The sequence below is a fragment of the Streptomyces xantholiticus genome (assembly GCF_014651015.1).
Lineage (GTDB): Bacteria > Actinomycetota > Actinomycetes > Streptomycetales > Streptomycetaceae > Streptomyces > Streptomyces xantholiticus.
Genome location: NZ_BMWB01000004.1, coordinates 225,599 through 313,722 on the forward strand (window position 1 = coordinate 225,599; position 88,124 = coordinate 313,722).

An 88,124-nucleotide genomic window follows, 5' to 3' on the forward strand; every position below is an offset into this window, starting at 1 on the left:
GCCGGGCCCGTCGGGCGCGCTGCCCCGGATCGCCTTGGCGTCGTCCGGGACGTAACCGCGCACACGGTCCAGTTGGCTGCGGGAGATCAACGGGCCCATCTGGGTTCTCTCGTCGGACGGGTCGCCGACGACGACCGACTCCACGGCGGGGGCGAGCAGGCCGAGGAAGCGGTCGTACACGGACGCCTGAACGAGGATGCGGGTGCGCGCGCAGCAGTCCTGGCCGCTGTTGTCGAGGAACGACATGGGGGTGGCGGTCGCGGCGGCGTCCAGGTCGGAGTCGGCGAAGACGATGTTGGGGCTCTTGCCGCCGAGTTCGAGCGTCACCCGTTTCACGCGGTCGGCGCACTTGGCCATGATGCTCTTCCCGACCCTGGTGGAGCCGGTGAAGACGATCTTCGCCACACCAGGATGCTCGACGAGCGCGTTCCCGGCCACGTCCCCGGCTCCGGGCAGCACTTGGAAGAGGTGCTCGGGCAGGCCTGCTGTCAGGGCGAGTTCCGCGAGGCGCAGGGCGGTGAGCGGTGTGGTCTCCGCGGGTTTCAGCAGCACGGCGTTCCCGGCGGCGAGGGCGGGTGCGGTGCCCCAGGCGGCGATCGGCATGGGGAAGTTCCACGGTGCGATCACGCCGACGACACCGAGCGGTTCGAGCACAGTGATGTTCATCCCGCCGGGTACGGGGATCTGACGGCCATTCAGCCGTTCCACTCCACCCGCCGCGTAGTCGAGCAGGTCGCGGACGTTGCCCGCCTCCCATCGGGCGTTGCCGATGGTGTGGCCCGCCTCGCGGACCTCAAGGCGGGCCAGTTCCTCGATGTGGTCGTCGACGACGGCGGCGAAGCGGCGCAGCAGCCGGGCCCGGTCCGCCGGGGCGGCGGCCGCCCAGTGCTGCTGGGCCTTCGCGGCGCGGGCGACGGCGGCGTCCACCTCGGCCGGTGTGGTCGCGGGGACGGTGCGTACGACTTCTTCCGTGGCGGGGTCGAGTACGTCGTGGTGCGCCAAGGATGTCGTGGTTGGCAAGGGGAGCCTCACATGCGTTCGAAGGAGCGACGGAGCTCCCAGTCGGTCACCGCGGAGTCGAAGGCGTCGAGTTCGACGCGCGCCATGTTGCGGTAGTGGGCGACGACCTCGTCGCCGAAGGCGGCCTTGGCGATCGGGCTGGTCTCCCAGAGCTCGGCGGCCTCGCGCAGGGTGGTGGGGACGTGTTCGTAGTCGGCGGAGTAGGCGTTCCCGGCGCACGCCTCGGGCAGTTCGAGCTGCTGCTCGATGCCGTGCAGACCGGCGGCGACGAGAGCGGCGACGGCCAGGTGCGGGTTGACGTCGCCGCCCGGCAGCCGGTTCTCGAAGCGCAGGGAGCGTCCGTGGCCGACGACCCTCAGGGCGCAGGTGCGGTTGTCGTATCCCCAGGCGACGGCGGTGGGGGCGAAGGACCCGGGCCGGAAACGCTTGTAGGAGTTGACCGTCGGCGCGTACAGCAGCGAGAAGTCGCGCAGCGCCGCCAGCTGGCCCGCGAGGAAGTGGCGCATGACGGACGACATCCCGCCGGGACCGTCACCGGCCATGACGTTTGCGCCGTCGGCGTTCTGCAGGGACAGGTGGATGTGGCAGGAGTTGCCCTCGCGCTCGTTGTACTTGGCCATGAAGGTGAGCGAGACGCCCTCCTGGGCGGCGATCTCCTTCGCGCCGGTCTTGTAGACGGCGTGCTGGTCGCAGGTGACGAGGGCCTCGTCGTAGCGGAAGACGATCTCGTGCTGGCCGGGGTTGCACTCGCCCTTGGCGGACTCGACGGTCAGGCCGGCGCCGGTCATCTCGTTGCGGATGCGGCGCAGCAGGGGTTCGATGCGGCCGGTGCCGAGGACCGAGTAGTCGATGTTGTACTGATTGGCCGGTGTGAGTCCGTGGTACCCGCTGTCCCAGGCCTGTTCGTAGGTGTCCTTGAAGACGATGAACTCGAGCTCCGTGCCGACGTGCGCCGTCCAGCCGTGCTCCGCGAGGCGGTCCAGCTGGCGGCGGAGGATCTGACGGGGGGCGGCGACCACCGGCGAGCCGTCGTGCCAGGCCAGGTCGGCGACGACGAGTGCGGTGCCCTCGTTCCAGGGCACCCGGCGCAGCGTGGTGAGATCGGGGTGCATGGCGAAGTCGCCGTAACCGCGGTCCCAGGACGACATCTCGTATCCGTCGACCGTGTTCATGTCGGTGTCGACGGCGAGGAGGTAGTTGCAGCCCTCGGTGCCGTGCTCGACCACCTCGTCGAGGAAGAAGGGCGCGGCGAACCGCTTGCCCTGGAGACGTCCCTGCATGTCGGGGAAGGCCAGGACGACGGTGTCGATCTCGCCGCTCGCGACGAGGGCACGCAGCTCGTCGAGGGCGAGCGGTGGTTGTCGGTCTGCCACGGGATTGTTCCTCCTTGGGTCAGCCGGGAGTCATAAGGTATTGCTGGAGACCATTGCTTGGGAAGGGGAAACGGCGAGGTGGCGAAGACGGGTATGACGGGCGGGCCGACGGACCGGCTGACACCGGTGCTGCGCCCGGTACGCGCGGGCAACGGCTTCGAGGAGGCGCTCGAACAGATCCTCCAGCTGCTGCGCCTCGGACTGGTCCCCGGCGGGGAGCGACTGCCGGCCGAGCGGGAACTGGCCGAGCGGATGGGCATCAGCCGGGTCACCCTGCGCGAAGTGCTCAAGGTGCTCACCGACCAGGGCCTGGTGGAAAGCAGGCGCGGCCGCTACGGAGGAACATTCGTGCTCCACCGCCCCGACAGCCCCGGCGAGGAGGAGCTGCGGCGACGGGTCGCGGGCGTGGACGTCGAGGACACCCTGCGCTTCCGCGAGGTGCTGGAGGTGGGCGCGGCCGGCCTGTGCGCCGCCCACGGCCTGACGGACGACGGCGCGCGGCGATTGCGTACGGCGCTGACGGCGACGCACGACGCGCCCTTGCCCGAGTACCGCAGACAGGACACCCTGCTGCATCTGACGCTGGCCGAACTGTCCGGCTCGGCCTCGCTCGCCGCGCAGTACGCGGCCGTGCGGGCCACACTGAACGATCTACTCGACTGCATACCGCTGCTGGTGCGCAACCTGGAGCACTCGCAGCATCAGCACACCGCCCTGGTCGAGGCGGTGCTGGACGGCGATCCGGACGCGGCGCGCGAAGTGATGAGGGAGCACTGCGAGGGGACGGCTGCGCTGCTGCGGGGCTTCCTGCCGTGAGGGGCGGGGTGGGGTGCGGCCCGGGGGTCCGTAACAGCGGCTTTACGCACAGGGCTTGCGTCGGCGCGCCAGTGCCGCAAAGGTGTCCGCACAAACCTTTGACCTGAGCCAGGAGCGACCATGGCTGAAGGCACCACATCGCGCACCCCCTCCACTGCTCCCCCGTCGTCCGAACCCGAAGGGGACGCCTATCTGAACCGGCGCACCCTGCGCCGCGGCAGCGCCGGCTGGCTGCTGCTCACCGGCCTCGGCGTCGCCTACGTCGTCTCCGGCGACTTCTCCGGCTGGAACATCGGACTGTCGAAGGGCGGCTTCGGCGGCCTCGCCGTCGCCACCCTGCTGATGGGCGCGATGTACGCCTGTCTCGTCTTCGCACTCGCCGAACTCTCCGCGATCCTGCCCACCGCGGGCGGCGGCTACGGCTTCGCCCGCCGCGCACTCGGCACCTGGGGCGGCTTCCTCACCGGCACCGCCATCCTCATCGAGTACATCCTCGCCCCCGCCGCGATCTCCATCTTCATCGGCGACTACGTCGAATCGCTGGGACTCTTCGGCCTCGAGTCCGGCTGGCCGGTCTATCTCGCGTGCTTCGCGATCTTCATCGGCATCCACCTCTGGGGGGTCGGCGAGGCACTGCGTTTCAGCCTGGTGGTGACCGCTGTCGCGGTCGCGGCACTGCTGATCTTCGCGGTGGGCGCGTTCACCGAGTTCACCGTCGGCGGCCTCGACGACATTCCCGTCGACGACGACGCGTACGGCGCGAACTCCTGGCTGCCGTTCGGCCTGCTGGGCATCTGGGCCGCGTTCCCCTTCGGCATGTGGTTCTTCCTCGGCGTCGAGGGCGTGCCGCTCGCGGCGGAGGAGGCGAAGGACCCGGTGCGCTCCATGCCGAAGGCGCTGGCGATCTCCATGGGCATCCTGGTGTTGCTCGCGCTGCTGACCTTCTTCGCGGCGAGCGGCGCCCGCGGCTCCGCCGCCATCCAGGAGGCGGGCAACCCTCTGGTCGTCGCACTCCAGGGCGACGGTGATCCCACCGCGCTGAGCCGCTTCGTCAACTACGCGGGCCTCGCCGGTCTCGTCGCCTCCTTCTTCTCACTCATCTACGCGGGCTCCCGGCAGCTCTTCGCCCTCTCCCGCGCCGGATACCTGCCCCGCTTCCTTTCCCTGACCAGCCGCCGCAAGTCCCCCTACCTCGGGCTGCTGATCCCCGGCGCGCTCGGCTTCGCGCTCGCGGCGGGCACCGGGAACGGTGCGCGGATGCTGAACATCGCCGTCTTCGGCGCGACGATCAGCTACGCGCTGATGGCGCTCTCGCACATCGTGCTGCGCCGCCGCGAGCCGGAGCTGCCCCGCCCGTACCGGACGCCAGGTGGCGTCGCCACCTCCTCGGTCGCCTTCGTGCTCGCGCTGTCGGCGTTGGTGGCCACGTTCCTGGTGGACAAGGACGCGGCGTTCATGGCACTCGGTGTGTACGCCGTTGCGCTGGCCTATTTCGCGCTCTACAGCCGCCACCATCTGGTGGCACGGGCACCGGAGGAGGAGTTTGCGGCGCTTGCGGCCGCGGAGGCCGAACTGGAACGGAAGTGAACGGAGTCGATGCCATGGGCGCGCCGTCGGACCGGCCGCTGATCGGGGTCAGTACGTACTGGGAGGCGGCCGCGCGGTGGGGCGTCTGGGAGTTGCCCGCCGCGCTGCTGCCGGCCGGTTATCCGCGCCTCGTCCAGGCGGCGGGCGGCCTCGCGGCGATGCTCCCGCCGGACGAGCCGTCCCTCGCCGAGTCCGCCGTCGCCCGCCTCGACGGCCTCGTCGTCGCCGGCGGCCCGGACGTGGCACCGGAGCGGTACGGCGCCGAGCGCGAGCCCCGCACCGGCCCGCAGGCACCCGAACGCGACGCCTGGGAGCTGGCCCTGATCCGTGCCGCCCTCGCGTCCGGGACGCCACTGCTCGGCATCTGCCGCGGTATGCAACTGCTGAACGTCGCTCTCGGCGGGACGCTGGTGCAGCACCTCGACGGTCACACCGAGACCGTCGGCGTCTTCGGCGAGCACCCCGTGAAACCGGTGCCGGGCACGCTGTACGGGTCGCTGGTCCCGGAGGTCTCGTCGGTTCCGGCGTACCACCACCAGTCGGTGGACCGGCTGGGGAAGGGTCTCGTGCCGAGCGCGTACGCGGAGGACGGGACGGTGGAGGCGGTCGAGCTGCCGGGTGGGTCGTGGGTGCTGGGGGTTCAGTGGCACCCCGAGATGGGGACGGACGGGCGGGTGATGTCGGGGCTGGTGGGGGCGGCGCGTGGGTAGGGCCGTGGCGAACGGGTAGGCCTGCTCCATGCGAGTGGCCCGCGGCGCGGGGCGTTTCCCCACCCGCCCTCCCTACGCCCGGCGACACGCACCACGCACCAACGACTAACCCCGCGTCAGCCCCAGCAGGTCCCGCGCCGGGCCCACCGGCCGCTGGGCGTGCGGCCAGACCGCGCGCAGGTCGCGTTCGAGGGCGACGCCCTCGACCGGGACCCGCGTCAGGCGGCGCGAGGAGAGTTCCTCCGTCACCGCGAGCTCGCTCAGGACCGCAGGCCCCGCCCCGCTGACCGCCGCCGCCTTCACCGCCGTGGTGGAGGCGAGCTCCATCAGCGGGGCGGAGAGCCCGCCGTACCGGGAGAGCGCCGAGTCGAGCACCTGCCGCGTGCCCGAGCCCCGTTCGCGCAGCACCAACGGGGTTCGGGCGAGCTCCTCCGGCGTCACGGGGGCGCGGCGCCGCCGGGCCCATGCGTGGCCGGGGGCCGCGACCACGAACAGCCGGTCGTGCCCGATGACCGTGCCGTCCAGGCCGTCCGGAACGGCGAGGCCCTCGACGAAGCCGAGGTCGGCCTCGCCGGCCAGCAGCCGGTCCGCCACCGCCGAAGAGTTGCCCGCGATCAGCGAGACCGCCGTGTCGGGGCGCTGCGCCCGCAGCGTGATCAGCCAGCCGGGCAGGAGGTACTCGGCAATGGTCATGCTCGCCGCGACCCGCAGCCGCGAGTCGCGGCGGCCCCGCAGCGCCTGGGCACCGGCGTCGAACGCCTCCGCCGCCTCCACGATGCGCCGGGCCCAGTCGGTGACCAGCGATCCCGCCTCGGTCAGCCGGGAGCCGCGCGGGGAGCGGTCGACGAGGGCGACGCCCAGTTGGCGTTCCATCGAGCGGACGCGGCTGCTCGCCGCGGGCTGGGTGATGCCGAGTTCACGGGCCGCACGCCCGAGGCTTCCGTGGCGGGCCACCGCGAGCAGCAGTTCCAGCGCCCCGAGGTCGGGCACCCGGTGGGTCAGCGGCACTCGTGGCTCTTCGCTCATAAGACCAGCTTATGAGGCGATAGGGGCAAGCTCGCTGGTGGGGGGCGGTCGTCTGGGCGAGCGTGGTGCCATGGTCACCGCCGTGCAGCCTCTCCCCCGCCCTCCAGCGCCTGTCCGCGTCGCCGTCGCGCCCCGGATGCCGTCACTCCGGCATCTCGGTCCGAACTGGTACGCCACCGTCATGGGCACGGCGATCGTCGGGAGTGCCGGGATCGCGCTCCCCCTGGACGTCCCCGGGATGCGGGCGGCGTGCACCGTCGTCTGGGCACTGTCGGCCGTGCTGCTGGCCGTGGTGCTGACGGCCCGCGCGGCGCACTGGGTCCACCACCGGGACCAGGCCCGCGCCCATCTCCTCGATCCGGCCGTGGCACCCTTCTACGGCTGTCCGGCGATGGCGCTGCTGGCAGTCGGCGTCGGCACCCTCACCGTCGGCAAGGACGTGGTGGGGGAGGGACCGGCGACCACGGCCGCGTTCGCCCTGTTCGGCGTGGGGACGCTGATCGGGCTGGCCGCCGCCGTCGTCGTGCCGTATCTGATGGTCGTGAGCCACAGGATCACGCCGGGCAGCGCGTCCCCGGTGTGGCTGCTGCCCGTGGTAGCGCCGATGGTCTCCGCGTCCTTCGGGCCGCTCCTGGTGCCGTATCTGCCGCCCGGTCAGTGGCGGGAGACGATACTGCTCGCGAGCTACGCCATGTTCGGCCTGAGCCTGCTGGCCACGCTTCTGATCCTGCCGGTGGTCTTCGCCCGTCTGGTGCACCACGGCCCGCTGCCACTCGCCCTGACCCCGGCGCTGTTCCTGGTGCTCGGCCCGCTCGGCCAGTCGACGACCGCCGTGAACAAACTGGCGGACGTCGCGCCGGGCGCCGTCGACACCCCTTACGCGGCGGGGCTCGGGGCACTGGCCGTCGTCCACGGCGTGCCGGTGATGGGGTTCGCCCTGCTGTGGCTGGCGCTCGCGGCGGCGATGGTGCTGCGGGCGGCCCGGCGCGGCATGCCGTTCACCCTGGGCTGGTGGGCGTTCACCTTTCCCGTCGGCACGTGTGTGACCGGCGCGGAGACCCTCGCGGAGCATACGGGTCTGGTGGCCTACGAGTGGCTGGCCGTCGCGCTCTATGTGTTCCTCGTCGCGGCCTGGTCAGTCGCCGGGACTCTCACCCTGCGCGGCCTGCTGCGCCGAGAACTGCCCGCAGCGCCGTGCTGAGCGCCTGCGGAGCCTTGACGAGGGACGGTCCGTACCAGGTCAGGTACCGCCCGTCGACGAGCGCCGCAGGCAGGCCGGGGAAGGCCTCCGGGCCGTCGTCCGCGGTGAAGCGGTACGGCTCGTCGGGCAGCACGACGGCCTGGGCGCCGCTCGCCCGCAGTTCGTCGAGCGGGATGCGCGGATAGCGCTGGGCGTGCCCGGCGTACACGTTCACGACGCCGAGCCGGTGGAGCAGGTCCCCGGCGAACGTGTCGCGGCCGAGGACCATCCACGGTCGGCGCCACACGGGCACCACGGCCCGCAGCCGCGCCAGCGGTTCGACAGCCGCCCATGCCTCCTCGGCCTCGTCCAGCCAGCGCGGGCGGGCAAGACAGCACCCGGTCACCAGCACCCGCTCCAGTTCGCGGAAGGCCTGGCCGAGCCCGCGGACCTCGGTGACCAGGACCTGGGCGCCCGCTTCGCGCAGCGCGGTCAGGTCGGCCTCGCGGTTCTCCTCCTCGTTGGCGATGACCAGGTCGGGCCGCAGCCCCAGCACCGCCGCCACGTCCGGGTTCTTGGTGCCGCCGATCCGCCGGGCGTCAAGCGCGGGCGGACGGCTGCACCAGTCGGTGACGCCGACCAGCAGTCCGGGCGCGGTGACCGCGATCGCCTCGGTCAGCGAGGGCACCAGGGAGACGACGCGCACCGGGCCGCCTCAGCCGTGCGGGTCGCTGGTCGTGGCGATGTGCTCGGAGACCGCGACGACGAGGATGCGCGTGTCGGGGGTGGTGGCCCGCCAGCGGTGGCGTACGCCGCCGGACAGGAAGAGCGAGTCGCCGGGGCCCAGCCGGTAGGCCCGGCCCTCCGCCTCCACCTCGACGGAGCCGTCCGCGACGTACAGCAGTTCGTCGTTGCGGTGCTCGAACTCGCGGCCGGTCTCCTGCTCCCCGGTGAACTCCAGGGCGTTCAGCTGGTGCCGTCCGCGCACCAGGGCACGGATGCCGTCGTCGGGCCCTGAGGAGCGGGCGTCGTCACCGGCGCGTACGAGGTCGACGGTGCGTCCCGCGTCGGAGGCGGCGAGCAGCCGCTGGGCGGTGGTGTCGAGGGCGTCGGCGACCCGCTGGAGGGAGCGCATGCTGGGCCGGGCGCGCTCGTTCTCGATCTGGCTGAGGAAGGGCACGGAGAGGCCGCTGCGAGCGGAGACGGCGGCCAGCGTGAGGCCGAGGTTCCTCCGGCGTTTGCGCACGGCAGCACCCACCCGGAGAGGCTCTTCCCTCTCCTTGGTGTCCTTCGCGTCCTTCGCGTCCATGGGCCGGGCTCCCCTCCCCTGGGTCCTGTCTCACCATACGCACCATCTGCCCACCCGTACTCGACAAGCCCATGAGCAAGGGCCCGGGAGGGGGTGGGCGGGCCGGAAAAGGACACCGGATAGGGGGGTGGGTCCCGCCTTCTCGACGGCGCAATCGTTGAAACCGGAACCGGATTCGCTCCGGGCCCGCATCTCCTTTGACCCGAAAGGATCAAACCGAAGTGTGACCCGGTTCGCCTTCCGGCCTCCGCCGGGGCGGCGGACACCGGCGCGGGCCGGCTGTCGGTGGGGTGCGGCATCATCGTGCCTGTGACCCGACGCCTGATGCTCCTCGACACCGCTTCCCTGTACTTCCGGGCCTATTACGGGGTCCCCGACTCGGTCCGGGCGCCCGACGGCACACCGGTCAACGCGGTGCGAGGACTCCTCGACTTCATCGCGCGGCTGGTCCAGGACCACCGGCCGGACGATCTCGTCGCCTGTTGGGACAACGACTGGCGGCCCCGGTGGCGCGTCGACCTCATCCCCTCGTACAAGGCCCACCGCGTCGCGGAGGAGCACGCACTCGGACCGGACGAGGAAGAGGTCCCCGACACGCTCACCCCGCAGGTCCCGGTGATCGAGGCGGTGCTGGCGGCCGTCGGCATCGCCCGCGTCGGCGCCGACGGCTACGAGGCGGACGACATCATCGGTACGCTCACCACGCGGGCGACCGGGCCCGTGGACATCGTCACCGGCGACCGCGATCTCTTTCAGTTGGTCGACGACGCCCGGCAGCGGCGTGTGCTGTATCCGCTCAAGGGCGTCGGGACACTGCAGACCACGGACGAGGCGTGGCTGCGCGAGCGGTACGGGGTGGACGGGCCGGGCTACGTCGACCTGGCGCTGCTCCGGGGCGACCCGAGCGACGGACTGCCCGGCGTGCCGGGAATCGGCGAGAAGACCGCGGCCAAGCTGCTCGCAGCGTACGGCGACCTGGACGGGATCATGGCAGCCGTCGGCGACCGCACCTCGAAGCTGACTCCCGCGCAGCGCCGACGGCTGGACGAGGCACGGGCGTATGTCGCCGTCGCACCGAAGGTGGTGCGGGTCGCCTCCGACGTGGCCCTGCCGGACTTCGACGCCACGCTGCCCGCCGCACCGCGCGACCCCGTCGCCCTCCAGGAGCTCGCGCAGCGGTGGGGGCTGGGCGGCGCCGTGGTGCGGCTGCTGAACGCGCTGGGGCGCTGAGGCGCCGACCTGCTGGACGAAGGTGTTAACTTAGGCAAGCCTAAGCAACCGTCATCGTCCAGGGGAGCAGCACCGTGGCAGACCGAGCGGAACGACCGCCCCGCAAGTCACCGAAGGTCCACGAGGCGAAGGTGGTGCGCACCGAACGGCTCACCCCGCACATGGTGCGGGTGGTGCTCGGAGGTGAGGGCCTCGCCGCGTTCGAGCTCGCCGGGTTCACCGACCACTACGTCAAGCTGATCTTCCCACCCCAGGGCGTCACGTACCCCGAGCCGTTCGACATGGACCGGATCCGCGAGGAGCTGCCGCGCGACCAGTGGCCCGCGAACCGTACGTACACGGTGCGGAGCTGGGACGCCGCCCACCGCGAGCTGACGATCGACTTCGTCGTCCACGGCGACGAGGGCCTGGCCGGCCCGTGGGCGGCCCTCGCCCGCGTCGGCGACACGATGCGGCTCCTCGGCCCCGGCGGTGGTTACGCCCCGGCCCCCGAGGCGGACTGGCACCTGCTGGCCGGCGACGAGAGCGCACTGCCGGCGATCGCTGCGGCGATGGAGCGCATGCCGGCGGGAGCGGTCGTCCACGCCTTCGTGGAGGTCGCCGGCCCCGATGACGAACAGAAGACCGCCACCCCGGACGGCACGGAGATCACCTGGCTCCACCGAGGCGAGCGCCCGGTGGGTGAGGCGCTCGTCGAGGCCGTGACGGCGCTGGATTTCCCGGAGGGCCGGGTCTGCGCGTTCGTGCATGGCGAGGCGGCCTGCGTGAGGGAACTGCGCCGCCTGCTGCGGATGGAGCGTCAGGTCCCCAAGGACCAGCTGTCGATCTCGGGCTACTGGCGGCTGGGCCAGACGGACGAGGCGTGGCGCGCGGTGAAGCGGGAGTGGAACGAGCAGGTGGAACGGGAGCAGGAAGGCGCGGCGTGACGCCCTGACCTTGGGCGGGGTGCGTTGGCGCCTACGGCGGGCCTGTTCCCCTCCCGCCCCTTGTCTCCGCCGTACCGCATGTGCGGCTCCACCGCGTGGCGGGGCGGGCCCGGACCCGTCCACGGCACTCTGCGCGGTGTCTCTGGGGGCTCTCCTGGGGCCTGTCGTTCGGATCATGTCCGGCCCGCGTGGCCGGGGGCACGACCTCCCCCGCGGCCTTCGACGCGGGAGCTACCCCCACGCTGCGTCGTCATCAGTCGCCGACTCCCCCGTAGCCCTCCGGGCGGGGGAGGTGCCCCAGCGCGTGGACTCCTTCCTCCGCATTGCAACTGCACGCAGCAGCGGGGCTTGGTCCGCGGAGCGGAAACCGGCCCGTGCGGCCCCGGGCCCGGCGCGAAGCGCCGTACGGGGTGCGGGGCCTGCCCGGTTCGGGAAGGGCGAGGCAGGACGGGGCGGACGAGAGGTGGCCGGGCGGTCGTGACACGATGCGGCGCACCCGGACCAATCCGCCGGGCGTTCGGCTCCGAACGCACGGTGGAAAGCCGTTCGACGCGTCCGCACCGTGGAGGAACGCCGCGTGAAAGAAGCCGTGCACATCGGCGGCCCCGCCTCGGCGGGGCCAGATCTCCAGGAACTGCTCGGCCTGGTGGCCAGAGGTGACCAGGACGCCTTCTCCCAGGTGTACGACACGGTCGGTGGCGCCGTCCTCGGCCTGGTGCGCACCGTGCTGCGCGACCCGGCCCAGTCGGAGGAGGTGGCGCAGGAGGTGCTGCTCGAGGTCTGGAAGTCCGCCGCCCGCTACCGGCCGTCCCGCGGCTCGGCGATGACGTGGATCCTCACACTCGCCCACCGGCGGGCCGTCGACCGGGTGCGGTCGGCGCAGGCAGCCACCCACCGGGAGCGCCGGGCCGCGCTGTTGGAGCGCACGCCCGCGTACGACGAGGTGACCGAGCAGGTGGAGGCCCGCCTGGAGCGGGAGCAGGTGCGGCGCTGTCTGCGCGGGCTGACGGAGCTTCAGCGCCAGTCGGTGACCCTGGCGTACTACCGGGGGCTGGCCTACCGGGAGGTCGCGGAACTGCTTTCCGTGCCGCTGGGCACCGTCAAGACACGGCTGCGCGACGGGCTCATCCGGCTGCGCGACTGCCTGGGGGTGAGCGTATGAACACGGGTGATCTGCACCTGCTGACGGGTGCTTATGTGCTGCACGCGCTGTCGCCGGAGGAGCACGCCGAGTTCGAGCGCCATCTGCCGGGCTGCCCGTCGTGTTCCCAGGAGGTACGTGAACTGGCTGCGACGGCGGGTAGGTTGGCCTCCGCCGTGGCCGTAACGCCGCCTGCGGCGCTCAAGCTCCAGGTGATGGCGCGGATCTCTGCGGAGCGCCAGGAACCGCCGCAGATCCCCCGTCAGAGCCGGCGCGGCGGGTCCCGGGCAGGACGCGCCCTGTCGCGGTTCGCGCTCGCCGCGAGCGTCGCGGCGGCCGCCGCGTTCGGCGGGGTGGCCCTCTGGCAGCACCAGGAGGCGCGGGACGCCCGCGATGTGGCCGAGCGCGCGCAGACGCGGGCGGAGGAGCTGGCCGGGGTACTCGCGGCGCCCGACGCCACGGTGACGTCGGGCAGGCTGACGGACGGCGCGACCGGCACGGTGGTCGTGTCGCGCGGCCGGGACGAGGCGGCGTTCCTCGTCTCCGGATTGCCGGAGCCGCCGGCGGGCAAGGTGTACCAGCTGTGGTTCGCCGACGGGGACGTGATGAGGCCGGCCGGGCTGATGGACCCGTCCGACTCCACGAGTGCGATGCTGATGGACGGGCCGGTGGACGGCGCGTCAGGCATGGGCATCACCGTCGAACCGGCGGGCGGTTCCGCGCAGCCGACGTCGGAGCCGCTGGCCTTGATGAAGCTCCCCGTCTGACCGCCTGATCCATCGCCATCCCGGCCCACCGGTGGCCCCCGACGTCTGGCGGCGGCCGTTTCCCGTGGGCCGCGGGCCGGACCGACCCGGTCCCCGGCGCCCGAATGGCGCTTCAGGGCCTCGGCCGGTCCTTCTGCGGCGGCAGCGGGAAGAAACCACTCGTACGGGCGGCGTACTCCGCATACCCCGGCCGCTGGGCCAAGTGCCGTTCGAGAAGCGCCTTGCCGCTTCCGCCGATCAGCAGATACGTCATGACCAGCGGGCCGACGACGGTGGCTGCCGCCACGCCGACGTGTCCGCAGGCGAGCAGGAACAGCCCCCACCACACCAGGAAGTCGCCGAAGTAGTTGGGGTGCCGGGTCCATGCCCACAGACCGCGATCCATGATCCGTCCCCGGTTGCCCGGGTCCGCCTTGAACCGGGCGAGCTGCCGGTCCCCGACCGCCTCGAAGCAGAACCCGACGAGCCACACACCGAAGCCGGCCCAGCCGATCGCCCCGACCGGCCCCGGGACGTACTGCGCGCCCTGCACCGGGAGCGAGACGAGCCAGACCAGCGCGCCCTGAAGCAGATACACCACCCGCAGCGCATACAGGTTCCGGTTGCCCGGGGCCTTGGCGAGCAGGTTCTCGTACCGGGGATCCTCGTCGTGCCCGCGTCCGCGCAGGCCGATGTGCCCGGCCAGCCGCAGACCCCACACCGCGGTCAGCACGGTGACCAGGAGCCGCCGCCCGCCGTCGCCCGCCCCGGCCGACAGCGCGTAGGTCACCAGAGCGACGGCGGTGAAACCGATGCCCCACGCCACGTCGACGACCCGGTGCACACGCTTGCGCACGGCGACGACGAAGGTGACCAGCACGACGGCGAAGGCGGCGCCCGCGGCGGGGCCGAGGCCCAGCGCGAACGCCTCCCAGGAGAACCCGTTCATCGCGCGTACCCGTCCCGCGAGGTCCCCTGCATACCGGACCGGCCGGTGTCCGAAGGCCGTACCGCCAGGATCTGGTCGACGCCCATCCGGCCTTCCTCGAACGCCAGCGCGCCGCCCGCCAGATACAGCCGCCAGACCCGTGCCGTCTCCTGGCCCACGAGTGCGGCAAACCGGTCCCAGCGGTCCTCCAGCGTCCGGTGCCAGGCACCGACGGTGCGCGTGTAGTGCTCGCGCATCGACTCCACGGCCCGTACCTCGAGGCCTGCCCTCTCCAGCAGCGACACCGTCTCGCCGAGGGGGCGCATGTGCATGTCCGGCGCGATGTACGACTCGATGAAGGCGCCGCCGCCGGGCGCGTTCGCGCCGCGGGACATCTGCTGGACCAGCAGCCGGCCCTGCGGGCGCAGCATCCGGTGCAGTGTGGCGGCGAACGCGGGGTACTCGGCGTCGCCGACGTGCTCGCCCATCTCGATCGTGGAGACCGCCTCGTACGATCCGCCCTCGATGTCGCGGTAGTCGCACAGCTGCACGTCGACCAGGTGGCCCAGGCGGCGAACGCGGACCTGCTCCCGTACGTACTCGGCCTGCTCCCCGGCCAGGGTCACGGCGGTGACCTGCGCCTTGTGGTGCTGCGCCGCATGCAGGGTGAGCGATCCCCAGCCGCAGCCGATGTCCAGCAGCCGGGCCCCGGGGCGCAGGCCGAGCTTGCGGCAGATCAGCTCCAGCTTGTCGCGCTGGGCGTCGGCGAGGCCGTACCCGGGGCCCTCCTCGCGGGTCCAGTAGGCGCAGGAGTACGCCATGGTCCCGTCGAGCAGCAGGGCGTAGAACTCGTTGGAGAGGTCGTAGTGGTGGCTGATGGCGGCCCGGTCACGGGACCTGCTGTGCAGGGTGCCGGTCAGCCGGGCCTGGGGGGCGGGTGCGGGCGGGCGCGGGCCCACCGCACCGAGGCGCAGCGCCGCGCCCGCCGCCCTGGCCCGGTCGGCGAGCGTGAGGCGGGGCGGGGCGAGCGCCCGTTCGCGTACCGCTGCCCACATGATGCGCAGAGCCTCGGCGAGGTCGCCCTCGATGTCGAGTTCACCGGTGATGTACGACTGGGCCAGGCCGAGTTCGTCGGGCTGCCACAGCAGTCGGCGCAGCGCCCGGCGGGAGCGGAGCACGACGACGGGCCCGTCCTCGGGACCGCTTCCGGCGGTGGAGCCGTCCCAGGCGCGCAGCTTCAGCGGCAGCCTGCCGCCCAGCAGTTCCTCGATCAGCGGCACGAGGTGCCGGGCGGCCGTGCCCGTGGCCGTGCGGCTGCCGGTGCCGAGTGCGGTGGTGGGCCTCACGCCGTGGGTCCCTTCGTGAGCTGGAACTGCTGTACGTCGAGGTATCCGGACCGGAAACCGGCCTCCGAGTAGGCGAGGTAGAGGTTCCACATCCGGCGGAACGTCTCGTCGAAGCCGAGGGCGTCCACCTCTGCGGCGCATGCGACGAAGCGTTCACGCCACAGCCGCAGGGTCTCCGCGTAGTGCGGCCCGAAGGTGTCCCATGCGGTGATGCTCAGCCCGGTGAAGCGGTCGGTGACGTGCTGCACGGCCTCCCTCGACGGGAGCAGCCCGCCGGGGAAGACGTACTTCTGGATCCAGGTGTAGGTGGCGCGGGACGCGAGCATCCTCTCGTGCGGCATGGTGATGGCCTGCAGTGCCACGCGTCCGCCGGGTGCGAGCAGCCGGTCGAGGGTCAGGAAGTACTCGGGCCAGAACTCGGCGCCGACCGCTTCGATCATCTCCACGCTGACGATGGCGTCGTACCGGCCGAGCACCTTGCGGTAGTCGCGCAGCAGGACGGTCACCCGGTCACCCACTCCTGCAGCGCGCGCCCGTTGCACGGCGAGCGCCTGCTGCTTCGCGGACAGCGTCACCGTGAGGACCCGGGCACCGCGCGCGGCGGCCCGGATCGCCAGTTCGCCCCAGCCGGTGCCGATCTCCAGCAGCTGGGTGCCGGGACCGACGTGTGCCAGGTCCAGCAACCGGTCGATCTTTCGGTGCTGGGCGGCGGACAGCAGCTGGTGGTCGGCGGGAAAGCCGCGGAAGATCGCGGACGAGTAGGTGAGGGTGTCGTCGAGGAAGAGGGAGAACAGCTCGTTCGACAGGTCGTAGTGGTGGCTGATGTTGGCCCGGGCCGCCTCCGCGGTGTTGTGGTGCCGGTCAGGCTGCTTGGGCGCCCACAGACTTCGCAGCCGCTGCATCGGCTCGGGGACCAGGGTGGCGGTGTGCTCGGCGAGCACGGTGAGGGTGCCGACGAGGTCGGGGGCGTCCCACTCCCCCGCCATGTAGGACTCGCCGAAGCCGATGAGCCCCTCCGCGCCGATGCGGCGGAAGAAGGCGTGCGGGTCGCGGACGTCCATCAGCGGTCCGCCGCGGCCGATCGGTTCCGCGGTGCCCGCGAGCCGCACCCGCAGTGGCAGTCCGCCGATCGCGTGCCTCACGAGCCGCTCCGCCGCCGCGGTGCGCAGCCGGGACGACTTGGGCAGGCGGGCGACGTCCGGCCAGCGGCGCGCGTCGACGGACGCGGCCCGCGGGGCCTGGGGGATGACGGGCACGCTCACTTGACACCCTCCTGGGTGAGATGACGGGGACGGGGCTGCACCGGCAGGCCGCGCAGGAACAGCCGGATGCCGTGGAAGCGGATGCCGGCCGACACGGCCAGCGTGGACAGCGGGTTCCGCAGCGCGGCGCGCAGCACGCCGGGGGTGGTGGCGGGGCGGCGCTCGCCCCGCAGGGTGGCGGTGAAGGGCCGGCCGCCGGCGCGCTCCAGCCGGACCGTGAGGTCGAGTCGTTCGCCGGGCTCCGGGAGCCGCATCCGGTACCGGCCGTCGACGGGGAAGAACGGGGAGACGTAGAACTCCTTGTCCACCGACGCCCGGTGGCGTTCGTCGAGCTCCAGCAGATAGCAGTGGCGTTCGCCGTAGGTGTTGTGGACCTCGGCGACCACACATGCGGGACTGCCGTCGCGGTACCGGCACCAGTAGAGCGTCAGCGGGTTGAAGACGTGGCCCAGCACCCGGGCGTGCGCGAGCATGACGACCGGTCCGCCCCCGAGGTCCACCCCACGCTCGGCGAGGAACGCCTCGAGACCGGCTCGGACGGTCGGCCCCGAGCCGCCGAAGTGGTCGCGTGCGTCGAACCGGGCCAGGGGCCGCAGCGGGCGGGGCAGGCTCGGCGGTGCGTCGGGGTCGATGAGCCACATGTAGGTGCGGTGGCGCAGGGCGTACCGGCGGGGTGCGGTCCGGACGTGGGCGACCGTGCAGGTGTAGAGGGCCGGCCGGCCGTTCACCAGGTCACTCCCAACGCGCGGGCCGCCTCGATGCCGGAGCGGCAGCCGTCCTCGTGGAAGCCCCAGCCGTGGTAGGCACCGGCGTACGCGGTGACCGGGCCGCTCAGCTCGGGCAACCGGCGCTGGGCGGCGACCGACTCGGGGGTGAACACGGGGTGTTCGTACTCCATGCGCGCGAGCACCCGGCCGGCGTCCACCTCGCCGGAGCCGTTGAGCGTGACCACGTACCGCTCGGGGGCGTCGAGCCGCTGGAGCCGGTTCATGTCGTAACTGACGCGGACCCGCTCGGTGCCCGCGTCGCACGCGGGCATCGAGAAGTTCCAACTGGCGCGGGCCCCGGGGGCCTTCGGGAGGACGGAGGCGTCGGAGTGCAGGAGCGTGGTGTTGCGGGAGTAGGTGAACGCGCCGAGGAGTTGTCGTTCCCGGTCGGTCGCGTCGGCGAGCAGACGCAGCGCCTGGTCGGGGTGGGTGGCTATGACCACGCTGTCGTAACGCTGGACGTCGCCGTCGTCCGCGGTGAGCTCGACGCCGTCGGCCCGGCGGCGCACGGCGCGCACCGGCGTGCCGGTGCGAACGGCGGTGAGCTGCTTGGCGACGCGCTCCACATACTCGCGCGAGCCGCCGGTGACGGTCCGCCACACCGGTGATCCGGTGATCGCCAGCATGCCGTGGTGGTCGAGGAATCGGAACAGATGGCGGGCGGGGTAGCGCAGCGCTGTGGCCGCGTCGCACGACCAGACGCAGGAGACGACCGGCTTCATGAAGTGGGCCGTGAAGTACGGGGAGAAGCCTGCGTCGGCGATGAACCGGCCGAGTGTCAGGTCCTCGTTCCCCGGTTCGTCGAGCAGCCGGCGGGCCAGCCGGTGGAAGCGAAGCACCTCCGTGAGCATGCGCAGATAGCGGCCGCGCAGGGCGTTGCCCGGCCGGGCCAGCAGACCGGCGGGGCCACGGGCGCCCGCATACTCGAGGCCGCAGCCCTCGCACCGTACGGACATGCTCATCTCCGACTCCTGGGTGGCCACGCCCAGTTCCCCGAAGAGCCGCAGAAGATGCGGGTAGGTCCGCTCGTTGTGGACGATGAAGCCGGAGTCGACGCCGTGCAGGCGCCCGTCGGCCGAGGGGACGTCGTGCGTGTGGGCGTGGCCCCCGAGGCGGGAGTCCGCCTCGTACAGCGTCACGTCGTGTGCCCGCTGCAGCACATACGCCGCCGTCAGTCCCGCCACACCGCTGCCCACCACGGCCGTGCGCCGTCGCTGCGCTGTCATTCCCGCTCCCTCCGGCCGGCCTCGCGCCGTCCTTCGGGGCGTATTCGTGGCCGGCGGCCCTGCGGATTGGTGAGCGTCGGATCTTTCGCCGATGTGAGTCAGTCGCTCGAGTGGGAGACCGAACAACCCGGCCCTTCCAAGCCGTTCGGCGCGGTGAAGCAGGCTGTCCCGGTCGGCAGCGTCGACAGGGCGGAGAACATCGCCGAGTTCGCGCCGACCGACGAAGCCTTCGCCAGGATCCCGACGGCCGACCTCGACACCGTACTGATGCCACGTTGAATTTCGCGGCCTAGGGTGACGGGATGACAGAGCCCCGTACCTCGCCCACGAGCCACGCCCGCGCGATCGGGGCCGTCGTGGGCTCTGCCGTCGGAGACGCACTGGGCGCGCCCTTCGAATTCGGTGAACCAGGTGTCTACCACGCCCGGTTCACTGGCGGAGCGGGCGAGATGTGCGGCGGCGGTGGCTGGGATCCCGGCGAGGCGACGGACGACACACAGATGGCAGTTCTGGTCGCCGAGTCGCTGCTGGAGCACGGCGGACTGGAACCGGCAGACATCTTCCGCCGGTTCCAGCGCTGGGCGGCCGGCCAGCCCAAGGACATCGGGCTCCAGACGGAGGCCGTTCTCACCGGCGGAGATCCGTGGGACATGGCGGCGGCGCTTCACTTCGCCATGACGGGCCGGGCAGCGGGGAACGGCTCGCTGATGCGGGCGGCCACCTCCGCGGTCCGCTACGCGAGGGCCGGCCGCTCGGCGACCATGGAGGCAGCCCGCCGTATCGCCGCGCTCACCCACGGCGACCGGGCCGCCTGGGAGGGCACGGCGATCCTGCACGACTTGATCCGCATCGCCCTGCACGGCGGTGACCCGCTCGAAGCCCTGCCCGAAACGCTGCCGCATGTCCACGTGGACCACCGCGCACGCTGGACCACCGTTCTGTCGCCCGCCTGGCATCCCGACGACGCGACCGAGTTCAACGGCGCCGTGTGGCCCTGCCTGGGCTCCGCGCTGTGGGCGCTGCGCACGACGACGTCGTTCGAGGACTCCCTGGCGGCGGCGATCGACCTCGGCGGCGACACCGACTCGGTGGCCGCCGTGACGGGCGCACTGGCGGGGGCGGTGTACGGGATCGACGCGGTTCCCGAGCGGTGGACGACACCGCTGCATGTGCCGCTGCCGGGTTTCGGCGACCGGGTTCTGCGGCTTCCCGAGCTCACCGAACTGGCCGTCGCGCTGGCCGTGGACAGTGGATCCACCCCGGCGGATGATTGACAGAAAGCGGGAAATCACGGACGAAAGGTGTGGATCACCATGTCCGAACACCCTGACTGCGCCCTGGTCCGGCGAGGTTACACAGCGTTCGTCGCCGGCGACATGGACACGCTCAGTGAACTGTTCACTGCCGATGCCGTCTTCCACGTCCCCGGAAACCACATTCTCTCCGGGCATCACAAGGGTCGGGAAGCCATCATGGGCCACTTCCGCCGCATCGGTGAGGAGACCGCCGGCACGATGCAGATCCAGATCGAGGCGGTGCTCGGTGACGGCCGCGGGCATGTCATGTCGTTCCACACGGCGCGGGCGGACCGTGGCGACCGCGGTATCGAGATACGCGAAGGCCTGTTCTTCACCATCGTGGGCGGGAAGGTCACCGACATCGACGAGTGCGTCGAGGACATCGACGAGATGAACGCGTTCTGGCGCTGACGGACCGCCGCCGACGACCGGTGCGGACCGCTGACATTGCCGACGCACCGCCGACGACCGGTGCTGACCGCGGAGACCGCAGACGCACGGGGCCCCGGCCGCGCGGGCCGGGGCCGGAGGCCGATCAGCCGACCGAGCTGTACGCCACCACACCCCGCAGCAGTGCATCGACGGCCTTGCGGGCGTTCTTCGCGACGGTGCTGTCCTCCCCGGGGGCGGCCGCCGCGATCTGGCCGAGCACGTCGATGACCTGCTTGCACCAGCGCACGAAGTCGCCCGCGGGCATCTCCGCCTCGCGCAGCACCTCGTCGAGCCCCTTGCCGGAGGCCCACTGATACGCGGCCCAGGCGAAACCGAGATCCGGCTCGCGCTGCCCCACGCCCTCCGCCTGGTTGATCCTGAACTCCTCCTCCAGGGCGTCCAGCCGGCCCCAGATGCGCACCATCTCGCCCAGCGCCGCACTCGCCTTCCCGCCCGGCACCTTGGGCGGCAGCGCGTCGTCCGACTGCCGTGCCTCGTAGACCAACGCCGAGACGCATGCGGCCAGTTCCGCCGGGTTCAGTCCCTCCCAGACCCGCTCGCGCAGACATTCGCTGGCCAGCAGGTCCAGTTCGCCGTAGAGCCGGGCGAGGCGCCTGCCGTGCTCGGTCACCTCGTCGGAGCGGAGGTAGTCCATCTCCGTCAGCAGGGCGACGATCCGGTCGAAGGTCCGCGCGATGGTGTTCGTACGGCCCTCGATGCGCCGCTCCAGCTGCCGGGTGTCGCGCTGGAGACGGTGGTAGCGCTCCGCCCAGCGGGCGTGGTCCTCACGCTCGTCGCAACCGTGGCAGGGGTGGGCCCGCAGCTCGGCGCGCAGCCGGGCGATCTCACGGTCGTCCGCGGCGGGCGACCGGCCCTTGCGGTGCCGCTCGGGCACGATGTGCCCCGCCTTGGAGCGCAGCGCCGAGGCGAGGTCCCGACGCGACTGCGGGGAGCGGGGGTTGAAGGACTTCGGGATGCGCATCCGCTCCAGCGCCTCGACCGGCACCGGGAAGTCGATCGACGCCAGCCGCTTGACCTGACGCTCCGAGGTGAGGACCAGCGGCCGCGGGCCGTCGTGGTACTCGAAGCCGCGGTGGCCGCCGGTCCTGCCCGCCGGCAGGCCCGGGTCGAGGACCAGCGCCAAGCCGGCGAACTTGCCCGTCGGCACATGGATCACGTCACCCGGCTTGAGCCGCTCCAGCGAGGTGGCGGCTGCGGCCCGGCGCTGGGCCGCGCCCTGCTTGGCGAGTTCGGTCTCGCGCTCCTTCAGGTTGCGGCGCAGCCGCGCGTACTCCTCGAAGTCGCCGAGGTGGCAGGTCATCCCCTCGCGGTAGCCCTGGAGGCCTTCCTCGTTGCGCTGGACCTGGCGGGAGATGCCGACGACCGACTTGTCGGCCTGGAACTGCGCGAACGACGTCTCCAGCAGCTCGCGGGAGCGGTGCCGCCCGAACTGGTGCACAAGGTTGACCGCCATGTTGTACGACGGCTTGAAGCTGGAGCGCAGGGGGTAGGTGCGCGTGCCGGCGAGTCCGGCGAGTGCGCCGGGGTCCATGGCCCGCTGCCACAGGACCACCGCGTGGCCCTCGATGTCGATGCCGCGGCGTCCGGCGCGGCCGGTCAACTGGGTGTACTCGCCGGGGGTGATGTCGGCGTGCTGCTCGCCGTTCCACTTGACGAGTTTCTCCAGCACCACGGACCGGGCGGGCATGTTGATGCCGAGCGCCAGCGTCTCCGTCGCGAACACGGCCTTCACCAGGCCGCGTACGAACAGCTCCTCGACGACCTCCTTGAAGGTCGGCAGCATGCCGGCGTGGTGCGCGGCGATCCCCCGCTCCAGACCTTCCAGCCACTCGTAGTAGCCGAGGACATGGAGGTCCTCGCCGGGGATGGAGGCGGTCCGCTCCTCGACGATCTCACGCACCTTTCTGCGCGCTTCCTCGTCGTTGAGCCGCAGGCCGGCGTAGAGGCACTGCTGCACGGCGGCCTCGCAGCCCGCGCGGCTGAAGATGAACGTGATGGCGGGCAGCAGCCCTTCGGCGTCGAGCCGGTCGATCACCTCGGGCCGGCCGGGCGTCCAGATACGGCTGCGCTGACGCCGCTCACGCTCCCGGTCCGCCTCGCGCACCATCTTGCCGCGGCGACGGTCACTCGGGTTGTACGTACGGCTGTTCTCCATACGGGCCAGTCGTACGAGGTCGGGGTTGACCTCGCGGCGGCCGACACCGCGGCCGCCGTGGTCCGTCTCCTCCTCGAAGAGGTCGTACATCCGCCGTCCGGCCATGACGTGTTGCCACAGCGGGACCGGACGGTTCTCGGAGACGATGACCTCGGTGTCACCGCGGACGGTGTCGAGCCAGTCGCCGAACTCCTCCGCGTTCGACACGGTCGCCGAGAGTGACACCAGGGTCACCGACTCGGGGAGGTGGATGATCACTTCCTCCCAGACCGCGCCCCGGAACCGGTCGGAGAGGTAGTGCACCTCGTCCATGACGACATGGCCGAGGCCCGTCAGCGACTGCGAGCCCGCGTACAGCATGTTGCGCAGCACCTCGGTCGTCATGACGACCACCGGTGCCCCGGAGTTGATGCTGTTGTCGCCGGTCAGCAGGCCGACCTTCTCTGAGCCGTACCGCTTGACCAGGTCGGCGTACTTCTGGTTCGACAGCGCCTTGATGGGCGTCGTGTAAAAGCATTTGCGGCCCTGCGTGAGGGCGAGATGGACGGCGAACTCGCCGACGATGGTCTTGCCCGAGCCGGTGGGCGCGGCGACGAGCACACCCTTGCCCGCCTCCAGGGCCTGGCATGCCTCGATCTGGAAGGGATCGAGATCGAAGTCGTACATCGCGCGGAAGGGGGCCAGCGCGGTGGCCTCCTCTGCGGCGCGGACGCGGGCGGCGGCATAGCGCTCTGCGGGAGAGAAATCCTCGGTCATCTTGTTCACGAGCCTACCCGCCGCCTCTGACAGTGAGCCGATCTTTAATCGGACGAGAGCATCTACCGCGGGGAGTACCCGCAGCGACAGCGGCGATGCATACGCGAGCGGGCACACCGCACCGGGCGTGCCCGCTGTTCGGCCCGTCGGCCGGGCGTCAGGTGATGTCGTCGTAGCCGTTCAGCCGGTGCGAGCGGCCGCCGTCGGCCTCTCCGGTGGCCTGCTCGGGCAGGGCCCGGGCCGTCGTGGAGACCGACTCCACTTCACCGATCGCGGCGGGGGTGAGGTCGAGGTCGGAGGCCTCGTCCTCGTCGAGCTCCGCGTCGGGGTTCCGGCGGCGCCGACGCAGGTCGTTGAGGACGGAGAAACCGACCGCCATGAAGTAGAGGATCGCCAGCGGACCAGCCAGCAGCAGCATGGAGAGGGGCTCGCCGCCGGGCGTTGCGATCGCGGCGAAGCCGGTCAACCCGAGAACCATCCCGCGCCACCACGAGAGCATCCGCGTGCCACTCAGCACACCGGTGAGGTTGAGGAAGATAAGGAGCAGCGGGAGCTCGAAGGCCGCCCCGAAGACGAGGATCATCCGCGTGATGAGATCAAGATAATCGTCGAGCGGCAGCAGGTTCTGTGCATTGTCCGGCGTGAAACTCAGCATGATCTGCGCGGTCTGCGGCAGGATCGAGTAGGCCAGGTACGCGCCCCCGGCGAAAAGAGGGACGCCGGCCGCCACGAAAGAGAGCGAATGACGCTTCTCGTGTCGGTGCAGTCCAGGAGCCACGAAGGCCCACAACTGATAGAGCCAGACCGGCGTGGCGAACAGGACGCCAGCCATCAAGGAGACCTTCAGGGTGATGGTGAACGGCGAGAGCAGGCCGTTCGTCGTCATCACCGCGCAAGGGCGGCCGTCCTTGGTCTCCGTCGCACCATCGACGCAGCCGACCGACTCCAGGATCGGCTTCATCAGGAACTCGAAGATGTCCTTCTGGTAGAAGGCGGCCACGACCACCGCGACAACGATGGCAAGAACCGACTTGAGCAAGCGATTGCGCAGCTCGCGCAGGTGCTCCCCGAGCGGCATCCGCCCCTCGGCGTCCTTCTCCTGCTTGCGGGCAGAGTTGAGCAACCCACGTTCCTCGTTTCGTGCGGCGGCACCGGCGGGGGGACTGTGTCAGCTCTGGGTCGTGCGGTTCGGCTCGTTCACGGGACGAGCCGTGGACACATCACCCGGAGCGGCCTGAATCGTACGCGGTGCCGTCTGCTCGCCGGACTGCGGGTCCGCGGTGGGCTTCGAGGCCGTCGTCGCTTCGTCGTCCTTCTTCATCGCCTTGGCTTCGCTCTTGAGAATGCGTGCCGACTTACCGAGAGAACGGGCCATCTCAGGAAGCTTCTTGGCGCCGAACAACAGCAGGATGACAGCGATGATCAGAACGATCTCGAGGGGCTTCAGATTGCCGATCATGTGCGACTTCCTTCTCACCGAGGCGGCTTGAACGGGCTGCCCGGCGTCGGACACATGTCCGGCCACCGTGCTTATGGGGCGATCGTAACCCGCAGGGGTAAACAGGATGCAATGACTGTGCGTACTCCACGGAGCGACCCGTGAGGCAGTCGGTGCCGCCACCAGCAGCGTACCGCCAGGGACAGCGGCGCAGGAGGGGGCGTCGGATCTCCGGTGCTGGGCGGACGGCTCGCTCAGCGCAGGGTTTCGCCGGCCCGGGCGAGGCCGGTGGCTGCCCGCTCCAGGTCCTCGGAGGCGCGGTTGATGCGTTCCGTGGTGCGGGCCACCTCACGGCCCAGGCGCTGCGCCTCGATGAAGACCTTGATGGCGAGGACCGTGAGGACCGAGATCCCGAGGAAGCCGAGTGCGATGGCGAGCATGGGCCAGAACATGCGCAGAGCCTAGACCGTTCCCGTAGCGGTTCTTGAACAGGACGTCACACGGTGGAGTGCAGGCGCAGCGTCCTGACCCCGCCGCCGGTGAGCAGTTCCACGATGCGTTCGCCGGCCGGCTTGCGGACCGCGGAGCCGCACTCCGGGCAGGTGAAGGAGTAGAACGTGGTGCGGCGGCTGCCTCCGATCGCGAGGCGCAGCGCGCCCGCGGACAGCTCGAACCGGGACCGGCAGTCCGGGCAGGCCGCCTTGAAGAGCACGGGCCCGACGCGGGCCGGGACCGGAGACATCGCGGGGATCCGGGGCGTCACGGTCATCGGGCGCCGACTCCCTGGGGATCGTGTTGCTGCGCGTCGTAGGCGGCCAGCGCGTCCCGGGCCGCGGTGCGGGCGCTGTCCGCGAGGTCCTGCGGCGACACGATCCGTCCGTCCCCGCCCAGCCGCAGCGCCAGCCGGCGCAGCGAGGCGGGCGCAGGCGTACGCAGCGTGATGCGCAGACCACCGTCGGGCAGTTCCTCCGCCCGGTCGTGCGGGTAGTACTCGGCGACCCAGCGCCCGCCGGGGGCGACCTCGACGACGACCTCCGGGTCGTCGGCCGACGGCTGCACCAGGCCCTCGGAGAGGTCCCGCAGTTCGATCTCGGGCGGCGCTGCCGGGGCGTCGAGCAGCCGGATCTCCGCGACCCGGTCGAGCCGGAAGGTGCGGCGCGCCTCGGAGAGGCGGCACCAGGCCTCCATGTACGTGTGGCCGACGGCGAAGAGCCGGATCGGGTCCACCTCGCGCTCGGTGAGTTCGTCGCGCGCCGGCGAGTAGTACCGCAGCCAGAGCCGCCGCCGCTCCGAGATCGCCCGGTCGACGTCGGCGAAGACCCCGCCCTCCGATTCGAAGGTCACCGAGAGCCGGGAGCTTGCGCCCGCCGCTTCACCGGCCGCCCCTTCTATCTTGGCGGTGGCCCGCAGCAGCGCCTCGCGGTCGCCCTCCCGCAGCCCGGGGAGCGTCGCGACGGCGCGGGCCGCCACCAGCAGCGCGGTCGCCTCGTCGGCCGCCAGCCGCAGCGGCTCCGCAGTGGACTCGCCGGACGCGTCCGGGTTGCGCCACCAGATCCGCTCGCCGTCGGTGTCGATGTCCAGCAGATCGCCGCCGCGGAAACTGGTCCCGCACATGGGCAGTACGTCGAGGTCGGAGATCAGCTCGTCCTCGGTGATGCCGAAGGCACGGGCGACGTCCGCGATGCGCGCGCCGGGGCGCTCCCGCAGATAGGTCACCAGCGACAGCATCCGCCGGGTCTGATCGATGGCATTGGCCGCCATGGTCCGCGACTCCCCCTCAGCCCTTGGCCACGGCACGCAGCCGGTCGACCACGTCGGCCCGCAGGTCCGCGGGCTCCAGCACGACGACGTCCGGGCCGAACTCGACGAGCCAGGCGTCCAGACCGTGTCCGTACGGAATCTCCAACTCGTCCCACCCGTCGCCGAGTTCCCGTACGGCGGTGGCCCTCGAACGCAACGGGTAGCCGCAGCCGGCCCGGAGCCGGATCAGCGCCGAGCGGGTCGCCGTCTCCCCGGCCCAGCTCTCGACCGTCTCGCGGACGGTGACGACGTCGGGCACGGGCACGGTGAACGTCCCTGAGCGGGACGAGCGGACCTTCCCGGTGATGCGGGACAGGCGGAACACGCGCTCGGCGCCCCGGCCGCGGTCGAAACCCGCCAGATACCAGTGGCCCCGCCAGCACTCGAGCGTCCACGGCTCGACGTGACGCTGCTCGGGACGGGCCGAGTTCGCCTTGCGGTAGTCGAAGAGCACGGGCCGGCGGTCCCGGCAGGCGAGCATCAGCGGTTCGAAGGCCGCCTCGTGGACGGGGATGCGCGGTTCGAGGGCACTGTGCCGGTCCTCGTAGGCGTCCTCGGTCTCCGGCATACCGGCCGCGCGCAGCTTCTGCAGGGCGCCGCTGGCCGCCCCCGCGAGCCGTGCCTGCTGCCACACCTTGGCGGCCAGGCCCAGTGCGGCGGCCTCCTCGGCGTCCAGGGTGATGGGCGGCAGCCGGTTGCTGTCGCGGCGCGCGAGATAGCCGATGTCGCCGTCGAGGGACTCAACCGTCTCGATCACCAGGCCGAGTTCGCGCAGATCGTCCTTGTCGCGCTCGAACATCCGGTTGAACGAGTCGTCGGAACCCGCTTCCAGGTAGGCCTCGATGGACCCGCGCAGCTCCCGCTTGCTGAGCGGACGTCTGGTCCCGAGCAGACACAGCGCCAGATTCATCAGCCGCTCGGCCTTGGCAATGGCCATCGACGCCCTTCACCTCTTTTATGAAGTCCCTTAGCCCGTCGACCGTACCGCCCCGGGGTGTCCGGACAAAAGCGAGGGCCCGCGCCGCAAGGCGCGGGCCCTCGCCTCGTCACCGGGAGATCCGGGAGATCCGGGAGATCCGGGGGATCAGTCTCAGACGGCGACCAGGTCGCAGACGAAGATCAGCGTCTCGCCGGGGGCGATACGACCGCCGCCGGCGCCGCGGTCGCCGTAGGCCAGGTGCGCGGGGATGGTCAGCTGGCGGCGGCCGCCGACCTTCATGCCCTGCACGCCCTGGTCCCAACCGGAGATCACCTGGCCGACGCCCAGCTGGAACTGCAGCGGGGTGCCGCGGTTCCACGAGGCGTCGAACTCCTCACCGGTGGAGAAGGCCACGCCCACGTAGTGGACGGAGACGGTGTCGCCCGCCTTCGCCACCGGGCCGTCGCCCTCCCAGATGTCCTTGATCTCCAGATCGGCCGGCGGCTCGCCGCCCGGGAAGTCGATCTCGGGCTTCTCGATGCTCACGGATGTTGCTCCTTGCGTTCTCTGTGCGATCAACCGGGACAGTCTTGCAGAATGCCCCGGCCCGCCTACTGAACCGCCAGGATGTCGACCGTGAAGACGAGGGTGGACTTGGCCGGGATGCCCTGCTGCTCCTGGTCGCCGTAGCCCATGTCCGGCGGGACGACGAGCAGCACGCGGCTGCCGACCTTCTTGCCCTCCAGGCCCTTCTGCCAGCCCGGGATGACCTGCGCGAGCGGGAAGCTCACCGGGGCGTTGCCCCTGGCGTAGCTGCTGTCGAACTCCTTGCCGTCCTTCCACAGGACGCCCTGGTACTTCACGGACAGCGTGTCCGTGGCCTTGACCGCGGGGCCGGTGCCCTCGATCACGTAGTTCGACACCAGCTTGGCCGGCGCGTCCTTCTTGGGCACCGTCAGGGACGGCTTCTCACCGTCGGTGTTCGTACCGACCTTGGGCAGGTCGATGTTGTCCTGGGCGACCTCGGTGCCCTTGGCGGACGTCGGGAGTGTGGTGCCCTTGACGATGTCCATGACGAACACAAGCGTGGAGTTGGCCGGGATGCTGCCCTGCTCCTGCGCGCCGTACCCCAGCTCCGGCGGGATCGACACCTCGAGGCGGCTGCCGACCTTCTGGCCGTCGAGAGCCTGCTGCCAGCCCTCGATGACGCCGCCGCCGCCGAGCGTCACGGTGAACGGCTCGCCGCGGTCGAAGCTGTTGTCGAACGGCTCCTCTCCGTCCCACACCTGGCCCAGGTAGTCGACCTGGGCGACGTCGCCCTTCTTGAGGGTCTGGCCCTTGCCCTCGCTGACGACGTTGACCTTCAGGTCCTTGGGGGGCTCGCCCTCACCCTTGGCAAGGGTCGGCTTCTCTCCGAACTTCGCGCCCTCGGTGATCGTGGGCAGCCCGTTCGTCATCGAGGTGGAAGCGGAATCGGAGCCCTTGTCGTCGCCGCATGCCGCTGTCGTCAACAGCAGCAGGGGTACGACGAGCAGGCCGGCAAGTCGGCGCACGTGGTCCTCAGATCTCTAACGGCTCGGTAGGTGCGGGACACTCTAGGCCGTGCCGAGGGCCCCGCACGAGAAACGTACGGGGCCCGGGTGACGTTCCGACACACGTGCGACAGGCCGAGAGATTCAGCGGCCGCAGGCCGGATCACATGCCGGCGATGAGCTTCTCCACCCTGTCGTCGACCGACCGGAACGGGTCCTTGCACAGCACGGTGCGCTGCGCCTGGTCGTTGAGCTTGAGGTGCACCCAGTCGACCGTGAAGTCCCGCCGCTGCTCCTGCGCGCGGCGGATGAAGTCGCCGCGCAGCCGCGCCCTGGTGGTCTGCGGGGGCACCGACTTGCCCTCGAAGATCTTCATGTCGTTGCAGATCCGGGCGGCCTGGCCCTTCTTCTCCAGGAGGTAGTACAGCCCGCGCCTGCGGTGGATGTCGTGGTACGCGAGGTCTATCTGCGCGACCCGGGGGTGCGACATCGACATGTTGTGCTTGGCGCGGTACCGCTCCAGCAGCTTGTACTTCATGACCCAGTCGATCTCGGTGTCGATCCGGTCGAGGTCCTCCTGCTCGATCGCGTCGAGCGTGCGGCCCCACAGCTCCAGGACCTGCTCGACCGTGCCGGTGCGGATGCCGCGCCGGTCCACGAAGTCCACCGCCTTCTCGTAGTACTCGCGCTGGACCTCGAGCGCGGAGGCCTCCCGGCCGCTGGCCAGGCGCACCTTGCGCTGGCCGGTGATGTCGTGGCTGACCTCGCGGATGGCCCGGATCGGGTTCTCCAGGGTGAGGTCGCGCATGACGGTACCCGCCTCGATCATGCGCAGCACCAGGTCGGTCGCCCCGACCTTCAGCAGCATCGTCGTCTCCGACATGTTGGAGTCGCCGACGATGACGTGGAGCCTGCGGTACCGCTCGGCGTCCGCGTGCGGTTCGTCACGGGTGTTGATGATGGGGCGCGAGCGGGTGGTGGCGGAGCTGACGCCCTCCCAGATGTGCTCCGCGCGCTGGCTGACGCAGTAGACCGCTCCGCGGGGCGTCTGCAGCACCTTTCCCGCGCCGCACAGCAGCTGCCTGGTGACCAGGAACGGAATGAGGATGTCGGCCAGCCGCGAGAACTCGCCGTGGCGTGCGACGAGATAGTTCTCGTGGCAGCCGTAGGAGTTTCCCGCCGAGTCGGTGTTGTTCTTGAAGAGATAGACGTCGCCGGCGATTCCTTCCTCGTGCAGGCGGCGTTCGGCGTCGACGAGAAGGCCTTCGAGAATGCGCTCGCCGGCCTTGTCGTGGGTGACCAGCTCGGTCACATTGTCGCACTCGGGTGTTGCGTATTCCGGGTGCGAACCCACGTCGAGGTAGAGGCGGGCGCCGTTCCGCAGAAAGACATTGCTGCTGCGGCCCCATGACACGACACGGCGGAAGAGGTAGCGCGCCACTTCGTCAGGTGACAGTCGGCGCTGTCCCCTGAACGTGCACGTGACGCCGTACTCGTTCTCCAGCCCGAAAATGCGGCGGTCCATGTCTGAACATTACGCCTCAGGGCCTGAGCTGAAACCGGGTTGGGCAGCACCGTTTCGATCATTTTCCGATGAGTGGGTACCCGTGCGCGGGCCGGACCCCGTGATGTCCTGAGTACGGCCGGGAACTGCGAGTACCCGCTGAGTGGCCGTCAGAACCACCAGCGCGGCGATTCCTCCGGCCCCGGCGACGGCGAAACTCCATGCCGTACCGCCTGTCTCGACCGCCGGCCCAGCGGCGGCCGTGCCGACGGCGGCGCCGACGCCGAAGGTGGTCACCAGCCAGGAGAACGCCTCGGTGACCGTGCCGCGCGGCGCGTGCCGGTCGACGACGATGAACGCGCAGGCGATCGCCGGTGCCAGGAACACGCCGGCGAGCGCCGACAGCGCCGTCATGGCCACCACACCGGGCGTGAGGATCAGCGGCAGGTAGCCGGCGGCCAGCAGCGCCACGATGATCCGCAGCCGCCGCTCCGGCGCCCCGGCCCACTGGCGGGCCCCGTACGCGGTGCCTCCGAGGAGCGCGCCGAGGCCCAGCGCGGCCATCAGCCAGCCGTACACGGACTCCCGGCCGTGGTCGTCGGCATAGGCCACACCCGCGACCGTGATCGACCCGAGTGCGAGACCGACGAAGAAGAACGCGCTGAGGAGCGCCAGCAGGCCCGGTGAGCGCAGCGCGCCCAGCCAGTGCGCCTCGCGCGGGGCGGAGCGCCAGGCGCGGGAGGGCTCCGACATCACGACCGACAGGGCGCCCACCACGCCTGTCGCGTTGATCACCAGCAGCGCGGCGCCGGGTGACCAGAGCGAGACGAGCAGGGTCACGAGCAGCGGCCCGACGGTGAACATGACCTCCTGGGCCACAGCGTCCATGGCGTAGGCCCGGTGCACGCGTTCCTCACGGCCCAGCACGCTCGGCCACAGGGCACGCAGGCCGCCTTCGAGCGGCGGTGTGAACAGACCCGCGACCGTCACGGCGGTGTACGCGAGGAGCAGCGATCCGGTGCCGACGGCGGCCAGCAGGAACATGCCGAGCGCGGAGACGACGGCGGCCGGCAGCTGCACCCGCGGCTGTCCGTACAGGTCGACGGCGCGGCCCAGCAGCGGCTGGCCGACGGCGGTGGCCAGGCCGTACACGGCGGCGAGCGCGCCCGCGAGGGTGTAGCTGCCGCCCTCGGCACGGGTGAAGAGCACGATGGCGATATGGGCCGTCGCATTGGGCAGCCGCCCGACGAGGGTGCCGGTGAGCAGCCGTGCGGCGTGCGGCGCCTTGAGGATGTCTGCGTACCCGGCTGCCATGCCGTCCCCTCTCCCCCGCCTGCCGACTCCCGGCATCAACGAGGTTTTACGTATAACTTGACCGCCCATACGTACCATGTCGACTGTCCGCGGGTCCACAGCGCCGCCGCCCCGGACCCCATGACACCACCGACGGACGGCCGAGGACGGAAGACGATGGCACACCGGTCCCAGCAGGACCGTCCCACTGCCGGAGCGGACACCACCCGCCCCACCAGCAGGGACGTGGCCCGCGCAGCCGGCGTCTCCCAGGCCACCGTCTCCCTCGTGCTCGGCGACAAATGGCGCGGCCGGGTCTCCGAACGGACCGCTGCCGTGGTCCGCGCAGCCGCCCAGGAGCTCGGCTACCGGCCCAACCTGGCCGCCCGCAGCCTCCGCCTCGGCCGCACCAGGACCGCACTCCTCGTCGTCCCCGCGCTCACCAACGAGTTCTTCGCCCGCGTCTACACCGGGGCGGCCGCCGTCGCCGCACAGCACGGCTTCGGCGTCGTCCTCTACCCTTCGCCCGAAGGAGTCGGTCCCGCCAGGGACCCCTTCGCCTCTGCGCGGGATGCCCTCGACGGCGTCATCGCCTCCTCGATGGCCGCCCAGGCGCTCACCGCCATCCGCGGCACCGACCTGCCCCTGGTCATGCTGGACAGCGATCCCAGGGACACCGGCGCCGCCGCCCACGTCAACCTCGACATCGCTGACGGTATGCGCCAGGTCATCGACCTTCTGCTCACGCTGGGTCACCGACGGATCGTGCACCTCGCCTCCGCCGTCGCCTCCTGGACCTTCGACGTCCGCGCCCTGGCGCTCAGCACCGCCCTGGACGGCACCGGCGCGCAGGTGCGCACCGTCTCCGCGCCCCTCGATGTGGACAGCGGCCGGGAAGCCGCCGTGCGGGCGCTCACCGCCCCTGGACCCCGGCCCACGGCCATCGTCTGCGACGACGACATCCTCGCCGCCGGCGCCTGCAAGGCCGTCCGCCGGCTCGGCCTGCGCGTGCCGGAGGACGTCACCGTCACCGGCTTCGACGACCTGGCCCTCGCCACCGCCGTCGAACCCGAACTCACCACCGTCCGCCTGCCCGCCGAACAGGTCGGAGAGCGCGGCATGACCGCGCTGCTCGCCGTCCTCGACGGCCGGCGCCCCGAGGACGGCAGCCTCCCCGTCGACCTCGTCGTACGGGGCTCCTCCGCCCCGCCGCTTGCCTGAGAGGCAACGGCCGCGGACATGACTGCGCCCCGGGCCGCACGGGCGGTCCGGGGCGCAGCCGTCGATCAGCCGGGCCTACTCCGGCGCCTCCGGCGTGCTGGTCCCAGGAGTGCCGGTCCCCGGGGACCCGGTCCCCGGGGTGCCCCCGGTCTCGTCCGTCTCCTCGTCGGACGGCGCGTCCGTCGGCGTGGAAGCGGCGCCGTCGGCCTCCAGGAGCCGGGCCAGTTGCCGGCCCACGATCCGCTTGAACTTCCGCTGCTGCGGCCGCGTACGGTCCAGCACCGCGACCTCCAGTCGGTCCGCCGGGATCTCACGGTCGCTGCCGTTCGACTGGCTGGAAAGCGCCTGTACGGCCAGCTTCAGCGCCTCCGCGAGCGACATGCCGTCGCGGTGCCGCTGGTCCAGGAAACCGCTGATCTGCTCCGCGTTCCCGCCGACCGCGACCGAGCCGTGCTCGTCCACGATCGAGCCGTCGTGCGGCAGCCGGTAGATCTGGTCGCCCTCGGGCGAGGCGCCCACCTCTGCGACGACCAGTTCCACCTCGTACGGCTTCTCACCGGCGCTGGAGAAGATCGTGCCCAAGGTCTGGGCGTAGACGTTCGCCAGGCCACGGGCCGTCACGTCGTCGCGGTCGTAGGTGTAGCCGCGCAGGTCCGCGTAGCGCACGCCGCCGATGCGCAGATTCTCGTACTCGTTGTACTTGCCGGCCGCGGCGAAGCCGATCCGGTCGTAGATCTCGCTGAACTTGTGCAGCGCACGGGACGGGTTCTCGCCGACGAACACGATGCCGTCGGCGTACTGCAGCACGACCAGGCTGCGGCCACGGGCGATGCCCTTGCGGGCGTACTCCGCCCGGTCGGCCATGGCCTGCTGGGGTGAGACATAGAACGGCGTCGACACCGGCTATCCGTCCCTTTCTGTCAGAGGCGAGTGCATCGGGGCCGTCACAGGAGCGCGGCGCGCGGACCGTCGGGCTGGGTGAGGCGGCCCTCGAGGATCGAACGCGCGATCTCGGAGGTCTCCGCCTCGGTGAGACGGCGGTAACCCTCGTCCGTGATGACGGTGACGATCGGATAGATGCGCCGGGCCACGTCGGGCCCGCCGGTCGCCGAGTCGTCGTCCGCCGCGTCGTACAGCGCCTGGATCACCAGGGTGGTTGCCTGCTGCTCGGTCAGGTCCTCGCGGTAGAGCTTCTTCATCGCTCCTCGGGCGAAGATCGAACCCGAGCCGGTGGCGGCATACCCGTGCTCCTCGGAGCGGCCGCCCGTCACGTCGTAGGAGAAGATGCGGCCCTTCTCGCGGTCGATGTCGTAACCGGCGAAGAGCGGGACGACGGCGAGGCCCTGCATGGCCATGCCGAGGTTGCTGCGGATCATCGTGGAGAGGCGGTTCGCCTTGCCCTCCAGGGAGAGCTGGACGCCCTCGACCTTCTCGAAGTGCTCCAGCTCGAGCTGGAACAGCTTGACCATCTCCACCGCGAGACCCGCTGTGCCCGCGATGCCCACCGCCGAATACTCGTCGGCCGGGAAGACCTTCTCGATGTCGCGCTGGGCGATCATGTTCCCCATCGTCGCCCGCCGGTCACCGGCGAGCACCACACCACCGGGGAACGTGGTGGCCACGATCGTCGTCCCGTGCGGCGCCTCGACGGCCCCCTGCAGGGGCGGCAGGACACGCTTGCCGGGCAGCAGATCGGGCGAGTGGTCGCCCAGGAAGTCCATGAATGACGAGGACCCGGGCGTCAGGAAGGCTGCCGGCAGACGCCCGGTGCTACGAGGGTTGGCTTCCACGCGTTTCCTTCCGGATAGGCGGCGGCCCGCCGCATCGCGCGCGGGCCGATCTTTCGAGCTGTGCACGGACCTTACCCGCGCCGCCGCCGGTCATCCGCCCCGGTGCCCTCGGCTTTCGCCGACGGCACCGGGGGGACGACCAGGGCTACTGACCGCCCTTTTGCACGAAGGAGCGCACGAAGTCCTCGGCGTTCTCCTCCAAGACGTCGTCGATCTCGTCGAGGACCGAGTCGACATCGTCCGAGAGCTTCTCCTGCCGCTCCTTGAGGTCTTCGGCAGCCTGCGCTTCCTGCGCCTGCTCCTCGACCTCCTCGGTGGAGCGCGTCGCCTTCTGCTGTCCGCCGCCGGTGTCCTTGGTCGCCATGCACCTCACCCCGCTCGGGTTCGACGTTCTTGATCAGACCCTACTCCCGGGGTCCGACATCGGCCCCGCACTTTCTCCAACGTCCGGGGCCCACCTTCATGATTCCCGGGCGGTGGCCTTTTCAGCCCCCGGAGAGCACCCGGACCAGGTCTTCCGCATTACGGCAGCGGTCCAGCAGCTCCTTGACGTGGTTACGGGTCCCCCGCAGGGGCTCCAGCGTGGGAACCCGTTGCAGAGAGTCACGACCGGGCAGGTCGAAGATGACCGAGTCCCAGGAGGCCGCGGCCACGTCGTCCGCGTACTGCTCGAGGCACCGGCCGCGGAAGTAGGCCCTGGTGTCCTCCGGCGGCTTGGCCTGCGCCCGATGGACCGCGCTCTCGTCCAGCAGGCGCTTCATCTTGCCGCGGGCCGCCAGACGGTTGTACAGGCCCTTGTCGGGGCGTACGTCCGCGTACTGGAGGTCGACCAGGTGCAGCCGGGCCGCGTCCCAGTCCAGGTCGTCGCGTCGGCGGTAGCCCTCCATGAGCTCGCGCTTGGCGATCCAGTCCAGCTCTCCGGAGAGGCTCATCGGGTCGCTCTCGAGCCTGCCCAGTGTGTCCTCCCAGCGCGTCAGGACGTCCTTGGTCTGCTCGTCCGCGTCGGCGCCGAACCGCTCCTCCACGTACTTGCGCGCGAGCTCGAAGTACTCCATCTGCAGTTGTACGGCGGTCAGTGTGCGACCGCTGCGGAGGGTGACCAGATGCTTGAGGCTCGGGTCGTGCGAGACCTGGTGCAGCGTCCGCACGGGCTGCTCGACGGCGAGGTCGACCGCGATGAAGCCGTCCTCGATCATCGACAAAACCAGGGCGGTGGTGCCCAGCTTGAGGTACGTCGAGATCTCGGAGAGGTTCGCGTCGCCGATGATCACATGGAGGCGGCGGTACTTCTCCGCGTCGGAGTGGGGCTCGTCGCGGGTGTTGATGATGGGGCGCTTGAGGGTGGTCTCGAGCCCGACCTCGACCTCGAAATAGTCCGCGCGCTGGCTGATCTGGAACCCGTGCTCGTGTCCGTCCTGGCCGATTCCGACCCGACCGGCGCCGGTGAAGACCTGGCGGGAGACGAAGAACGGGGTGAGGTGGCGCACGATGTCCGAGAAGGGGGTCTCCCGCTTCATCAGGTAGTTCTCGTGCGTGCCGTAGGAGGCGCCCTTGTTGTCGGTGTTGTTCTTGTAGAGGTGGATCGGCTGGGCGCCGGGGAGCTGCGCCGCCCGCTCGGCAGCCTCGGCCATGATCCGCTCTCCCGCCTTGTCCCAGAGGACGGCGTCGCGCGGGTTGGTCACCTCGGGCGAGCTGTACTCGGGGTGGGCGTGGTCGACGTAGAGCCTGGCTCCGTTGGTGAGGATGACATTGGCCAGGCCGATGTCCTCGTCCGTGAGCTGGCTGGAGTCGGCGGCCTCGCGGGCGAGGTCGAAGCCGCGGGCGTCCCGCAGCGGATTCTCCTCCTCGAAGTCCCAGCGGGCGCGGCGCGCCCGGTGCATCGCCGCCGCGTAGGCGTTGACGATCTGGGACGAGGTGAGCATGGCATTGGCGTTCGGGTGGCCGGGGACGGAGATCCCGTACTCCGTCTCGATGCCCATTACTCGCCGTACGGTCATGCGGCCCTCCTTGCCCGGCGGCGTTCCCCTCCGGGAACGGCGCTCAAGTACCGCGGGTGCTCCGGTGCGTGCGCGGTGCCCGTCCCCGCACTGCGCGACCCGGCGGTACGAAAGAGCCTAGAACGCCGCTGCGTGGGTGGGGAGATCAAATTCGTCATTGCTCCGGTGTGGCCGGACCTGTCCGGAAAGCAGCCGGCTGCGGATGCCCGCCCCCTTCCCTTCGGCGGGGGGCCGGCGGCATCCGCAGCCGGTGTGCCTTTACAGGTACTGACCGGTGTTCGCCACCGTGTCGATGGACCGGCCGGTGTCCGCGCCCTGCTTTCCGGTGACGAGGGTGCGGATGAAGACGATCCGCTCGCCCTTCTTGCCGGAGATGCGGGCCCAGTCGTCCGGGTTGGTGGTGTTGGGCAGGTCCTCGTTCTCCTTGAACTCGTCCACGCAGGCCTGGAGGAGGTGGGAGACGCGAAGGCCCTTCTGGTTGTGGTCGAGGAATGCCTTGATGGCCATCTTCTTGGCCCGGTCGACGATGTTCTGGATCATCGCGCCGGAGTTGAAGTCCTTGAAGTAGAGGACTTCCTTGTCGCCGTTGGCGTACGTGACCTCGAGGAAGCGGTTCTCCTCGGATTCCGCGTACATCTGTTCCACGACCGACTGGATCATGGCGTGGGCCGCGGCTTCCTTCGATCCGCTGTGCTCGCCGAGGTCGTCGGCGTGCAGCGGGAGCGAGGGGGTCAGGTACTTGGCGAAGATGTCCTTGGCGGCCTCCGCGTCCGGGCGCTCGATCTTGATCTTGACGTCGAGCCGGCCGGGCCGCAGGATCGCGGGGTCGATCATGTCCTCGCGGTTGGAGGCGCCGATGACGATCACGTTCTCCAGGCCCTCGACACCGTCGATCTCGGCGAGGAGCTGCGGGACGATGGTGTTCTCCACGTCCGAGCTGACACCGGATCCGCGGGTGCGGAAGAGGGACTCCATCTCGTCGAAGAAGACGATGACGGGGGTACCCTCGCTCGCCTTCTCGCGGGCGCGCTGGAAGACCAGGCGGATGTGCCGCTCGGTCTCACCGACGTACTTGTTGAGGAGCTCGGGACCCTTGATGTTGAGGAAGTAGCTCTTCCCCGCGGGCTGGCCGGTCACCTCGGCGACCTTCTTGGCAAGGGAGTTGGCGACGGCCTTGGCGATCAACGTCTTGCCGCATCCGGGCGGGCCGTAGAGCAGGATGCCCTTCGGCGGCCGCAGTTCGTGCTCCTTGAAGAGGTCGGGGTGCAGATACGGGAGCTCGACGGCGTCGCGGATCATCTCGATCTGGCCGCCGAGGCCACCGATCTTGTCGTAGTCGACGTCGGGGACCTCCTCGAGGACGAGCTCCTCGACCTCGCTCTTGGGGATCACCTCGTACACGTACCCGGATCGGGGGTCGAGCAGGAGGGCGTCCCCGGGGCGGATGCTCATCGCGAGCAGCGGCTCGGCGAGCCGCACCACCCGCTCCTCGTCGGTGTGACCGATCACCAGGGCGCGCTCGCCGTCCTCGAGGATCTCCTTGAGGGTGACGATGTCCCCGGCACGCTCGAACTCCATGGCCTCGACCACGTTGAGCGCTTCGTTGAGCATGACCTCCTGGCCGCGCCGGAGCTCTTCGAGCTCGACGCTGGGGCTGACGTTCACCCGGAGCTTGCGGCCGCCGGTGAAGATGTCGCAGGTGCCGTCCTCGTTGGCCTGCAGGAAGACACCGAAGCCGGCCGGCGGCTGGGCGAGCCGGTCGACCTCCTCCTTGAGGGCCACGATCTGGTCGCGGGCCTCACGGAGCGTGTTGGCGAGCCGCTCGTTCTGAGCGGACACGCCGGCCAGATTGGTCTGCAGCTCGACGATCCGCTCTTCGAGAATCCTCGTGTGTCGCGGAGAGTCGGCGAGCTTGCGGCGCAGGACGGCGATTTCCTGCTCGAGATAGGCGACCTGGCCGGCTGGGTCTTCAGACCCCCGCCCCGGCCGGATGCCGCGGTTGATGTCGTCGTCGTGGGCTGCCACGGTCCTCACCTCCTCCAAGGGGAGCTGGACGCTTCCTGACCCTACCTGTGTGGGTGGTGATTGAAACCCCTAGATCACAAAGACGGAAGGGGTGTGTCCGATCTTCACCCTTGCGCTCTTCCTCATGCGAGGGGATTACCCACCGGATACCCACCCAGCAACATCGGGAAGCGGGCGGTTGTATCGTCGAAGCGTTCAACACCCGTCAGGGGTGGCGCGACTTGCTTCACAGAGCTACACCCGGCGAAGGAAACGGCAGGAGATATGACCGTGCAGCACGAGGTTCCCACCGAAGGTGCCGCCGAGGCCCTCGAGGTCTGGATCGACCAGGACCTCTGCACCGGGGACGGGATCTGCGCGCAGTACGCACCCGAGGTCTTCGAGCTCGACATCGACGGGCTGGCGTACGTGAAGTCCGGCGAGGACGAACTGCTCCAGGACCCGGGCGCCACAACGCCGGTGCCGCTGCCGCTGCTGAGTGACGTCGTGGACTCCGCGAAGGAGTGCCCGGGCGACTGCATCCACGTCCGTCGGGTTTCGGACAAGGTGGAGGTCTACGGCCCGGACGCGGGGTGACGGATCACTCACGCATCACGTACCGCGTTCAGATACCGCCTGCCTCGGTCTGGGCGGCACGGACGAACTTGCCGCCCTGCCACTGCCACTTGACCCCCTCCTGCTCGTCCGGGCAGCAGCTGGGTACGGCGGCCGAGGAGTAGCCGAGCAGGGTCGCCGTGATCGTGGCGTCACGCACGGCGAGCGCGCCGACGCTCTGCTTCTGTGCGGGCTCGACGAGGGTGGCGACCACCCGGGGGCCTGCGTCACGGGCGTTCGCGAGCACGTAGAGGCCGCTGGGCGGCGTGCCCGAGCCCGCGTCGCAGCGCGCGGCCACCACCGTCTCCGGGTTTCCGTCGCCGTCCAGGTCGCCCGTGGCCTTCTTGACGACCACGTTGCCGAGGCCGCCGCATTCGATGGGCAGCTGCACGGCCGCCGGGTCCGGTGCGGAGGCGGGTGCCGCTGCCGTCGTGGTCCCGGGGCCGCCGGCGGGCTGGGAGGCCGTCGCCGCGTCGGGCTGCACCAGTCCGGCGCCCGCCACCACCGCGGCCATCGCCGCCGCCGTGGCCAGCCAGTGCACCGGGTGGGCATGGGTGTGCGCGAGGTCCGGGGCGGCGACGGAGTTCTGCACGCGAGTGGTCTCCTGAGGGGCTGTGCCGGTGAGGGTGGCCAGCATCGTGCCATACGTCACACGCCACCGGAACAGCGGGGTCCGTAAGACTCGGGTAAAGAGGCGAACGGGCCGCCGCCCAACACGAGGACGCCGCCGCCGAGTTCCGTGCTGGGCACGGTAACTCGGCGGCGGCGTCAATGCGTTGGGCGGGTGAGCCGGCCGGACCGGTCAGCCCTTGTTGGGGCCCTCGTAGTCCTCGCCGTAGGCGCCCTTGGCGGGCCGCCGGCGGCGCATCGGGGGCTCGACGCCGTCGGCGAGGCGGCGGGCGGTGACCAGGAAGCCGGTGTGCCCGATCATCCGATGGTCGGGGCGCACGGCCAGGCCCTCGACGTGCCAGTTGCGGATCATCGACTCCCAGGGCTGCGGCTCGGCGAAGCAGCCGATCTCGCGGATGGACTCGACGGTGCGCGCGAGCTGGGTGGTGGTGGCGACGTAGCAGCACAGGATGCCGCCGGGGACGAGCGCCTTGGAGACGGCCTCGAGGCACTCCCAGGGGGCGAGCATGTCGAGGATGACCCGGTCGACGTCGGCGTCGGTCAGGTTGTCCTGGAGGTCGCCGACGGTGAGCTGCCACGCGGGGTGCGGGCCGCCGAAGTAGCGCTCGACGTTCGCCTGCGCGATCTCGGCGAAGTCCGCGCGGCGCTCGTAGGAGTGCAGCATGCCGTGGTCGCCGATGGCGCGCAGGAGGAAGCTGCTGAGCGAGCCCGAGCCGACCCCGGCCTCCACGACGCGGGCGCCGGGGAAGATGTCGGCGAAGGCCAGGATCTGCCCCGCGTCCTTGGGGTAGACCACGGCGGCGCCGCGGGGCATGGACAGGACGTAGTCGGGGAGCAGGGGGCGCAGCGCGAGGTAGGCGACGTTTCCCGTGGTTCGGACAACACTGCCCTCGGGAGCGCCGATCAGCTCGTCGTGCGGGAAGGAACCCTTGTGGGTGTGGAAGTTCTTCCCGGCCTCGAGCGTGAACGTGTAGTGGCGTCCCTTGGGGTCGGTGAGCTGGACCTGGTCCCCGACCTTGAAGGGCCCGCGACGGCGGGCGGCACCGGTCGGTTCGGACATGTGACCAGTGTATGGGGTTCAGGAACCGGGCCGTGCCATGGCTGCGACGAAGGCCCGCTCGACGTCCGCGGCGGACAGGACGCCGTAGATCTCGCCTGTCTCCTCCACGACGAGGTACTCGGTGGCGGGGGTGGCCCGCAGGGTGTCGAGCAGGGCTTCGCCGGCGAGTTCCGCGGGCACCTTCATCCCCTCGGTGAGGTCCTGTGCCAAGCCGCTGACCGCGACCCAGGGGCGGCGGTGTTCGGGAACGCCGACGATGGCCGCTTCGCGGACGAGACCGGTGGGGTCGCCGTGGCCGTCCACCACGACGAGGGCACGGGCTCCGGCCTCGTTGGCGCGGCGGAGCGCCTCCGACAGTGGGGTGCCGGACTCGACGGGCACGGCACGCCGGGTCAGAGCACGGGCGGCGAGTTCGGGCAGGTGCTCGCGCAGACGGGCCATCCGCAGGCTGTTGCCGGCGCCGGTCCAGATGATCGCGGCGAGGATGGCGGCGAGCAGGGCGTCGGTGACGGTCTCCATGCCGCCGATGTCCTCGGTGGAGTTCCCGAGGGCCCCGGTGTGGGTGAGCAGCGGCAGTCCGATGAGGACGGCGACGGCGAGCGCCCGGCCGACCCAGGCGGCGGCGACGGTGCCGGCCATGGGCCTGCCGGTGATCTTCCAGACGACGGCCCGCAGCATCCGGCCGCCGTCGAGGGGCAGACCGGGCAGCAGGTTGAAGGCGGCCACGATGAGGTTGGAGATCATCAGACCGGCGAGGAGCACCCCGGGCACGGTGCCCGGCTCCACCGCGTACAGACCGAGGTAGAAGACGCCTGCCAGGGCGAGCGAGAGGAGCGGTCCGACGAAGGCGAGCCAGAACTCACGGCCCGGGGTCTCCGTCTCCTTCTCGATCTCGGAGACGCCGCCGAAGAACTGCAGCTGGATGCGGCGCACCGGCAGTTTGAACCGGAGGGCCGCGACGGTGTGGGCCAGTTCGTGGACGAGGACCGAGGCGTAGAAGGCGACGGCGAAGAACAGGGACACGAGATAGCGCGCGTTGCCGAGCTCCGGCAGTACGCGGTCGAGCTGTCCGCCGAAGACCCAGGTGATCAGCGCGGCGACGACGAACCAGCTGGGGGCGACGTAGACGGGCACGCCGAAAGGGCGGCCCATGAGGAGGCCGCCGCCGGGTTCGGCGGGGCGTCGCGGTCTGCCGCCGCCGGACGGCTTGTCCGGCCCGGTCCCCGCCTGCTCGCGCTCACCGCTCGTGTCGTCCTCGTTCACGTGTTCCCTTCGTTCCGATGGTCACGTCGTGCGTCGCCCGCTCGGCATGATGCAGTGTTCGGGGTCTGTCGTCGATGGTATGCCGCTCGCTGTCAGTGGCGGGCCGTAGGGTCTGCGTCATGAGTACGAGCCAGCAGCCCGCGGAACCGGTCACGCCCGAGGCGGTGGACGGGTCCGCCCGGCGGACGCAGCCCACGTCGCTGTCGCCGTCACGCGCGAGCGACTTCATGCAGTGCCCGCTGCTCTACCGATTCCGGGTGATCGACCGGCTGCCCGAGAAGCCGAGCGAGGCGGCGACCCGCGGGACGCTGGTGCACGCGGTGCTGGAGCGGCTCTTCGACGACCCGGCGGCCGAGCGAACGGCGCCGCGCGCGAAGGCGATGATTCCCGGCCAGTGGAGCCGGCTGCTCGAGTCCCGGCCGGAGCTGGGCGAGCTGTTCGCGCAGGACGCGGACGGCGAGCGGCTGTCGCGCTGGCTGGGCGAGGCGGAGCAACTGGTGGAGCGGTGGTTCACGCTGGAGGACCCGACGCGGCTCGAGCCGGCCGAGCGCGAGATGTTCGTGGAGACGGAGCTGGAGTCGGGGCTGCGGCTGCGCGGGGTGATCGACCGGGTGGACATCGCACCGAGCGGCGAGGTGCGGATCGTCGACTACAAGACGGGCAAGGCCCCGCGTCCGGAGTACAGCGAGGGCGCGCTGTTCCAGATGAAGTTCTACGCGCTGGTGATCCGGCGTCTGAAGCAGGTGATGCCGCGTCGGCTGCAACTGGTCTATCTGGGCAGCGGTGATGTGCTGACGTACGACCCGGTGCCGGACGATCTGGAGCGCATGGAGCGCAAGTTGCTGGCGCTGTGGGAAGCGATCCGCCTGGCCACGGAGACAGGTGACTGGCGGCCGCGGCCGACGAAGCTGTGCGGCTGGTGCGACCACCAGTCGGTGTGTCCGGAATTCGGCGGCACTCCCCCGGTTTATCCGCTGCGTGTTTCCCCGCGCGCGTCGGCCGAGGATGGTCAGGGCAGAATGGGCCCGGTCTAAAGAAGGAGTACCCGTGGCTATCCGCGTCCTACTGGTCGACGACCAACCGCTGCTGCGCACCGGTTTCCGGATGATCCTCGAGGCCGAGCAGGACATCGCGGTGGTCGGTGAGGCCGGCGACGGTCTCCAGGCTCTCGACCAGGTGCGGGCGCTCCAGCCCGACGTGGTGCTGATGGACATCCGGATGCCGCGGATGGACGGCGTGGAGGCGACCCGGCAGATCACCGGACCGGGACGGGACGGCCCGGCGAAGGTCCTGGTGCTGACGACCTTCGACCTCGACGAGTACGTCGTGGAGGCGTTGCGGGCGGGCGCGAGCGGCTTTCTGCTGAAGGACGCGCCCGCGGGCGAGCTGGTCCAGGCGATCCGGGTGGTCGCGGCCGGCGAGGCCATGCTGGCGCCGAGCATCACCCGGCGTCTGCTCGACAAGTACGCCGACCATCTGCCGTCCGGCGAGGACCCGGTTCCGAACACGCTGCACACGCTGACCGACCGCGAGGTGGAGGTGCTCAAGCTGGTCGCGCGCGGGCTGTCCAACGCGGAGATCGCGGCGGACCTCTTCGTCAGCGAGACGACCGTCAAGACGCACGTCGGCCATGTGCTGACCAAGCTGAGTCTGCGCGACCGGGTCCAGGCGGCGGTGTACGCGTACGAGAGCGGTCTGGTGCGCCCCGGCGCCCAGTAGCCGGGGCCTGCCCGGGGCCGAACCGGCTCGGCCCCGGGCAGGTGCTCGAAGCAGCTGCCCGGGGCCGGTCGTCGATGTCGGCCGGGCCGCCCGGATCAGGCGGTGCCGCCCTTGGAGAGCTCCCACAGCTGGAGGTCGGAGCTCGAGTTCAGCACCCACTCGACGCCGGTGACGTCGTCGCGTGCCGCGACGAACTGCTTGCCCTGCCACAGCGGCAGCACGGGCACGTCGGCGGCGACTATTTCCTGCATCTGCTTGAAGGCCGGGGCAGCCGCCGTGCGGTCGACCTCACGCCGGGACTCGACGATGAGCGCACGGGCCTTCTCGCTCACATAGGGCGAGTTGAGGAAGTTGCCCTCACCGAGGAACGGCGCGGTGTAGTTGTCCGGGTCCGGGAAGTCGGGGAACCAGCCGAGCCCGTAGACGGCGTAGTCGCCGCGCTTCTGGGCGGGCCGGAACTTGGACCACTCGGTGCCCTCGATCCTGACGTCGAACAGCTTGCTCGCGTTCAGCTGGTCGCGGAGCGCCTCGAACTCCTTGGCCGTGCCCTCGCCGTAGTGGTCGGTGGTGTAGTGCAGCGTCAGCTTGACCGGGGTGTCGACACCGGCCCCGTTCAGCAGCGCGGCGGCCTTCTTCCGACTGGGCTCGCCGTACTTGTTGTAGAACGAGTTGGTGTGCGCGGAGATGCTCTTCGGGATGAGCGAGTAGAGCGGCTCCGCGGTGGCGCCGTACACCTCTTCGGCGATCTGACCGCGGTCGACGAGCGACGCGACGGCCTGCCGGACGGCCTTGTCCTTCACCGTCGGGTCGCTGGTGTCGAAGGCGAGGTAGCGGATCTCCAGGCCGGGCACCTCGGTGAGCTCGATGCCGTCCTTGGGGTTCTCCACCATGTCCTTGATCTGCTCCGGCGACATGGCGCGGGTCATCATGTCGATGTCGCCGGACTCGAGCGCTTTGCCCATCGCGTCGGCGTCGGGGAACGAGCGCAGGACCACCTTGTCGTTCTTGAGCTTAAGATCGCCCTTGTACTGCGGGTTCTTGGTGAAGACGACCTGGGAGATCTTGTCGCCGTCGGTCTCGGTCTTCATGGTGTACGGGCCGGAGCCGTCGACCTGGAACCCCTCGCGCAGCTTCTTCCCGTCGTACTTCTCCTTGCTGACGATGCCGGCGGCCGGCGTCGAGAGCTTGTACGGGAAGGTGGCGTCCGGTATGGCGAGATGGAAGATGATCTCGTCGTCGCCCTTGGTCTCGATGGTGTCGATGTTCGAGAGCAGGGCGGCGGTGCCGTTGTCGGCGTCGATGTCCAGGACACGCTGGACGGAGAACTTGACGTCCTCTGCGGTCACCGGGGTGCCGTCGGCGAACTGGAGGCCGCTGCGCAGCTTGCAGCGGTAGCTCTCGCTCACCGTGTCGGTGAAGATGCAGGACTCCGCCGCATCCGGCACGGGCTCGCCGCCGCCGCGCGGCGTGCGCATCAGGGTCTGCAGGGTCTGCCGCAGGACGTTCCAGGCACCGGTGTCGTAGGCGTAGGCCGGGTCCAGGGGTGCCGGGGCGTCCTCGCCGGCGACGAACTGGTCCGTGGTGCCCACGACTATGGCATCACCGCCGCCGGACCCGCCGTCCGTGCTGCCGCAGGCGACGAGCACGGGCGCGAGCAGGCTGACCACGGCCGGCAGCACCAAAGTCTTACGGTTCATCCTGGACGTTCTCCCTCATCCATCCGGCACTGTGATACAGCGATGTGTGCAAGACACTCCGCCGCATCCGCCTGGTCTGGGCGGTGCGATCGGGCCGGGGATACAGACGATCGGTCCGGTGTTTCCGGCAGCTGGGTGGCCGTCCGGGACACCGCGGGTGGTGCAGCGAAGCTCTCGGCGACGAGATTAGTCGGAACGCCAGGAAACCGTGAACGGGCCCGAGTTGGGCCGTGATCGCTGAGTGATCAGCGATGCCTGTGAGTAGATGGCTTCACCACGGAAGATTCGTGAACCTGGGCACCAATCAGGACACATCCTCCTGCCGGGCCCCCCTCGAACCAGGTGTCATAGACAAATCACCCGGGCCGGCACAGCACGCACAGTGACGAAGGTCACGCCGTACGAACACATCAGCGACCGGCTCGGCAATCTGCCGGCCGGTCGCGGAAAAGCATGTCGGGACTGCCCCGAGTCTTTCCGTTTCACAGAAACACGGGACAGGGCACGTATCACTGCCTGGCGCTGATCAGGGTGCGCAGAAACACCACGTCGACTTCCTCGAGGGAGGAGACGACGACCCGTCCGTCGGCCGGCCGGATCGGCGCCACCGAGGGGACGGCGACCACCCTGCAGCCTGCCGCCTCCGCGGCCGCCACGCCGGTGGCCGTGTCCTCCACGACGGCGCATCTCGCCGGCTCCGCGCCGAGGCCCTGGGCCGCGAGCAGATACGGGTCGGGGTGCGGCTTGGTACGCGGCACCTCGTCCCCGGCGACCGAGAGCGCGAAGTGCTGGGGGCCGAGTGAGGCGAGGATGCGGTCGATGATGCGCCGGTGCGAGGCGGATACCAAGGCGGTGGGCACATTGTGCGCGGCCAGTTCGGTGAGCAGCCGGGCAGCGCCCGGCATCAGGGGCACGCCCCGGCCGATCCGCTCCTCGAACTTGTCGTTGAGCAGCACGGTCAGTTCCGCAAGGGTGATGTCGGCGCCGGTTGCCTCGATGAGGTAGCCGGCGCTACGGGTCATCGGCCCGCCGACCACCACGTCCCGCCATGCCTCGTCCAGGCGGTGACCGAGGTCGGCGAAGACCTCCACCTCCGCGTCCCACCAGAAGCCCTCGGTGTCGACGAGGGTGCCGTCCATGTCGAGAAAGACGGCCTGCAGAGCGGCCGCTTCCGCCGAACGGGTGAGCGACGCGGGGACCGTGCTGGTCATAGGCACACCTCCGGGAGGGACGAGAAGGCCGGCCACCTGTCCCAGCGGCTGTTCCCGCGGGGACAGGCGACCGGCCTGCACTGGACCGACCAGTGTACGACGCGCCCGATCAGCGTGCGTTGAAATACTTCGCCTCGGGGTGGTGGATCACGATCGCGTCGGTGGACTGCTCGGGGTGGAGCTGGAACTCCTCCGACAGCTTCACCCCGATACGCTCCGGCTCGAGCAGCTCCGCGATCTTGGCGCGGTCCTCGAGGTCGGGGCACGCTCCGTAGCCGAGCGAGAACCGGGCGCCACGGTACTTCAGCGCGAACATGTCCTCGACCGCGGCCGGGTCCTCCCCGGCGAAGCCGAGTTCGGCGCGCACCCGGGCGTGCCAGTACTCGGCGAGGGCCTCGGCGAGCTGGACGGACAGACCGTGCAGTTCGAGGTACTCGCGGTAGGCGTTGGCCTCGAAGAGCTTGGCGGTCTCCTCACCGATCCGCGAGCCGACCGTGACCACCTGCAGACCGACCACGTCGGTCTCACCGGACTCCTCGGCCCGGAAGAAGTCGGCCAGGCACAGCCGGCGGCCGCGGCGCTGGCGCGGGAAGGTGAAGCGGGTCCGCTCCGAGCCGTCCTCGCCGAGGATGATCAGGTCGTCGCCCTTGGACACGCACGGGAAGTAGCCGTGGACGACGGCGGCTTCGAGGAGGTTGTCGGTCTGCAGACGGTCCAGAAGGCCGCGCAGCCGGGGCCGGCCCTCGGTCTCCACCAGTTCCTCGTACGAGGGGCCGTCGCCCGCCCGGGACTGCTTGAGTCCCCACTGGCCCTTGAACAGGGCGCCTTCGTCGAGCCAGGAGGCGTAGTCCTTGAGCGGAATGCCCTTGGCGACGCGGGTGCCCCAGAAGGGCGGGGTGGGCACCGGGTTGTCGGTGGCGACGTCGGAGCGGGCCGCGCCCTCCTCCGGGCGCTCCTCGACGACCGTCGTGGTGGCCCTGACCCTGCGCTGCTTGAGCTCGGGCAGGGCCGCGCCGGGTACACCGCGCTTGACGCCGATGAGGGCGTCCATCAGACGCAGGCCCTCGAACGCGTCGCGGGCGTAGCGGACTTCGCCCTCGTAGAGTTCGTGGAGGTCCTGCTCGACATAGGCGCGAGTGAGGGCCGCGCCGCCGAGGATGACCGGGTAGTCGGCGGCCATCTTGCGCTGGTTGAGCTCCTCCAGGTTCTCCTTCATGATCACCGTGGACTTGACCAGCAGGCCGGACATGCCGATGACGTCGGCCCTGTGCTCCCGGGCGGCGTCGAGGATCGCGGAGACGGGCTGCTTGATGCCGAGGTTGACGACGTTGTAGCCGTTGTTCGACAGGATGATGTCCACGAGGTTCTTGCCGATGTCGTGGACGTCGCCGCGAACGGTGGCCAGGACGATGGTGCCCTTGCCCTCCGCGTCCGACTTCTCCATGTGCGGCTCCAGGTGGGCGACCGCGAGCTTCATGACCTCGGCCGACTGCAGCACGAACGGCAGCTGCATCTGGCCGGAGCCGAAGAGCTCGCCGACGACCTTCATGCCCTCCAGCAGCGTGTCGTTGACGATGTCGAGCGCCGCACGCTCCGTGAGCGCCTCGTCCAGGTCCTTCTCGAGACCGTTCTTCTCGCCGTCGATGATGCGCCGCTGCAGCCGCTCGTCGAGCGGAAGCGCGGCCAATTCCTCGGCCTTGCCCGCCTTCAGCGACGTGGTGGTGGCGCCCTCGAACAGCTGCATCAGCTTCTGCAGCGGGTCGTACCCCTCGCTGCGGCGGTCGTAGATCAGGTCGAGGGCAGTGGTGACCTGCTCCTCGTCGAACCGCGCGATCGGCAGGATCTTCGAGGCGTGCACGATCGCCGAGTCAAGACCGGCCTTCACGCACTCGTCGAGGAAGACGGAGTTGAGCAGGATACGGGCGGCCGGGTTGAGGCCGAAGGAGATGTTCGACAGGCCCAGCGTGGTCTGCACGTCCGGGTGACGACGCTTCAGCTCACGGATGGCCTCGATGGTGTTGAGGCCGTCCTTGCGGGACTCCTCCTGACCGGTGCAGATGGTGAAGGTGAGCGTGTCCATGAGGATGTCCGACTCGTGGATCCCCCAGTTGCCGGTCAGGTCCTCGATGATGCGCTCGGCGATCGCGACCTTGTGCTCGGCCGTGCGGGCCTGGCCCTCCTCGTCGATCGTCAGCGCGATCAGCGCCGCACCGTGCTCCTTCGCCAGCCGCGTCACCTTGGCGAACCGGGACTCGGGCCCGTCGCCGTCCTCGTAGTTCACCGAGTTGATGACCGCACGGCCGCCCAGCTTCTCCAGACCCGCCCGGATCACGTCGACCTCGGTCGAGTCCAGCACGATCGGCAGCGTCGAGGCGGTCGCGAAGCGGCCGGCCAGCTCCTCCATGTCGGCCACACCGTCCCGGCCGACGTAGTCGACGCACAGGTCGAGCATGTGGGCGCCCTCGCGGATCTGGTCGCGAGCCATCTCCACGCAGTCGTCCCACCGGCCCGCCAGCATGGCCTCACGGAACTTCTTCGACCCGTTGGCGTTCGTCCGCTCCCCGATCGCCATGTACGCGGTGTCCTGACGGAAGGGCACCGTCTGGTACAGCGACGCCGCACCCGGCTCCGGACGCGGGTTCCGCGCGGACGGCTGCGTACCCCGCACCCGCTCCACCAGCTGACGCAGGTGCTCCGGCGTCGTGCCGCAGCAGCCACCCACCAGCGAGAGGCCGTAGTCGGTCACGAACTGCTCCTGGGCGTCTGCCAGTCCCTCCGGGCCGAGCGGGAAGTGCGCGCCGTCCTTGGTGAGCACCGGCAGACCCGCATTGGGCATGCACAGCAGCGGGATACGGGAGTGGCGCGTGAGGTAGCGCAGGTGCTCGCTCATCTCGGCGGGGCCGGTGGAGCAGTTCAGGCCGATCATGTCGACACCCAGGGGCTCCAGCGCGGTCAGCGCCGCGCCGATCTCGGAGCCGAGCAGCATCGTGCCGGTCGTCTCGAAGGCGAGCGAACACAGCAGCGGAAGGTCGGCGCCCGTCGCCTCCATGGCGCGGCGCGCGCCCAGGATCGCGGCCTTGGTCTGGAGCAGGTCCTGCGTCGTCTCCACCAGCAGCGCGTCCGCGCCACCGGCGATCAGGCCCTCCGCGTTCTGCTGGAAGCCGTCCCTGAGCACCGTGTAGGGGGCGTGCCCGAGGGTCGGCAGCTTGGTGCCGGGACCCATCGAGCCGAGCACCCAGCGCTGCTCTCCGGTGGAGGCGGTGTACTCGTCGGCCACCTCGCGGGCGATCCGCGCGCCGGACTCGGAGAGCTCGTACACCCGCTCCGCGATGTCGTACTCGCCCATGGCGGAGTGGTTGGCGCCGAAGGTGTTCGTCTCCACGCAGTCGACGCCGACCTCGAGGTAGGCGGCATGCACGGAGCGGACGATGTCGGGGCGGGTGACGTTGAGCACCTCGTTGCAGCCCTCGAGGTTCTGGAAGTCCTCGAGCGTCGGATCCTGCGCCTGGAGCATGGTGCCCATCGCGCCGTCTGCAACCACCACCCGGGTGGCGAGTGCTTCGCGCAGTGCGTCGATACGGGTCCGGCTGTCAGCGGAGGGGGTCGGCAACGAGGCCATGGATGCAGCTCCCTGGGATGCGACGGCTGTCGGCTTTGCGTCTTCCGGTGGAAGGCGCACCCAGCCAGAGTAGCCGGGCGGGCCGCCGACGCGTGGAGGTGTCCCACGGGGCGGACGGCGGCATGTCTCCGCCGTTTTCCGCAGGCCTTCAGCGCGAGATACTCGGTCCGCTATGACCGAGGTCGGCATCGACCGATAGTGTTCAGCATTGTCGAACCGTGTTTGCAGAAGGGCCGATCCGATGGCGAAGAACATCCAGTCACTTGAGCGGGCGGCCGCGATGCTGCGACTGCTCGCGGGCGGCGAACGCCGGCTGGGCCTGTCGGACATCGCCTCGTCGCTCGCCCTGGCCAAGGGTACGGCCCACGGCATCCTGCGGACCCTGCAGGCGGAGGGATTCGTCGAACAGGACGCCGCCTCCGGCCGCTACCAGCTGGGCGCCGAGCTGCTGCGGCTCGGCAACAGCTACCTGGACGTGCACGAGCTGCGGGCCCGCGCCCTGGTCTGGACGGACGACCTGGCCCGCTCCAGCGGGGAGAGCGTCCACCTCGGCGTACTGCACCAGCACGGTGTGCTGATCGTGCACCACGTCTTCCGGCCCGACGACAGCCGGCAGGTGCTCGAGGTGGGGGCCATGCAGCCGCTGCACTCCACCGCCCTCGGCAAGGTCCTCTCCGCCTTCGACCCGGTGGCACACACGGAAGCGCTGGAGGTCGACCGCAAGGCGTTCACCCCGCGGACCGTCACGGACATAGATGCCTTCGAGTCGGTACTCGACCACGCCCGGGCGCGCGGCTGGGCCGCCGATGTCGAGGAGACCTGGGAGGGCGTCGCCGCCGTCGCCGCGCCCATCCACGACCGCCGGCGGATGCCCGTGGGCGCCGTCGCCATCACGGGCGCCGTGGAGCGGGTCTGTGACGACGGGGAGCTCCGTTCCGAGCTGGTCGCGGCGGTGCGGGACTGCGCCCGCGCCGTTTCGAGGGATCTGGGCGCCGGGCGGTTCTGACCGGCCCGGCACACCGTCGGGTAACGATCCGGTTTTGGGCCGTACAACCCTTGACGTCGTGTTTACCGGGGGGCAAAACTGCCGTTCACCGGTCGGCATTGTCGAACACCTAACGGCAATACGCGCTAGAGTGTGACAACGCCAGGCCGGAAACGCCCTCACTGAGGGCGCGGACCACCGGAGGGACCCGGGGTTCGCCTTCCCCCTGGACGAAGGACAAAGGAGTCGCGGGTGTCCAACTCCGACATCTTCATCGGCGAGATCATCGGTACCGCCGTTCTCATCCTGCTCGGTGGCGGCGTTGTCGCTGCCGTCGTACTCAAGCGCTCAAAGGCGCAGAACGCCGGCTGGCTGGCCATCACCTTCGGGTGGGGCTTCGCGGTCATGACCGCGGTCTACATGACGGGCACCCTGTCCGGCGCCCACCTCAACCCGGCCGTAACGCTCGGCATCGCGATCAAGGACAACGACTGGGGCAACGTCCCGGTCTACATCGCAGGCCAGCTGCTCGGCGCCATGATCGGTGCGGCCCTGGTCTGGATCGCCTACTACGGACAGTTCCACGCGCACCTCACCGACCCCGAGATCGTGGGCGACCCGGCCGAGAAGGCCATCGAGGGTCCGCACGACGGAGGCGCGGCCAATGCGGGTCCCGTCCTCGGTGTCTTCTCCACCGGCCCGGAGATCCGCAACGTCTGGCAGAACCTCGCGACCGAGATCATCGGCACGGTCGTGCTGGTCCTGGCAGTGCTCACCCAGGGCCTCAACGAAAGCGGCAAGGGCCTCGGCCCGCTCGGCGCACTGATCGTCGCCTTCGTCGTCGTCGGTATCGGTCTCTCGCTCGGCGGCCCCACCGGCTACGCCATCAACCCCGCCCGCGACCTGGGCCCGCGCATCGTGCACGCCCTGCTCCCGCTGCCGAACAAGGGCGGCTCCGACTGGAGCTACGCCTGGATCCCCGTCGCCGGTCCGCTGATCGGTGCGGCTGTCGGAGCGGGTATCTACAACATCGCGTTCGCCTGAGCCGTACCAGCAGCACGAGCCGTACACCAAGAGACCTGAGCAGGAGCAGACCGTGACCGACGCACACACCACCGGGCCGTTCATCGCGGCCATCGACCAGGGCACCACCTCCAGCCGCTGCATCGTCTTCGACACGGACGGCCGGATCGTCGCCGTCGACCAGAAGGAGCACGAGCAGATCTTCCCGAAGCCGGGCTGGGTGGAGCACGACGCCGCCGAGATCTGGACCAACGTCCAGGAAGTCGTGGCGGGCGCCATCGACAAGGCCGGCATCACCGCCGCCGACGTCAAGGCGATCGGCATCACCAACCAGCGCGAGACGACGCTGCTGTGGGACAAGAACACCGGCGAGCCGGTCCACAACGCCATCGTCTGGCAGGACACCCGCACCGACGCCCTCTGCAAGGACCTCGGGCGCAACGTCGGCCAGGACCGCTTCCGCCGCGAGACCGGCCTTCCGCTGGCCTCGTACTTCGCCGGACCGAAGGCCCGCTGGCTGCTCGACAACGTCGAGGGGCTGCGCGAGCGCGCCGAGCGCGGCGAGATCCTCTTCGGCACCATGGACTCCTGGGTCATCTGGAACCTGACCGGCGGAGTCGACGGCGGCGTGCACGTCACCGACGTCACCAACGCCTCCCGCACCATGCTGATGAACCTGCACACCATGGAGTGGGACGACAAGATCCTGCAGTCCATGGAGGTCCCGGCGGCCATCCTCCCGGAGATCCGTTCCTCCGCCGAGGTCTACGGCCTCGCCAAGGGCGGCGTCCTGGACGGCGTCCCGGTCGCCTCCGCGCTGGGCGACCAGCAGGCGGCCCTGTTCGGCCAGACCTGTTTCTCGAAGGGCGAGGCCAAGTCCACCTACGGCACCGGCACCTTCATGCTGATGAACACCGGTGACGAGCCTGTCAACTCCTACAACGGCCTGCTGACCACCGTCGGCTACCGCATCGGCGACCAGAAGGCGGTGTACGCCCTCGAGGGCTCCATCGCCGTCACCGGTTCGCTAGTGCAGTGGATGCGCGACCAGATGGGCCTGATCAACTCCGCCGCCGAGATCGAGACCCTTGCCTCCTCCGTGGAGGACAACGGCGGCGCCTACTTCGTGCCGGCCTTCTCCGGTCTGTTCGCCCCGTACTGGCGCTCCGACGCCCGCGGTGTGATCGCCGGCCTGACCCGGTACGTCACCAAGGCGCACATCGCGCGCGCCGTTCTCGAGGCCACCGCCTGGCAGACCCGTGAGATCACCGACGCCATGACGAAGGACTCCGGCGTCGAGCTCACCGCGCTCAAGGTCGACGGCGGCATGACCTCCAACAACCTGCTGATGCAGACCCTCTCGGACTTCCTGGACGCCCCTGTGGTGCGCCCGATGGTCGCCGAGACGACCTGCCTCGGCGCTGCCTACGCCGCCGGCCTGGCCGTCGGCTTCTGGCCGGACACCGACGCGCTGCGCGCCAACTGGCGCAGGGCCGCCGAGTGGACCCCCCGCATGGACGCTGACAAGCGTGAGCGCGAGTACAAGAGCTGGCTCAAGGCCGTGGAGCGGACCATGGGCTGGCTCGACGAGGAAAACTGACGAGGAGCAAGAATGACCACCCTGCAGAGCGTCCCCTCCCCTGGGACGCACCCGGCCTCCGGCTCGGCTGTGTCTTCTCTCAAAGCAGCAAGCCGCGCCGAAACTCGGGAGCAGCTCTCCAAGGCGACGTACGACCTCCTGGTGATCGGCGGCGGCATCCTGGGCATCTCCACCGCCTGGCATGCGGCGCAGTCCGGGCTGCGGGTGGCCCTGGTGGACGCCGGCGACTTCGCCGGCGCCACCTCCTCCGCCTCGTCCAAGCTGCTGCACGGCGGACTGCGCTACCTGCAGACCGGTGCGGTGAAGCTGGTGGCGGAGAACCACTTCGAGCGGCGCGCGGTCTCCCGCCAGGTGGCCCCCCACCTGTCCAACCCGCTCACCTTCTACCTGCCCGTCTACAAGGGCGGTCCGCACGGTGCGGCCAAGCTCGGCGCGGGCGTCTTCGCCTACTCGGCGCTCTCCGCCTTCGGTGACGGCGTCGGCCACGTCATATCGGCAGCGAAGGCACAGCGGGACGTGCCGGAGCTGCGCACAGAGAACCTCAAGGCGGTCGCCGTCTACGGCGACGACCAGATGAACGACTCCCGAATGGCGCTGATGACGGTCCGCGCGGCCGCCGAGGCGGGTGCCACGGTCCTCAACCACGCCGAGGTCACCGGGTTGCGGTTCATCAAGGGCCGGGTCACCGGCGCCGAGCTCAAGGACCGCACCGACGGCACCGAGTTCGGCGTCACCGCCCGCCTCGTACTGAACGCCACCGGACCGTGGGTCGACCACCTGCGCCGGATGGAGGACCCGGACGCGGCCCCCTCCATCCGCCTCTCCAAGGGCGCGCACCTGGTGCTCAAGCGCACCTCGCCGTGGCGGGCGGCGCTCGCGACGCCGATCGACAAGTACCGCATCACGTTCGCCCTGCCGTGGGAGGACATGCTGCTGCTCGGTACGACCGACGAGGAGTACGAGGGCGACCCGGCGGACGTCGCGGTCAACGACAAGGACGTCACGCAGATCCTGGACGAGGCCGCGTTCTCGATCCGCGACCAGCAGCTCTCACGCGATCTGATCACGTACTCGTTCGCCGGTCTGCGGGTGCTGCCCGGCGGCCCCGGCGACACCTCGAAGGCCAAGCGCGAGACGGTCGTCACCGAGGGGCGCGGTGGGATGCTGTCGGTGGCCGGCGGCAAGTGGACCACCTTCCGCCACATCGGCCGTACGGTGATGAACAAGCTGGCGACCCTGCCGGGCCGCCCGCTCGCCGAGGACATGGAGCCGATCGAGCACCTGCCGAAGAAGCTGCCGCTTCCCGGCATCGCCAACCCGAACGCGGTCGCGCACCGGCTGCTCGTCGACGGCGGCACGCCCGGCCCGCGGATTGCCGCCGACACGGCCCGGCACCTCGCCACCCACTACGGCTCGCTGTCGTTCGACATCGCCCGCCTGGCGAACGAGGACCCGGCGCTGGCCGAGCGCATCCACCCGGACGCGCCGGAGATCTGGGCGCAGGTGGTCTACGCCCGCGACAACGAGTGGGCCGAGACGGCGGACGACGTGCTGCGCCGCCGTACGACGCTGACGATCCGGGGGCTCGCGACGGACGAGATCCGCAGCCGTGTGGAGGACGTGCTGAGGTCGCGGTGACGGCGTGACCTGATCGACGCTGTGAGGGCGGCTCCCCCCGGGGGCCGCCCTCACGGCCGTGCGGGGGCGACGTCGGGTCGTGACGGAACTCGACGCGCTGGGCGTGCGATTGGCGCGTCGCGAGGCGCTGACGCCTGCGGCGGACTCCTGCCGGCCCCGGCGCTGGGCCTTCCCGCGCACGGCGCCGTGGGCGCCTCCTCCCTGCGGTTCGCCGGTTCACCCGGCCGTGCACGGGGGCTGCGGCTGCAGACGGGGAAAGCCGTAAGGTTGGGACGTACGAAAGGGAACTTCGGAAGGAGGCACTGGGTGATCGAGCTCGAGGGAATGCCCGAGCTGATCGACCCGGTCATGGTGGCCGCGTTCGAGGGCTGGAACGACGCCGGCGACGCCGCCTCCACCGCGGTCGCTCACCTGGACCGGGAATGGAAGGGCGAGGTGTTCGCGGCGCTCGACGCCGAGGACTACTACGACTTCCAGGTCAACCGGCCCACGGTGTGGCTGGACGGCGGGGTACGGAAGATCACCTGGCCGACCACCCGGCTCTCGGTGGTCCGCGTCGGCGGCGACAAGCCCCGCGACCTCGTCCTGGTCCGCGGTATCGAACCGTCCATGCGCTGGCGTTCGTTCTGCAACGAGATCCTGGGCTTCGCCCATGAACTGGGTGTGGAGATGGTGGTGATCCTGGGCGCGCTGCTCGGCGACACCCCGCACACCCGTCCGGTGCCCGTCAGCGGGATCACGTCCGACCCGGACCTGGCGAGAACGATGGACCTCGAGGAGACCCGGTACGAGGGGCCGACCGGCATCGTCGGCATCCTCCAGGAGGCGTGCACCCATGCCGGCGTGCCTGCGGTGAGCCTGTGGGCGGCGGTGCCGCACTACGTGTCGCAACCGCCCAACCCCAAGGCGACGCTCGCCCTGCTCAACCGGCTGGAGGACCTCATCGGCCTCCGTATCCCGCTGGGCGAACTGGCTGAGGACGCACGGGCATGGCAACTCGGCGTCGACCAACTGGCCGCGGAGGACAGCGAGGTCGCCGAGTACGTCCAGACGCTGGAGGAGGCGCGCGACACCGCGGAGCTGCCGGAGGCCTCCGGTGAGGCCATCGCCCGCGAATTCGAGCGGTATCTGCGCCGACGCGACGGCGGAGGGCCGGGCGGTCACGCGACGGAAGGCGGCGACGGCAGTTCCTATCTGCGCGACCCGTCCGGGGGCCGCACCAAGCCGCCGATGCCGCCACGACCGGAGCCGGAGGCCCGCCCCGACGGCGAGGGCGACGGAGAGGGCGACGGAGACAGTGACACCGGCGGCCCGAAGGGCTAGCCCGAGGACTGAACACACGATGGGGTGGTGCCGGCCGGCACCACCCCATCGGTCGTCAGCAGCGCATCCGCTGCCGGTAGTTGCTCCTAGAGCGCCACTCCGAGCAGCGCGTCGACCGCGCGGGACACGAGCCCCGGTGCGCCCTCGTCCGAGCCGCCTGCCGACTGCTGGAGCGCGGCCCAGCGGTCGACCGCCGCGAGTGCCGACGGCGCGTCGAGGTCGTCGGCGAGGGCCTCGCGGATCTCCTCGAGCAGAGCGTCGGCGGACGGCCCGTCGGGCCGGGACACGGCCGCGCGCCAGCGCCCGAGGCGCTCCACCGCGTCCCTCAGAACGTCGTCGGTCCACTCCCAGTCGGCCCGGTAGTGGTGCGACAGCAGCGCGAGCCGTATCGCGGCGGGGTCCACGCCGTCGCGGCGCAGCTTGGAGACGAAGACGAGGTTGCCCTTGGACTTGGACATCTTCTCGCCGTCGAGGGCGACCATGCCCGCGTGAACATAGGCCTTGGCGAAGGGGTGTTCGCCGGTGATGGCCTGGGCGTGCGAGGCGCCCATCTCGTGGTGCGGGAAGGCGAGGTCGGAGCCGCCGCCCTGGACGTCGAAGCCCATGCCGAGGTGGTCGAGCGCGATGGCGACGCACTCGATGTGCCAGCCGGGCCGGCCGCGGCCGAGCGAAGCGCCGTCCCAGCTCGGCTCGCCCTCGCGAGCGGCCATCCACAGCATCGGGTCGAGCGGGTTCTTCTTGCCGGGGCGCTCGGGGTCGCCGCCCCGTTCGGCGGACAGCAGCCGCATCGCCTCCGCATCGAGCCGGGACACCTCGCCGAAGTGCGGGTCTGACTCGACGGAGAAATAGACGTCGCCCTCCAGCTCGTACGCGGCGCCGGCGTCACGGAGCCGCTCCACCAGTGGGACGATGCCGGGTATCGCCTCGACCGCGCCGATGTAGTGGCGCGGCGGCAGCATCCGCAGTGCGGTCATGTCCTCGCGGAACAGGGCGGTCTCGCGCTCGGCGAGCTCGGTCCAGTCGTGCCCGTCGCGGATCGCCCGCTCGAGCAGTGGGTCGTCCACGTCCGTGACGTTCTGGACGTAGTGAACCTGCCGCTTGGTGTCGAGCCACACGCGCTGGACGAGGTCGAACGCGTTGTAGGTCGCCGCGTGACCCATGTGGGTCGCGTCGTACGGTGTGATGCCGCAGACGTAGATACGGGCGACGGGACCGGGGTCGAGGGTCACCAGACCGTCGGTCGCGGTGTCGTGGATCCGGAGGTCGCGGCCCTTGCCGGGCAGGGCGGGGACCTCAGAAGCGGGCCAGGCATGCATGCCATGAGCCTAACCGGACGCCGCTTCCGCATACGAACCGGATCAGTACTCATGGCCGGTTGGGCACTCTTGCGCTCCGGCCCTCGATGTGCCGCCCGGCGCCCGGGCCCTGATCCACGGGAGGGGGTCTACACGGGCGGCCAGGGAATCGCGGGCCAGTCCCCCGAGGGGACTGGGTGCACACCCGACGCGAGCAGCGCGGCGACCCTGGCCCCGACGGCGGCCACCTCCGCGGCGGTGAGCAGTTCCGCCAGTCGGGTGGCGAGCGGTCCGCCGTCGGCCAGGGCGGCGGCCAAGGCCGTCAGCGTCTCCTTGGCCTCCGGCGCCAGCGGCTCCCCCGCCCAGCCCCACAGCAGGGTGCGCAGCTTGTCGTGGACGTTGAAGGTGACACCGTGGTCGATCGCGTAGAGGCTGCCGTCCGCGGTGGGCAGCAGATGGCCCCCCTTGCGGTCACCGTTGTTGATCACCGCGTCGAGGACGGCGAGCCTGCGCAGCCGCACGTCGTCCGCGTGGACGAGCAGCGCCGTACGGCCCTCGCCCACCTCGGCGAAACCGACCGCCTTCCAACCCTCGCCCGGCTCCTCGTCCTCGACGAGCGCCAGCAGATCGGCCTCCGGGTCCGCCTCTATCCACAGCTGGACCATGCCCTCGCCGTACGGGCCGTCGCGCAGGACGGTGGGCGGGACCAGGCCCCAGCCGGTCGCCTCGGAGAGTTCGTAGGCCGCGACCTCGCGCTGTGCGAGGGTGCCGTCGGGAAAGTCCCACAGCGGGCGCTCCCCGGCGACGGGCTTGTAGACGCAGTGGACTTCCTCGTCCTCGAGCGAAACCGTGCAGTAGAGCACCGCGTTGGACGCCTCGCGCAACCTGCCGCGCACGGTCAGTTCGCCCTTGGCCAGCAGTGTGAGCACATCGGTCGTGCTCACTCGCCGCGTCGGTATCCGTTCTGGCGCGGGCATACGTGTCCTTCCGGATCCAGGGGCAGGCTGCACAGCGGGCACGGCGGCCGGCCGGCGTTCACCACGTCCAGTGCGCGCTTGGCGAACGCCCTGGCCTGTGCGCCGGTGAGCCGGACCCGCAGCATCGGCGGGCCGTTCTCCTCGTCCTGCAGCAGCCGCTCCTCGGCCTCCGCGAGGTCCTCCTCGGAGTCGGCCTCGAGCTCGACGAGCGCCTGCGCCTCGACGATCATGCGCTGTTCCTCGCCGTCCCATGCCAGCGCCATGGTGCCGACGCGGAACTCCTCCTCGACCGGGTTGTCGAGCGGCGCGGTGTCGGCCACGTCGGCCGGGGCGACGGCGGGCACCGGGGCGTTGCCGCCGGTGCGGCGCACCACCTCGTCCAGCAGTTCGTCGATCCGCTCTGCGAGGGCGGCCACCTGCGTCTTCTCCAGGGCCACGCTGGTGACGCGCCCTGCGGCGGAAGCCTGCAGGAAGAACGTACGGCGGCCAGGCAGCCCGACCGTACCGGCCACGAAGCGGTCCGGCGGGTCGTAGAGGAACACCTGACGGGACACGTTCTGTCTCCCTTTGGATCGTCGGGTCGGTCGGTTTCCGAGTCGGTTTCTGCAGGGCCCCGGGTCGGGCGGAATTCAGCTTTTCGGCGCGTCCACCCTACTGCGCGGAGCGATCACGGTGCGCCCGCGCCGCCCCCGACGACCGCATCGCCACTGCCGCCGTTGTCCTGCGGGCCTTCCACGGGCGGCACCAAGGCGCCCAACTCCCCGGTGTCCCCGAGCCGCAGCAGGAACGGCCGGCTGCGGGTGTAGCGGATGGCGGTGACCGAGCACGGCTCGACGTGGATGCGCTGGAAGAGGTCGAGATGGAGGCCGAGGGCGTCCGCCACCAGTGACTTGATGATGTCGCCGTGGGAGCACAGCAGATAGGCGGCGCCCTCGCCGTGCTCCTGGTCGACGCGCGCGTTCCAGTCGCGGACGGCGTCGACGGCCCGTGCCTGCATGGCCCGCATCGACTCGCCGCCGGGGAAGACCACCGCGGACGGGTGCTGCTGGACGACCCCCATCATCGGCTCCTCCGCGAGCTCCCGCAGCTTGCGGCCCGACCAGTCGCCGTAGTGGCACTCCCCGATGCGTTCGTCGGTCTCCACGGTGAGCCCGGGCCGGGCCTCCAGCAGAGGCGCGAGGGTCTCGCGGCAGCGCTCCAGGGGGCTGGAGACGACCGCCGCGATCGGCACGGAGGCCAGTCTCGCGGGGAGCGCGGCCGCCTGTGCGGCGCCACGCTCGTCGAGGTGGACCCCCGGTGTCCAGCCGGCGAGCACCCCCTCGGTGTTGGCGGTGGAGCGTCCGTGGCGTACGAGGATCAGCGTGGCCATGGGGGCCAGCCTACGGTCACCGCATGTCCGGCGGGCCAAGGGTGTGCCGGGGCGGCGGTCAGGGAAGAATGCGCGCCGTGATCGTGGACTGCGCCATCTACCGCGACGGACGCCGCACCGAAGGCCCGTCGGACTTCTCCGATGCCCTTGACGAGGCACGGGCCGCCGGTGACGCGTTCCTTTGGATCGGGCTGCACGAGCCCACGGAGGACGAGTTCGAGCACGTCTCCGAGGAGTTCGCGCTGCACCCGCTGGCCGTGGAGGACGCGCTCAAGGCGCACCAGCGGCCCAAACTCGAGGTGTACGACGACTCACTGTTCGTCGTCCTCAAACCCGTGGTGTACGAGCCGAAGAGCGATTCGGTGACCACCGGCGAACTGATGGTCTTCATAGGCGACTCGTTCGTGGTGACGGTCCGGCACGGCGAGGGAGCACCGCTGCGTGCCGTCCGCGAGCGGCTGGAGGCCGAGCCTGCGGTCCTGCGCCACGGCCCCACGGCGGTGCTGTACGCGATCAGCGACGCCGTCGTCGACCACTACATCGAGGTCGCGGCCGAGCTCCAGGTGGACCTCGAGGAGATGGAGACGACGGTTTTCGAACCGGCCCGAAGGGATGCGAAGAACACGGCGGCGAGGATCTACACCTTCAAACGGCAGGTGCTCGAGTTCCGCCGGGCCGCCGGGCCGCTGGCGGCGCCGATGTCCCGGCTGGCGGGCGCGGGCGTGCCGTTCGTCCATGAGCAGGCACAGCCGTTCTTCCGCGACGTCAGCGACCATCTGACCAGGGCGAACGAGCAGGTGGAGGGTCTGGACCGGCTGCTGTCCGACATCCTCTCGGCCCACCTCGCACAGATGGGCGTGCGGCAGAACGACGACATGCGCAAGATCTCGGCATGGGCGGCCATGGCGGCCGTGCCGACGATGGTCGCGGGTGTCTACGGCATGAACTTCGAGCACATGCCGGAGCTGAGACAGGTGTGGGCGTATCCGGCGACCCTGCTGCTGATGGCGGGCGCGGTGTACGGGCTCTTCCGGCTCTTCAAGCGGCGCGGCTGGCTCTGAGCCCGCCGGGCAGCCGCTGGATCAGGGGCGCACCGCGGGGCCCGGGTGGAGACGGAGAACGAGAGGGGCCGGCGCCCGGGAAGGGCCGTGGGCCGCCGGCCGCGGGCGGGCGCCGGGAGCCGGTTCCCCCGTCACCACGTAGGCCACCGACGGCCCGGCCGCGAGCGGGCCCGGGTGATGCTGCCGTCGTGCCCGCCCGCCTGGCGCGAGGCGCTGCCGGTCCGGAAGGCGATGCGTGGCTTGGCCGGGCCATAGGGGGCGTCGCCCGACCCGGGCCGGGGGCCTGGTCACATCACAAGGCGGGTTCGGCGGTGACCGGACCGTCGAGGGCGCCGCGGCGTTCCGGAAGCTTCAGGTCGACCATGTGACGCCAGGCCCCGAGCCGTTCGTACCCGTACAGCGCGTGGATACCGGCGGCGAGAGCCGCGGACTTGGCCCTGGGCCAGTGCAGCAGCCGGCCCATGTGGGCCATGACGGCGAGGCTGACGTCCCGGTAGACCTGGATCTCGGCCAGCGCGCTCTCGCGCAGCACGCGCTGGATGGTGCGACCGTGTCCGGCGGCGGCGAGGCGGAGCAGTTCCTCGTGGCAGTAGGCCAGGTGGTTGGCCTCGTCGTCGCAGATCATCCGGACCGCCCTGCCGATCTCCGCGTGGTCGCCGAAGTACTTCACGAGCATGTCCATCTGGCCGGCCGCGCGCTCCTCGGTGACTCGGCTGTGCGAGAGGTAGACGACGATGTCGTGCTCCGTGAGCCGCTCGTCGCGGCGCAGCTTCTCATGGGTGAGACCGATGCCCCGGCGCTCCAGCAGCATGGTGTAGTCGGTCTCCGGCGGCACCGGGACCGGATCCAGATGCCGCTTCTTGAGGAGCGCGTCGAACAGGCGGCCGTGCTTCTCCTCGTCGGCACCGTGCCGGGTGATCTTCGGGGCGAGATCGCGCATGGACTCGGGGACGAGGGCGGCGATGCGGCCGTTCTCCCAGCCCCCCTGGGCCTCGCCGCTGGCGGCGATGGAGCAGAACAGCTGAAAGGAGTCGTCGTTGTCGATGATCTCCTGGAAGAGACTCCGGGCCGAGAGCATGTCTGCCACCTCCGTCGGATCTTCGGGACATCCGCAAAGAAAGAGTCAAATGCGACACAGTCACCCAGGCAACAGGTAAGTGGGACAAATCGACCGAATGGACGACACGGCGGTGACACAAGGCAGTAACCGCCACGGCCGTCGCGCGTTGTACCGCGTGACGGCCGTGGCGGGGAAGACCCCCGAGCCCCCACCACGGCCGCAGGCTTGCCCCAGGACAGGACTACGCGAGACCCGCGCGCTCCAGCGCCTCGGTGCCGGCGCGCAGCGCGGTGATCCGCTCGTCGAGCGTGAAGCCCGCGGGTGAGAGCGTCAGCGTGGTGACACCGGCCGCCGCGTAGGCCTGCATCCGGTCGGCGATCCGCTCCACCGGCCCGAGGAGCGCGGTCTGGTCGATGAGCTCGTGCGGCACCGCGGCCGCGGCCCCCGCCTTGTCGCCGCCGAGGTACTTGTCCTGGATCTCGGCGGCTTCCTTCTCGTAGCCCATGCGCTGCGCGAGCTGGTTGTAGAAGTTCTGCTTGCGGCTGCCCATGCCGCCGACGTACAGCGCGGTGTACGGCCGGAACATGTCGGCCAGACCGGCCACGTCGTCGCCGATCGCGAGCGGCAGGGTGGGGCAGACGTCAAAGCCTTCCATCGTCTTTCCGGCCTTCTCGCGGCCCGCACGGATGTGCTGCAGCGCGGTGTCCTCGATGTGGTCGGCGGACGGGAAGATCAGCAGGGCGCCGTCGGCGATCTCACCGGTCTGCTCGAGGTTCTTGGGGCCGATCGCCGCGATGTAGAGCGGGATGTGCTCTCGCTGCGGGTGGACCGTGAGCTTGATCGGCTTGCCCGGGCCGTCGGGCAGCGGCAGCGTCCAGTGCTCGCCCTCGTACGACAGGCGCTCGCGGGACATCGCCTTACGGACGATCTCGACGTACTCGCGGGTGCGGGCCAGGGGCTTGTCGAACTTGACGCCGTACCAGCCCTCGGAGACCTGCGGCCCGGAGACGCCGAGGCCGAGACGGAACCGGCCGCCGGAGAGCGAGTCCAGCGTGGCCGCGGTCATCGCCGTCATGGCGGGCTGGCGGGCCGGGATCTGCAGGATCGCGGAGCCGACGTCGATCCGCTCGGTCTGGGCGGCGACCCAGCTGAGCACGGTGGGGGCGTCGGAGCCGTACGCCTCCGCCGCCCAGCAGACGTCGTAGCCGAGCCTGTCGGCCTCCTGCGCGACGGCGAGGTTGTCGCCGTCCATGCCCGCGCCCCAGTAGCCGAGGTTGATGCCGAGCCGCATAAGCGCTCCCTCTTACTGATCAGTAAGTGCCTGTCCCGGGACTCTAGCGCGGGCGGGGGTGATCCGGCAGGGGCACGTTGTCCACAGGCTCTCTCAGGGTGGGCCCCTGGCCAGTAATCTCAGCGCCCATGGAGCAGAGGCATCTCGGCCGTACCGGCCTGCGCGTGTCCCGGATCGGACTCGGCACCCTCACATGGGGCCGGGACACCGACGAGCACGACGCCGCCGACCAGTTGAAGGTCTTCTGGGAAGCCGGCGGCACGCTGGTCGACACCGCCGACGTGTACGGCGGCGGGGAGGCCGAGTATCTGCTGGGACAGCTGGTCGAGCGGCTGGTGCCCCGCGCGGACCTGGTGATAGCCACGAAGGCCGGCAGCGTGCCGGACCCGGACCGTCGCTTCGACGGGTCGCGCGGCCATCTGCTCGCCGCGCTCGACGCCTCGCTGGCGCGGCTGGGCACGGACCACGTGGACCTGTGGCAGGTCCACGCCTTCGACCCCGACACACCGCTGGACGAGACGCTCCAGGCCCTGGACCTCGCGGTCAGCAGCGGACGGGCGCGGTACGCGGGCGTGTCGAACTTCTGCGGCTGGCAGTTGGCGAAGGCGGCGACCTGGCAGCTGGCTGCGCCAGGGGTGCGCACCCGGCTGGCGAGCACGCAGATGGAGTACTCGCTGCTGCAGCGGGGTGTGGAGCGGGAGGTACTGCCGGCGGCGCTCGACCTGGGGGTGGGGCTGCTGCCTTCGTCCCCGCTGGGGCGCGGGGTGCTCACGGGCAAGTACCGGAACGCCACTCCGTCCGACTCCCGGGGCGCTTCGGAACAGATGGCGCCGTTCGTGGAGCCGTACCTGGACGAAGCGGCGAGCAGCATCGTGGACGCGGTCGCGACAGCGGCGGACGGGCTGGCTGCGACATCGCTCGAAGTGGCGCTGGCGTGGGTCCGTGACCGGCCGGGCGTGGTGGCGCCGATCGTCGGCGCGCGCAATGCGCAGCAGCTCAGGGCGGCGTTGTCGGTGGAGGCGCTTAGTCTTCCTGACGAGATCCGCCGGGCGCTCGACGACGTGTCGGCGCCCGTGCACCGCTATCCCGACCAGGACTGGAGCACGCTGTGACTGCCCGTTCCCGGGGAACCTCCCCCGGCTCCCCCGACCCTTCCCCCTCCGCCGAAGGCGTCGCGGGCGCGGCCGACCACGGGTCGGCGGAGCCCGGCCACGCGGCGGGCACCGACGGGGCGGCGGGCGAGGAGGCGGGCACAGGCGCGGACCGTGCCGACGACGCTCCCGAGACTGCGGGCCACGCCGACGCGGCGGACGCCGACACCGGCGGCGACGACCGCACCCACCGGGAGGACGACGCACCGGAGCCGGCGGACCACCGCCACGGGGCGGACGCCGAGGACGTACCGGCAGGAGCCCACGATGCCCTCGAGCCGGCAGGCCGCCCCCATGCGGCGGGCGGGGCCGGCGAAGAGCGGCGCACCGACGCGGCGGGCACAGGCGCGGACCGTGCCGACGACGCTCCCGAGACTGCGGGCCACGCCGACGCGGCGGACGCCGACAGCGACGACCCCGCACGCGAGGGCGAGGGCGCCGGCGTCGACGCGGCCGCGGATTTGAGTGACGCGGAGGTGGAGATCGCCGCGCAGCAGGAGTTGCGGGCGCGGATCGAGCGGCGGAAGGCGGAGCGGGAGCAGCCCATCGACAGCGGGGCCAAGCTCAGCGGGAAGGCCGCCGATCTGCTCGCCGCCGTGCGGGCGGTGGAGAGCGGCGAGAAGGCGGGCGCCGCCTATTTCGGGTCGCCCGCACCCGAGCCGCGGCGCGCCGCTCCCGCCGCCCCGACCGGACGGCCGGTCCGGCGGCAGCCGGACGAGCCGGCTGCCGCCACCGTGGCCGCCGTGCGGAACCTGCTCGTGAAGGGCGGGGCACCCGAGGGCCTTGCGGGGCGGGCCGCCGAGGTCCTGGGCGAGGCGGCGGGCGACGTTCTCGCCGAGGATCCCTGGCGGCTGCTCGCCGTGCCGGGAGTCCGCCCGGAGCAGGCGGACGGGTTCGCCCGCGCGCTGCTCGGCGCCGACGCCGGGCCCGGCGACGAACGGCGGACGTCGGCGCTCGTCACCTGGCTGCTGGAGCGCGCCGCACTCCAGGGGCACACGGCGCTCGAGGCGCCGGCCGTCCGGGCCGCGCTCGCCGAGCGGTCGGTGCCCGATCCGGACGAGGCCGTCCAGCAGGCCGTCGCCGACGGCACCGTCCTGGTCTTCCAGGACGGTGTGGAGGAGGGCGACGACGACAGCGCCGTACCCGTCCTGCTCGGGCTCGACCGGTACGCGATGGCGGAGGAGAGCCTCGCGGACGGGCTGGCCAGGCTGGTGAGGACCGGCCCGGCCGACGCCTGGGAGGGGCCCGAACTCGTGCGGGTCGCTGGAGCGCACGGGCTGGTCGTGCACACCGGTGGCGAGGCCGCCCGGGCCGAGCCCGTCGCCCTCGCGAAGACCGCCCGCCGCCTCGGTCTGCGGGCCGTCGTGGCGGTGCACGCGGAGAACGGCGTGCGCCGGCTCGGGCCGGACGCGGGCGCGGTGACCGTCACCGCCCTGCTGGAAGGGACCGCGGGTCCCGGCCGCGACGAGGACGGCGCGTTCGCGCTGGACCTGCTGGTCGTGCTGGACGCACCGCAGCTGGACGTGGAGACCGCGGCGGCGCTGGTGGAGTCCATGCCTGACGGCGGCCGGCTGGTACTCGGCGGCGACCCAGGTGTCCTCGGCGGTGCGGGCGCGGGTCAGGTGTTCCAGGACGTCCTGATGGCCCGGGTGTGCCCGCAGATCGCGTCGCGTACGCCCGATCCCGGGCCGCTCGGCGAGCTGGTGTCGGGCGTCGGCGTCGGGGAGCTGAACCAGGTCGCCGCGCCGGGCAAGGAGGTCGTGATCGTCCCGGTCCGGGACGCCGGTGAGGCCGTGCACCGTACGGTCCAGCTGGTCGTCGACTCGATCCCGCGGGCCATCGGAGTGCCTCCCGAGCAGACCCAGGTGATCACAGTGGGCCACGGCGGCTCCGCCGGCACCCGCGAGCTCAACGCGGCGCTCAAGCAGCGCCTCAACCCCGGCGCCGGCCGCTTCGCCGGTTTCGACCCCGGCGACCGGGTCGCCCATGCCCAGGCCCCCGGCCGGACGGTCACGGGCACGGTCGTCTCCGCGGACGCGACCGGACTGCATCTGGACTGCGACGGTGTGAGGGCGGTCGTGCCGCGGGAGCGGGTCGAGTCGGTGCTGCGCCACGGCTGGGCCATGACCGCGCACCAGGCCGCGGGCATGCGGTGGCCGGCGGTGGTCGTCGTGCTCCCCGGAGACGCCTCGCAGGTCCTGAGCAGGCCGTGGGTGTACACGGCGTTCGGCCGCGCCGAGCGGCATCTGTCGGTGGTGCACGGAGTGGACGAGGCGCTGCCGCGGGCGGTGGCAGAGGTCCCCGGCCTCCGGCGCACCACACGGCTGCGTGCCCTGCTGGAAGCTCTGCTGGTCGAGTCCGCACCGCAGCCGCAAACGCAGGCACAGGCACGGCCCGAGCAGTCGCAGGCCCAGCAGTCGCAGTGAAAGGCCCGGCCGTGGACGACCGCGCAGGTCGTCCCGGGCCGGGTCCGGGACGGCACATGGGACCGGTCAGGACTCGTCGTCGAGGTCCGCCCGCTCCTCGCGCAGCTCGTCCTCGTCGAACACCGAGCTGACGTCGAACCGGCAGACGACCCGCTCCGGATCGGCCTGGTCGAAGGGGACGCTGAGCCACTCACCTGGCTCGGGCAGCTCGTCCGCGGCGGACACCCACAGCGTGGAGTCGCCCTCCTCAAGACCGAACTCCTTGTGGCGGGACGCGATTTCGTCCGGTTCGTATTCCCCGAAGAGGACGCCCAGCGCCGCGTGCACGCTCGCACCGACGACCGGCACGTTCGCCGCGCGCTCGTCCTCGTCGTCGTCCCGGTCGACGTCCGCGATGCGCTGCGCCTGGGCCAGCAGCCGCTGCGGCTCCACGACCGCATAGTCCCGGCGGATCAGCACGCTCAGCGCGTTCGGCTCCTCGGGACCCGCGTACGGCGGCAGCGAATCGTCCGCGCCGGGGATCTCGAAGGGGGTGACCTCGTCGTAACGGTCGTAGAGCCGCTCGTCGTACGCCTCCGCCGCCGCTGCGAGCGCGTTGAAGGCTTCGTAGACGGCCGGGTCGTCGTCTCCCGAGCGGTTCTCGACCGCCTCGAGGTGGCGGTCCAGTGCGGCTTTGACCGCCTCGGCGGCGGCACGTACCTCGGCAGCGGTGGGCTGCGCAGCATCAGACATAGTGCAGACGCTATCCGTACCGGGGCGCTGCCCGCACAATAGATGCGATGCCGGAATACGAATTTGTCGACGTGTACGTGCCGCGCGGGGTCTCCCGCAAGGAGGCGACCCGTCTGCTCACGGACCATGCAGAGTACGGACACTGGGAGTTGGACCGACTGACCTTGCACCGCGACGGCAGCCGCAGGGTGCGGCTGCGTCGGCGCATCATTCGCCAGGTGCGCGCCACCTGGTGATCAACACTGGTGATCAGGCTGATGATCAGGAGCAGGAACGAACGAAGGAGCGGGCCCCGCAGCTGCGGGACCCGCTCCTCGGCGTACGTCGGAGTCCGAGCCCGGCCCGGGCTGGAGCCCGGGCCGGGTCCGGCGCGCCCCTACAGGGCCGCGCGCGACCTCCGGTAGAGCACCGCTCCGGCGAGCAGCAGGCCCACCGCCGCCGGCGCCGCCACGTCGAGCGCGCCCATGCCGGTCTCGGCGAGCTGAGCGCCGCCAGCGGGCGTCACGATCCGCGTCCCGGGCGTGTTCGGCACGCTCGAGGTGCCGGGGGTTTCCGGCGTGGCCGGGGTCTCCGGCGTTGTCGGGGTCTCCGGCGTGGCCGGGGTTTCCGGCGTTGTCGGGGTCTCCGGCGTCTCCGGCGTACCGGGCTCCTCCGGCGTATTGGGCTCCTCCGGCGTATTGGGCTCCTCCGGCGTGTTGGGCTCCTCCGGCGTGTTGGGCTCCTCGCCGCCGGGCGGAGTGACGGCCGAGCCGGTCCCGCACTCGTTGCCGGTTGAGGGGTTGAGCAGCCCGACGACGTCGACGCTGTTGCCACAGACGTTGACCGGTACATCGATCGGCGCCTGGACGTTGTTGCCGGAGACGGCACCGGGTGAGTTGCTCGTGGTGCCCTCCGCGCTGGAGCCGCCGCTCGCCGCGCCCGATCCGGAGGCGATGGCGCAGCCGTTGCCGAACGTCGGGTTGAGCAGCCCGACGACGTCCACGGTGTTGCCGCAGACGTTCACCGGCATGTGCACCGGAGCCTGGACCGAGTTGCCGGACAGAATGCCCGGCGAGTTCGACGCTGCTCCGTTCGCCCCGGCGTCCGCCTGCGCGTAACCGCCGCCGAGGGCGAGTACGCCGCCCGCGGCTGCCACGGTGATCAGGCCTTTTCGCGTGACCTGTCTCATGTCTTGATGCCCTGCCTTCCAGCTTCACGAATACCCCTGGGCACATGCCGAGGGTTTGGAAGAAGCGGGCGGCTCCGGAGCGCATGGCGCGCACTCCGGAGCCGCCGGATTCACTGCCGGCCCGCTGCGGGCCTGGCCACAACGTCAGGCGTTGACGCAGGTGTTGCCGAAGGCGGGGTTCAGCAGGCCGATGATGTCGACCGTGCTGCCGCAGACGTTCGCGGGCACGTTCACCGGCGCCTGGACCAGGTTGCCCGACAGAACGCCGGGGGACTGCATGGCAGCACCCTGGGCGCCCGCGTCGGCCATGGCCATGCCCGCACCGGCGAGCAGCAGACCACCGGTGGCAGCTGCAGTCGCGACGACCTTCTGGATCATTGTTCCTCCTGTTGGCAAATGCGGTCCCAGCCGCGGACCGCATCACCTGTAACGAGGAGCAGCCACCGGGGCTACGAGCCGTCACCCCCATTCACTCTTTCAAGTCATGTACGCACGCGTTCGCGATTATCGGCGCGCCGTCCAAGCAACCCCGGGCCGGCCTCGGCGGCCCGTCTCAGCACTGGTCGATGAACCGGTCGAGGACCCGCACGCCGAACTTCAGGCCGTCCACCGGCACCCGCTCGTCCACTCCGTGGAACATCCCGGCGAAGTCCAGCTCCGGCGGCAGCTTGAGCGGTGCGAAGCCGAAGCAGCGGATGCCGAGATCGTCGAAGGACTTGGCGTCGGTGCCGCCGGAGAGCATGTACGGCACGGCCCTCGCGATGGGGTCCTCCGCCTTCAGCGCCACCTGCATCGCATCCACCAGCGCTCCGTCGAAGCTGGTCTCCAGCGCCTTGTCGCCGTGCACGTCCTCCCGCTTGACCCGAGGGCCGAGCAACCGGTCCAGCTCGGCGAGGAACTCCTCCTCGTACCCCGGCAGGAAACGCCCGTCCACGTGGGCGGTCGCCTGGCCGGGGATGACGTTCACCTTGTAGCCGGCGCCGAGCATCGTCGGGGCCGCCGAGTTGCGCAGGGTGGCGCCGACCATCTTGGCGATGCCGCCGAGCTTGGCGAGGGTCGCGTCCATGTCCTCGGGGTCGAGCGGCGTGCCGAGCGCGTCGGACAGCTCGTCGAGGAAGGACCGTACGGTCTTGGTGACCCTGACCGGCCAGGTGTGGCGGCCGAGGCGGCCGACGGCCTCGCAGAGCTCGGTGATGGCGTTGTCGTTGTTGGTCATCGAGCCGTGGCCCGCGGTGCCGTCCACGGTCAGGCGCATCCAGTGCATGCCCTTCTGGGCCGTCTCGACGAGGTAGAGGCGCAGGTTCTCGTTGACGGTGAAGGAGAAGCCGCCGACCTCGCCGACCGCCTCCGTGACGCCCTCGAACAGTCCGGGGTGCTTGTCGACCAGGTAGCGGGCGCCGTAGGTGCCGCCGGCCTCCTCGTCTGCGAGGAAGGCGAGGACGATGTCACGCGGGGGCTTGCGGCCGCTGCGCAGCCTGTCCCGTACGACCGCGAGGGTCATCGCGTCCATGTCCTTCATGTCGACCGCGCCGCGGCCCCAGACGCAGTCCTCCGCGATCTCACCGGAGAACGGGTGATGGTTCCAGTCGTCCGCGTTCGCGGGCACCACGTCGAGGTGGCCGTGGATGAGCAGCGCGGGCCGGGACGGGTCCTCGCCCTCCATACGGGCCACGGTGGAGGCGCGTCCCTTGTGGGACTCGAGGATCTGCGGCTCCAGGCCGACCTCGGCGAGCTTTTCCGCGACGTACTCGGCCGCGGCGCGCTCGCCCGGTCCGGAGTGGTCGCCGTAGTTGCTGGTGTCGATCCTGATCAGCTCACGGCAGAGATCGACGACCTCGTCCTCGCCCGTGACCGCCCGGGCCGTGTTCGACTCGCTCACGCTGATTCCTCCCGCTGTCGCTGCTGGGTCCGGCCTCATCCTCTCGCCATCGTGCCTCGCGTCCCAAGGGCGGCCGCAGGCCTTTGTCCGGCGGCCGGTGCATGCGGGGGTGTGATCGAGGGGGGTCGAATGTTTGCTATGGTTTTCCACGTCGGAACGGCCCAGGGCCGCACGACAGACACCTTGTCCGGGTGGCGGAATGGCAGACGCGCTAGCTTGAGGTGCTAGTGCCCTTTATCGGGCGTGGGGGTTCAAGTCCCCCCTCGGACACCAGCGAGATCCCCACGGAGCTTTCCGTGGGGATCTTCTGCATTCCTCGCTGGGGAGTCCGCGGATCAGCGCTGCCCCGGCCAGGGCCCCGGGCAGCGGGAGGTAGCAGACGCCCTGCCCCCAGGCCGAGGCAAACGCCGAGCCGGTGACCGCGCGGCGGATGCCGAGGCCGAGGCCCATCAGGAATCACGAACGACGGCATGCCGAGCAGGTCCTCGAACAGCCTCGGGAGCCAGACGGGCCGGTCGTGTCGCCGTCGCAAGGGCGGCGCGGGTGGCGAGGCGGGGCTGCGCGTGCACGACCGCGGGGATCACCAGGTCCTTCCCCCGACAGATCCGGAGGTTCTACCCTGCATTCGACCGTCCAGACGGTCGGTCGATGGATCAGTGCGACAGACGGGCGGGACAGTGCGCGATCGACTCCTCGACGCCGTGGAACGACTGCTGGCCAAGGGCGGTGCGGACGCGGTCCGGCTGGATGCCGTCGCCGCGGAGGCCGGCGTGAGCAAGGGGGGCCTGTTGCATCACTTCCCGAGCAAGCGCGCCTTGGTCGAGGGCGTGGTCCAGCGACTGATGGACCGGTTCGAGGCCGCACTGCCCGGCCCGGACGCCCCGGCCGGCGCGTACACCAAGGCCTACCTCGACGCCTCCATCCCACCCGTGGCTTCCGAGCCGGGCGGCGGGGACGGCCGCGACGAGGTGCCCGTAGCGCTGCTCGCCGCGGCCGGCGGGCCCGAGATCCTCGATGTCCTGCAGCGCCACTACCGGACCTGGCAGGAACGCCTGGAGGCGGACGGACTGCCGCCCGGCGTGAGCACCCTGGTGCGCATGGCGGTCGACGGCTGGTGGACGGCGCGCCTGCTCGGCCTCGCCCCGCCGCACGGTGTGGCACACGTCGAACTGCGCCGTCTCGTTGCGGACCTCGCCGCCACCGGGACCACCGGCACGGACCGCGCCGACGCGGACGCCACCGGCACGGATGTCACCGGCACCGGCACGGACGTCGCCGGCACGGAAACCGGCACCGGCACCGGCACCGACGGGGGATCGCGCTGATGGGCGCTCTGCTGGTCGCGGGAGCGATCGTCTCCGAAGTGATCGCGACCCTCTCGCTGCGCGCGTCGCACGGCCTGACCCGCCTCGGCCCCACCGCCTTGGTGGTCATCGGTTACGGCGCCGCCTTCCTGATGCTGGCGCAGGCGCTCAAGACGCTCGACGTCGGACCGGTGTACGCGATCTGGTCGGGCGTCGGCACGGTGGGCGCCTTCCTCGGTGGCGTCGTGCTCTTCGACGAACCGGTCAAGCCGGCGACGCTGATCGGGATCGCACTCGTCATCATCGGCGTCGTCGTGATGTATGCCGGCGGCGGGATGGAGCACTGATGGACCGGCAGCGGGGCTTTCGCCCCGGCCACGGCGGCGATGTTCGTGAGGGACCCGGCCTCCTCGCCCACCGGACGGCGTCGCTGCCGGTCCTCGTCCCCGCCCGGCACGCCTGCAAGGACTACGACGACCCGGTGACGAATGACTGGAACCACTCGTTCCTGCCCCTGGACGTGACCGCCGGTGCGACCGGGCTCGCCGCGCCGTTCCTGCTGCGCTGCGGTGCACCGGGCGTTTCGCGCGCCGTCGGGTCCCTCGGGCGTGCTGCTGATGCGGCAGGAGGCGGGGCGGCCGCCCCGGGCAGGGGTGGCGCCGTCCGGGCGGCTGCCGAGCCCGGCATACAGTCTCCACGGTGAGACGCAGAAACAGGGCTGCCCTGCCCGCCCCGCTCCCCCAGCGCGACGGCATCGACCCGGTGCGGCTGCGACTGCCCGAGGACCCGGACGGCCGCTGGCCCACCGTGCGGGACCATCTGCTGCACCGTTACGGCAGCGCGATCGGCGAGGCAGGGGTCGATGCGATGCTCCGCGAGGGGCGCTTCGTCGGCAGGGACGGGGCGGTGACCTGGGACGAGGCGTACACGGCGGGGCGCGATCTGTGGTTCCACCGCGACTTCCCGGCGGAGGAACGGGTGCCGTTCGAGATCGGGATCGTGCATCGCGACGACCACGTGGTGATCGCCGACAAACCGCACTTCCTCGCCACCATGCCGCGCGGCAGCCATGTGAAGGAGACGGCGCTCGCCCGGCTGCGCCGCGATCTGGAGCTGCCCGCGCTGCAGCCGGCCCACCGGCTGGACCGGCTCACGGCCGGTCTGGTCCTGTTCGTCGTGCGCCCCGGGGACCGGGGCGCGTACCAGACGATGTTCCGTGACCGGCGGGTGCGCAAGGAGTACGAGGCCCTGGCTCCGTACGACCCGGCGGTGGCCCTGCCGCGGACCGTGCGCAGCCGGATCGTGAAGGAGCGCGGGGTGCTCGCGGCCAGGGAGGAGCCGGGTGAGCCCAACAGCGAGAGCCGGATCGAACTCCTGGAGCAGCGGGGCGGGGTCGGCCGGTACCGGCTGCTGCCGGCCACCGGCCGCACCCATCAGCTGCGGGTCCACATGAACAGCCTGGGACTGCCGATCCTGGGTGACCCGCTGTTCCCTCTCGTGCTGCCCGAGGCGCCGGAGGACTTCTCGAAGCCGCTGCAACTCCTCGCGAACATCCTGGAGTTCAGTGATCCCGTCACCGGGCGGCCATGCCGGTTCGAGAGCCGGTTGCGGCTGGCTCAGTGGCCCCGGTCCACCCATTCCTGAAGGTGCGGCGCCTCGGTGCCGACGGTGGTGGTGTCGCCGTGGCCGGTTCGGACCACGGTCTCGGGCGGCAGGGTGAGCAGCCGGTCGCGGATCGAGTCGATGATCGTCGGGAAGTGGGAGAACGACCGGCCGGTGGCCCCCGGTCCGCCCTGGAAGAGCGTGTCTCCGGTGAAGACGGTGCCGAGCTCGGGCGCGTGGAGGCACACGGCACCCGGAGCGTGACCCGGCGTGTGGAGCACGGTCAGGGACGTGCCGGCGACGGTGATCGTGTCCCCGTCGGCGAGTTCGCCGTCGGGGGCGCGCTCCGGGTGGGTCTGCTTCCACAGCGGCAGGTCGTCCGGGTGCAGCAGGATCGGCGCGCCGGTGGCCGCGGCGAGCGCCGGGGCCGCGTCGATGTGGTCGTTGTGCGCGTGCGTACAGACGACGGCGCGCAGGCTGCGGCCGGCGAGCGCGGCGAGGATCGCGTCCGCGTCGTGGGAGGCGTCGATGACGATTGCCTCCCGGTCGTCACCGACGATCCATACGTTGTTGTCCACGTCCCAGGTGCCGCCGTCGAGCGAGAACGTGCCGGAGGTGACCAGGTGGTCGACACGAGCCGCCATCACAGCATCACGACCGAACGCAGGACGTCACCCTCGTGCATGCGGGCGAACGCCTTCTCCACGTCGCCGAGGCCGATGGTCTCGGTGACGAACGCCCCGAGGTCGATCCGGCCCTGCTGGTGCAGGTCGATCAGCATCGGGAAGTCGCGGGAGGGCAGACAGTCGCCGTACCAGGACGACTTGAGCGCCCCGCCTCTCCCGAAGACGTCCAGGAGGGGCAGCTCGAGCTTCATGTCGGGGGTGGGCACGCCGACGAGGACGACGGTGCCGGCCAGGTCACGGGCGTAGAAGGCCTGTTCGTACGTCTCGGGGCGGCCGACCGCCTCGATGACGACATCGGCGCCGAAGCCGCCTGTGAACTCGCGGATCGTCTCGACGGGGTCCGAGGTACGGGAGTTGACGGTGTGGGTGGCGCCCATCTTCCTCGCCGTCTCGAGTTTGCGGTCGTCGATGTCGACGGCGATGATCCTCGCCGCTCCCGCGAGGTGGGCGCCGACGACGGCCGCGTTTCCGACTCCGCCGCAGCCGATGACGGCCACCGAGTCGCCGCGGCCGACCTGGCCGGTGTTGATCGCGGCGCCGATGCCGGCCATCACCCCGCAGCCGAGCAGGCCCGCCACGGCCGGGGAGACGGCCGGATCGACCTTGGTGCACTGGCCCGCGGCGACCAGGGTCTTCTCGGCGAAGGCGCCGATGCCGAGAGCGGGTGACAGTGCGGTGCCCGAGTCCGCGAGCGTCATCTTCTGCCGGGCGTTGTGGGTGTCGAAGCAGTACCAGGGCCGGCCGCGCAGACACGCCCGGCACCGACCGCACACGGCACGCCAGTTGAGGATCACGAAATCCCCTGGTTCGACGTCGGTGACGCCGTTGCCGACCGCCTCGACGACGCCCGCGGCCTCATGCCCCAGGAGGAACGGGAAGTCGTCGTTGATGCCGCCCTGCTTGTAGTGCAGATCGGTGTGGCAGACCCCGCAGGCCTGCACCTCGACGACGGCCTCCCCCGGGCCCGGGTCCGGGATCGTGATCGTCTCCACCCGTACCGGCTCGTTCTTTCCCGGTGCGATCACACCCTGCACCTGCTGCGGCATCGCAGTACCTGCCCTTCCTCGCGCAGTGGACGTCGCCCCCCACTATGGCCCGTGGGTGCCGGGCACGGCGAAGCCCCCGCGGGGGCTTCGCCGAGAAGGTGTCAGAGCTCCTTGGGTGCGGCGGCCGTCGCGGCCACCCGCTTGCGGACGAGGAACCAGCCGCCGACGAGCGCGGCGGCGATCAGCGGCAGGCAGTTGACGGTGGTACGGGAAATGCCTTCGTCCAGCCACATCAGAACGATGACGGAGGCGAGGAAGGCCAGCGTGACGAGCTGTGTGTACGGGGCCCAGGGCAGCTGGTACGCCGGGCGCGTGACGCGGCCGTCCTTGGAGCGGTGCCAGAACAGCAGCGAACACACCATGATCATCGCCCAGGTGCCGATGATGCCGATGGAGGCGAAGTTGAGCACCAGCTCGAAGGCGTCGCCCGGCATGACGTAGTTGAGGAGGACCCCGAGGACACCGAAGGCGGCGGTGAGGAGGATGCCGCCGTAGGGCACGCCGCCCTTGTTCATCACGCCGGTGAACTTGGGCGCGGAGCCGGACATGGACATCGAGCGCAGGATGCGGCCGGTCGAGTAGAGGCCGGAGTTGAGGCTGGAGAGGGCGGCGGTGAGGACGACGAGGTTCATCACGCCGGCCGCGCCCGGGATGCCGAGCCTGTCGAAGACGGTGACGAAGGGGCTCTGGTCGCCGGAGTACGCGGTGTACGGGAGCAGCAGCGCCAGCAGGACGACGGAGCCGACGTAGAACAGACCCACGCGCCACATGATCGAGTTGATCGCGCGCGGCATGATCTTCTCGGGGTTCTCGGTCTCACCGGCGGCGACACCGCACAGCTCGACGGAGGCGTAGGCGAAGACGACGCCCTGGATGAGCAGCAGCATCGGCATGAAGCCGGCCGGGAAGATGCCACCGTTGTCGCCGATGGTGGCGAGGCCCGGGGTGTGGCCGCCGATGTCGTGGGAGGTGACGACCAGGAAGACACCGATGAGCATGAAGACGACGAGCGCCGCGACCTTGATGATCGCGAACCAGAACTCCATCTCGCCGAAGTACTTCACCGAGATGAGGTTGGCGGTGAGGACCACGGCGAGCGCTATGAGGGCGAGCACCCACTGGGGGATGTCGCTGAACATGGCCCAGAAGTGCGCGTACGTCGCGGCCGCGGTGATGTCGGCGATGGCGGTCGTCGACCAGTTGAGGAAGTACAGCCAGCCCGCCGTGTAGGCGCCCTTCTCGCCCATGAACTCACGGGCGTACGAGACGAAGGCGCCGGAGGAGGGCCGGTAGAGCACGAGCTCGCCGAGCGCACGCACGACGAAGAAGGCGAAGACGCCGCAGACGGCGTAGGCGATGAAGAGGGACGGACCGGCGCCCGCCATGCGGCCACCGGCGCCCAGGAACAGGCCGGTGCCGATGGCGCCGCCGATGGCGATCATGTTGATGTGCCGCGACTTGAGGTCCTTGCGGTACCCGGCGTCTCCGGCGTCCACGTGGGGGGAACCCGTCGCGTTGGCGACAGGCGTTTCGGCCGCAGCCATGGTGCGGTCACTCATTGAGGTTGTTCGCCTTCGTGAGGGGGTGTGCGGTACCCGGCCTGCGCCGGTGCCTTCCCAGGGGTGAAGGGAAGGGGACGCCTTGACCTGGCTTCGGGGCCTGGATGCCCTGGGGCTCATGGAGGGCCCGAGGGTTTATGGTCAGGGCAACCCTGGGATTTTGGCAGTGGCGCACCTCACTCAGGTACATATCTGAGGTATTTCAGAGGTTTCGACAAGGCGATGCAAGGGTGTCATGCATTTCAAGGAGCCAGGATGTCGAGCCCCTGGAGAGCACCGAAGACAATTTCCCGGGTGAGCCGCTCCGCCCGGGCGGCGTCGCCTTCGCGAACGGCCTCGGCAACCTGCACCTGCAGCGTCACCGCCGCCGGGTCGGGGTCGTCCAATGGGTTTCAGTAGCGCGACGGACCGATGTCGAAGGTCGAGGAAGACAGCGAGGCATGTCATGAGCACCCCCCACGTCGTCGTGGTGATGGGCGTCGCAGGGACCGGCAAGACCACGATCGGCCCCCTGCTCGCCGCCGCCCTGGACGTCCCCTACGCCGAGGGCGACGACTTCCATCCCCCGGCGAACATCGCCAAGATGTCGGCCGGCACCCCGCTGGACGACGCGGACCGCAGGCCGTGGCTCGACGCCATCGGCAGGTGGGCCCACGGCAGGGCGGGGCTCGGCGGAGTGGTCTCCAGCTCCGCGCTCAAGCGTGAGTACCGCGACCGGCTGCGTTCTGCAGCGCCCGACGTCGTGTTCCTCCACCTCACCGGCAGCCGCGAGCTCATCGAGCAGCGGATGACGGAACGCAAGGGGCACTTCATGCCCACCGCGCTGCTGGACTCCCAGTTCGCCACCCTCCAGCCGCTGGAGGACGACGAGGCGGGCGTCGCCGTCGATGTCTCCGGCACTCCCGAAGAGATCACCGAACGGGCTCTCGCCCCGCTGCGCGGGCTCGACCAGTAAGGAATCACCGTGACCAGTCTCGGCGTCGAGATGCTGGCAGCGGACACCGTCGAACCGAACACCTCGGCGGGCAACGCACAGCCGGGCATCGCCGTCCTCTCATCGTCGGCGCCGACGGCGGCTTCAAGCAGACACTGATCGACATCGGTGTCGGCCGGATGATCCTGGACTTCTCCAAGAACTGCACCGTCCCGACGCTGCTGCTCGTCTGGCTGATCGCCGTCGCGATCCGGCCGGCGACCGGCTCCGCCACCGTCGCCACGATCTCCGCCGCCGGACTGGTCGCCCCGCTCGCGGCCGACATGTCGACCACCCACGCCGCACTTGTGGTCCTCGCCGGCAGGTCCCTCGCAGGCCGGCCTCACTCGTCCGCCGGCCACCTCGGGTGGTGGTCACGCGACCACTGGCGCTCGACCCATCCGGTGCGCATGCCACGGCGTGCCTCCGGGTCGGCGAGCGCCATCGCGATGTGCCCGGCTACGACGATCCCGACCCCGAGCGACAGCCAGTCGTGGACGAACGTCGCGCTCGTGCGCCACACGAGGGGCGTGAGCCCGGTGAACCACATCAGCAGCCCGGTGCCGAGCATGACCAGCGTCGCGCCGGCGATCCAGGCGGCGTAGATCTTCTGGCCGGCGTTGAACTTGCCCGCCGGGCGCGCCTGCGGGCCGTGTTCGCGGCGGCGTACGGCCCGCAGCCACCGGCTGTCGTACGGCGCGAAGCGGTTCAGTCGGCGCAGGTCCGCGCGGAACGCACGGGAGGCCAGGCCGAGCAGGAACGGCACGGGCAGCAGCAGGCCCGACCACTGGTGGACGGTGACCACGAGGTGGCGGCGGCCGACGAGCTCGGCGAGCTGGGGCACGTAGAGCGCGGCGGCAGTCGCGATGCAGAGCAGCATCAGCGCGGCGGTGGTGCGGTGCACCCAGCGCTCGGCGCGGCTGAATCTCCGTACGCGCATGGGCTCTTCAGACCGTGGGGGTGTCGGTGCGGCCGTTGGACCGGCCGACCCAGGCGTCGACGTCATAGCCCCGCTCCTCCCAGTAGCCGGGCCGGACGGCTTCGGTGACCGTGATCCCCGAGAGCCATTTCGCCGACTTGTAGAAGTACATCGGCGCGACGTAGAGGCGGACCGGGCCGCCGTGCGAGTGGCTGACCGGCTTGTCCTGCATCCGCAGCGCGACGAGGACGTCGTCACGGCGGGCCTGGGTGAGGGTCAGGCTCTCGCTGTACGTGCCGTCGAAGCAGGTGAACCGGATGGCGCGCGCCTGTGGCCGAACGCCGGCGGCGTCCAGCAGATGCGAGAGCTTCACCCCCTCGAAGGGCGTGTCCGGTACCCGCCACCCGGTGACGCACTGCACGTCCCGCACGACGCGGGTCTGCGGGAGCGAGCGGAGGTCGGCCAGGGTGTATGCGGCCGGGTGCCGGACCAGGCCGTCGACGGTCAGGCGGTAGTTCTCGGCGGTCCTGCGGGGCACGGAGGAGGCGACGGAGTAGTAACGGAAGCCGCCACCGTTGGGAAGCAGGCCCGTGAGCCCGGTCGGGTCCTTGTCCGCGGCCGACCCGAGGAAGCTCTCCAGGCCGCGCTGCAGATACGGCGCAAAGGCGACGCCGGCGGCGCCGAGGCCGAGCATGCCGAGGACGAGGCGGCGGCCCACGGGCGCGCCCTCTCCCTCGGTGCCGGGATGTTGTGTGGTCACGCTTCGATTCGAGCACCTGGCCGCCGGAGGGGCCAGAGCCCGGCGCGGTCCGTCAGACTTCCGTCACACTCCGGCGAGCTGAAAGACGCGCCAACCCTTCGACCCGGCCCGTCGTCAAGGCGCGCCGGCTCCAGGTGATCTCCTCCGAGCCGCTGGAGCAGTGGAGTGGGCGGATACGCCGCCGGGGCGGCGTACCGAGGAGGAGTTCACCGTTCGGCCCGCGAGGCCGACGTCCTCGAGGTGCGGCTGGACCGGCCCACCCCGGACGAGTCGACGACGCCGACGGGCACATGGCGGGCGGCGGGCAGCGGGCGAGCACACGCTGCCCGTCCGCGCCGTGCGTGACGGCACGCCGTACGAAGCGGCCACCTCCACATTCCGTGTGGCGCCCGACGCCCGGGTCGAATGGCAGGTCGTGAAGCGCAACGCGCAGGTGGGCGCCGCCGCGTGGCGCTCCCCGACCCGGCTCGCCGACCGGCCGTTCCCGCTGGACACGGGGGCGTACGGGTCCGATCACCGGACGATCGTCCTCCGGCTGCTGGAACAGGAGGTGGAGGGACTCCGTACGGGCGACTCCGTACGGGCCGCTTTCCGCCGACCCGGCTCGCGCCGGACGGGCCGGTGTCCCGCCGGGGATGCCGGCCCGTCCGGCGTTCGCGCGGGTCGGCGGCTACGAGACGGCGGCCGCCGCCGCCCTCCCCGCCGACCGGCCCGAGAAGAGGCAGCCCCCGAGGAACGTGCCCTCCAGCGAACGGTAGCCGTGGACGCCCCCGCCGCCGAAGCCCGCCGCCTCGCCCGCCGCGTACAGACCTTCCAGCGGCGTACCCGACTTCCCCAGCACCCGCGACGACAGGTCCGTCTCCAGGCCGCCGAGCGACTTGCGGGTCAGGATGTTCAGCCGTACGGCGATCAGCGGGCCCGCCTTCGGGTCCAGCAGGCGGTGCGGGGCGGCGGTGCGGATCAGCTTGTCGCCGAGGTACTTACGGGCACCGCGGATCGCCGTGACCTGGAGGTCCTTGGTGAACGGGTTCGCGATCTCCCGGTCCCGGCCCGTGATCTCGCGCCGCAGCTCCGCCTCGTCGATCAGATCGTCGCCGGTGAGTGCGTTCATGCCGCGCACCAGCGCGCCCAGGTCCTTCTCCACGACGAAGTCGACGCCGTTGTCCATGAACGCCTTCACCGGCGCCGGTACCTCCGCCCTCGCCCGCACGAGGACGTCACGGACGGACTTCCCCGTGAGGTCCGGGTTCTGCTCGGAGCCCGACAGGGCGAACTCCTTGCCGATGATCTTCTGGTCGAGCACGAACCAGGTGTAGCCGTGGCCGGTCCGCATGATGTGGTCGAGCGTGCCGAGGGTGTCGAAGCCGGGGAACAGCGGTACCGGCAGCCGTCTGCCCCGCGCGTCCAGCCAGAGGGAGGACGGGCCGGGCAGGATCCGGATGCCGTGCTTGGCCCAGATCGGATTCCAGTTCTCGATGCCCTCGGTGTAGTGCCACATCCGGTCGCGGTTGATGTGGCTCGCGCCGGCGCGCTCCGCGATGCCCAGCATCAGCCCGTCGACATGCGCGGGCACGCCGGAGAGCATCTTCTCGGGCGGGGTGCCGAGCCGCTTCGGCCACTGGGCGCGTACGAGGTCGTGGTTGCCGCCGATGCCGCCCGAGGTGACGACGACCGCCTGCGCCCGGTACTCGAAGGCACCGGTCACCTCGCGGCTGCTCGCCACGCCCCGCTCCACGTCGGACGGCCGGAGGATCTCGCCGGTGACGGTGTCCAGACTGCCCGCACTTCGGCCCAGTCCGGTGACCCGGTGCCGGAACCTGAGCTGCACCAGCCCCTTCGCGACGCCTTCTCGTACCCGCCGCTCGAAGGGGGCGACCAGCCCGGGGCCGGTGCCCCAGGTGATGTGGAAACGCGGCACGGAGTTGCCGTGGCCGTTCGCGTCGTAGCCGCCGCGCTCCGCCCAGCCGACGACGGGGAAGAACCGCACGCCCTGCCGGTGCAGCCAGGCCCGTTTCTCGCCCGCCGCGAAGTCGACGTACGCCTCGGCCCATGTGCGCGGCCAGTGGTCCTCGTCGCGGTCGAAGCCGGCGGTGCCCAGCCAGTCCTGGAGTGCGAGGGCGTGGCTGTCCTTGATGCGCAACCGGCGCTGCTCGGGCGAGTCGACGAAGAAGAGGCCGCCGAAGGACCAGTGCGCCTGACCACCGATGGACTGCTCGGGCTCCTGGTCGAGGAGGATGACCTTGCGACCGGCGTCGACGAGTTCGGCGGTGGCCACGAGTCCGGCGAGTCCCGCCCCGATCACGATCACGTCAGCGTCGTACGCCATGGTCTTCCGTTCGTCCGTCGGGCACCGTGGCACCCGATCCTCCTTACGGGTGAGTAACTCGTCAATGGCGGCGGAGGGCGGTGCTTGGATGGGTGCATGACGTCGCCCGGACCCGCGGAAGAGATCCTCGACATCGTCGACGAGCACGACGAGGTGGTCGGACAGGCCCCGCGCGGCGAGGCGTACGCCCTCGGGCTGCGTCACCGGTGTGCGTTCATCCTGGTCAGGGATGCCGCGGGACGCGTCTTCGTGCACCGGCGCACCGCCACGAAACTGGTCTTCCCCTCGCTCCACGACATGTTCGTCGGCGGCGTCGTGGGCGCCGGGGAGAGCTACGACGAGGCCGCGCTGCGCGAGGCGGAGGAGGAGCTGGGGGTGCGCGGGCTGCCCCGGCCCGTCCCTCTGTTCAAGTTCCTGTATGAGGGCGAGAGCGACGGCGGCCCCGGACCGAGCTGGTGGTCGTACGTCTACGAGGTCCGCTGCGAGCTCCCCGTGGACCCGCAGAAGGAGGAGGTCGCCTGGCACGGCTTCCTTACGGAGGCCGAGCTGGAGGCTGGGCTTCGCGAGTGGGAATGGGTGCCGGACGGGCTGGCCGCCTACGAGCGCCTCAAGGCCCACCGGGCCGTCCGGCGGCCGGCGCCGGGCCGCCCGCAGCACCGCAGGTAGGGTGCGCTGCGTGAGCGACTTCGTACAGAGCCTGCGGCTGTGGTTCGCACCGGCCCGGATCAGGGGCGAGGGCGAGACCCCCGACTACCGGTTCTCGCTCGCCAACGAGCGGACGTTTCTCGCCTGGGTCCGTACGGCGCTCGCCCTCATCGGCGGCGGTTTCGCGGTCGACCAGTTCCTGCCGGAGCTGCACCGGGGCGTACGGGCGGGGCTGGCGCTCGCACTGATCGGGGCCGGGGCGGCGTGTGCCGTGCGGGCCGTGAACCACTGGGTACGGTGCGAGCGGGCCATGCGCCGCGGCGAGGACCTGCCGGTTTCCCGGTTCCCGGCACTGCTGGCGGTCGTGGTCGCGGTCGTGTCGGTCACCATGGTGGTGGTCGTGGCGTGGGGCGACGTGTGAGCGGCCCTGCCCGCGATCCGGGGCTGCAACCGGAGCGGACCCGGCTGGCATGGCGCCGGACCACGCTGACCTGCACGGTGGTGGCGGTCCTCGCCGCCAGGCAGACGGCACAGGACACGGTCCTCGCCGCGGCGATGAGTGTGCTCGCCTGGCTCGGGTTCCTGGCGGTCGCGCACCGGCGCGTCGGGGCGATGGACGCGCCCCGGCCGCGGCCCATGCCGGTGGGCGGCGCGATCGCGGCGGTGCTGTGTGTGCTGGCGCTGGCGCTGGCGGCGTTCGCCATGGCGATCGCGACCTGACGTGAGGAGGGCGGTGCGGCGCAAGCCGCGTCGCCCGGGCATCCGTTCCCTCGCGACGTGACGCGCGGCGCGGGCCCGGCCCGTCGGCGGAGACTAGCCTGGGAAACAGACATAACGTCATGAATCACACCAGAGGTGAGCGCCATGACCGTTGCCCACCAGGAGCACCCCACGCACGAACACGCCCACGGTCCGGCCTGCGGCCACAGCGAGATCCCGCACGGCGACCACGTCGACTACGCGCATGACGGGCATCTCCACCGGGAGCACTCCGGTCACTGGGACGAGTGCGAGCCCGGCGAGCACGTGTCGCACAGCGGGCACGCACACGAGCACGGCGCAGGGTGCGGCCATCCCGCCGTGGTGCACGGCGATCACGTCGACTACGTCCACGACGGGCACCGGCACGCGGAGCACGAAGGACACTGGGACGATCACTGAGGCGACGGCCGGAACGATCGCCGGCACGACCGCCGGGACACGTCTCCCGTGGTTTCCCGCTCGGGGATCAACTGGCAGGCTTCGAGGGCCGATTCAATCGACCGTACCCCGGGGGAGCCGCATGCCCGCCACCGAGCCCTACACCGTCGAACTGACGCCGCATGTCCACGCCTATGTACAGCCCGACGGCGGCTGGTGCCTGAACAACGCGGGATTCGTCAGCGACGGGGAGTCCACGCTTCTCGTCGACACCGCGGCCACCGAGCGGCGGGCCCGGGCGCTGCGTGACGCGCTGCTGGCGACCGGCGCCCCGCTCCCCCGCACCGTCGTCAACACCCACCACCACGGCGATCACACCTACGGCAACGGGCTCTTCCTGCCGGAGGCCGTGGTGGTGGGGCACGAGTCGTGCCGGAGCGAGCTCCTCGCCGCAGGCCGCCAACTCGATCTGATCTGGCCGCAGACCGACTTCGGCGACATCCGGATCACCGCACCGGCCGTCACGTACGACGACCGCCTGACGGTCCACGTCGGGGACATCGAGGTGCGGCTCATCCATCCCGGCGGGGTCGCCCACACGACCGGTGACACGGTCGTGCACCTGCCCCGGCAGGGGATCGTCTTCACCGGCGACCTGATCTTCCAGGGCGGTACACCGTTCGTCCCGATGGGCTCGCTCAGCGGGTCGCTGCGGGCCCTCGGGGTGCTGCGCTCGCTCGACGCAGAGACGGTGGTGCCGGGACACGGGCCGATCACCGATCCCTCGGCGTACGACGCGACCGAGCGCTATCTGCGGTACGTCGCCGAACTGGCCGAGGAGGGGCACGCCAAGGGGCGCACACCGCTGGAGACGGCGCAGGCCGCGGACCTGGGGGCCTTCGCGGAACTGAGGGAGAGCGAACGTCTGGTGGCCAACCTGCACCGGGCCTACGCGGAACTGGACGGACTGCCCGAGGGTTCGCCGCTGGACCCCGTCGCGGTGTTCGCCGACATGGCGGCGATGAACGGCGGGGTGCCGGTGGCCTGCCACGCCTGACGCGGCGCGTTCCCCGCGGGTGCGGCGGCCCGACCCCACCGCACCCTGCTCCGATGTGATCCCGACATCGCTTCGACCAGCCCACTGGACGACATACCGACTGGTCGGTCATCATGAACGCGTTCCCAGGACCGCCCCCGGAGGTGCGCACCATGAGCTCAGTCCCCCCAGGCCTCGATCCCGAGCAGCTGCGCGGTCATCTGGACCGTGAGCGGCCAGGACTGGTGCGCGGACCGCTCAGCGCCCGGCTGATCCAGGGCGGCCGTTCCAACCTCACCTACACGGTCACCGACGGCACCTCCCGCTGGGTCGTCCGCCGGCCCCCGCTCGGTCACGTCCTCGCGACCGCGCACGACATGAAGCGCGAGCACCGGGTGATCAGCGCGCTGGCACCGACCGCGGTCCCCGTGGCGCAGCCCGTGCTGTTCTGCGAGGACGAGTCGGTCATCGGGTCGCCGTTCTACGTCATGGAGTTCGTCGACGGCACCCCGTACCGCACCGCGGAGCAGCTCGCTCCGCTCGGTACGGAGCGCACCCGCAACGCGGTGCTGTCCCTCGTCGACACCCTCGTCGACCTGCACGCCGTCGACCCCGAGGCGGTCGGCCTCGGCGACTTCGGCCGGCCCGAGGGCTTCCTCGACCGGCAGCTGCGGCGCTGGGGCAAGCAGCTGGCGGCCTCACGGGGCCGCGAACTGGCCGGCATCGACGAGCTGCACGCCGCTCTGGGGCGCGCGCTTCCCACCTCGCCCACGGCCGCCGTCGTCCACGGCGACTACCGTCTCGACAACGTCCTGATCGGCGACGACGACCGGATCAAGGCGGTCCTGGACTGGGAGATGTCGACCCTCGGCGACCCGCTGACCGACCTCGGCCTGCTGGTCATGTACAGCAGGCGGCTGGAGCTGCCCGACTCCCCCGTCAGCACCACGGCGGGCGCCGCAGGCCACCCGGCCCCTGCCGAGCTGATCGAGCGGTACGCGGAGCGCTCGGGCCGGGACACCTCGGCGATCTCCTGGTACGAGGCGTTCGCCTGGTTCAAGCTCGCCGTGATCCTCGAGGGCATCCACTACCGCTACACGCTCGGGCAGACCGTGGGCGCCGGCTTCGACCGGATCGGCGGTCTCGTCCCCGTCTTCATCGAGCACGGCCTCACCACCCTCCAGGAAGGCTGAGTACCTCATGGACTTCGCATTCGACGCCCGTACCGAAGAACTCCGTGCCAGGCTGCTCGCCTTCATGGACGAGCACGTCTACCCCGCCGAGCAGATCGAGCACGAACAGCGCGCACAGCTGGCCTCGCCGTGGGACACCCCGGCGATCATCGAGGAGCTCAAGGCGGAGGCCCGCAAGCAGGGCCTGTGGAACCTCTTCCTTCCCGACTCCGAGCACGGCGCCGGCCTGACGAACCTCCAGTACGCGCCGCTCGCGGAGATCACCGGCCGCAGCCCGAACCTGGCCCCCACCGCGCTGAACTGCGCGGCCCCGGACACGGGCAACATGGAGGTGCTGGCGCAGTTCGCCGACGACGAGCAGAAGAAGCAGTGGTTGGAGCCGCTGCTCGCGGGCGAGATCCGCTCCGCGTTCGCCATGACGGAGCCGGAGGTCGCCTCCTCCGACGCGACGAACATCCGGACCCGGATCGAGCGCGACGGTGACGACTACGTCATCAACGGCCGCAAGTGGTACATCTCCGGTGCGATGAACCCGAACTGCCGGATCTTCATCGTCATGGGCAAGACCGACCCCGACGGCGAGGACGTCCGCCGCCAGCAGTCGATGATCCTCGTCCCGCGCGACACGCCCGGCGTCGAGGTCCGGCGTGCCATGCAGGTGTACGGCTACGAGGACCACTCCCACGGCGGCCACGCGGAGGTCGTCTTCCACGACGTGCGGGTGCCGGCGTCGAACCTGATCGACGAGGAGGGCAGCGGCTTCGCCATCGCCCAGGCGCGGCTCGGGCCGGGCCGTATCCACCATTGCATGCGGCTGATCGGCATGGCCGAGCGCGCGATCGAGCTGATGTGCCGCAGGGCCGTGTCCCGCGAGGCCTTCGGCAAAGCGATCGCCCAGCAGGGCGTCGTCCAGAACTGGATCGCGGACGCGCGGGTCACGGTGGAGCAGCTGCGGCTGCTGGTGCTGAAGACGGCGTGGCTGATGGACACGGTCGGCAACCGCGGAGCACACACCGAGATCCAGGCGATCAAGATCGCGACACCGCGAGCGGTCGTGGACATCCTCGACAAGGCGGTCCAGGTCCACGGGGCGGGCGGCGTCAGCCAGGACTTCCCGCTGGCGGAGCTGTGGGCGGCGGCGCGGACGCTGAAGCTGGCGGACGGTCCGGACGAGGTGCATCAGCGGTCGCTGGCGCGGCGGGAGCTGAAGCGGTACGTGTGACGTCGGGGGACGGGGGCCCGTCGCGGGGTTGCGGTACGGGGGCGCCTGCGGCGAGCACTGTCCCGAACCGCCCCTTCCCGAACCCGGGGCAGGCCCCGAACCTCGTACCGCGCTTCGCGCGGTGGACGGGCCTCGGGGCCGCGGTGCGCCGGCTCACGGCGCACCGCG

At 70.9% G+C, this 88,124-nt stretch carries 85 protein-coding genes, 1 tRNA gene and 2 pseudogenes (1 of these 88 cut by a window edge); 39 read left to right on the top strand and 49 right to left on the bottom strand.

Annotated elements, in window-relative coordinates; genetic code table 11:
* Positions 1–1,020: the 5' portion of an aldehyde dehydrogenase family protein gene (locus IE198_RS09625; protein WP_189884777.1), read on the bottom strand. Its footprint begins 360 nt before the window's first position; the window shows 1,020 of its 1,380 coding nt (coding positions 1–1,020); the start codon lies at positions 1,018–1,020; its stop codon lies off the left edge, out of view.
* Positions 1,021–1,028: 8 nt separating this feature from the next.
* On the bottom strand, positions 1,029–2,393 hold the full coding sequence (locus IE198_RS09630; protein ID WP_189884779.1) for a glutamine synthetase family protein: 1,365 nt from the start codon (positions 2,391–2,393) through the stop codon (positions 1,029–1,031).
* A 93-nt stretch (positions 2,394–2,486) separates the two neighbouring features.
* Here IE198_RS09630 and IE198_RS09635 point away from each other — a divergent pair, with 93 nt between their 5' ends.
* From IE198_RS09635 to IE198_RS09645, 3 genes are all read left to right on the top strand, one after another.
* Positions 2,487–3,209 carry a FadR/GntR family transcriptional regulator gene (locus IE198_RS09635; RefSeq protein ID WP_189885093.1) on the top strand — a complete coding sequence of 241 codons (723 nt, stop codon included), beginning with the start codon at positions 2,487–2,489 and terminating at the stop codon, positions 3,207–3,209.
* Positions 3,210–3,329: 120 nt separating this feature from the next.
* Entirely contained in the window at positions 3,330–4,796 is a 1,467-nt protein-coding gene (eat, locus tag IE198_RS09640) for an ethanolamine permease (protein WP_189884781.1), read from the top strand.
* Between the two features lie 14 nt (positions 4,797–4,810).
* On the top strand, positions 4,811–5,506 hold the full coding sequence (locus tag IE198_RS09645; protein WP_189885095.1) for a gamma-glutamyl-gamma-aminobutyrate hydrolase family protein: 696 nt from the start codon (positions 4,811–4,813) through the stop codon (positions 5,504–5,506).
* Between the two features lie 105 nt (positions 5,507–5,611).
* Here IE198_RS09645 and IE198_RS09650 read toward each other — a convergent pair whose 3' ends face one another.
* Entirely contained in the window at positions 5,612–6,532 is a 921-nt protein-coding gene (locus tag IE198_RS09650; RefSeq protein ID WP_189884783.1) for a LysR family transcriptional regulator, read from the bottom strand.
* A 70-nt stretch (positions 6,533–6,602) separates the two neighbouring features.
* On the opposite strand from IE198_RS09650, the gene IE198_RS09655 reads away from it, so the two are divergent.
* On the top strand, positions 6,603–7,733 hold the full coding sequence (locus IE198_RS09655; RefSeq protein ID WP_373299812.1) for a TDT family transporter: 1,131 nt from the start codon (positions 6,603–6,605) through the stop codon (positions 7,731–7,733).
* Here IE198_RS09655 and IE198_RS09660 read toward each other — a convergent pair.
* Both IE198_RS09660 and IE198_RS09665 read right to left on the bottom strand, forming a co-directional pair.
* Complete coding sequence (locus tag IE198_RS09660) at positions 7,684–8,418, bottom strand: helical backbone metal receptor (RefSeq protein WP_189884785.1); 735 nt, start codon at positions 8,416–8,418, stop codon at positions 7,684–7,686. The two genes, IE198_RS09655 and IE198_RS09660, sit on opposite strands and share 50 nt — an antisense overlap.
* 9 nt (positions 8,419–8,427) lie before the next feature.
* Positions 8,428–9,021 (bottom strand): helix-turn-helix domain-containing protein, encoded by a 594-nt coding sequence (locus tag IE198_RS09665; protein WP_189884787.1) that lies wholly within the window; start codon positions 9,019–9,021, stop codon positions 8,428–8,430.
* A 324-nt stretch (positions 9,022–9,345) separates the two neighbouring features.
* Here IE198_RS09665 and IE198_RS09670 point away from each other — a divergent pair, with 324 nt between their 5' ends.
* The 4 genes from IE198_RS09670 to IE198_RS09685 all read left to right on the top strand — a co-directional run bounded on the left by IE198_RS09670 (position 9,346) and on the right by IE198_RS09685 (position 13,085).
* A complete protein-coding gene (locus IE198_RS09670) occupies positions 9,346–10,251 on the top strand; it encodes a 5'-3' exonuclease (RefSeq protein ID WP_189885099.1) in 906 nt (301 codons plus the stop codon).
* 74 nt (positions 10,252–10,325) lie between these two features.
* Positions 10,326–11,177 (top strand): siderophore-interacting protein, encoded by an 852-nt coding sequence (locus IE198_RS09675; protein ID WP_189884789.1) that lies wholly within the window; start codon positions 10,326–10,328, stop codon positions 11,175–11,177.
* 577 nt (positions 11,178–11,754) lie between these two features.
* Complete coding sequence (locus tag IE198_RS09680; protein WP_189884791.1) at positions 11,755–12,339, top strand: sigma-70 family RNA polymerase sigma factor; 585 nt, start codon at positions 11,755–11,757, stop codon at positions 12,337–12,339.
* Positions 12,336–13,085, top strand: a complete 750-nt coding sequence (locus IE198_RS09685; RefSeq protein ID WP_189884793.1) for an anti-sigma factor — start codon at positions 12,336–12,338, stop codon at positions 13,083–13,085. The genes IE198_RS09680 and IE198_RS09685 overlap by 4 nt, the downstream gene beginning before the upstream one ends.
* 112 nt (positions 13,086–13,197) lie before the next feature.
* Here the strand turns inward: IE198_RS09685 and IE198_RS09690 are convergent, their stop codons facing one another.
* Genes IE198_RS09690 through IE198_RS09705 form a run of 5 tightly spaced genes read right to left on the bottom strand, consistent with a single transcriptional unit; the run spans position 13,198 to position 18,593 of the window.
* Positions 13,198–14,013 carry a DUF1295 domain-containing protein gene (locus IE198_RS09690; RefSeq protein WP_189884795.1) on the bottom strand — a complete coding sequence of 272 codons (816 nt, stop codon included), beginning with the start codon at positions 14,011–14,013 and terminating at the stop codon, positions 13,198–13,200.
* Positions 14,010–15,338: a class I SAM-dependent methyltransferase gene (locus tag IE198_RS09695; protein WP_189884796.1), complete on the bottom strand. Its 1,329-nt coding sequence runs from the start codon at positions 15,336–15,338 to the stop codon at positions 14,010–14,012. The genes IE198_RS09690 and IE198_RS09695 overlap by 4 nt, the downstream gene beginning before the upstream one ends.
* Complete coding sequence (locus tag IE198_RS09700; protein ID WP_229833807.1) at positions 15,335–16,600, bottom strand: SAM-dependent methyltransferase; 1,266 nt, start codon at positions 16,598–16,600, stop codon at positions 15,335–15,337. The genes IE198_RS09695 and IE198_RS09700 overlap by 4 nt, the downstream gene beginning before the upstream one ends.
* Positions 16,597–17,331 (bottom strand): DUF1365 domain-containing protein, encoded by a 735-nt coding sequence (locus tag IE198_RS35070; RefSeq protein WP_229833822.1) that lies wholly within the window; start codon positions 17,329–17,331, stop codon positions 16,597–16,599. Before IE198_RS35070 ends, IE198_RS09700 begins: the two co-directional genes overlap by 4 nt.
* Entirely contained in the window at positions 17,325–18,593 is a 1,269-nt protein-coding gene (locus IE198_RS09705) for an NAD(P)/FAD-dependent oxidoreductase (protein WP_189884800.1), read from the bottom strand. Before IE198_RS09705 ends, IE198_RS35070 begins: the two co-directional genes overlap by 7 nt.
* Before the next feature lie 69 nt (positions 18,594–18,662).
* On the opposite strand from IE198_RS09705, the gene IE198_RS36575 reads away from it, so the two are divergent.
* The 3 genes from IE198_RS36575 to IE198_RS09720 are packed head-to-tail and all read left to right on the top strand — an operon-like array spanning position 18,663 to position 20,302.
* Positions 18,663–18,872, top strand: coding sequence for a hypothetical protein (locus IE198_RS36575; protein ID WP_189884802.1), 210 nt, complete (start codon positions 18,663–18,665; stop codon positions 18,870–18,872).
* A 23-nt stretch (positions 18,873–18,895) separates the two neighbouring features.
* Entirely contained in the window at positions 18,896–19,867 is a 972-nt protein-coding gene (locus IE198_RS09715) for an ADP-ribosylglycohydrolase family protein (protein WP_189884803.1), read from the top strand.
* A gap of 39 nt (positions 19,868–19,906) precedes the next feature.
* The gene (locus tag IE198_RS09720; RefSeq protein WP_189884805.1) at positions 19,907–20,302 is read left to right on the top strand and encodes a nuclear transport factor 2 family protein; all 396 of its coding nucleotides are present in this window, start codon (positions 19,907–19,909) and stop codon (positions 20,300–20,302) included.
* A gap of 124 nt (positions 20,303–20,426) precedes the next feature.
* Here the strand turns inward: IE198_RS09720 and IE198_RS09725 are convergent, their stop codons facing one another.
* From IE198_RS09725 to IE198_RS09775, 11 genes are all read right to left on the bottom strand, one after another.
* Complete coding sequence (locus tag IE198_RS09725) at positions 20,427–23,255, bottom strand: DEAD/DEAH box helicase (protein ID WP_189885101.1); 2,829 nt, start codon at positions 23,253–23,255, stop codon at positions 20,427–20,429.
* Positions 23,256–23,412: 157 nt separating this feature from the next.
* Positions 23,413–24,378 carry a twin-arginine translocase subunit TatC gene (tatC, locus tag IE198_RS09730; RefSeq protein WP_189884807.1) on the bottom strand — a complete coding sequence of 322 codons (966 nt, stop codon included), beginning with the start codon at positions 24,376–24,378 and terminating at the stop codon, positions 23,413–23,415.
* Between the two features lie 45 nt (positions 24,379–24,423).
* A complete protein-coding gene (gene tatA, locus IE198_RS09735; RefSeq protein ID WP_189884809.1) occupies positions 24,424–24,714 on the bottom strand; it encodes a Sec-independent protein translocase subunit TatA in 291 nt (96 codons plus the stop codon).
* 233 nt (positions 24,715–24,947) lie between these two features.
* Positions 24,948–25,145 (bottom strand): hypothetical protein, encoded by a 198-nt coding sequence (locus tag IE198_RS09740; RefSeq protein ID WP_189884811.1) that lies wholly within the window; start codon positions 25,143–25,145, stop codon positions 24,948–24,950.
* Positions 25,146–25,189: 44 nt separating this feature from the next.
* Positions 25,190–25,462, bottom strand: coding sequence for a hypothetical protein (locus tag IE198_RS09745; protein WP_229833808.1), 273 nt, complete (start codon positions 25,460–25,462; stop codon positions 25,190–25,192).
* The gene (locus IE198_RS09750) at positions 25,459–26,454 is read right to left on the bottom strand and encodes a helix-turn-helix transcriptional regulator (protein WP_189884814.1); all 996 of its coding nucleotides are present in this window, start codon (positions 26,452–26,454) and stop codon (positions 25,459–25,461) included. Before IE198_RS09750 ends, IE198_RS09745 begins: the two co-directional genes overlap by 4 nt.
* 16 nt (positions 26,455–26,470) lie before the next feature.
* Positions 26,471–27,430: a helix-turn-helix transcriptional regulator gene (locus IE198_RS09755; protein ID WP_189884816.1), complete on the bottom strand. Its 960-nt coding sequence runs from the start codon at positions 27,428–27,430 to the stop codon at positions 26,471–26,473.
* 153 nt (positions 27,431–27,583) lie between these two features.
* Positions 27,584–27,958 carry an FKBP-type peptidyl-prolyl cis-trans isomerase gene (locus IE198_RS09760; protein ID WP_100106326.1) on the bottom strand — a complete coding sequence of 125 codons (375 nt, stop codon included), beginning with the start codon at positions 27,956–27,958 and terminating at the stop codon, positions 27,584–27,586.
* A 65-nt stretch (positions 27,959–28,023) separates the two neighbouring features.
* A complete protein-coding gene (locus IE198_RS09765) occupies positions 28,024–28,965 on the bottom strand; it encodes an FKBP-type peptidyl-prolyl cis-trans isomerase (RefSeq protein ID WP_189884818.1) in 942 nt (313 codons plus the stop codon).
* A 142-nt stretch (positions 28,966–29,107) separates the two neighbouring features.
* Complete coding sequence (gene pafA, locus IE198_RS09770; protein WP_189884820.1) at positions 29,108–30,469, bottom strand: Pup--protein ligase; 1,362 nt, start codon at positions 30,467–30,469, stop codon at positions 29,108–29,110.
* Between the two features lie 9 nt (positions 30,470–30,478).
* A complete protein-coding gene (locus IE198_RS09775; RefSeq protein ID WP_189884822.1) occupies positions 30,479–31,762 on the bottom strand; it encodes an MFS transporter in 1,284 nt (427 codons plus the stop codon).
* Positions 31,763–31,918: 156 nt separating this feature from the next.
* On the opposite strand from IE198_RS09775, the gene IE198_RS09780 reads away from it, so the two are divergent.
* On the top strand, positions 31,919–32,962 hold the full coding sequence (locus IE198_RS09780) for a LacI family DNA-binding transcriptional regulator (RefSeq protein ID WP_189884824.1): 1,044 nt from the start codon (positions 31,919–31,921) through the stop codon (positions 32,960–32,962).
* A 75-nt stretch (positions 32,963–33,037) separates the two neighbouring features.
* On the opposite strand, the gene prcA is transcribed toward IE198_RS09780, so the two are convergent.
* The 5 genes from prcA to arc form a co-directional block, all read right to left on the bottom strand.
* Positions 33,038–33,862, bottom strand: a complete 825-nt coding sequence (gene prcA, locus IE198_RS09785) for a proteasome subunit alpha (protein ID WP_189884826.1) — start codon at positions 33,860–33,862, stop codon at positions 33,038–33,040.
* A gap of 44 nt (positions 33,863–33,906) precedes the next feature.
* On the bottom strand, positions 33,907–34,752 hold the full coding sequence (prcB, locus tag IE198_RS09790; RefSeq protein ID WP_189884828.1) for a proteasome subunit beta: 846 nt from the start codon (positions 34,750–34,752) through the stop codon (positions 33,907–33,909).
* A 145-nt stretch (positions 34,753–34,897) separates the two neighbouring features.
* Positions 34,898–35,116 (bottom strand): ubiquitin-like protein Pup, encoded by a 219-nt coding sequence (locus IE198_RS09795; protein WP_100106333.1) that lies wholly within the window; start codon positions 35,114–35,116, stop codon positions 34,898–34,900.
* 121 nt (positions 35,117–35,237) lie between these two features.
* Complete coding sequence (dop, locus tag IE198_RS09800; RefSeq protein ID WP_373299814.1) at positions 35,238–36,749, bottom strand: depupylase/deamidase Dop; 1,512 nt, start codon at positions 36,747–36,749, stop codon at positions 35,238–35,240.
* A gap of 258 nt (positions 36,750–37,007) precedes the next feature.
* A complete protein-coding gene (gene arc / locus IE198_RS09805) occupies positions 37,008–38,774 on the bottom strand; it encodes a proteasome ATPase (RefSeq protein ID WP_189884830.1) in 1,767 nt (588 codons plus the stop codon).
* A 264-nt stretch (positions 38,775–39,038) separates the two neighbouring features.
* On the opposite strand from arc, the gene IE198_RS09810 reads away from it, so the two are divergent.
* The gene (locus IE198_RS09810) at positions 39,039–39,350 is read left to right on the top strand and encodes a ferredoxin (RefSeq protein ID WP_189884832.1); all 312 of its coding nucleotides are present in this window, start codon (positions 39,039–39,041) and stop codon (positions 39,348–39,350) included.
* Positions 39,351–39,378: 28 nt separating this feature from the next.
* Here the strand turns inward: IE198_RS09810 and IE198_RS09815 are convergent, their stop codons facing one another.
* The 3 genes from IE198_RS09815 to IE198_RS09825 all read right to left on the bottom strand — a co-directional run bounded on the left by IE198_RS09815 (position 39,379) and on the right by IE198_RS09825 (position 42,321).
* Positions 39,379–40,005 carry a hypothetical protein gene (locus IE198_RS09815; protein ID WP_189885107.1) on the bottom strand — a complete coding sequence of 209 codons (627 nt, stop codon included), beginning with the start codon at positions 40,003–40,005 and terminating at the stop codon, positions 39,379–39,381.
* 165 nt (positions 40,006–40,170) lie between these two features.
* The gene (locus tag IE198_RS09820; protein ID WP_005319518.1) at positions 40,171–41,058 is read right to left on the bottom strand and encodes a tRNA (adenine-N1)-methyltransferase; all 888 of its coding nucleotides are present in this window, start codon (positions 41,056–41,058) and stop codon (positions 40,171–40,173) included.
* Between the two features lie 18 nt (positions 41,059–41,076).
* The gene (locus tag IE198_RS09825) at positions 41,077–42,321 is read right to left on the bottom strand and encodes a site-2 protease family protein (RefSeq protein WP_189884834.1); all 1,245 of its coding nucleotides are present in this window, start codon (positions 42,319–42,321) and stop codon (positions 41,077–41,079) included.
* A 74-nt stretch (positions 42,322–42,395) separates the two neighbouring features.
* Here IE198_RS09825 and IE198_RS09830 point away from each other — a divergent pair, with 74 nt between their 5' ends.
* Positions 42,396–43,355: a RecB family exonuclease gene (locus IE198_RS09830; RefSeq protein WP_189884836.1), complete on the top strand. Its 960-nt coding sequence runs from the start codon at positions 42,396–42,398 to the stop codon at positions 43,353–43,355.
* A 13-nt stretch (positions 43,356–43,368) separates the two neighbouring features.
* Positions 43,369–44,040 (top strand): response regulator, encoded by a 672-nt coding sequence (locus IE198_RS09835; protein ID WP_100106338.1) that lies wholly within the window; start codon positions 43,369–43,371, stop codon positions 44,038–44,040.
* Positions 44,041–44,135: 95 nt separating this feature from the next.
* On the opposite strand, the gene IE198_RS09840 is transcribed toward IE198_RS09835, so the two are convergent.
* From IE198_RS09840 to metH, 3 genes are all read right to left on the bottom strand, one after another.
* Positions 44,136–45,737, bottom strand: a complete 1,602-nt coding sequence (locus tag IE198_RS09840; RefSeq protein WP_189884838.1) for an ABC transporter substrate-binding protein — start codon at positions 45,735–45,737, stop codon at positions 44,136–44,138.
* Positions 45,738–46,246: 509 nt separating this feature from the next.
* Positions 46,247–46,948, bottom strand: a complete 702-nt coding sequence (locus IE198_RS09845; protein WP_100106340.1) for an HAD family hydrolase — start codon at positions 46,946–46,948, stop codon at positions 46,247–46,249.
* 109 nt (positions 46,949–47,057) lie between these two features.
* On the bottom strand, positions 47,058–50,567 hold the full coding sequence (metH, locus tag IE198_RS09850) for a methionine synthase (protein WP_189884840.1): 3,510 nt from the start codon (positions 50,565–50,567) through the stop codon (positions 47,058–47,060).
* Positions 50,568–50,808: 241 nt separating this feature from the next.
* Between metH and IE198_RS09855 the strand changes: the two genes are divergently transcribed.
* The 5 genes from IE198_RS09855 (at position 50,809) to IE198_RS09875 (ending at position 57,136) form a co-directional block, all read left to right on the top strand.
* Positions 50,809–51,573 (top strand): IclR family transcriptional regulator, encoded by a 765-nt coding sequence (locus IE198_RS09855; protein WP_189884842.1) that lies wholly within the window; start codon positions 50,809–50,811, stop codon positions 51,571–51,573.
* A 231-nt stretch (positions 51,574–51,804) separates the two neighbouring features.
* Positions 51,805–52,596: an MIP/aquaporin family protein gene (locus IE198_RS09860; protein ID WP_189884843.1), complete on the top strand. Its 792-nt coding sequence runs from the start codon at positions 51,805–51,807 to the stop codon at positions 52,594–52,596.
* A gap of 52 nt (positions 52,597–52,648) precedes the next feature.
* A complete protein-coding gene (gene glpK / locus IE198_RS09865; RefSeq protein ID WP_189884845.1) occupies positions 52,649–54,175 on the top strand; it encodes a glycerol kinase GlpK in 1,527 nt (508 codons plus the stop codon).
* 12 nt (positions 54,176–54,187) lie between these two features.
* Positions 54,188–55,813, top strand: coding sequence for a glycerol-3-phosphate dehydrogenase/oxidase (locus IE198_RS09870; RefSeq protein WP_189884847.1), 1,626 nt, complete (start codon positions 54,188–54,190; stop codon positions 55,811–55,813).
* 306 nt (positions 55,814–56,119) lie between these two features.
* Positions 56,120–57,136, top strand: a complete 1,017-nt coding sequence (locus IE198_RS09875) for a PAC2 family protein (RefSeq protein ID WP_189884849.1) — start codon at positions 56,120–56,122, stop codon at positions 57,134–57,136.
* 86 nt (positions 57,137–57,222) lie between these two features.
* Here IE198_RS09875 and mshC read toward each other — a convergent pair whose 3' ends face one another.
* The 4 genes from mshC to IE198_RS09895 form a co-directional block, all read right to left on the bottom strand.
* Complete coding sequence (gene mshC / locus IE198_RS09880; RefSeq protein ID WP_189884851.1) at positions 57,223–58,452, bottom strand: cysteine--1-D-myo-inosityl 2-amino-2-deoxy-alpha-D-glucopyranoside ligase; 1,230 nt, start codon at positions 58,450–58,452, stop codon at positions 57,223–57,225.
* 128 nt (positions 58,453–58,580) lie between these two features.
* The gene (locus IE198_RS09885; RefSeq protein ID WP_189884853.1) at positions 58,581–59,408 is read right to left on the bottom strand and encodes an SCO1664 family protein; all 828 of its coding nucleotides are present in this window, start codon (positions 59,406–59,408) and stop codon (positions 58,581–58,583) included.
* Positions 59,372–59,962 carry a DUF3090 domain-containing protein gene (locus tag IE198_RS09890; protein ID WP_189884855.1) on the bottom strand — a complete coding sequence of 197 codons (591 nt, stop codon included), beginning with the start codon at positions 59,960–59,962 and terminating at the stop codon, positions 59,372–59,374. The genes IE198_RS09885 and IE198_RS09890 overlap by 37 nt, the downstream gene beginning before the upstream one ends.
* 113 nt (positions 59,963–60,075) lie before the next feature.
* The gene (locus IE198_RS09895) at positions 60,076–60,777 is read right to left on the bottom strand and encodes a histidine phosphatase family protein (RefSeq protein WP_189884857.1); all 702 of its coding nucleotides are present in this window, start codon (positions 60,775–60,777) and stop codon (positions 60,076–60,078) included.
* A 68-nt stretch (positions 60,778–60,845) separates the two neighbouring features.
* On the opposite strand from IE198_RS09895, the gene corA reads away from it, so the two are divergent.
* Positions 60,846–61,838 (top strand): magnesium/cobalt transporter CorA, encoded by a 993-nt coding sequence (corA, locus tag IE198_RS09900; RefSeq protein ID WP_189885109.1) that lies wholly within the window; start codon positions 60,846–60,848, stop codon positions 61,836–61,838.
* A gap of 292 nt (positions 61,839–62,130) precedes the next feature.
* Here corA and IE198_RS09905 read toward each other — a convergent pair whose 3' ends face one another.
* Positions 62,131–62,916 carry a ferritin-like domain-containing protein gene (locus IE198_RS09905; RefSeq protein WP_189884858.1) on the bottom strand — a complete coding sequence of 262 codons (786 nt, stop codon included), beginning with the start codon at positions 62,914–62,916 and terminating at the stop codon, positions 62,131–62,133.
* Between the two features lie 223 nt (positions 62,917–63,139).
* Positions 63,140–64,189, bottom strand: a complete 1,050-nt coding sequence (locus IE198_RS09910; protein WP_189884861.1) for an LLM class F420-dependent oxidoreductase — start codon at positions 64,187–64,189, stop codon at positions 63,140–63,142.
* 128 nt (positions 64,190–64,317) lie between these two features.
* Here IE198_RS09910 and IE198_RS09915 point away from each other — a divergent pair, with 128 nt between their 5' ends.
* Positions 64,318–65,301, top strand: coding sequence for an aldo/keto reductase (locus IE198_RS09915; protein WP_189884863.1), 984 nt, complete (start codon positions 64,318–64,320; stop codon positions 65,299–65,301).
* Positions 65,298–67,766, top strand: a complete 2,469-nt coding sequence (locus tag IE198_RS09920; protein WP_189884865.1) for a helix-hairpin-helix domain-containing protein — start codon at positions 65,298–65,300, stop codon at positions 67,764–67,766. The genes IE198_RS09915 and IE198_RS09920 overlap by 4 nt, the downstream gene beginning before the upstream one ends.
* 66 nt (positions 67,767–67,832) lie before the next feature.
* Here IE198_RS09920 and IE198_RS09925 read toward each other — a convergent pair whose 3' ends face one another.
* A complete protein-coding gene (locus tag IE198_RS09925) occupies positions 67,833–68,498 on the bottom strand; it encodes a hypothetical protein (protein WP_189884866.1) in 666 nt (221 codons plus the stop codon).
* Between the two features lie 47 nt (positions 68,499–68,545).
* Between IE198_RS09925 and IE198_RS09930 the strand changes: the two genes are divergently transcribed.
* Positions 68,546–68,734, top strand: a complete 189-nt coding sequence (locus IE198_RS09930; protein WP_100106356.1) for a DUF5703 family protein — start codon at positions 68,546–68,548, stop codon at positions 68,732–68,734.
* Positions 68,735–68,874: 140 nt separating this feature from the next.
* Here the strand turns inward: IE198_RS09930 and IE198_RS09935 are convergent, their stop codons facing one another.
* The 3 genes from IE198_RS09935 to IE198_RS09945 form a co-directional block, all read right to left on the bottom strand.
* On the bottom strand, positions 68,875–69,666 hold the full coding sequence (locus tag IE198_RS09935; protein ID WP_189884868.1) for a chaplin: 792 nt from the start codon (positions 69,664–69,666) through the stop codon (positions 68,875–68,877).
* A 144-nt stretch (positions 69,667–69,810) separates the two neighbouring features.
* Positions 69,811–70,044 (bottom strand): chaplin, encoded by a 234-nt coding sequence (locus tag IE198_RS09940; RefSeq protein WP_189884870.1) that lies wholly within the window; start codon positions 70,042–70,044, stop codon positions 69,811–69,813.
* 175 nt (positions 70,045–70,219) lie between these two features.
* Positions 70,220–71,545, bottom strand: coding sequence for a M20/M25/M40 family metallo-hydrolase (locus IE198_RS09945; RefSeq protein WP_189884872.1), 1,326 nt, complete (start codon positions 71,543–71,545; stop codon positions 70,220–70,222).
* 185 nt (positions 71,546–71,730) lie between these two features.
* On the opposite strand from IE198_RS09945, the gene IE198_RS09950 reads away from it, so the two are divergent.
* From IE198_RS09950 to IE198_RS09970, 5 genes are all read left to right on the top strand, one after another.
* Positions 71,731–71,818, top strand: a tRNA-Leu gene (locus tag IE198_RS09950).
* Between the two features lie 404 nt (positions 71,819–72,222).
* The gene (locus IE198_RS09955) at positions 72,223–72,870 is read left to right on the top strand and encodes a TetR/AcrR family transcriptional regulator (RefSeq protein WP_229833809.1); all 648 of its coding nucleotides are present in this window, start codon (positions 72,223–72,225) and stop codon (positions 72,868–72,870) included.
* A complete protein-coding gene (locus IE198_RS09960; RefSeq protein ID WP_189884874.1) occupies positions 72,870–73,196 on the top strand; it encodes a DMT family transporter in 327 nt (108 codons plus the stop codon). Before IE198_RS09955 ends, IE198_RS09960 begins: the two co-directional genes overlap by 1 nt.
* The gene (locus IE198_RS09965) at positions 73,196–73,552 is read left to right on the top strand and encodes a DUF5360 family protein (RefSeq protein WP_189884876.1); all 357 of its coding nucleotides are present in this window, start codon (positions 73,196–73,198) and stop codon (positions 73,550–73,552) included. Before IE198_RS09960 ends, IE198_RS09965 begins: the two co-directional genes overlap by 1 nt.
* Entirely contained in the window at positions 73,549–74,493 is a 945-nt protein-coding gene (locus IE198_RS09970; RefSeq protein ID WP_189884878.1) for an RluA family pseudouridine synthase, read from the top strand. The genes IE198_RS09965 and IE198_RS09970 overlap by 4 nt, the downstream gene beginning before the upstream one ends.
* On the opposite strand, the gene IE198_RS09975 is transcribed toward IE198_RS09970, so the two are convergent.
* From IE198_RS09975 to IE198_RS09990, 4 genes and pseudogenes are all read right to left on the bottom strand, one after another.
* Complete coding sequence (locus tag IE198_RS09975) at positions 74,466–75,095, bottom strand: MBL fold metallo-hydrolase (protein ID WP_189884880.1); 630 nt, start codon at positions 75,093–75,095, stop codon at positions 74,466–74,468. The genes IE198_RS09970 and IE198_RS09975 overlap by 28 nt on opposite strands.
* Positions 75,095–76,183, bottom strand: coding sequence for an S-(hydroxymethyl)mycothiol dehydrogenase (locus IE198_RS09980; RefSeq protein WP_189884882.1), 1,089 nt, complete (start codon positions 76,181–76,183; stop codon positions 75,095–75,097). The genes IE198_RS09975 and IE198_RS09980 overlap by 1 nt, the downstream gene beginning before the upstream one ends.
* Positions 76,184–76,284: 101 nt before the next feature.
* A complete protein-coding gene (locus IE198_RS09985) occupies positions 76,285–77,742 on the bottom strand; it encodes an amino acid permease (RefSeq protein WP_189884884.1) in 1,458 nt (485 codons plus the stop codon).
* 242 nt (positions 77,743–77,984) lie between these two features.
* Positions 77,985–78,125 (bottom strand): annotated as a pseudogene (locus IE198_RS09990) (GntR family transcriptional regulator); the annotation flags it as partial.
* Between the two features lie 62 nt (positions 78,126–78,187).
* On the opposite strand from IE198_RS09990, the gene IE198_RS09995 reads away from it, so the two are divergent.
* The 3 genes and pseudogenes from IE198_RS09995 to IE198_RS10000 all read left to right on the top strand — a co-directional run.
* Positions 78,188–78,697 (top strand): gluconokinase, encoded by a 510-nt coding sequence (locus tag IE198_RS09995; protein ID WP_189884885.1) that lies wholly within the window; start codon positions 78,188–78,190, stop codon positions 78,695–78,697.
* A 9-nt stretch (positions 78,698–78,706) separates the two neighbouring features.
* Positions 78,707–78,835, top strand: coding sequence for a hypothetical protein (locus tag IE198_RS36085; protein ID WP_268246466.1), 129 nt, complete (start codon positions 78,707–78,709; stop codon positions 78,833–78,835).
* Positions 78,796–79,035 (top strand): annotated as a pseudogene (locus IE198_RS10000) (GntT/GntP/DsdX family permease); the annotation flags it as partial. The gene IE198_RS36085 and the pseudogene IE198_RS10000, both read left to right, overlap by 40 nt.
* Positions 79,036–79,058: 23 nt before the next feature.
* Here IE198_RS10000 and IE198_RS10005 read toward each other — a convergent pair.
* The 3 genes from IE198_RS10005 to IE198_RS10015 all read right to left on the bottom strand — a co-directional run bounded on the left by IE198_RS10005 (position 79,059) and on the right by IE198_RS10015 (position 82,720).
* A complete protein-coding gene (locus IE198_RS10005; protein ID WP_189884887.1) occupies positions 79,059–79,721 on the bottom strand; it encodes a cytochrome b/b6 domain-containing protein in 663 nt (220 codons plus the stop codon).
* Complete coding sequence (locus IE198_RS10010; RefSeq protein ID WP_229833824.1) at positions 79,663–80,328, bottom strand: molybdopterin-dependent oxidoreductase; 666 nt, start codon at positions 80,326–80,328, stop codon at positions 79,663–79,665. Before IE198_RS10010 ends, IE198_RS10005 begins: the two co-directional genes overlap by 59 nt.
* A 736-nt stretch (positions 80,329–81,064) precedes the next feature.
* Positions 81,065–82,720: an FAD-binding dehydrogenase gene (locus IE198_RS10015; protein WP_189884891.1), complete on the bottom strand. Its 1,656-nt coding sequence runs from the start codon at positions 82,718–82,720 to the stop codon at positions 81,065–81,067.
* Positions 82,721–82,816: 96 nt separating this feature from the next.
* On the opposite strand from IE198_RS10015, the gene IE198_RS10020 reads away from it, so the two are divergent.
* The 7 genes from IE198_RS10020 to IE198_RS10050 all read left to right on the top strand — a co-directional run bounded on the left by IE198_RS10020 (position 82,817) and on the right by IE198_RS10050 (position 87,956).
* Entirely contained in the window at positions 82,817–83,386 is a 570-nt protein-coding gene (locus tag IE198_RS10020; protein ID WP_189884893.1) for an NUDIX hydrolase, read from the top strand.
* A 10-nt stretch (positions 83,387–83,396) separates the two neighbouring features.
* On the top strand, positions 83,397–83,786 hold the full coding sequence (locus tag IE198_RS10025) for a YidH family protein (RefSeq protein WP_189884896.1): 390 nt from the start codon (positions 83,397–83,399) through the stop codon (positions 83,784–83,786).
* Positions 83,783–84,085, top strand: a complete 303-nt coding sequence (locus IE198_RS10030; RefSeq protein ID WP_189884898.1) for a DUF202 domain-containing protein — start codon at positions 83,783–83,785, stop codon at positions 84,083–84,085. The genes IE198_RS10025 and IE198_RS10030 overlap by 4 nt, the downstream gene beginning before the upstream one ends.
* A gap of 144 nt (positions 84,086–84,229) precedes the next feature.
* Positions 84,230–84,526 carry a hypothetical protein gene (locus IE198_RS10035; protein WP_189884900.1) on the top strand — a complete coding sequence of 99 codons (297 nt, stop codon included), beginning with the start codon at positions 84,230–84,232 and terminating at the stop codon, positions 84,524–84,526.
* A 121-nt stretch (positions 84,527–84,647) separates the two neighbouring features.
* The gene (locus IE198_RS10040; RefSeq protein WP_189884902.1) at positions 84,648–85,562 is read left to right on the top strand and encodes an MBL fold metallo-hydrolase; all 915 of its coding nucleotides are present in this window, start codon (positions 84,648–84,650) and stop codon (positions 85,560–85,562) included.
* 152 nt (positions 85,563–85,714) lie between these two features.
* Positions 85,715–86,734: a phosphotransferase family protein gene (locus IE198_RS10045; RefSeq protein ID WP_189884904.1), complete on the top strand. Its 1,020-nt coding sequence runs from the start codon at positions 85,715–85,717 to the stop codon at positions 86,732–86,734.
* Between the two features lie 7 nt (positions 86,735–86,741).
* Positions 86,742–87,956: an acyl-CoA dehydrogenase family protein gene (locus IE198_RS10050; protein WP_189884906.1), complete on the top strand. Its 1,215-nt coding sequence runs from the start codon at positions 86,742–86,744 to the stop codon at positions 87,954–87,956.
* Positions 87,957–88,124: the final 168 nt, after the last annotated feature.

Excerpts from the sequence above, each read along its gene's own strand:
- IE198_RS09645 (WP_189885095.1), top strand. The coding sequence starts at position 4,811 with ATGGGCGCGCCGTCGGACCGGCCGCTGATCGGGGTCAGTACGTACTGG.
- IE198_RS09775 (WP_189884822.1), bottom strand. The coding sequence starts at position 31,762 with ATGGCAGCCGGGTACGCAGACATCCTCAAGGCGCCGCACGCCGCACGG.
- IE198_RS09755 (WP_189884816.1), bottom strand. The coding sequence starts at position 27,430 with ATGGCCATTGCCAAGGCCGAGCGGCTGATGAATCTGGCGCTGTGTCTG.
- IE198_RS09925 (WP_189884866.1), bottom strand. The coding sequence starts at position 68,498 with ATGTCTGATGCTGCGCAGCCCACCGCTGCCGAGGTACGTGCCGCCGCC.
- tatA (WP_189884809.1), bottom strand. The coding sequence starts at position 24,714 with ATGATCGGCAATCTGAAGCCCCTCGAGATCGTTCTGATCATCGCTGTC.
- IE198_RS09810 (WP_189884832.1), top strand. The coding sequence starts at position 39,039 with ATGACCGTGCAGCACGAGGTTCCCACCGAAGGTGCCGCCGAGGCCCTC.
- IE198_RS09635 (WP_189885093.1), top strand. The coding sequence starts at position 2,487 with ATGACGGGCGGGCCGACGGACCGGCTGACACCGGTGCTGCGCCCGGTA.
- IE198_RS09995 (WP_189884885.1), top strand. The coding sequence starts at position 78,188 with ATGAGCACCCCCCACGTCGTCGTGGTGATGGGCGTCGCAGGGACCGGC.
- IE198_RS09980 (WP_189884882.1), bottom strand. The coding sequence starts at position 76,183 with ATGCCGCAGCAGGTGCAGGGTGTGATCGCACCGGGAAAGAACGAGCCG.
- IE198_RS09665 (WP_189884787.1), bottom strand. The coding sequence starts at position 9,021 with ATGGACGCGAAGGACGCGAAGGACACCAAGGAGAGGGAAGAGCCTCTC.
- pafA (WP_189884820.1), bottom strand. The coding sequence starts at position 30,469 with ATGGACCGCCGCATTTTCGGGCTGGAGAACGAGTACGGCGTCACGTGC.
- eat (WP_189884781.1), top strand. The coding sequence starts at position 3,330 with ATGGCTGAAGGCACCACATCGCGCACCCCCTCCACTGCTCCCCCGTCG.
- IE198_RS09855 (WP_189884842.1), top strand. The coding sequence starts at position 50,809 with ATGGCGAAGAACATCCAGTCACTTGAGCGGGCGGCCGCGATGCTGCGA.
- IE198_RS09985 (WP_189884884.1), bottom strand. The coding sequence starts at position 77,742 with ATGAGTGACCGCACCATGGCTGCGGCCGAAACGCCTGTCGCCAACGCG.
- IE198_RS09815 (WP_189885107.1), bottom strand. The coding sequence starts at position 40,005 with ATGCTGGCCACCCTCACCGGCACAGCCCCTCAGGAGACCACTCGCGTG.
- IE198_RS09830 (WP_189884836.1), top strand. The coding sequence starts at position 42,396 with ATGGTATGCCGCTCGCTGTCAGTGGCGGGCCGTAGGGTCTGCGTCATG.
- IE198_RS10040 (WP_189884902.1), top strand. The coding sequence starts at position 84,648 with ATGCCCGCCACCGAGCCCTACACCGTCGAACTGACGCCGCATGTCCAC.
- IE198_RS09940 (WP_189884870.1), bottom strand. The coding sequence starts at position 70,044 with ATGATCCAGAAGGTCGTCGCGACTGCAGCTGCCACCGGTGGTCTGCTG.
- IE198_RS09905 (WP_189884858.1), bottom strand. The coding sequence starts at position 62,916 with ATGCTCTCGGCCCGGAGTCTCTTCCAGGAGATCATCGACAACGACGAC.
- IE198_RS09870 (WP_189884847.1), top strand. The coding sequence starts at position 54,188 with ATGACCACCCTGCAGAGCGTCCCCTCCCCTGGGACGCACCCGGCCTCC.
- IE198_RS09915 (WP_189884863.1), top strand. The coding sequence starts at position 64,318 with ATGGAGCAGAGGCATCTCGGCCGTACCGGCCTGCGCGTGTCCCGGATC.
- dop (WP_373299814.1), bottom strand. The coding sequence starts at position 36,749 with ATGACCGTACGGCGAGTAATGGGCATCGAGACGGAGTACGGGATCTCC.
- IE198_RS09780 (WP_189884824.1), top strand. The coding sequence starts at position 31,919 with ATGGCACACCGGTCCCAGCAGGACCGTCCCACTGCCGGAGCGGACACC.
- IE198_RS09895 (WP_189884857.1), bottom strand. The coding sequence starts at position 60,777 with ATGGCCACGCTGATCCTCGTACGCCACGGACGCTCCACCGCCAACACC.
- IE198_RS10015 (WP_189884891.1), bottom strand. The coding sequence starts at position 82,720 with ATGGCGTACGACGCTGACGTGATCGTGATCGGGGCGGGACTCGCCGGA.
- IE198_RS09705 (WP_189884800.1), bottom strand. The coding sequence starts at position 18,593 with ATGACAGCGCAGCGACGGCGCACGGCCGTGGTGGGCAGCGGTGTGGCG.
- IE198_RS10020 (WP_189884893.1), top strand. The coding sequence starts at position 82,817 with ATGACGTCGCCCGGACCCGCGGAAGAGATCCTCGACATCGTCGACGAG.
- IE198_RS09930 (WP_100106356.1), top strand. The coding sequence starts at position 68,546 with ATGCCGGAATACGAATTTGTCGACGTGTACGTGCCGCGCGGGGTCTCC.
- IE198_RS10035 (WP_189884900.1), top strand. The coding sequence starts at position 84,230 with ATGACCGTTGCCCACCAGGAGCACCCCACGCACGAACACGCCCACGGT.
- IE198_RS09685 (WP_189884793.1), top strand. The coding sequence starts at position 12,336 with ATGAACACGGGTGATCTGCACCTGCTGACGGGTGCTTATGTGCTGCAC.
- IE198_RS09960 (WP_189884874.1), top strand. The coding sequence starts at position 72,870 with ATGGGCGCTCTGCTGGTCGCGGGAGCGATCGTCTCCGAAGTGATCGCG.
- IE198_RS09670 (WP_189885099.1), top strand. The coding sequence starts at position 9,346 with ATGCTCCTCGACACCGCTTCCCTGTACTTCCGGGCCTATTACGGGGTC.
- IE198_RS10005 (WP_189884887.1), bottom strand. The coding sequence starts at position 79,721 with ATGACGTCGACGCCTGGGTCGGCCGGTCCAACGGCCGCACCGACACCC.
- IE198_RS09965 (WP_189884876.1), top strand. The coding sequence starts at position 73,196 with ATGGACCGGCAGCGGGGCTTTCGCCCCGGCCACGGCGGCGATGTTCGT.
- IE198_RS09690 (WP_189884795.1), bottom strand. The coding sequence starts at position 14,013 with ATGAACGGGTTCTCCTGGGAGGCGTTCGCGCTGGGCCTCGGCCCCGCC.
- corA (WP_189885109.1), top strand. The coding sequence starts at position 60,846 with ATGCGCGCCGTGATCGTGGACTGCGCCATCTACCGCGACGGACGCCGC.
- IE198_RS09840 (WP_189884838.1), bottom strand. The coding sequence starts at position 45,737 with ATGAACCGTAAGACTTTGGTGCTGCCGGCCGTGGTCAGCCTGCTCGCG.
- IE198_RS09820 (WP_005319518.1), bottom strand. The coding sequence starts at position 41,058 with ATGTCCGAACCGACCGGTGCCGCCCGCCGTCGCGGGCCCTTCAAGGTC.
- IE198_RS09795 (WP_100106333.1), bottom strand. The coding sequence starts at position 35,116 with ATGGCGACCAAGGACACCGGCGGCGGACAGCAGAAGGCGACGCGCTCC.
- IE198_RS09910 (WP_189884861.1), bottom strand. The coding sequence starts at position 64,189 with ATGCGGCTCGGCATCAACCTCGGCTACTGGGGCGCGGGCATGGACGGC.
- IE198_RS10010 (WP_229833824.1), bottom strand. The coding sequence starts at position 80,328 with ATGCTCGGCCTCGGCGCCGCCGGCGTCGCCTTTGCGCCGTATCTGCAG.
- IE198_RS09935 (WP_189884868.1), bottom strand. The coding sequence starts at position 69,666 with ATGAGACAGGTCACGCGAAAAGGCCTGATCACCGTGGCAGCCGCGGGC.
- mshC (WP_189884851.1), bottom strand. The coding sequence starts at position 58,452 with ATGCATGCCTGGCCCGCTTCTGAGGTCCCCGCCCTGCCCGGCAAGGGC.
- IE198_RS10050 (WP_189884906.1), top strand. The coding sequence starts at position 86,742 with ATGGACTTCGCATTCGACGCCCGTACCGAAGAACTCCGTGCCAGGCTG.
- IE198_RS10045 (WP_189884904.1), top strand. The coding sequence starts at position 85,715 with ATGAGCTCAGTCCCCCCAGGCCTCGATCCCGAGCAGCTGCGCGGTCAT.
- IE198_RS09720 (WP_189884805.1), top strand. The coding sequence starts at position 19,907 with ATGTCCGAACACCCTGACTGCGCCCTGGTCCGGCGAGGTTACACAGCG.
- IE198_RS09885 (WP_189884853.1), bottom strand. The coding sequence starts at position 59,408 with ATGCCCGCGCCAGAACGGATACCGACGCGGCGAGTGAGCACGACCGAT.
- IE198_RS09975 (WP_189884880.1), bottom strand. The coding sequence starts at position 75,095 with ATGGCGGCTCGTGTCGACCACCTGGTCACCTCCGGCACGTTCTCGCTC.
- IE198_RS09655 (WP_373299812.1), top strand. The coding sequence starts at position 6,603 with ATGGTCACCGCCGTGCAGCCTCTCCCCCGCCCTCCAGCGCCTGTCCGC.
- IE198_RS09845 (WP_100106340.1), bottom strand. The coding sequence starts at position 46,948 with ATGACCAGCACGGTCCCCGCGTCGCTCACCCGTTCGGCGGAAGCGGCC.
- IE198_RS09650 (WP_189884783.1), bottom strand. The coding sequence starts at position 6,532 with ATGAGCGAAGAGCCACGAGTGCCGCTGACCCACCGGGTGCCCGACCTC.
- IE198_RS09745 (WP_229833808.1), bottom strand. The coding sequence starts at position 25,462 with ATGACCGTGACGCCCCGGATCCCCGCGATGTCTCCGGTCCCGGCCCGC.
- IE198_RS09725 (WP_189885101.1), bottom strand. The coding sequence starts at position 23,255 with ATGACCGAGGATTTCTCTCCCGCAGAGCGCTATGCCGCCGCCCGCGTC.
- metH (WP_189884840.1), bottom strand. The coding sequence starts at position 50,567 with ATGGCCTCGTTGCCGACCCCCTCCGCTGACAGCCGGACCCGTATCGAC.
- IE198_RS09750 (WP_189884814.1), bottom strand. The coding sequence starts at position 26,454 with ATGGCGGCCAATGCCATCGATCAGACCCGGCGGATGCTGTCGCTGGTG.
- IE198_RS09740 (WP_189884811.1), bottom strand. The coding sequence starts at position 25,145 with ATGTTCTGGCCCATGCTCGCCATCGCACTCGGCTTCCTCGGGATCTCG.
- IE198_RS09715 (WP_189884803.1), top strand. The coding sequence starts at position 18,896 with ATGACAGAGCCCCGTACCTCGCCCACGAGCCACGCCCGCGCGATCGGG.